Raw genomic sequence first — 115,343 nt, forward strand, 5'->3', positions numbered from 1 at the left:
AGCTGCCGGACCAGAACCTGGCGGAAGTTCTTGAGAATGTCACAGGCGTTCAGATCACGCGTGAGGCAGGTGTCGGCACAGGCGTCCAGATCCGCGGCACCAACGCTAACCGTACTGAGATAAACGGTGTATCCACAGTAGGCTCAGGCGCGGGCCGCAGCGGTATTGATTTCGAAGATGTCTCCGCAGCGATTATTGCTGCCGTTGAGGTCACGAAAGCCCCCGAAGCAAAGACCGTTGAAGGGTCTGTCGGCGGTACCATCAACCTGCGCACGATCCGTCCACTCGATCTTGATGATATGCTGTTGAACCTGCGTCTTCAGGGCGAGGACAGCAGTCTGACAACAGACGGCATTACGCCCAGGGTTTCAGGTGCATTCGGTAACAAGTGGCAAAGTGCCTCCGGACAGGAGTTCGGGGTTGTCGTGAGTGGCAGCTATTCCGAACAGGATGTGACAGCCTTCCGCCCGCGTGCCGACCGTGACAATCTCATAGCTTCTGACGGTGGCGCAGCCAGCGCGCAGGATTTTGACTTCCTGCCAATCCAGTTCCTGAACCAGGATTATGACAATTTCGAATATGAGACCATCAATCTGGCCGGGACCGTGGAATGGGCACCGACGAATAATGTCGAGATCTATTTTGATGCGATCTACAACGACCAGGAGCGCCGCCAGGAAAGTTCTCGCGTGCAGGCTTCGGGCGTCAGCAGCCTCGCTGATGTATCGGTTCCGGACTCTTTCGAGACAGTCAATTTCGGCACGCTGAACGGCGCGAATGGTCCCCAGGAGCTTGGCAGTATCCAGGCGGCGCAGAAGGGGACAATCGGCGTAAATCTGGCCAATGATGACGATGACCCGAACCTGCGCCTGTCGTCCGATACAAACTCGCGGCTGACGGAAAGCATCATTCTCAGGCTCGGAACCGACTGGCAGATCACTGACAGGCTTTCAAGCCAGTTCGAAGTGTCCTCGTCATCTTCGGACTCCACAACGCCCAGCTTCAATACAACGCTGAACTTCATCAACCCGAATACGCCTCTGGATGCAGGCGGGGGCAATGATAACAGCACGCCTTTCGTTTACGATCTGAGTGGAGGCTCTCTCGCCTTCGCCGTCGCGCAGGATGCCCCGTTCGGACCAACCACCGAGCAGCTGCTCGACCCTGCCAATGTTGTTCTACGTGATGTGAACATTGGTCAGGACATAGCCGAGAACCGGGAAGACGCGTTCCGGGCCGATTTTACGTACGATCTGGTCGATAGTGGCTTTCTCGGAAATGTCTTCACCTCCGTGCAGGCAGGCTACCGTTTTAACAAGACGACCAGCCTTCGCGACCAGATTCGCTCGAATGTCGGCCTGAGACAGATGTCCGACAGCCCAAGGGGCGACCTCTTTGCTGATCTCCTCGTAAAGGGCCCTGACAATTTTGGCGATGCAGATGGCAGGTCGCTTTTCGTCTCCGATTTCCTGCTCATTGATCCGGAGCTGGCCGCATCCAACCCTGACCGCGTGCTGGAAAAGCTGAATGAGGCCATTGCTGCCCATGGTGGATCCCAGCCCATCGACTCGCCGACATCCAGCCAGAGTGCGTTTTTCGACATTGAGGAGAAAACGCACGCGGTCTATGCGCAAGCCAATTTCGAGTATGGCATCTTCCGCGGCAATGCAGGCCTGCGCTATGTTGAAACCGATGTGTCTTCCGTCGGGAATACCATTCTGAACGGTGAAACAACGCAGGTGACAACATCTGGCGGTTACGATTTCCTGCTGCCCCGTTTCAACCTGGTCGCAAACCCGATCGAGGACGTGCAGGTGCGTCTGGGGTGGAGCCAGGATATCCGCCGCCCCAACTTTGATGACCTTTCGACGTCACGCACATTCAGCACGAGCCCCAATCCGCCAGTCCAGCTGGGTAATCCGGGCCTGAAACCGGAGAAGGTCGACTCGTTCGACATCGCCGCCGAATGGTATTTCGCACCTTCAGCTGTGGTCAGTGTTGGCTACTTCAACAAGAAACGCACGGACCTTATCGTGAACCAGCAGGAGGACCCGTTCGAGGATCCGAACACCGGGTTCCGTGATACTTCGGCGCCTTGTGAAGAAGGTGGTATCTTCAACCCTATCGCTGACCCGAATGTGTTTGCACCAAGCGGAACACCGGTCGGTATCTGCGTCCCGGTTGCGATGCCTGTTAACGACACAGGAGAAACAACGCAGGAAGGTATTGAATTCGCGTTCCAGTACGACCTTTCCGACTGGGAAGACGAAATGGGCAGCTTCGGCTGGGCTTCCGGCTTCGGCGTCCTCGCCAACTATACACATCAGGAGTTCTCTGGCGGTGAGACGGTCAACACCGCGACGAGCCGTGCAGACCAGGTGTTCGATGCGCTTGGCGCGGATACGCCTGTGACCTTCCAGCAGCCGCTGATCGACCTGTCCGAGAACGCTTACAATGCGACACTCTACTATGAGAAGTACGGCCTTTCAGCCAGGGCCCGCTATACGTGGCGTGACGCATACCGCTCGACCGATTTTGGCAGTACCTCCAGCTTCCCCTGGGGTTTCCCGGTTGTTCAGGACGCCAGGGGGCAGCTCAATGCCAGCATCAATTACGATCTGACCGAGAGGATCAATATCGGGATTGAGGCGGTGAATATCACTGAGTCCGAGGTCAAGCAGTATTGTGTCAATGAGGGTGCGCTTCTTTGCTTCCAGGGGCTTACGGACCGCCGCATCATCTTTGGCGCGAGCTACAACTTCTAGGGAATAGCCGACAGGCAGGGTCATGCGGCCAGAACAGGCAGGGTGGTTTGGTTCTGACTGTCGGATTTCGGACGGATACCAGATATGAATACGGGCAGGGGGCATCGGTGGATTTCCCGGTGCTCTTGCCCGATTTGCCATAATGCTGTGAAAGCGAAAAAATTGGACAGACCAATTTGTCAGCCTTTGTTCTGGTGTGTATAGTGACGGATATTCGTCACCCGACTCAGCCCAACGGCTGAATGTCAAAGAGGACTTGCGATCATCATGACTGAAAAGCGTCTCTACCAGACAGTCGCCCGATCCATTCTTGATATGATTGAGTCAGGCTCCTATCCGCCCGGAACACGCCTGCCGGGAGAAAGGGAGCTTGCTGAACGGTTCGATGTCAGCCGCGTGGTCGTTCGGGAAGCCGAGATTTCGCTTGAGGCGCTGGGCCGTGTGGAGATCAAGGTGGGATCCGGTGTTTATGTCCGTGATCCTGTCGCCATGACGGGCTTGGCCCTGCCGAGAGTGACGCCATTTGAGCTGACCCAGACACGGCTTCTTTTCGAATCCGAATGTGCAGCACTTGCGGCGACAATGATCACCGATGAGCAGATTGCCGGGCTGGAAGCGACGATCGAGCGAATGAAGACTGCGCCCCACGATACGGATGACGGGGAGGCGGCGGACCGGGATTTTCACCTGCAGATCGCGCAGGCAACGGACAATGAAGCCAATGTTTTCTTCCTGAAGACGCTCTGGCGGATGCGTACGGAAATCGACCCCGTAAAGCGCGTTTACTCGGCTGTATGCCATGCCGATACCTCGCACAGGGTCAACGAACATTCAGAAGTGCTTGAAGCTTTGCGAGCACGTGATCCCGGTGCGGCCAGGATTGCCATGCGTGGACACTTCTCGAGATTGCTTGAGGCACTGCTTGACGCATCCGAGCGCCAGGCGATCGAGGATGCGCGCCGCCGGTCAATCGAGAACCGGGAACGTTTCCTCAAGTCGGCGATTGGAGCGTGAGTGACGTTTCCCACTCCCGCAGGGGGAAGACGAAGCTGGGCATGCGATCTTACGATGTGCCTGAACGGAGCATGAGCTGTCGCGCGCTTAACAGGCCGTGGAAGCAGGCGTTCGCATCCTTAAAAGGCATACTTGCTTGGCGGGACGCCAAAAGCTCTCTGGAACATTGCACAAAACGCGCTGGCGCTGTCGTAGCCCACATCAAGCGCCACCGTTGTCACTGCTGAGCTTGTCGACAGCATCGAGAGCGCTTCCAGTAGCCGCACCTGTTGGCGCCACACCGCTACGCCCATGCCGGTTTCGCGTTTGAATGCGCGGGTGAATGAACGTCGGCTCATGCCTGCCAGTTCGGCCCATTCATTGATGTCGCGCTAGTCTGCGGGGTCTTCCAGCATCTGCCGGCAGACCCGTACAAGCCGCCTGTCATTCGGCATGGGGGCGGCGTAGGGAATCTTGGGGGAGGCAAGCATTTCGCTGATCATCAGGTCGACGATCTGGTTGCCACGTGCATCCAGTGTTTCCTCAAGCGGAAACTGCGTCACCTCGATGATCAGGGCTTTCAGCAACTGGCTGACTTCCACGATATGGCAGTCGGGATCATCGCGCTCATACTTTGGATCAATGTAGAGCGATCTGAGCGAGACTGGCCCGCGGCAGGAAACCTCATGTGTCACACCGCTTGGTATCCATACAGCGCGCTGGGGCGGAATGACATAGCTGGTCTTGTCGGTGACCACGGACATCACACCGGAAGAGGCGTAGAGAAGCTGGATCCGGTCATGTGTGTGTGCAGGGTCGGTAAAACCGGCCGGATACTCGTCGGCCAGCCCGACAACTGGCCGACAGCTGAGATCAATATCGAATGTTCTTTTCATAGCGTCCTCGCAGGACTTGCCTTTGATGCTGCAAAGGGTGCCAAGCGACAGAAATATAACAAGCACAACATAGCCAATGTGGCCCGATATAGCAAAACTATGACCTAATATAACTTATCAGGCCAAAAACCAGGCAGGAAAGAGCGATTACGAGGCAGGGGGCACGCTGCTTTAGTGAGGCTGTTCAGTCAGGGTCAAGGCGCTCTCTTCGAGTGTGTCACCGTCATGGAAATGCCCGTTCTTCATCACGGCGCGTACAGCCTCGATCGCGCGTATGTCTTCTAGTGGACTGGCTTCCAGAACAACAAGATCGGCGGCCTTTCCGGGTAAGAGGCTGCCTAGGCTTTCATCGCGCGCAATCGTACGGGCGTTGCCCATTGTGGCAGCCCAGAGAGCTTCGGCAGGAGACCAGCCACCATCGACATAGGCTTCAATCTCCCAGAGTGTACCGAGACCGGGTATATCCCCATGCGCGCCAAGCCCCACCACGCCGCCGGCTTCATGAATCCTGTGTGCGCTGCTGGCGACGGCGCGGTAAAGGTAGGCGTCTTCCTGTCTGGCCTCGACCTGGTCGAACTCGCGTTCCATGAACCAGTCAGGGGCGAAACGGGCATACTTCTCGCTCTCACCGGGATTACGCCTGGCGATGAAATGCTCGTCTGCCGGCACCCCGCCATGCGTGATCATCAGGGTCAGCGTGCTGCTGGTGTTGCTACGGGCAAACAGCTCTGTCACGTCCCTGTGCAGGACCGGAGGCGGAAGGGCGTGCTCATTGCCGGAATAGCCATCGAGAATGTGTGTCAGACCGAGCTTGAACGACAGCGCACCTTCCGTGGTCGGTGTCATTGAAAGGTCCCGCGCAGACTGGGCGAACCACTGACGCACGCGGCGGTTGCCTGTCCGGTACTGCTTCAGGTTCCGTATCCGGTAATGGTCCCGGTAACGCCTCAGGACGGCATCTACTTCGGCCCTGGAGCGGAAATCATTGAAATCAAAAACGGCAGGGCCGGTAGAGAAAAGGCGCGAGCCTGCCACGTCGCCCGTGGCAATGAGGTCCTGATAGGCAAGCATGTCGATGCTGAGCGAGGACGGATCGAACAGGGTGGTGACCCCGTAGGCGAGGTTGGTTTTCAGCCCCCACACATCGAACTGGAGCACGTCGCGGCGGATATCGGCCACGTGGTAATGCGCATCGATCAGGCCGGGAATGACGTAAGTGCCCGATAGGTCGATGCGGGCAATGCCTTCAGGCGGCTTCACTTCCCCCGCAGGCCCAACCGAGACGATCTTCCCGTTTCTGACAAGAATATCGGCGTTGGGCATCACGCGACCCGGATTCTCCCGATCCGTCATGGGGATCACCGTGGCGCCATGCAGCAGGACGGGCGCGCCGGGCGCTTGGCGGGGCAAGGATACAACTATGTCGTGGCGATCCTCATAGGTCTGCTCCACCGGGACAGGGTGATCCTTGCCCCTGTCAGGGAAGCTCACGTCTGACATTGGCAGGCGGTAGACCGTAGAGCCGACAGACCAGAGAACGGCATCGCCCTTCGTGCTCCAGGCAAAATAATCAGCGCCGATATCGGTCAATTGGACATGACGTGTATCTGGCTGCGAGAGCGTGACACTTGTGCCGTCATTGTCGGGCAGTTCATACAGGTGCAGTTGCTGAGTGATTTGTGCGAGGGCCCAGCGTCCGTCAGGTGAGACCCGCAGATCGTCGGCTTTGGCGGGGCCTTCCGCAAAATACCAGTTTGGCCCTTCGGCCTGTGTCACGATGCGTGGATCGCCTGTCTCGATGGAGATGGCTTCAACACCATGCTCGGTGTTGATGAAGACCTTGTCTGGGTCAGGGCCGAAGTGTGGTGTTCCGCCAATGCGGCCAGATGTGAGAATACGCGAAGGCGAGCCGTCGAGTGGCATGTAGACAAGTTCTGCCGCCCGGAGCTGGCCGAATTCCATATAGGTTGTGTTGCGTCCCTCTGCAGTGGACCTCACAGCAATGATCGCGGCACCGTCAGGCGTAAATACGGGGTGGGTGAAAAAGGCTGGCCCTGTGCTGACAGTCTCGAGTTTGCCGCCTTCGGGGCTGGTTATCCAGACCTGGCCACCGTCTTCCCGGGTCCAGCTGACCAAGGCGATTTGCTTCCCATCAGCAGACCATGAAGGATGATAGGTCGAGCCCACTGCCTCAAGCAGCCGCTGGGGCTCTGAGCCGGGCTCGAGTGACCGCGTGTAAACATGGCCAAGCGCTGAAAATGCAACTGTCTGGCCATCGGGCGACCAGGCGGGAGACATGATAAGGCGTGATTTAACCGGACCATTTTCCAGCGGAATCTGTGTTCGTACGAGAGGGCCAAGCGCCTTTTCGACCTGCGCATCAAAAGGAATGTCGCGTGATGTGCCAGAAGCAAGGGAAAAGCGCCGGATCTTCCCGCCAGCATTGGCGATTATGGCCGTGCCATCCGGCGTAAAATCGAAGCGCGGCACTGCATCGTGCCAGAGGCTCGCCTGCAGGGAGTCCGGGTCCAGCTGGGCGAGCGTGCGTGTGGTGCCGCCTGAGAGGTCGTGTAGCTGAAGCCAGGTTTCGTTTCCGCGCCGTTCGGCATAGGCAAGCTGACGGCCATCAGGCGAGACCCTGGGGCGGAAGGCCGGGCGTTGGGCGCTTCCGGCGATTTCGTCTTCGCGTCCGGTCTGGAGATCGTAAGCAATGATTTTCCACGCGGAGAGGGTATCGAAAGCTGCCGTTTCGCTTCGCAGGGAGGCGGTGTAAATGGTCTTACCATCCGGAGCGTATCCAGCGCCAAGGGAGCTGACGGGCGAATCTTTTGCAGTTGTAGGATCTGTGGTGCGAAGGACCTCTCCCATCGCGCCGGGCCCGGTTTCAAACTGCCATAGTTCATAGGCATTCCGGTCCGGCCAGAATCGTGACGCGATAATGGACTCTCCGTCGGGCGACCACTCAGGTGAAGCCCAGACGGGATTGTCATCATGGAAGGAAAGCTGCCGGGGACGGCTGCCATCGGCATTCATGAGCCATAGGTTTTCTGCGCCTGACCGGTCGCTCAGGAACAGGACCGTATCGCCATCCGGGGAGAAGACGGGCTGGGTATCAAGGGCCAGTCCCTGTGTGAGGCGTCTGGCCACTCCGCCCTCGATACCAAGCAGATAGATGTCTCCCAGCATGTCAAAGACGATGGTCTGGCCATCGGGTGCAACGTCCAGAGAGAGCATGGTGCCTTCATCTGTCTCGAAGGCGATGGTCCGGGCGGGCTGAAGGGGGAGAGACTGGCCCGGCTGTGCAGCTGGTGTTGGAGGTTTTCCCGAAATGCCAGGGGTTGCAGGCTTTTCCGGGGTGGCACCGCGTTGCACATCCGGGCCAAGGGATGTTTCCGTCTGGACACAGCCCGGCGTCATGCCCGCGAGCACGACGCCGATGGCCCCAGTTATTGCGGATTGAAGGCGAGCGGAACGGGAAAGCGTGGGTTTCGGCATTCAGCTGGTCTTCAGGCCTTGTTATCTATCAGAATTTGCGTGTCACCGTGGCGATGACCTGGCGGCCTGCACCATAGGTACATCCGGCCGGGCCGGCGCAGCGGGCTACATACTGTTCATCAAGTATGTTGGACCCATTGATCGCAAAGCGCCACTGCCCGGTGTCGTAGCGGATGATGGCGTCAACGAGCGTTGATTCCTCGCCAGTATAAACAACCGGCGTGAACGGGCCTGGCAAAGCCCCCTGACTTTCACCGGTATAGCGAACACCGCCACCGATGCCGAATCCAGCCAATGGCCCGTCGATAAAGGAATAATCGACGAAGAGGGACGCCTTGTTTTCCGGGGTGACAGGCAAGGGCTCACCGATTTCGGCCGGTGTGGAGCTGTCGACGACTTCGCTATCTGTGTAGCTGTAGGAGGCATTGATAGAGAGCCTGTCATCAATCCGGCTGACGAGCTCGATTTCAGCGCCCTCGACCTCGACTTCACCGGTCTGTGTGCCGAAAACAGGCGTTACGGAAGGAGCGGTGCTTACGACATTGGTCTGTTTGATCTGATAGACCGCCCCGGTAAGCAGGAGTTCGTAGCCTTCGGGAAGGCCGCGGGCGTCATATTTGATGCCAGCCTCGACCTGCTCGCCCTCGCTTGGTTCGAAGTCGTTGCCCGTGACGCTATCACTGCCGAGGACAGGCTCGAATGAGGTCGCGTAACTGACATAGGGGGCGATACCACTGTCGAAGACATAGTTCGCGCCGACCCTGTAGGTGAATGCATCCTGCTGGGTTTCAGCGCCTGTTGCATTGTTCTCGATGGTCACATCGTCATAGCGCCCGCTCAGTGTGAAGAAGAGATGCTCACCCACGCCAATATGGTCCTGAACGTAGAAGCCGCTGTGTTGGAGGGTCTGGTCGTTGAAGGAGGAGGGGTAGCCGGGGGCAAACTCGCCAGCATAGTCATAATCGGGATTGAACAGGTCGATCGTGTCGGTTCCGAAGAAGAAGCCGAAATCGGCATCATTCTCGACTTCGCGGAAATCGTACCCGGCAATGATGTCGTGGGTAAGCGCACCTGTCTCGAGGTCGATATCGAAGCGGTTATCCGTGGCGATGCTGTCGACGGTCTCGCGATAGGTGAAGTTGGATTGCAGGACAGTGCGGAAATAGCTCGGCTGTGAGGGATCTGTCGTATTGATCAGACCTCCTGAGCCATAAATCCCTGTGGGAGTCGCTTCTTCATAACCGCTCAGCTTTGTGTTCGAGACGAATTTCACGCTTTCATTGAAGGCGTGAACGAACTCGTAGCCAAGCCCCCACTGCTCACGGTCATAGCGGTTTGCCGGGTGACCGAGGTTTGTGCCGGGATCGATTTCACCGACCGGATTTGGCAGCAGCGTGCCCTGGACAGGCAGGAAGCCATTCGTATCGCCGAGGACCTCATCAGACTGGTAGTAGCCGAGCAGGGTCAGCTCGGTATCCGACGTGATATTCCATGTCAGGGCCGGTGCGAACAGCTTGCGCTCCGATGAGACCTTGTCACGCTCGGCATTGCGGTCGCGATAGAGGCCGGTCAGCCGGAAACTGAGATTGTCACCCAGCGGGCCGGTGAAGGTGCCGGCGATCTGCTTGTAGTCGTCGGTGCCATACTTGGCTGAAAGTTCGCCGCCAAACTCCCGTTCGGGCCGGCGCGATGTCTGATTGTAAAGGCCACCGGGCGGGGAGTTGCCATACAGGGCAGAGGCGGGACCTTTGAGGATATCGAAGGATTCGAATGCGTAGAGGTCGAGGCCGATGCTGAAGATCGAGGTTGAAACCGGCGCGGCCAGACCATCGATATACTGCTTGGGCGTGAAGCCACGCGCGGTAATGAAGTCAAAGCGCAGATCCGGGCCATAGTTTTCCCCGAACACGCCGGACGTGTACCGCACGGCCTGCTGGGCATCGATGAAATTGAGGAGATCGATCTGGTCACGCGTAATGACGGAGACCGACTGTGGTGTCTCAATCAGGGCAATGTCGCTCTTGTTGGCTGTGCCGCCTTCAGTGGGAACAAAGTCCGGCGCGATCACGTAAATCGTCTCCTGAATGGACGCTTCATCATCGCTTGGCTCGTTATCCTGAGCGATGGCTGCTGGCGCGTAAAGCGCTGCAAGCATGGTAGTGGCGAGCAGGGCGGACCTGGACGTCATGGCTCGTTTCTTCGGATACACTGTCATATCACCCCTCTGGATTAGCTTGCGCCAGATGACTCTAATGTCATGAAATACTAGCAGGCTGCTGCGCGCTGGAATTTAGGCTTTGGGTCTCATAGTTCTCATTTTCGGCCATTCGGGCCGATTCTGCAAATGCTAATCATTTGCGTTTGGCGACCCGTTCAAGACATTTTTCGACCCGGCCCGTGTATGGCTCCGCACGGTTGGTTTGGCCTATCTTACAGGCTGAACTTCCGGGGAGTCTCTGACCGATATGGCCTCTATCCTGCCTTCCAATCCATGGCTGTTCCTGCACCGCTGGCTCGGCATTCTCATGGCCGTCTTCCTATTTCTCGCGGCTGTGACCGGCTCACTCCTGACTGTCAGGGAGTCACTTGATCACTGGGTGAATGCCGATCTTTTCGAGTATGGCGGTGATGCTTCTGCGCGCCTTGAGAGCATCGAGGCCGTTTCACTTTTTCAGGCCGACAACCCTGAACTCCAGGTGACGGAGTTCCCACTGAATCCGAAGCCGGCGCAGAATATCCCGGTCAAGGTGATGGCCAAGCCTGGCACGGAAAGTGTTGCTTATGACGAGGTTTTTCTCGATCCGGCTACGGGCGCGCGTGTGGGTGAACGCAGCACCGATCCGGGGTTGTCCGGGCGGCAGATCATTCCGCTTATTCTCGGCTTTCACGAAAAGCTGCTGCTTGGAGATGCGGGACGAATATTCCTCGGCTTTATCGCGATAGGCTGGCTGGTAAGTTCCATCATCGGCCTGTACCTGACCTTTCCAAAGCGAGGCCCATTCTTTGCAAAGTGGCGCGCGGCCTGGACATATAGTCCAAAACGCTCATTCGCACGCCAGATGCTTGATATTCACAGGGCGAGCGGACTCTGGCTCTTCGCCTTTGTTGTGATTCTTGCGTTCACGTCTGTCGCGCTCAATTTCTTCTTCGAGTTCTGGGCGCCGCTGGCCGAAACGATTGCGCCGCTTGAGAAGTCCCTGTTCGACCAACCCATCCCATATCCTGAGGGAGCCGTTCCGGACCTTTCTTTCGAGGAGGCCCTGGCTCTTGCGCAGGCACAGGTCGCAGAAGCGGGTGTGTCATGGCAACCGGCCACGATGCTCTACGATCCTGACTGGAACCTCTACGGCGTGACGCTGACCGATAATGGTGTGCTGAACTATAAAGCGCTGGGGCCGATCTATTATCACTTCGATGCTGCGACCGGTGCCTATGTGCACGAGGTCAATCCTTACAATGACAGCGCCGGCCTCGCCATGATGCGTGCCGTCTATCCGCTGCATAGCGGCGAGATCGGCGGCGGCTTCACTGTCTTCATCATATTCCTGACAGGGCTGGCGACGGCGGAAATGTGCGTCACCGGCCTCTGGGTCTGGCTGAAAAAGCGTGGGCCCCGCATTGCGGCGAGGAAGAAGAAGCAGGCAGCCCTCAGGTCCGCCGACAGGCAGTCATAAAAAACCCTGAAACGATCTATCGGAAGAATCTCCATGAAAGCTTCACCCCTGACGCACGCCGGCGAGCTGGATCCGGAAATCCGGCGTTTCGTCGAAGATATCACGACACGCTCGGCTGAACGCGTGGGCGACGAACAGCCCAGCCTCCAGGACAGGCGGGCCATTGCGGAAGAAATCCGTGCGCCCTGGAGGGAGGGCGGGCCTGTCATGGCGCAGACCGATGATCTGACACTGCCGGATACGCAGTTGAGGTTGCGCATTCACGTGCCGCAGACTGGTGCCGGGGAAGGCACGCTTCTATACCTGCATGGGGGCGGCTGGATGCTGTTCAGTATTGATACGCATGACCGTCTGATGCGCGAATATGCTGAGCGTACGGGGTGTGCAGTTGTCGGTCTCGACTATTCACTGGCGCCTGAACACCGCTTCCCACGGGCGCTTGAGGAATCGGTCGCCTGTCTGGCTTGGCTGAATGACCATGGCGCGGAGCATGGACTGAATACGGAACGCATCGTGATTGGCGGCGATTCAGCGGGCGGCAATCTTGCGCTGGCGACCGCTCTTAAGGTGCGGGATGCGGGCGGCAAGCTGCCAGATGGATTGCTGCTCAACTACGCCGCGCTGGATAACACGGCGCGAGGTTCCTACCAGCGCTATGACGGGCCACCTTATATGCTCGACATAAGCGAGATGCAGGATTTCTGGCGAGAGTATCTCGGCGCGGAAACGACCGAAGACCCCTATGCGCGGGTTCTCCTGAATGATCTTTCGGGCTTGCCGTCCGTCCATCTCTGTATCGCCGAATGTGATATCCTTCTGGATGAAAACATGGAGCTGCATGAACGGCTTCAGGCATCCGGCATAGAGGTTTCGTCGAAAATCTATTCCGGCGCGACGCACAGCTTCCTTGAAGCAGTTTCAAACTCTTCCTGCGCGGACCGGGCCCTGTCCGATGCGGCAGACTGGATGAGGGGTGTGTTTGGACCATGAGCGACCCGTTTGAAGCTGTTTCAACGCTCGATGCCGTCCGTTTTGCCGCAGAGTATCCGCTCGCCTGGATAGTTCCGGTGGCAGACCCGGCAGCCGCGCTCCTGATGCCAGTGCTCTTCGAGCGTGAAGGCAATGATCCGGGTGCCATGCTTCTCGGACATCTGCCAAGAAGAGCAGCCGCGACAGGGATACTGAGGGGAGATGGCCGTGCTGTTTTCCTGTTCCTGGGGCCGAATGCCTATATCCCGCCAGCCTGGGTTTCGCAGCAGGGGTGGGCGCCGACCTGGAATTTTCTGTCCCTCAAGGCCACGGCTGAAACGACCGTCATTGACGATGCGATGACGCGGCCGGCTGTCGAGACGCTTGTGGAGCACATGGAGCAACGCGACGGGTCTGGCTGGATGGTCGCCAAGATCGGCGAGCGGTATGAGACCCTGCTCCAGGGCATTATCGGCTTTCGTTCGAAGGTCTCGGGCATCCATCCCCGTTTCAAGACGGGACAGGATGAAACTGCGAGCGTCCGTGACGAGATCAGGCGCGGCCTCGAAGGTCATCCCCTTACACGCTGGATGGAGTAAGTGATGGACTGGCTTATTGACGGAATCCAGACCCTTGGGGCCGCACTTGCAGGCGTCGTTTTTTCCTCGACCAGCCTGTTCGGTGTCGAGATACAGTTCATCGTCCTTTGGCTGTTCGCCGCCATGGTGTTTTTCACTGTTCGGCTCGGCTTTCTGAATATCCGCGGTTTTACCATCGGCTGGAACATACTTGGGGGGCGGCATTCAGACCCTGATGCACCGGGTGAGCTATCTCCCTTTCAGGCGCTTTCGACAGCACTCTCCTCGACTGTCGGACTTGGCAATATTGCCGGCGTTGCAATTGCAATAGCGGTTGGCGGCCCGGGGGCGGCCTTCTGGATGATCTGTATCGGCTTCTTCGCAATGAGCCTGAAATTCGCAGAAGTCACCCTCGCCGTGCGCTACAGGGTCATCCGGCAGGATGGTACGGTTTCGGGTGGTCCGATGTGGTATCTCAGCCGGGGACTTGCGGCCCATAATATGCCCCGGCTCGGCAAGCTGCTGGGCGGGCTCTATGGCATCTTTGCCCTGTTCGCATTCATACAGGTCATCCAGGTCAACCAGTCCTATTCCCAGTTAAGGGAAGTCACGGGGATTGGACAGGGATATGGCTGGGCGCTCGCTTATGGCATCGTGATCGCCGCACTGGCTGCGATTGTGCTTCTGGGCGGGGTGCGCTCAATCGGGCGAGTCACTTCGCGGCTGACGCCTTTCATGTGCGGTCTCTACATTCTGGGCGTCCTGATCGTGCTGACCGTGAACTTTGCTGATGTCCCGGAGGCATTGGTTACAATGGTCAGCGATGCCTTCAGTGCAGATGCGGCAGCAGGCGGTATAGCCGGGGCTTTTGTCGCCGGAATGCGCCGGGCGGCCTATTCGAACGAGGCAGGCATTGGCAGCGCCTCCATTGCGCACGCTGCCGTCAAGACGCGCCATCCAGCCTCGGAAGGCTATGTCGCGCTGATTGAGCCTTTTATCGATACGATCGTGATCTGCGCAGCGACGGCTCTGGTCATCATTACGACGGGCGTATGGGATGACGGCTATGGCGACATTGCCATGACGTCAGCAGCGTTTGGTACGGTCTCCACCTGGTTTCCGTGGGTGCTGGCCGGTGCGGTTTGCCTGTTTGCCTTTTCGACCATTCTCGCAGCCGGATATTACAGCCTTCAGGTCATCGACTACTTTTTCCGCCACTCCCTGCTGGTGCGACGGATCTACCTCTGCTTCTTCTGCGGCCTGCTGCCTATCGGTGCGATTGTCGATGTCACGACGGTTACGAACCTGATCGACAGCCTGTTTTTCATGCTCTCGGTGCCAAACCTCATAGGCGTTTACCTGATGCACAATGTCGTCAGCCGGGAAGCCCGGGATTTCCGACAAACCCTGAAATCATATCGCTGAAGTCGCTTCCGCAGTGGAATAACAGAACGGAGACGCCTGCCATGTTCCCAGTCAGACAATCCTTGCTCTGCAAGACAGGTATTTCGCTTGTTCTTACCGGGTTGGTTGCTGGAAATGCTTTCACATCTGCGGCTCAAGCATCTGATATTGCAGAACTAGAGGTAGAGCTTGAAAGACTGCGAGCGCAGCAGGCGGCCATGACCCGTCAGATGGACGCCCTTCAGAGGAAGCTAGACGAACGCAAACAGGAAGCGCCAGCAGATGGAGCTGTAGACTCACTACCGGGCAGGCAAGAGGCAGCAGATGCGCAAAGCGCTATGCCCGCTAACACGCTATCTCAACAAGACAGGCTTTCCTTCTCTGGTGACATGCGTTTGCGCTATGAGCACAATACAGGGCCGGGCGTAATGGAAGTGCGAAACCGTGGTGTCATCCGGGGCCGCCTGCAAGGGGAGTATGCCCTTAATAACCAGATCACGCTCGGAGCTAGAATGGTCACGGGTAACCCGGATGATCCCAATACAGCCGATGTTACCCTCAGTAATTTCAATGACGACCTACAGGTCAGCCTCGACCGGCTTTTCGTGAATGGGCGCTGGGCTGGAGCAGATTTCTATGCAGGGAAATTCCCGCAGATATTCGAGCGTACGGACCTGGTCTGGGATGGTGACGTGAACATACAGGGCATCGGAGCAGAGCGGCAATTCGCCCTCGGCCCGAGTACGGACCTGACCGCCAGTTCTGTTTATTTCCTGATCGATGAGGATGCCGTCGGCCCGGACTCACAGATGGCTGGGGCGCAACTTGCTCTTGAGCATGGCGGCTTCAAGGGCGGTCATGCGGATCTCTCTGTCGGTTATTATGATTATCATATCGGTTCTCTTACAGGAGCCGATCAGGGCGATCTGAGAAGCAACCGTACAGGGCCGGATGGAAAGTATCTTTCTGATTTCCGTTTAGTCGATGTGATCGCAGCGCTCTCGCTCGAACCCTTCGGAGGCGACTTGCCGCTGACGTTCAAGGCGGAATACGTGAAGAATTTCGGTGCTGTGGATGATGAGAATTCGGCCTTCGCGGGCGACATCTTTCTGCGCAGCACAGAAGGTCCGGGCGACTGGCGTTTACGGTATGGCTATGCCGAGACAGAAACGGATGCCGTCTTTGCGGCCTTCTCGAATGACAACATCCCGCTAGCAACGGACTACCGTCTGCATACAGCAGCATTTGATTATGCGCTCAGCAGGGCCGTTAGCCTGAACCTGACCTGGTACAGGTTCCGCCCGAACAGTGGGCTATCGAACACCACGCTCGATGAATGGCGCGACAGGGTCCGTCTCAACCTTGTTTTCGGTTTCTAGTGGAGGTGTGTGCACGAATGAGTGAGACAGGGGGTTTCAGAATGGTGATGTCGCGGAGTGTTTGCCTTGCGTTTGTCCTGCTCCTCAGCGGTTGTGATGAAGTCGCATCAGGGAGTGATCCGCTTGAGACGGGGCATACTGACCCGTTCCCATCCACATATATGCCCCCAGAAGGGCCTGACCTCTTTATCAAGGGGGCGAAAATCTTCGATGGCGCGGGCAATTTATACGAGAAGGCTTCAATTCTAGTGCGTGACGGGCGCATCGAGGCGCTCGGAACAGACCTCGAAACACCAGAAGATGTCGAGCTTGTTGACGCTGCCGGTAAATATGTGACCCCGGGCATCATCGACCCGCATACGCATCTGGGGAATGCCGGACCTCCTTTCTATGAAGAGAAAATCGACGTCTGGGACGTCAACGAGACCAGCGGGCCCTATAACCAGCAGCTTCACGCCGAAACCGCAATTCGAACTCAGGACCCGACCTTCAGCCGGTTCCGTGAGGCGGGTGTGACGACCGCGCAAGTACTGCCCGGCTCTGCCAACTTGTTTGGTGGGCAGGGCGTTGTCATACGCACGCTGGATGCCGTTTCAGTTCAGGAGATAAAGTTTCCATCTGCCGCGCCCAGCCTGAAAATGGCCTGCGGCGAAAACCCAAAATATACCTATGGTGAGAAGGACAGGTTTCCGACCAGCCGGATGGGGATCGTGTCGGGCCAGCGTCATGTCTTTCGCAAGGCTGCACAGGCCATGAAGTCCGGAGAGGTCGCTCCTCACCTCAAGCCGATTGTCGATCTCCTGCGCGGTGAATTACGGCTTCACGTTCATTGCTACACCTCTGACGACATGGCGATCCTGCTGGCGATGTCACAGGAATTCGATTTCCAGATCACCGCCTTTCACCATGCCGCCGAAGCCTACAAGATCGCCGACCGGCTTGCAGCAGCTGATGTCTGCGCGGTCGTCTGGGCAGACTGGTGGGGCTTTAAGATGGAGATATTCGATGCTGTGCGGGCGAATGCGGCCATACTGGAAGACGCTGGTGCCTGTGTTGCCCTGCATTCGGATTCCGGGATCACGGGACAGAGGCTGCCCATTGAGGCCTCCAAGGCCATGGCTGCAGGACGCCGCGCCGGGATCGACATATCACCTCAGGAGGCGATCAAGTGGATAACATCCAGTCCCGCCAGGATGCTCGGCATAGATGACCAGACCGGGGCACTCGAGCCGGGCAAGCGTGCAGACCTCGTTATCTGGTCGGGCGATCCGTTCAGCATCTACACACTGAGCGAGCGCGTCTATATCGATGGTGCGCTGGTCTACGACCGGGCAGCTGGAGAGACCTATCACACCTCCGACCTGGAGCTTGGGCAGCCCGCGCTGGAGACGGTTCAATGAAGTTGTTACTCGTTATCGTATCAGCCTGCCTGGCCTGCTCATCAGCTGCGGCAGCTCAGGACCTGATGATACGCAATGCCCGGATTTTCACAGGAGAAGACCGGGCGGTCATAGAAAATGGTGCCGTTCTGGTCAGGGATGGCATCATCAAGCAGGTCGGTGCCGAGGTCATACCTCCTGAAGGAGTGACCAGCCTCGATGCTGGCGGTGCCCTTTTGACCTACGGCTTCATGAATGGCGCGACACAGCTTGGGCTTGTGGAAATGGGCTCGTCAGGGGCGGCGACTGACACGGGCATGGATAAAGGGCATCTAGGTGCCGCTTTCGATATCAGCTACGCCATCAATCCGAACTCCACCCTTATTCCACTTGCCCGCGCAGACGGGCTGACAATGGCCGCGATCGTACCGGGCCAAAGCGACCAGCCCCCATTTACGGGAATGCCGGCATTGCTGCAGCTTGATGGCTCAGGCGATAGCACCGCCCGACGCAAGGTGGCTGTGTCTGTGACGATTGGAGGTGCCAGCGCTGAAGAATCCGGTGGGTCCAGAGCGGCGCAATGGATGCAGTTGCGCCGTGCACTTAACGAGGCTGCCGAAGAGAAGGAGGAAAGGCCTGGCAGGGAAGCGCAAGAGTCTTGTGCTGCATATGGCCACCAGGCGCTTCGGCAGGTTCTTGCCCGGGAAATCCCCTTGGTGATTGCGACACGCCGGGAGTCCGATATTCGCAACGCCGTCAGGCTGGCTGGCGACTATGAGCTGCGTCTCATACTTGTCGGGGCCGATGAAGCCTGGCGTGCCGCCACAGAGATTGCCGGAAGGGATGTGGGGGTTGTTCTCAATCCTCTGATCAATCTGCCTGAAAGTTTCGATTCCATTGGCGCCCGAAACCAGGCCGTCCATTTGCTGGCCAAAGCTGGCGTTTCCGTGGCTTTCATGCGGTCGGGTATACATGCCAGTTACAATGCCGGCCTTGGCATACGCGAAGCGGCAGGTACTGCGGTTGCCTACGGTATGCCATGGGACGAGGCGCTCAGGGCGCTCACGGTATATCCGGCGCGAATGTGGGGTGTAGGGGATACTCACGGCCTGATCGCGCCCGGATACAGCGCTGATCTGGTGCTGTGGGAGGGCGACCCGCTTGAGCCATCGAGCCGTGCCAAGCATGTCTGGATAGCTGGCGATGAAATGGAGCTGACAACCCGGCAGGACCTTTTAACTGAAAGGTATGCTGAGCAGAACGGCTTGCAGTCGAATCAATAACGCATGGATCTGGTTGAGCCAGCAGGGGACTGGGCGTGTCCTTGATGTCCCCGTCACACGTTCAGCTGCCGTCAGGCATAGCCGGTTTTTGTCGCTAAGAGGTGTTGAAACCCGCTGCACGAGCGAGATGATCGTTTCCAGGTGGCATCTATTGACCGAGTCGGAGGTGGCAACTTTGCCGAGGTCACCCAGAGCGATGATTCCAGTGTGACAGGTTTCGACAAAGCTGCCAATGCTGCCACCATCATCCAGTATGGCATGGGCATGATAGCTCAACCAGGGATGGTTCATTGTGACAGATGAAGGCCAAGAGCGGCTGGGGGACATCTCCATTTCAAGCTGAGTGGTGTGATTTTTTGGCCACCTCCCCTATTTAGGAAGTGGCCATCGCGGAAATGATTTCAGGGTGGATGATTTTTCCACCCGCTACATTGACCCCTTCTGCCAGGTGCGGATCGGCTTTAATGGCTGCGTCTATGCCGAGATTGGCAAGGGCCATCGCAAAAGGGAGTGTGGCGTTCGACAGGGCAATAGTGGACGTGCGTGCGACAGCGGCAGGCATGTTGGTCACACAGTAGTGACAGACGCCACCAACGTCATAAACAGGATCGTCATGTGTTGTCGGCCGGCTGGTTTCGAAGCATCCGCCTTGGTCGATGGCAATGTCTACGACAACGGATCCGGGTTGCATGAGTGCGATCTGGTCTGCAGATAGAACTTTGGGGGCAGCCGAGCCGGGAAGCAGTACCGCGCCGACAACAAGATCGGCTGTACGCAGGCATTCTTCTATGGCTGCGGATGTTGAGTACAGGCAACGTGCTCGGCCCTGGAAGATGAGGTTCAGTTCCCGAAGCCGGTCGAGAGAGCGGTCGAGAATGGTTACATTCGCGCCGAGACCGATCGCCATTTCGGCTGCATTCGTTCCGGCCACGCCGCCGCCAATGATGAGGACATTCCCCGGCGCTACGCCGGTGACGCCCCCCAGAAGCGTGCCAGAGCCACCATTCGATATTTCCAGGTATTTCGCCCCGGCCTGAATTGATATCCGGCCGGCGACCTCGCTCATGGGGGTAAGGAGCGGGAGGCGGCCATTTCGGTCAGTGACCGTCTCATAGGCAATGCACGTAGCACCTGAATTCATGAGCCCCTGTGTCTGCTCAGGGTCAGGAGCCAGATGAAGATAGGTGAAAAGAGTGTGATGGGGCCTTAGCCGGGCAATCTCAACCGGTTGAGGCTCTTTCACCTTGATGATCATGTCTGACGCATCAAACAGTTCATCCGCGTCAGCAGAAATTATGCAGCCAGCAGACTTGTAGTTTTCATCGGTAAAACCGACAGCTTCGCCCGCTCCGGTTTCAATAAAGACCGTGTGGCCGGATCGTACCAGTTCCTGGGCTCCCTGCGGGGTCAGGCCAATGCGATACTCGCGATTCTTCAGTTCTTTTGGGGTGCCGATACGCAATTCAACAATCCTTTTGGGAAGAGGTTCAAACTTGAGAGGCGAGCAGGCGCCTTAGAAGTGGGCGACCAGATTGATTCGGAGACGCTGCTGCCAGTCCGTGTTGCCAAACGGCACCAGTGAGACGTCTTTCAGCCGGAATGAGTAGAGTGTGGTGTTGAAATCAAGCTGATCACTCAGCGCATACGTGAAGCTCAACGCATGCTGTCGATAGTTGCTCGCATAGGGGATGTTGTCCTGGGCGAAAGCGGCAAAAACGGCATCCGCCTCAGCGACATTGTATCCGTAACCGAAACTGTATTCGCCGACGGCTTCGGTGCGTCCGAATGATGTGGAAAACGAGTAACCCGTATCATGGGCATCCGCGCCGTAGTTCTGGACATACTCTGCCTGAAGCGAGATGGGCCACCGCTCTCCCAGCCCCGTGTAGGAGAGGTCCGCGATGATATCGAGCAGGTCGAAATCCGAGATGTAGGTGCCTGAAGCGTCCAGAAGGTTTGTCCTCGTGTCACCGGCATCGGCTGTGTCCGTCGCTTCGATTTCATAATCGTAATAGCCAGCCGCCAGCCCTACGCTCCAGGTGTCAGCCGGCTGGTGATCAAGTGTAAGCTGGTAACCGGTGGCCTTGCTGTCAGGCCCGCCAACAGACCGTTCAATCGGAAAGAGAAGTGCAGAAGCCCCGATCTGGGTTGAGCCTGTGTCGATCGCAGCATATTGCGCAGCTACCCCTTGGGGGTTCACGTCTCCATCCCAGACCAGGTCCGTGCGACGGAAGGGATTGGGAAACTTCCCGCCCATGACAGTGAGGCTTCCGAAGCTCTTCATGCCGTAGAGCTGGTCGAGACTCACTTTGAGATCGTCATTGAAATTGGAGAGTGAAACGTCCGACGAGTTGGGATTGTCCGGATCACCAGTTACCAGACGTGCGCCAAATTTGAGGCCTGGGGAGGCTTTATAAACCGCCGCGACACGTCCACGGAAAGCACCGCGGGAATCGTTACGTTGCCCGTCGACTGTATTGTTATGCTCGTAGCGTAACCGCATGTCTCCGCTGACTTTCAATGGAGAGGCTTTTACAGGTGCAGCAGGCGATGCTGCTGCCCGGTGTGGCGCAAGCCGCTCAGGTGCCGGGTCTGAGGCGCTCTGTACACTTGTTGGGCTTTCTGGACTGGGCTGGGCTATCAATTGCTCCAGCTTTTCCAGCCTGGCTTCCTGTTCGCGGAGCTTCTCCTGGAGTTCTGCGATAAGGGCTTCCTGATCTTCTGGTGAGGCGGATTGGGCCAACGCTGTTGCCGGAAGGATCAATGCTGCCGTTATAAATGCAGCATGTCTCAGACTGGCCGGCCATGCTCTTGAGGGGAACGTAATCAGGCCGGTCATCAGAGGCCTCCAATCGCGATGTATTTGATGTCGAGGTAGTCATCCAGACCGTAGCGGGAGCCCTCCCGACCCAGACCGGATTCCTTGATGCCCCCAAACGGGGTCGCAGCGCTTGATATTGCGTTCTCGTTCAGGCCGATCATGCCGGCTTCCAGCTGTTCAGCGACACGCCTGGCGCGGGCCATGCCACGTGTCCAGAAATAAGCGGCCAGGCCATAGGGGGTATCGTTCGCCAGCTTTACGGCTTCTTCTTCCGTTTCAAATGTGAATATCGGTGCCACCGGACCGAAGATTTCGGTATGGGTAATATCCATCTGGTTTGTGACACCTGACAGGATAATGGGGGGCAGGAAGTTGCCTTTGTCCATTTCCTTGCCGGATGTGGAGAGCTCAGCACCTTTGGCGATTGCATCTTCGATCAAGGCGCGGGTTTTCTGTTTTGCCGCGCTATTGATCATCGGACCCATGTCACAGGCTGGATCAAAGCCATCACTTACATTCATGGCTTTCGCGGCGGCGATGAATTTGTCGAGAAACTCCCCCTTTATCGAGGCATGCAGAAGGATCCTGTTGGCACAGACGCATGTCTGTCCGGCATTGCGGAATTTCGCAGCGATAGCCCCGGCAACGGCAGCATCTATGTCGGCATCGTCGAATACGATCAGAGGAGCGTTACCGCCCAGTTCTAGCGAGAGCCGTTTTACCGTTTCCGCGCTCTGCCCCATCAAGAGCTTCCCGACACGCGTGGAGCCGGTGAAGGAAATTTTCCTGATGCGTGGATCGCCTGTAAGGACCCCTGCAACAGCTGCAGGGTCTTTCGACGTGACGACCTGGAATACGCCTTCCGGAAAGCCAGCCTCTTCGGCCAGAAGTTCCAGCGCGAGTGCTGAAAGTGGTGTTTCCTCGGAAGGCTTGAGAACGATCGTACATCCGGCTGCCAGAGCAGGGGCGGCCTTGCGGGTGATCATGCCGCTTGGAAAATTCCACGGGGTGATGGCCCCTACGACCCCGACAGGCTGCTTGATCACGAGCTGTAGGCGTGACGCCTCGCTGGTCGGGATGACATCGCCATAAGCGCGTTTGGCTTCTTCAGCGAACCATTCGATATAAGTTGCACCGAATGTTACTTCACGGTGTGCTTCAGCCACCGGCTTGCCCTGTTCAAGTGTCAGGATCGCGGCCAGATCGTCGGCATGGGTCATGATGAGGTCATGCCAGCGGCGGAGGATGGTGCAGCGGTCTTTCGCTGTCAGGCCAGCCCACTCCGGTTGTGCCCGGGTGGCAGCAGTAACAGCTTTCTCAGTTGCCGCAGCACTCTCATCGGGCACATCTGCAATCAGTGCGTCGTTTGCTGGATTATGGACAGCAAAGGTTTTGCTGGGTTTGCGGGCCTCTATACGATCGATGATCTTTCGAAGCATAGGGTTAGCCCCGGCCAGATCGGCCGGCGTCATTTCTGTTGTGAGGGACATGCTAGGCGACTCCGAGCTTTCTGGCGGTCTCCGTGAGCCCTGCCGAGGCTTTCTCGATGATTTCATCAATTTCCGCGTGAGTGATCGTAAGCGGTGGGCAGATCACCATGGCCTGGCCTACAGCTCGCATGATGAGCCCCTTGTCGAGGCAGATGTCACGGCAGATATTTGCCGCGTTGTCCTCGGCAGTGAATGGTTCGCGTGTTTCACGGGACTTGACCAGCTGCAGACCAGCAATGAGGCCTGCCCCCCTGACTTCACCGATAATGCTGTGCTGCTCGCTGAGCTCCTTGAGACGTTCACGAAGATAGGGGCCGACATCGTCCCTGACGCGCTCGACAAGTCCCTCGCGTTCAATGATTTCGATATTCGCATGAGCCACTGCACAGGCGACGGGGTGGCCAGAATAAGTGTAACCGTGAGGGATTGGTCCGCCTTCATTTATTGTCTCGAAGATGGCATCACTGAAGGCTACCGCTGATATAGGCAGGTAGCCTGAGGACATGCCCTTCGCCATCGGCATTATGTCCGGCTGGACGCCATAATACTGGCAGCCAAACCATTCACCCAGACGGCCAAATCCACAGATCACCTCGTCCGACACGAGCAGGATGTCATGCTTACGGCAGATTTTCTGGACTTCCGGCCAGTAGGTGGACGGAGGGTCAATTACGCCGCCGGCCCCCTGCACGGGCTCACCGATAAAGGCTGCGATGTTGTCCGCGCCGATTTCGAGGATTTTTTCTTCAAGGGCCTGTGCGGCCCGGAGGCCGAACTCTTCAGGCGTGAGGTTTCCTCCGTGAGCATACCAGTGGGGTTCCATGATGTGTTCGAAGCCCGGCAACGTGGATGATCCCATGTCATGCATGTGCTTCATACCGCCAAGGCTTGTCGCGGCGAGCGTGCTGCCGTGATAGCCGAGATTACGGCCGATGAACTTGTATTTCTCCGGCTTTCCACGGACATGCCAATAATGACGGGCCATACGGATGACGGTGTCATTTGCTTCCGAGCCGGAATTGGCAAAGAAGAAATGATTGAGATCACCAGGTGTGATCTCGGAAAGCTTCTGGGCCAGTTCGATCTGGCTGGGCGTAGAACTCTGGAAGAATGAGTTATAGAAAGGCAGCTCCGACATCTGCCGTGTAGCAGTATCGACCAGCTCCTGACGGCCATAGCCGACATTCACACACCACAGCCCGGCCATGCCGTCCAGGATCCTATTGCCATCGCTGTCATGGACATAGCATCCATCTGCACTGGTGATGACACGTGTTCCACGTTCTGCGAGCGTCTTGGGATCGCAGAAAGGGTGGATGTGATGCGAGGCGTCCAGTGCCTGCCATTGAGCTGTATTGCTTTGAGCGATCGCCATTGCGTGTCCTTCCGAATGTTTGAGCGTATCTTGCGCTTCGAAAGGACGGTCGGAGAAGATGACTAAAGCGATTGAAGTGGTGCGGTTTGAGCACCAATCCTTATTTTCGGACCTGTGCCTGATGATCAGTTCTGTATGCGCGCATATTCCGGGCGATCTCCCGGTCCTGTATGCTGCCGCGTTTTTCCAGAGCAGAGATGACGCGATCCTGGTCGGCGACTGATTGGGTCTGGCTCAGCTTGGTGACAGCGTCGATGCGCGTGACTGAAATCCGGAAAGACCGGATATGCGGTAGCAGGGTCTCGACCTTGCCCTCAGGGGCGTCTTCAAGCTTCCATGCGTTGCCATCGCCAATGGCTTCGCTTTGCGCGATTGTGACACGCATGATGTCCAGCTGGTCTTCGTCGTCATCAACAGGTTCCAGCACACCACGCACCTGCGCGGCAATATAGTTCCAGGTCGGCACTGTGCGTTGATCTCTGTACCAGCTGGCCGAAACATAGGTGTCAGGACCGTGGAAAATGGCGAGAGCTTTCTGTCCTGAGTGGAGGGTGGCGGCGTGCGGGTTATGGCGTGCCATGTGGCCGATCAGTTGCATCTCTCCCGATGGGGTTTCCTGTAGGTACATCGGGGCAGAAGTTGCGAAAGGCAGGTCATCCCTTGTGGTGACGAGCTGGCCGAAGGGGTAGGCATGAACGATTGAGACAGGTTCCGGGGCCATGTAGGGCTTGGGAATATACATTTTCCACGTATCGTGAATGTTCGTCATCGGCGTTTCCATTGTGTTGTTACCACTCCACTCTCCCTTGCCACTTTAGCTTTGTAAGGCGCGAAATATAGCCAAACCGGTGCGGCAGGCGCACCGCCGGTCGTCTTCTTGGCACCTGAGAATTAGGGTTGGGCGCTGTACTGTTAGGAGAAGGACACCAGCGTCAAAGCCATGAGGCGGGCGCCAGCAAGGAGACAGGCTTGTGACAACACTCCAGCAGGCTTCTGAACAGAATAAACCGGAAATTGGTGATATTGTAACCGCTTACGCGGGCAAGCTGATGCCGAATGTTCAGATGAAAACGTTCAGCAACACCGATCAGATTTTTCCGGTGCGAACGATTGCCAGAGGAGGTCCAGTGTCGCCTATCCCGTCGTCTCCAAACTGGATGAGTGATTTTCCCATCCCTTCGAACGGCAAAGTCTATGACCTGTACGACTATGTTTCACAAAACCGTCTGGTTGGCCTGCTTGCGATCAAGGATGGAGAGGTCGTGTACGAGTATCACGATCAGGGTATCACGTCCGATACACGCTGGATGTCGATGTCCATGGCAAAGTCGGTTTCGACAACTTTGGTCGGGGCGGCTATCAAGGATGGGTACATTGGCGGCGTAGATGACCAACTGGTGGAGTACCTGCCTGAACTGAATGGTAGCGGCTATGATGGGGTATCGATCCGGCACCTGTTGCAGATGACCTCTGGCGTGAAATGGGATGATACCCATACCGTGGAGAGCTCTGAGCGCCGGACCATGCTCGACCTGCAAGTCGCCCAGAAGCCGGGTGAGATCATGAATTTCATGGCCTCCTTGCCGCGCATTGCAGAACCCGGGCAGGTCTGGAACTACAGTACTGGCGAAACACATGTGGTAGGCGCGCTGGTCAGGGCAGCCACAGGCAAATGGCTGTCCGATTATTGCTCGGAAAGGATGTGGTCCCGGCTTGGCATGCAGGATGATGGGGCATGGTGGCTGGAATCCCCTGGCGGGCTGGAAGTTGCTGGCAGTGGTATCTGCGCGACCTTGCATGATTATGCGCGTCTCGGCCTGTTTGCGCTTAATGAAGGCGTTATCGATGGAGAGCCCGTCGTGCCGGAGGGGTGGTTCAGGGAAGCGACTGAGCCGCGCATGGCCGGGAATGACCCATTGAACTACGGCTACATGTGGTGGCCTGTACCTGACCGTGATGGCAATTTTTCAGAACGGGCCTTCAGTGCACGCGGGATTTTCGGCCAGTACATCTATATCAATCCGACGCGGCGTATCGTGCTCACGGTCATGAGCTGCCGGTCGAAACCCAAATTTTCTGAGACCATTCCCGATAACGACTTTTTCAATGCCGCAGTAGATGCGCTCGGTTAGGGAGCCGGTTTGTATTCCGGGGTGTCCTTGGCGATCGTGTTGGTCAGCCAGACCCTGAATTTGCGCAGGCTGGGCTCATCCCAGCGGTCCCGCCGCGCGATCAGGACATAGTTTCCAAGCCTGAGAGGGAAGGCGGGATTATCCTTGCCGATCCAGACAAGGTCGCCCCGTTCCAGATGTTTGGAAGCAATCAGGGGGTTGCTCAGAGCAATACCGCTACCGTGCCGTGAGGCATCGCTCGTCAGGTTTCCCTGCCAGAGAAGAGGGCCTCTCAGCCCATTGCCGCAATCAACTCCCAAGGATGTCAGCCAGATTTCCCAGGTGCGTGTCGTGTTCTCGTGCAGAAGCTGGTGGTTGAGGAGCTCAGCCGGTGTCGTGATCTCGGGCTTGTCTTCTAGATATTCGGGGCTTGCGACCGGGATGATCGGCGATTGTGCGATGACCTGGCTGCGCATGTTTGGCGGCAGGTCTTCCAACTCTTCATAGGAGGCCCAGTAGCGAATATCCACGTTGGCTTCATGTGAGAGGAAATCAGGTGGTGTGACAGACGGTTTCAACTCGATTTCGACATCCTTGTTGACCCGCTCGAGTGAGGCGAGTCTCCGGGAAAGCCACTGCTGGGCAAACCCCGGCGTGCTCCAGATCAGTAATTGGTGATGCATGCCCTGGTTAAGCAGGTCGAGGGTGGCGTGGGCCACTGTGTCCAGGGCTGTGGAGATCGATTTGTGATAATCCTTGCCGGCCTCTGTGAGCACCAGGCCTGTAGGGACACGCTCGACAAGCGTCACGCCGACCCAGTCTTCAAGGGTGCGCAGGTGGCGACTGAGTACGGCATGGTCCCGGTCGAGCCATTTGGCGGCCTTGCGGACCCCGCCAAGACGGGCAATCGCATCAAAGGCCCGCAAGCCTTCAAAGGGGGGGAGGGCCTTGCGGACAGGCGGCTGCTGGCCTGACTGTGATGGAACGTCCTTAAGGTCGACCATGCTCATTATTCCGTCGTCACTGAACTGTTGCATAATTGACGGTCCGTCTTGTTGTGAAGTCAAGCTCTGCAGGGGTTTTCGTGCAGCGTTTCAGCAGCTCAGGCCGGCCATGGGGCAGGGGAAGCGTAATCAGGGTGATGGTGAGGCAGCGCCGCTACGCTGGCGTTTGTTCATCCAAAGGCGGAGGCCGAGATACATCATAACCAACAGCCAGATGCCTACGGCGGTATTCACCAGTCTTCCAACCAAACCACCAATCTGTCCTGTATGGACAGGATAGAGTGCCTCGGCGATACGCGCATTGAAGGCGCTATTGGCGGCATCGTGAGTAAGCAGGACCTCACCATCCAACCCCACGAAGACGCGTGTTGCACCATAAAGCCGTGGCATCTCTCCCGGAGCGTTCAGGCGGAACTTGTACCAGGTGCTGTCATCGCTTGGCAGATTGATCGCCACGAGGGTTGAGCCCGGGTATTCAGCCAATGCGGTTTCAATGGCGGTAGCAAGGCTGATTGTGGTTCCGGATGAATAGTCCTGCCTCTCTGGGGAAGCTTCTTCAACGCCGAGCGTGTTCTCCACGAAGTCGGCCTGATTCAGAGCGATGCCTGCCGAAATCACGACAAGTGCAGGTAGTAAGCCCCAAAAACCGATGCGCCAGTGCCAACCTGATAGCGTAATAGCTGATGGAGCTTTCCTCGTTTTTGTGAATCCTTTCAGGCGTTTGCGTCTGGGCCACCCCATCCATAGCCCGAGGCAGATATTGGAGAGCAGGAGACAGCCGGAGATGAAGAAGATGATATATCCCGTGTTTCCGAGCATGAGTGATTTGTGAAACTGGGTCAGGGTTTCGAAAATGGCGCCATCGGAAAAGAGCTGTTCATCCGACCTGTCGCGTATAAATGTACCTGCGCCATCTATTCGTACCGTGCGGTGCTCTCCATCCCGGGTCAGGTAGGCATCATATTGGCCTTCACGTCCGCCTGAAATCCAGATGGAGGAAATATTGTCGCCATTTGCCTGTAGCTCGGTGACTGCTTTCTCGAGTGCTTCCGCGTTTGTGGCAGTTGCATCCTGACCGAGGAAAAAATCATCGATATCAGCGCGAAACCCTATGGCGAGACCGGATGCGGCCTGCAGAATCCAGAGAGCAACAAATGCCAGACTGATCCATCTGTGGATCACGAGGAGTCGAGGAAAACGCATAGGGCCTCCAGTGTGCAGATACAGATTATTTGCGCTGGAGCGATTATCGCAGGAACCCGGATTTGCCTGACAGATGCGAAGCGTGCGGCATGTGGTGCGGATAACGCACCGAAACTTGCGCCCTAAGCGCCTTCGCCAGTGCTATTGGGACATGATGAAGTCATAAAAATGCAAACTGGCCCAGGCCCGTTTTCACGGTGGGCGGGCTGAAGCATGTCGAAATCATAACCGCTGGGAGGTGGCATTCATGAACTTCAGGTCTCTGGCAGCAGTTGGATTTCGGAACAGTATTCATCGCCGGTCATGGCCCGGGCGCTCTTGCATGGGATGTCACCGATACTGGTCAGCCCTACGAGACTGTTGAGTTCACCCTGACAGAGGGAACCTGGATCAGCCTGGATGTCAGCCCGGACGGCGAGACTATCGTGTTCGACTTGCTGGGAGACATTTATGCCATGCCATCAACTGGCGGGGCGGCACGTCTGGTGCATGGCGGGCCAGCCATGCAGCGCTCCCCGCAATACAGTCCTGACGGCTCGAAAATTGCCTACATCAGCGATGTGGACGGAGCTGATAACATCTGGACCTCCCGTCCGGATGGGGGTGAAGCCATCCAGGTGTCATCCGAGACCTCTCTTGCTGTGGTCGAGCCCGCATGGAGCCCTGATGGCGAGACACTGGCCGCCGCACGCATGTTTGACACAGCTGACCGCCTGCACGCCTCTGAACTGGTCACATATCCGGCAAGAGGCGGGCCAGGTGAGCAGATCGTGGCCATGCCGGAGACGGGTGAGAACGTACATGATGCGGTTTTCTCGCCGGATGGTGAGGCGCTTTACTTCGTAGAGAAAGTAACCGGGCCGCATCCGTCAGGGATCTATATCGACGCCAATCACAAGCATTTCGCGATCCGCCGGAAGGATATTGAGACCGGGAATATCGAGACTGTTGTAGGCGGCTTTGGTGGGGCCACATCGCCTTCGATTTCACCGTCCGGGGACAAAATGGCTTTCGTCCGCAGGGTGAGGGACGAGACGATGCTGTTTGTCTATGATTTCGCCTCGAAAACGCAAACCCCCATTTTTGATGGGTTGGACCGGGACGGCCAGGCGGATTTTCTGGGCCAGGGTAACTATTATCCACGTTTTTCCTGGTTTCCTGACGGGGAGGACCTTGCCGTTTGGGCGGGGGGCAAGATTCTCCGCATCGGTACAGAAACGGGTGAAACAAGCGAGATCCCGTTCAAGCTGACCTCCCGACACCAGCTGACTAAGCCCGTCCGGCTGACGCAAGACCTTGATCCGGACATGGTGCAGGTCAAAGCGGTGTCGAAGATTACCGTTTCGCCAGACCGTGAAACGCTGGCTTTCACAGCGCTTGGCGGTATCTGGCAACAGGATGTTGCTGGAGGAGAGCCTGCAAAACTGACTGACATGCATGCCTCACAATCGGAGGCAACCTATTCACCCGATGGTGCACAGCTTGCTTTTGTAGAATGGGACGATGTCAGCGGTGGTGAGCTGAAGGTCAGAAAGGCAGACGGCGAGGTTGTCAGCCTTTTCCAAACTGCGGGCATTGTTCGTGAGCCTGTCTACTCGCCGGATGGCTCGAAGATCCTTTTCCGGATCGCGGAAGGTGATGACTGTCTGGGGGGGACACAAGGCGGAGGCTAGTCTTTACTGGTTACCTGCAGAGGGCGGCACACCGAGAAGCCTGGGTGTTTCTGGTGGCTATCCAAGGTTTTCTCCCGATGGAACGCGTGTCTTCTTCACGACCGAGGGGTATGCCAGCGGCACAATGGTGACGACGCTGGAAAGTGTAGCGTTGGACGGGCAAGATCATAAAACGCATCTGCGTACACAGAGCTCCGATACGAATGAGCTGAAGCTAAGCCCTGATCTGAAGTGGATCGCGTACCGTCATTACCAGCATTATTACGCCGCTCCGTTTGATGCAGGCGCAGAAGAGTCTGTCCTAGATGCTGGCGAAGGCCGGCAGCTGAAAAGTATTGGTGGCTATGAACTGACCTGGGAAAAAAATTCCAGCGGTGTCTACTGGGCATTTGGCCCTGATATCTACAAGGCAAGCATTGGCGATGTTGCGGCGGCACCGGAAATATTCACACAGGTAGACCTGCGATTCCGGGCAGATGTCCCCGCAGGCCTGACAGCTTTTGTTGGTGGTCGTGTCATCACGATGGATGGTGACAAGATTATCGAAAACGGCACCGTAGTTGTCGATGGTAACCGGATCGTCTCGGTCGGCCCGGCCAATGAAGTCGACGTGCCTGCGGAGGCGCATATTGTTGACGCGTCAGGCAAGACGATCATGCCGGGCCTGATCGACATGCATGGCCATCTTGATACCTGCTACTACGCCTCGTCCGGACTGCTGCCCCAGCAGCAGGGCTCCCGGTATGCGGCGCTCGCCTTCGGTGTGACGACCAACTATGACCCCTACACATCGGAGCTGCCGACCTATGGTGCCGCGGAGATGGTTCAGGCGGGGAGCATGGTTGGACCACGGTCCATTGATGTCGGCTATGTCGCTTATGGGCGTAAGCAGAAGTACGATCCGGTCTATGTTCCGATTGAGACATATGACGATGCCGAGACTTTCATGGACCGTAAAGTCGCGCTCGGCGGCACGATCATCAAGAGCTACCGTCAGGTTCAGCGAAAGCAGCGCCAGATGCTGAACAAGGCCGGGCGCGAGGCCGGCGTGATGGTCGATGTTGAAGGCGAGAGCCACTACTTCAATGCGATTTCGGCCGTCCTCGATGGCAATGTAAACCTCCAGCACAATGTGCCGGTTGAGAACCTTTATGACGATTTCATCCAGCTTCTCGCGCGGTCCGAGGTAGCGCATACACCGACGCTGATTGTCCTGTTCGGGGAGCTGATGGGCGAGAACTATCTGTTCCAGTCATCGCGCCTCTGGGAAGACCCGCGGGTGAATGACTTTGTCCAGACCACAACCAGCTCCTACAGTCCGCTCGCCGTCCCGGTCGGTGCCCCGCCATATGTGCGTGGCATGACGAACATAGAGGCGGTCGACGAGCTCTGGGACATAGGGTTTCGTGCGGCGGCCCGGTCAATGAAGGCGCTCAACGATGCGGGCGGCCTTGTGAATGCAGGTTCCCATGGGCAGGTGTTCGGACTTGCCATGCACTGGGAGCTGCAACTGCTGTCCGAGGGCGGCATGAGCAATCTGGACGTCCTCAGAGCTGGAACGATCAACGGGGCAACCACTCTCGGGCTTGAGGGACAGATTGGTTCTATCGAAGAGGGCAAGCTGGCCGACATTATCGTTCTCGAGGGCAATCCGCTCGACGATATCCGTAATACTGAAACTGTTTCCCGGACCATGGTGAATGGCCGTCTGTACGACACGTACAGCATGGACGAGGTCGGCAATCATGATCGCCCGCGCCGTCCATTTTACTGGGAAGTCAACGATGTGCCCAAGCATATCAACTGGAAGCCCGCATGGGGCGATGAATGACCTGGTGTCCGGCACCGTCTAGTGAAGGACTTTCTGAATGAGCGATGTATCCAGAACCGACACTCAGGATCTACCTGTTGGAGAGATATCGGACGATAAGAAAGACGCGGTTTTCCTCGGCCATCCGAAGGGGCTTGCGTATATCGTTTTCACTGAGGCCTGGGAGCGGTTTTCCTTCTATGGGATGCAGGCCCTGCTTATCCTGTACATGGCAACGCATCTTTTCCTGCCTGAGAACTCAGGCAATGTGGCCGTTTTCGAGCCGTTCCGGAGTTTCTTCGAGTTCATCTTTGGCCCGCTAAGCGTGCAGGCGCTGGCCTCGCAGGTTTTCGGTGTCTATGTCGGGCTCGTCTATTTTGCGCCGGTTCTGGGGGGCTTGATCGGGGACAGGGTGCTCGGGCGCCGCAAGGCAGTCCTTTCTGGTGCGCTGTTCATGGCGGCGGGTCACTTCCTGATGGCCTTTGAAGCAAGCTTTCTTTTTGCGCTTCTCATGCTTGTGCTCGGGTCTGGCCTACTGAAGGGCAATCTGGCTGCGCAAGTCGGTGCTCTCTATGCCAAGTCGGATAAACGCCGGGACTCTGGTTACTCCATTTATGTCTTCAGCATTAATGTTGGCGCTTCGGTTGCGCCGCTGGTGTGCGGGACGCTGGGTGAAGTCTATGGCTGGCACTACGGGTTCGGTGCTGCGGGTATCGGGATGCTTATCGGGCTTGTCGTTTACCTGATGGGGCACTCGCACCTGCCGGTCGATACGATCACGGCCAAGGATGAGCGCCCGAAGCTGCAAAAAGGGGATGGTGTCGTCATTCTCTCGATACTGGCCATGCTGGCACTTACATCGCTTTACTGGGCTGCGCAAAGCCAGGTCTGGAATGCTTATCCACTCTGGCTAAGGACCGATGTCGATCGCTCGATTTTCGGAATGAACATCCCGGTCACATGGTTCCAGTCTCTTGATTCAACAGCCGTCCTGATCCTCGCGCCATTGGTGTTGTGGTACTGGCGGGTCCAGTCGCGGCGCAAAGCAGAGCCGAGTGACCTTATCAAGCTGGCAATTGGATGCGGTGTTTTCGCTAGTGCCTTCGTTCTGCTTGGGCTTGGAGACCTCCTGTCAGGCGGGGAAGCAGTTGCGCTAGTATGGCCCGTCATCTTCCACTTTATCTGTGGTGTCGGTTTTCTCTATGTCGGTCCGATTGCGCTGGCGCTGACATCCCGTGCAGCCCCGGAGTCGGTTAACTCAATGATGGTGGGCTCATATTACCTGGCGATCTTCTTTGGCGGGCTATTCAGTGGCTGGCTCGCGCGGTTTTACGAACAGATGTCGAGTGCGAACTTCTGGCTGATGCATGCTGCGATCGTCGGTATTGCCGCAGTGCTGATCATTGGGCTTCGGCCTGTCCTCACTCGTTTGATGAAACTGGACGCAGAGGATGCCACACCTCCTGCAGAGCCGCTTCAGCAGGAGACACAATAGTGCGAAACCACCTTTCTGCGGCAGTTTCACTGCCAGTCCTTATCATGGCGGCATCATGTGCGGTGCCTGCCGTATCACCGGGCCAGGATGAGGTAAGCGGCCTTATGGTCTGTGCTAAACCAGAAGTCGCACATACCTGTGATTATATCGGCATGGCCGGACTACAAAAGGCGGTCGACGAGGCAATACCGGGCGCGCTCATCCATCTGCGCGAGGGCCGTTATATGGCCAGTGCCTATCGTGACGTGCCCTTTCAGGATCTTGTTGTGCGCGGTGCGCTGGTCATCGAGGGCAAGGAGTTGTCCCTGATTGGAGAGCCTGGTGCTGTTCTGGCAGGTAGCGAGGATTACCCTGTCAGCGCGATTGTCATAAATGACTCTACCGTGAAGATTTCAGGACTTGGCATCTCGGATTTTACCTACCTGGAGCCGGAAGATGATATTTATGATGGCCATGGCATTTTTACGATCGCAAGCAATGTCGAACTGGACTCAGTGCGCATAGCTGGTGTTGACAAGATGGCTGTTACGGGCCGCGAAACAGGACATGTCACTGCACGTAACCTGACCATCGCGCAGTCACATCTTGGTGTATGGCTGGAAGAGACGGCACATCTTAATCTGACGGAAAGCCTTATCACGGGAAGCGAGTCTGCTGCGATAGCTGCCTATATGGAGGCGACCGTCCAGGTTTCTGGCAGTCTGATCGAGGGTAATCAGGATGATGGCCTCTATACGGAAGACAACGCCTACATTCGCAGCGCCGACACAGATATCGTGAGTAACTCCCCATACGGTGCCCGGGCGGCTGGCCATAGCCAGATCCTGCTTTGCGGCGGTGAGATGACAGGCAATGACGCGGATACTGGCGAAGAAGATGCCGGCCGTGTCCTGCTGGGGGATGCGCAGGCGTGTTCGGGGCGCTAAAATTGCACGCCGGCATCTGAGCCCGGTGCAGTGAGAACGGACACTGTCTGGAAGGCCGGGTCGCTGCGTGCGACCCGGTTTTTTATATGCCTGGTTACAAAAAGACCCGGTCCCTTCTGAGAGACCGGGCTTGATGTGAGTGAGGGAGGAGGTCGAATGACGGCCAGAAAACTAGAGACTTTCCGGCCGTCTCGGTTCTGGGGACCTGTGTCCCCTAGAAACTATAAGCCGCACTGACGCCGATAACCCGCGGTTGTGTACGGTTGGCGTTTGCCCAGCCCTGATACGGATCGATCGATTTGTTCTCATCCGTGATATTCGTGGCATAGACTTCGAGATCGACATTGCCGACCTGCACACCGGCACGGGCATTCAGAAGGTTCAGGGCATCCGAACTCTGGGGCAGGGCCGAGGGCAGGAAGCTGGAGCGGTCGATGTACGTGACTTCGTCGCGATGGTTGAAACCAACACGGGCAAAGCCGGGATAGTTGGGGGCCCAGTCAAAGTCATAGTTGATACCGAGCGTGTAGCTCAGCTCTGGTGTATAATCGGTTGGATCACCGACATTGTTGACCTGGTCTGTATCGGCTGTCTCGACAATTTCGCTGTCGAGATAGGCGGCATTGGCCGACAGGGTCAGGCCCGATACTGGCTGATAGGCCAGTCCTGCTTCGACGCCTTTAACCTCGACCTTGCCGATATTGCTCGATTCCCCGAGTAAGGCGCCGTTCACTTCAGTGAGACGGCGGCGGACCATGTCCTTATATTCGGTGAAAAAGACAGCGACATCATACTGGAAATTGCTGGTATTGCCCTTTGTGCCGAGCTCGTAAGTCAGGATGTTTTCCGGATCGTACGGCTCGACCGGTTCGCGGTTGAAACCGCCGCTCCGGAAACCGGACCCTGCGCTCGCATAGATGGTCGCAGCCTGAGCGTACTTGTAAGTCAGGTAAACACGGGGGTCGACCGACTCGAAAGTTGCCGACTGTTCAGTGCCTGTTCCGGGAGCATCCTCGATCAGGCTTGTCTGTTCATCGTGGAAGTAACGCAGACCAGCCCCCAGGGTAAGCCTGTCGGTTACGTCGTATGAGCCGTCCGCGAACAGGGAGTAGGAGTCGGATGTCGAGCCCGAGAAGTAGTATAGATCATCAATGAGGATGCCGCCGCCCTGGTATAGATCGCCGTTTGCGGCGTAGGCGTATTCGTAGTCTTCCGTGAATGAGCGTTCCCCGGTGCTGTAGAATGCGCCCAGCGTCCATGCAAACCGGTCGCCCGCGTCTGACAGGCGAAGTTCCTGGGAGAACTGTTCGGCATCAATAAAGCGATCATTATTACCTTCAACAATCCCGAAGGAGTAGTTTCCTTCGCGGGGGATATAGGTGAAGGGGTATTGGTGGTCGTGTTCGATCTGTGTTGTCGACGAGGTTAGTTCTGCAAATCCGAAATCGTAGTTCAGTTCGAGATTATAGATATCGAAGTCGAACTTCTTCGGGATCATGACCTTGCTGCGGTCCGGGCCGACATCGACTGTCCGGTCGGGTTCTTCATAGCCCATGCCGAGCTCTGTTTCGGCACGGTGAATCTGGACCATGGCCTTGGCGGAAAAGTTGCTTGTCGGTTCCCAGAGGATCTTGCCACGGGCATTGACAAGCTCTGTTCCATTGCCGTCCTCGATACCGGCTTCAGGTTGGTCGATCCAGCCTCCACCATTCTCCAGACCGAGCGCAAAACGCACTGCCAGCTTGTCCTCGATAAGTGGTGTATTGAAGACGAGTTCGCCTTTCTGGCCAGTCTCTCCTTCCGACACGGTATAGACTTCACCCTTGACCTTTCCCTCGACCCTATCGAGCACGGGGTCCGCTGTAATAAAGCGGATGACGCCCCCGGCAGCTCCTTGGCCATAAAGAGTGCCCTGTGGGCCTTTCAGGACTTCCACGCGCTCCAAATCCAGTGGGACCGGGCTTAGCTGGTTATAGCCGCTCAAGGAGAGCGGTGCTTCGTCGAGATACATGCCGACGAGGGCCCCCGAACCAGACTGGTTGGCAAGGCCGCGGATGAAGATCGTGTAGCTTCCGGGCCCGTCTTCGCGCATGGTCAGCCCGGGCACGTTGAAAGACAGATCCTGTATATTGTCTACGCCGAGCTTGGAGAGATTGTCCCCAGAGATGGACTCTATCGCCATTGGCACATCAATCAGGCGCTGCTCGCGTTTTTGCGCGGTGACCATGATAGCGGACTGAACCAGCGCTTCATCTTCTGCGGGTGGTTCGGTCGATTGCGCGTTGGCAGCAGCAATATTCATCATTGCGACAAGAGCGCTACCGGTTGTCAGAAGGTACTTGCGTGTCATGTTTATGGCCCCTCGCTTTTTTGTACTTCAGCATGAAGAAGGACAAACAATCGTTTGGGCAGATGCCAAAAACGAACGCGGTGGTGCGAATGGCGCACCGCAACGTTCCAAGGGACATCACCAAGTCAGGCAGACAGATTCTTCATTGGATTAAGGACAGCGTTCTGAATGTTTCTGCCTGTCACTCGTCAGACTTCTTATGTGCGGTACTGATGATGCGCTCGGCATTTAGTCGCGTGACCTCGTTCGGGCAATAATTGAGAACAGTTTGCAAAACATCATCAGTATGTTCTCCCAAGAGGGGGGCGGCGGACTGGTGTGTGGCGGGAGTTTCACTGAGGCGAACCGGGCATGCGACGCCGGGCACTTTTCCCAGACCTGCATGATCAAGCGTGATTTCCGTGTTACGGGCCTGGACATGCGGGTCTGCGAACACATCGGCTATTTTGTTGACCGGACCAGCAGGAACATCGCTGTTCTCAAGCAGGTCCAGCCAATGCCGGGTCGGCTGGCTGATGAGTTTCTCGTGAAGGATGGCAGTCAAGACATCCCGATTTGCCACGCGGGCAGCATTGGTCGAGAAACGAGAATCATCAGCGAGGCCACTTAGACCGATGCAGTCGCATAGTTTCTGGAACTGCCTGTCATTACCGACAGCCAGGACCACATGGCCGTCTGCGGTTTCGTAGACATCATATGGACATATGCTGGGATGGGCATTGCCCATGCGTGTGGGGTTCTTGCCGGTCGCAAGGTAGCCCTGTGACTGGTTCGCCATTGCAGCGACAAGACAATCGAGCAATGAAACATCGATCGCCTGACCTTCACCGGTATTTGTGCGGTGGAGCAAAGCCGCCTGAATGGCATTTGCCGCGTAAAGACCGGTCAGAATATCGACGAGTGCGACACCGACTTTCATAGGTCCAGCGCCGGGCTGGCCATCCGGAACACCGGTAATGCTCATCAGCCCGCCCATGGCCTGTATCAACAGGTCATAGCCTGGCAGGCTCGCATATGGTCCGGTCTGGCCGAAGCCTGTTATCGAGCAATAGACCAGTCGGGGATTGATCCTGCGAAGACTGTTGGCATCGAGTCCGTATTTTGCGAGCGACCCGGTCTTGAAATTCTCGACCAGCACGTCTGATGACGCCGCCAAATCGCGCACGACCTTCTGACCAGCCGGCGAGGAGATGTCGATGCAGATAGACTTTTTGTTGCGGTTTGCACTCAGGAAATATGAGGCTTCCCGTGTCCCCGGCTCTTCACCTTCCTGATAGGGCGGGCTCCAGCTGCGTGTGTCATCACCACCTTCGGGGCGTTCGACCTTGATGATCTCTGCACCTAGATCTCCCAACAGCTGTGTCGCCCAAGGGCCTGCGAGTACCCGGCTCAGATCGAGGATACGGATATTTTCGAGAGCACGTGCCATGTCAGGTAAACGCGGCTAGTCCGGTCTGTGCGCGGCCCAGGATCAGCGCGTGAATGTCGTGCGTGCCTTCATAGGTATTTACGGCTTCGAGATTACACATATGGCGCATGACGTGGAACTCGTCGGAGACGCCGTTGCCGCCGTGCATGTCGCGGGCCATGCGTGCGATGTCGAGGGCTTTGCCTGTGCTGTTGCGTTTGATCAGTGAGATCATTTCCGGGGTAGCGGAGCTGTTATCCAGAAGACGTCCGACTTTCAGGCATGACTGGAGGCCAATCGAGATTTCAGTTTGCATGTCTGCCAACTTGCGCTGAATAAGCTGGTTGGCAGCCAGAGGCCGACCGAACTGCGTTCGGTCCATCGTATAACCACGCGCAGCCTTCCAGCAGGCTCTCGCTGCGCCAAGTGCGCCCCAGGCAATTCCGAACCTGGCCTTGTTGAGACAGCCAAAGGGACCGGACAATCCCGAAGCGCCCGGGAGAAGGTTTTCTTCCGGAACGAAAACATCATTCATGACGATTTCGCCTGTCGCGGAAGCCCTCAGAGCGAGTTTGCCCTTGATTTCAGGCGTAGAGAGGCCTTCCATTCCACGCTCAAGAACGAACCCGCGGATAGAACCATCCAGTTTTGCCCAGACGACCATCACGTCTGCGACAGGGCTGTTGGTAATCCATATCTTGGCCCCCGAAAGCCGGTAGCCTCCATCAACTTTGGTGGCGCGGGTGGACATGTTTCCCGGGTCGGAACCGTGATCCGGCTCAGTGAGGCCGAAGCAGCCAATGAGATCTCCAGATATAAGGCCGGGAAGCCAGCGCTCACGCTGCGCCTCATTTCCGTAGGCGTGAATTGGATGGATGACGAGAGAGGACTGAACGCTGAGAGCGGACCTATAGCCTGAGTCGACGGCTTCCACCTCGTGCGATACCAAGCCATACGAGACATGGCTGACGCCTGCGCCGCCATATTCGGAAACGGTTGGCCCCAGTAGGCCAAGCGACCCCATTTCTTTCATTATCTGGCGATCAAAGGTTCCATTGCGATTGGCCTCGACAATGCCCGGCAGAAGACGGTTCTGGGCGAAATCATGCGCCGTCTTCTGAACTGATCTCTCCTCGTCTTCCGGTCTTCTGGAATATCCGTTTCAGATAGCCTTTGCCCGTGTTGACGGAAATACCGCGGGCTTCGCAGGCCTTTGCCAGCCCCTCTCCTCGTATGAGAACTTCGGCGAGGCCAGCTTCTGCGGGTGTCAGGCCGTAGAGCTGTGAGAGGAGTTCTGGATCTGGTGAGATGTCTGAAGGGCTTCGTATTATAAGAGCAATCAGGGGAGCGCTGTTTGGCCCTGCAGGCAGACTGGATATCAGGATCTCGAGTGACTTTTCATCGTCGAGATTATGAACCCGGAATGCCGATGGTTTGTTATCACGAGTGGCGATATCAAGAGCGCTCTTAAGTTTATGCAGGTCACTGCGCCGTCTTGCGCGCAATTCTCCGTTCAGGACAAACAGCGCGCTCGTAGAGCGCGCCAGTACATGTGTACAGGTTTCATTCTGGAACGTGATGTAGCCGTCGCCGTCAAGAATGGCGATCGCGACGCCTGCGGCATCGGCCATTACTGGTGAAACGAAGCTGTATGGGCGGGAGCCGGCGGCATCACCGCAGCTTTCCCTGGGGTGGTCGAGTGACCGGGAGGCAAATCTTAGTTTCGTGACTTTGGGCTTAGTTGTCATGTCCGCCATGCACAAGTTCCCCTTTCTTGATCCATGCCCCTGGTCAATTGCTTTTTGGGCGGGGCTTCATGAGGGAAAACGAAAAGAAGGGGGGGATCCGGGCATGATGGTCCGGTTTTTCTGTCTTCGGTTTGCTTGATTTCCGTGTGGGCGCTGTTACCCCTCACTGCAGAGTACGGAACGGCTCCGGCCGCCGGGGACAGGTTTCACATGCGTGATTACGGTTATGAGCGGCCTGAGGAAATTCTGGCCGCTGCGGATAGGCTCATACCCCTCTTTTGGGATGACCTCAGACAGGTGGCACGGCGTGAACGCCGCCGTTTGCAGGCAGGGCAGACCTTACAAACGACGGCACTTGTCAGCGAAAGTTGGCTCAAATTACGCCGGCGAGAGGACTTTCTCAGCGACGATCATTTCCTTCGGGCCGCTGCGATTGCGATGCGTTGTGTGCTGATTGATCATGCGCGGGCGAGGCTGAGCGCCAAGCGGGGCTCTGGGCGCATCGACCCTTTGACCGATGATATAGAGCCTTACTGGGAAAGTGATGAACAGCTTCTGGACCTGGACGAGGCCCTGAAACGCCTAGGTCAGAAGGCGCCTCGTCTTGCGGATGTTGTCGAGCTCCGCTTTTTTGGTGGTTATACCGAGGTTCAGACGGCTGGTATCCTTGGGATTAATGACCGCACGGTTCGACGTGACTGGATCAAGGCTCGTGCATGGCTGTATCGCGAGATGTCTGATCCACCTGAGACGCCCCCGCTTCAAGATCGAAACGAGATCTGATGTCCGCGATCTTGTCCAGCTGACGCTGCGCGCCAGCACCCATGGGTTTGAATATCGTTTCGGCCTGATCCAGCAGGTCAGCCGCTTCAGCCAGGTTGCCTTCACGTGCAGTTTCTCTTGCAAGCGCAATAGCTGTTATGGCTGCCATAGGGGTAGAGTCCCCAGCTGCAGTGATCACAAGTGAATGAGCCTCGCGGGCAGTTTCCAGTGCCGCACCGGTCTGGCCTGTTTCAGACAGGGCCCTGGAAAGACCTGCGGCGGCGGAAGCGTAAGTAATGCTGGCTTCACCTGCGTGTTCTCTTGCCATGGCTGCCCCTTCGTCCAGAAGGGGTAATGCTTCATCGGCGCGGCCGAGCCGAAGCAGTGTCTTGCCATAATTGTTAAGGAGTGCGGCGGTGGCGCCGGAGGCGCCGTACAGTGTGCGTCGCAACTCGAGGACCTCTTCGTAGAGTGGGACGGCCTCGGCGTGGCGGCCTGTCAGAACCTCGACTGTGGCAAGATTATTCAGTGTGTTCAGCGCATCAGGGCTGTTTTCCATTCCGATTTCGCGCCAGATGGACAGTGCAGTCCTGAGCGGCGCCGCTGCGTCTGCGGGGCGCCCTGCAGCTGTCAGCATGACACCGAGATCATTGTGATAGACACCGGTCTTGTGGTCCTTGTCTCCGCTCAATTCGATACGTTCGGGCAGGTTGTCTTCCAGTAGTCTTACCGCTTCATCAATTCGTCCCTGATCACGCAGCAGTCGAGCCTCCACAAGACGGCTGTCAACCAGGCGCCGCCGCCAGCGATTTGGTGAGCTTTGCCAGAAAGCCTGTGCAGCTTCGAGAAGAGGGGCCGCAGCTTCTATGTCTCCGGCGCGAAGCCTGACTTGAGCAAGGTCGTACCGGGCGCGTGCCATGAGGGCCGGGTCGACATTTTCTCCGTCGACGACGCGTTCAAGCATAGGGGCGGCAGCCTCATAGTCGTTGAGATAGAAATAGAGCTCGCCAAGGGTGTGCATGACCGGGCCGCCCTTGTCTGGGTCGGTTGCGAACATTTCCGTGACCTGCTCGGCTGCGGCATCCAGGATTTCGTCCGCGCTCGCTTCTGTACCGCCTGTTGCGTCAGCGCCGTCGCGAAGCATGAAATAGAGATATTGTTGTACAGCTTCCAGCCGGGCCTGTTCGCGTAAGGCCCAGTCACGTTCCATGCTTGCTTGTCGGGCCTGCCAGAGAGAAGCGCTCAAACCGCCGACAAGGCTTAATGCAAGCGCAGCTACGGCAGCGCTTTGCCATGCATGCCTCCGGAAAAACCGGCCGGTGACATAGCCCCTTTCCCGCTGTCGGGCAGCGACTGCACGCCCCTGTAGTGCATTTCTAAGATCATCGCAGAATGCGTCGAGGCTTGCGTAACGGGACTCTGGCTGCCTGGAGAGGGCGCAGGCCAGAATAGATTCGAGGTCACGCATGAACGGGGTCCTGCGACGGCCTTGCATGGCGGTTGAAAGGAGAGGGGGTGACTCTTCAACCGCCCGGCGCACAGCGATGGGTAAGGGATCCACCGACAGCTCCAAAGGCGGTTTTCCCGTTAGAAGGGCGTACAACGTAGCGGCGAGCCCATATATGTCGCTAAGGGTGCTGGCTGGTTTTCCGGCTAGAATTTCGGGAGCGGCATAATCCAGTGACAGGGGTGTTTGCCGGTCGCTATCCTTGTCGTCCGGATGAGAGATACCGAAGTCGATGACGCGTGTGCGTCCGGTATCGTCCACGAGGATGTTTGAGGGTTTGACGTCGCGGTGAACGATCAGCTTGCGATGAGCGTAGGAGAGAGCTTCACCAGCCTGAATCACGAGCTTAACAATACGGTTGTCATCCGGTTGGTTCTGGCGGACCCATACGTCGAGCGGTGCGCCTGTTGCCAGTTCCATGACCATCCATGGCCGCCCGTCAGAAGCGACACCGCCATCAAGGAGCCGGGCAATCCCGGGGTGTTCAAGGCGTGCAAGGAATTGTCGTTCCCGGTCGAAAAGCTGATGATAACCGGCTGAGGCAGTATTCATGAGCTTCAGGGCGGCCTCTTGCTCATAGTGCCCATCCGCCCGGCTGACCTTGTAGACATCGCCCATGCCGCCACGTCCAATAAGTCCGTCAATACGCCAGGCGCCAAGACGGTCACCTGATTGAAGGCCGGGCGCGGATACCTCTTCCGGTTCGAGAAACCGTGTGCTCTCGCGCGCAGCTTCAAGCAGCGAGAGAACCTCTCTGGCCACTTCCTCGCTCCCGGCGTGCGTCCTGACAAAGGCTTCCTGTTCGTCAGCCGGGACCTCGTGTGCGGCGTCAAAGAGAGTTTCGACGTCTTTCCAGTCCGTTGCGTTGTGTGACATCGCAGATCCCCCCAAGCATCCTGTCGAACATGCGATGGTGGATGATCTGAATGCACACAGCAAGGGGGAGGCGGGGGCTCGCTTCGCCAGTAAACGAGCAAGTCAGACCTATTCGGGGCTAATGGCTATAGGCTGTTCGCAATAGGCAGTTCTCATTATCAATCTTGAGAGGTTCATATGAAACAACTTGCCTTTTGCGTCGTGACGGGTTTGGCCTTGACTGGCTGTAGCATTGCTGAAGCGGATACACCTGAGCGAGAAGACTGCATGGTACTGGCCAGTGACCCTGCAGCGCAGGAGAGCTTCTCCGAACGCGGTCTCACGACTGAAAGTTTCTGTGACTGCGTGGTTGCCTACATTGATGCACAGCCTGAGACCGAGGAAGCGCAGATGCAGCTCGCACTCGAAGAGCTAACGGGGGAAATGGAATCCAGCGAGGTTAGTGCCGAGGAGGGGATCGGGACACTGATGGCCAAGTCAGAAGAGATGGATGAAGAAACTGCCCAGAAGATGCTTGGGGGAATACGCCTGCTCGGTGGCATGATGAACAAGTTTGGCGAGTATTTCAGTGCGGGCGATGCGTGTCCGATTCCCTGAGGCAAGTCGATCGTATCTGCATATGAGTAAGGCAGTCGGAGCCTGACTGGAGGCCAGACCGCAAGAGCTTGTTTCGCCGTTTCGGGTGTTACCATGTTCGTTTCGGACTTAGACCGATACCGCGATTGCAGGTATCAACGTCACTCCACGCCTCGTGTCACTGCAATTACGGCGTTCGCCATGCTTGGTCTTGACCCGACGCAAGGTGACGTTGGGTCTATCTTGCCGGAAGGTATTGCTGGGTGGCAGGCTCAATCTGTCTGGCTTTGGACGATGGTCCAGCCGACGGAGGGAGAGCAGGTCAACCTGCCCCTGAATAAACCTACTTGGAGGAGCGACCAGAATGAATCTCGATTTCTCGGAAGAGCAGAACCAGCTACGCGATCAGGTCCGACGGTTCCTCGAGGAGCGTTGTCCGCCAAAAGCCGTTCGCCAAGTGCTTGAAGGGGAAACCGATTATGACGCTGGTCTCTATAAGGGTCTTGCCGAACTAGGTGTCCTTGGCGCGGCCATTCCGGAAGAATATGGCGGGGTCGGCCTGGGCCATCTCGAACTCTGCGTCCTTACTGAGGAGCTCGGCCGTGTTCTTGCTCCGGTGCCGGTCGCATCGTCTGTCTATCTCGTCGCTGAAGCGCTGATGCAGGCCGGCAGCGAGGACCAGAAATCGGAATGGCTCCCACAGCTCGCTGCAGGCGATGCGATCGGCTGCTGGGCAATCAATGAAGGCAGTGGGCGGATGCGGGAAGAGAAAGTCTCGGTCCGTTTCGAAAATGGCAAGCTGACAGGCAAGAAATCGCCTGTCGCGGATGGTGCGATTGCCGATATCGCAATCGTTGCTGCGCGTGAAGGCGACGGAATTTCGCTGGTCATGGTCGATTTGTCGGCAGGAGGTGTGACCCGTGAAGCCCTCGACTCGGTTGATCCCACACGTGCGCAGACGCGGCTCGTATTTGACGGCACTGCTGCAACCCGGCTCGGCGGTGCTGGTGACGGCTGGCATATCGCGTCGCAGGTCTTGGACCGCGCCGCCATACTGATCGCTTTCGAACAGCTCGGTGGCGCCGATCGTGCGTTAGAGATGGCGCGGGCGTATGCGCTTGAGCGGATGGCGTTTGGCCGTCAGATCGGTTCTTTCCAGGCGATCAAGCACATGCTGGCGGACATGTATGTCTCTGCCACGCTTGCCCGTTCAAATTGTTTTTATGGCGCATGGGCGCTGTCTTCCAGTGCAGCAGAGCTGCCCGTCGCAGCGGCTACGGCGCGGGTCTCGGCGACCACGGCATTCCAGCACTGCGCCAAGAACAATATCCAGACCCATGGCGGCATGGGCTTCACTTGGGAATATGACTGCCACCTCTATTACCGCCGCTCAAATGCCCTCGCTCTCGCGCTCGGCTCGCTTTCCACGTGGGAAAGTCTTCTGATCGAGCGGATGAGTGCCGGCAATGTCGAAGCAGCAGCCTAAACGGAAGGACGACCAGGATGGATTTCAACGATACCCCTCAGGAAGCCGCCTTCCGCAAGGAAGTGCGCGCATGGCTCGACGCGAACGCCCCCAAGCACCTCGAACCTGAACTGAAGCGCGCGAGCTTTGGCTCTAGCGGGCTGACCAGCGAAGACCCGATTGAAGCGGGCAAGAAGTGGCAGAAGAAGAAGGCCGAAGCCGGCTGGGCCGTACTGCACTGGCCGAAGGAGTATGGCGGCGGTGCACGCACACCGATCGAGCGCGTCATCTGGGGCCAGGAAGAAGGCGTCTATGGCGTCCTCTCCGGCCCGTTCACCATCGGTCACGGCATGTGCGGCCCGACCGTCATGGCCTGGGCCAATGAGGAATGGAAAGAAAAGCTCCTGCCGCCGCTCGCCAGCGGCGAGGATATCTGGTGCCAGCTTTTCTCCGAACCGGCCAGCGGCTCTGACCTTGCAGGGCTTCGCACCCGCGCGGTGAAAGCCGATGACGGCTCTGGCGACTGGATCATCAATGGCCAGAAGATCTGGACCAGCGGCGCGCAGAACTCCGACTGGGGCCTGCTGATTACGCGGACCGACCCGGATGTGCCGAAGCACAAGGGCCTCACCATGTTCTTCCTGCGCATGGATTCACCCGGCGTGAAAGTCGTGCCGATCAAGCAGGCGAATGGCGCTTCCGGTTTTAACGAGGTCTATTTCGATAATGTCCGCATCCCGGATGACCAGCGCCTTGGCGCGGTTGGCGAGGGCTGGAAAGTGTCGCTCACCACGCTGATGAATGAACGTCTTTCCATTGGCTCGGGTATGTCGACCGGCTTTCCAGAGCTCTTCAGGTTCTGCATGGAAGCGGACGTCGATGGGGAACCGGCCGTTGCGGATTCCGGCGTGCGGTCCAAGCTGGCACAGTTCGCGGTCAAGCAGTCCGGCCTCAAATATACCGGCATGCGCGCCATCTCCGCGCTTTCAAAAGGTGAGACGCCGGGGCCGGAAAACTCCATCGGTAAGCTCGTCGCTGGCGCGACCATGCAGGAGCTTGCCATGTTCGCGCTCGACTTGCAGGGGGAGTCCGGTGTCGTCTGGGATGAAGACAGCCCGCAGAATGGCCGTTTCCAGGCCATGCTGATGCGCTCTCCCGCAACCCGGATCGAAGGCGGCTCTGACGAAATCCTGCGCAACATTATCGGCGAACGCGTCCTCGGCCTGCCGGGCGATATTCGTGTCGACAAAGATGTCGCCTTCAAAGACATCCCGACCAGCGGGAGCCGCAAATGACCGACTATCCATTGCCGAACAATTCAGCCGACCTCAAAGGCCAAGTTGCCCTTGTCACGGGGGCATCATCTGGCCTTGGCGTTCGCTTTGCAAAGGTGCTGGCGAGCCAGGGTGCGAAGGTTGCCCTTGCCGCACGCCGTGTGGACCGTCTCGAAACGCTGGCGAAGGAGATCCGCGAAGCTGGCGGCGAAGCGATCGCCGTCGAGATGGACGCGACCAATGCTGAGCAGATGATCGCCGCAGTTGCCAAGGCCGAAGCGGCCCTCGGCACGGTCACCATCCTCGTCAACAATGCCGGCATCCCCGATGCCCAGCGGGCACACAAGATGGAGGTCGAGCTCATCGACCGCGTACTGGACATCAATGTTCGCGCGCCATTCGTGCTGAGCTGCGAGGTGGCCCGCCGCCTTATGTCCAGCGACAAGCCGGGCCGGATCGTCAATATCGCATCGGCCGCAGCCTTCCACTATGCGGGCAATGGTGCCGCGCTCTATTCCGTCTCGAAGGCTGCCGTCGTGCGTATTACTGAGACGCTATCTGTCGAGTGGAGCCGCAACCATATCAACGTCAATGCGATCGCGCCGGGGGCTTTCGAGTCCGAGATGATGGACGGCATGCTCGAGCGGATGGGTGACATTGCCCAGTATTTCCCGCGCAAGCGGATCGGCAATCCCGCCCAGCTGGACTCGGCGCTCCTGTTCCTTGTCGGCCCGGCATCTGACGCCGTAACGGGCACCTGTATCAAGGTCGATGATGGACAGGGCTCACGTTAGGCCCGGTACCACACGCAACACAAAGGTATGAGCATGTACGATTATGAAACCATCGACATTGAGGTTCGCGGCGGTGTTCACTGGCTGACGCTCAATCGGCCGGACATGCTGAATGCCATAAATACGCAGATGGCGACGGATCTCGGCGATTATTTCGGTAATCTCTACAAGGATCGCTCCTGCCGTATCGTCGTCATGCGGGGCGCGGGGCGCGCCTTCTGTGCCGGTCTCGACATCAAGGCGCGCGACGATGACAACCAGCCGCCCTTCGGGGGCGGCTTCGGCTTCCAGGGGCATCTCGCTGATGTCTACATCAAAATGCGTCGCTGCCCGCAGCCGATCATCTCGCTGATCCAGGGGCCGGCTTGCGGCGGAGGTTTCGCGTTTGCGCTCGCCTCCGACATCCGCATTGGCGGCGAAAGCATGAAAATGAATGCCGCTTTCATCAAGCTCGGCCTTTCGGCGTGTGACATGGGCGTGAGCTATTTCCTGCCCCGTCTGGTCGGCGTGACCATCGCGTCCGAGCTGATGATGACCGGGCGTTTCATTCATGCAGACCGTGCGCTGGCGGTCGGCCTTGTCAACCAGATCGTGCCGGATACTGAGCTTGAGACGGCAGGTCAGGTCTTCGTCGACGAGATGCTCGCGACCTCGCCAATGGGGCTGCGCCTGACCAAGGAAGGGCTCAACATGGCGGTCGATGCTGGCAGCCTGGAAGCGGCCATGGCAATCGAGAACAGAAATCAGGTCCTTTGTTCTGGTACAGAGGATGTGAAAGAAGGGATGAGAGCCTTTATAGAGAAGCGCCAGCCATTATATCGCGACGCTTGATCATGGGGTCACCTTTAGTTCTTCTGCGATTTTGGTGAATGTTTTCCAAGCGTTTTCAGTGAGTTCCGGGCGGTGTGACACCCCGGGTATTCTGTTTCCCGAAGTATATAGGCTGGCTATTGGCTGGCGAGTTGCGGTGTAAGCAAAACCACTCTCAATATGCGAAACGATGGAGGGCAGGCGTACGCCACGTGCCACGATGGGATGCATACTCGTCGTTCTCGCCTGTCGGGAACCTGCGGTTAAGCATAATTCACAACTTGTACCTTTAGTCTAAATTTTTTGGTAGGTATTCTCGATGAGAAGTCGGTGCTGATGTAGCAGGAGTACGCAATGGCCCAGACATCGAGTGCCACTGGATTGTCGCGGCTTGCCGAGCGCTTTGCAGCACAGCTCCCGGAACGCCTCGACGCATTAGAGGAAGTGACCCGGAAAATTTCGGTTGGCTCTGACAATAGCAAGGCCATCGCAAGCATTGAGCACATTGTACATAATTTTTCCGGTTCGGCACCGGTGTTCGGATATACGGAACTTGGCGCTCATGCGATGCAGGCTGAAGACCTTGTTATCGCGATGAGCAAAGGTGAGACACCCTCTGACGAAAATACTCTTGGCCAGCTGAAGACCATGATCTTCCAGCTTCGAGAGCACGCACGAAATGATGAATTGAATGACTGAACGGCCCCTTTTTCTAGCAGTGCTTTTTGCAGCGTGCATGACTTTGGCGACGCCTGCGCAAGCTCGTGTCCCCCAGGCTTCAGAGGTACAGGATGATGTATCCCAGGTGCCTGAAAGCAATCTGGTGAAACGCAGAATTCCGCTCACTGAACTTGGTTTTGAACGCGGAATTGAGATGGAAGGACTGAGCGGTTTTCGCGAGCTGTTCTTTCCTGTGCCACGTGCTGACAGTGTGCAGGGCCTGCGCCTCATTCTTCCATATCGCAGCGATGCGGCTTTCGAGAGCCGCCGCAGCATTCAGGTCGAGGTGGATGGCAGTCCGGTCTTAACGACAGCGCTGCCTAACTCGACGCATGCTGGCACGATAGACATCCCGATTGATGCATCGTCCATTCGTGAGGATTATCTACGTATTGGCTTGCGTTACAGTGGGGCGATCACCGAGGACAGATGCGTCGATGAGCGTGTGTCGGGCGCATATCTTTCGTTTGAGCCAGAAGGCGCGCTTGTCGCCAGTATAGAGCGGGACTCGCTTGATAGTGTTGGTGATGTCGCAGCAATAATGCCGAAGACGATGGATATCGTTCTGCCTGAAAATATCAGTGAAGCACATGCGGCAGCTGCGCTGACACTTGCGGCTGGATATGATCTTGCCCGGATAACAGCCGGCCAACCAGAGGCTTATGAGGACGAATGGACACGCAGTCGAATGCTGATTGCTGGAACTGACGCGTCAGCGTTGGCGGTCGACAAAGAAAGCGAGCAACCAGAAATCCGTATCGGAGGAGACGACCCTGCGGCCGCGGCGAGACTGTTACGTAGCCAGTGGAATCTGCTGGCTAGTAAAGGAACTGTACGATCGGCCAAGGCGGAAAAGTCCAGACGTGAACGCCTGACTTTTGCAGACCTCGGCGGTGACACTTCCGTTCAGAGGATTTCCAACCGTGGCAGTTGGACAGTTCCCTTGCCTCTAACAGCGCTTGAGCCAGGCGAGACACCTTCCGGTCTGGCAGTGGATGTCGCAGTTGCTGATGATGGCAGCGTCACATCCCCAGTCGTTAGCGTACTCATGAATGGTGTGCTTCTTGGTAGTGCCAAGGCTGTTCGTGGAGAACGCACACGGGTTTCCGTGGACTTGCCTGAAGGGCTGATTGCCGCAAGCAATTCGATCGAAGTTGCCGTCACACGACAGGTCAGGGCAGGCGATTGCGCTTATGCGCCACAAGCCTATGAAGCGCAGCTGCTGCCCTCCAGTCATGTGAAACTGGGCGCTGCTGGACGCCCCGTTGATTTTAGTGATCTGGCTCCCGCCTTTGCGGATGGCGTAACTGTCGTCATGCCGGGCCCGGACGCATTGGGCGGCGTTCGCCGTCTTGTTTCTACGCTTGTTGATGGACAGACGCCCATCCGTGTTTCCTATGGAGATATTCCTGAGGATGGTCCCTACGTCCTTGTATCTGACAGCCCACCACCGGGCACTGATCCCTCTGTTCGCATTGAGGGGGAGACCGTTCCATTCATCGGGATTGATGGCCGTAACCTTATCGACTCAGAAGCTATGAGCATCTTCACCATCGCCCAGCTTGTTTCCGATGGTGGCAGGACAGCTCTCTGGATACGCCCAGGCGTAGACTTCGCCAGTGGGGTTTCTGCCGGTAAGCCGGTTTCACTGGGCCGTGGGGATGTCGCATTTATCGATGGAAACGGTATCGAGCTTGCGTTCTCAACCGAGCGTGATCGCCTGGTCGATATAAGCTATCCTGATGAGACGAGTTTCCTTGAGTTGTTGAAGCGGTATTGGTTGTGGCTGGTCGTCATCGGCTGGTTGCTTGCCAGTGCAGGCTTTGTCTACCTCCTGCGTAGTGTCTATAAGTCCCGGAAGCCGGGAGGCTGATCGTGGCGGAACTGACCGCAAGCGACAGCTGGACCGGTGACTTCCTGACAGAGCAGGGGCTTATTACCCTGTCACAATTCGATGAAGCTTCGCGCCTATCCAGCAAGTGGGGAACAAGCCTGATTGACGTGCTGCTTGCACGTAGCTGGATCGATGCCGATACGTATTACGCCACGCTCGCGGCACGCTTCGATATGGAGTTTGTCAGGCTGAGTGAGCAGGCGCCGGATCCAGACCTGCTGACGGAGAGCGAGGTCGCGGAATATATGCGCGAGTTGACGGTGCCGTGGCGTAAGCAGAACGGTCGACTGGTTGTCGCGACAGCGCGCCCTGGGCCGGAGGCGATCGTCTATATCCGCGGACGCTGGGGCGCTGATGTCGACCTTGTGGTCACGACAAAACCGGATTTACAGCGCGCGGTACAGCAGGTTTTTTCGGAACGTTTCTCCCATCGTGCCGTGTTCGATCTCGCCGAGCAGGATCCGGTAATGTCGGCGCAGACCGTTTTCACGCCTGCGCAGATACTGATTGGTTGGGCGGCTGTTTCGATTGCTGCGGTCGGACTCGCGCTGAAGCCAGTGGCGACGCTGATTGTCCTCAACCTTTTCATGTCGATTTTCTATCTGGGAAATTTCATATTCAAGGCAACATTGATCTGGGCGGGCGGGGCGCATCAGCATAACCGGGCTCGCGAAATCAATTCCGCGATACGCATGCTGCGGGACGAAGATCTTCCCATATATACTGTGTTGGTGCCTATGTTCAGGGAACCGGACGTGCTTCCGATCCTCGCGAATGCCTTGCGCAAGCTCGACTATCCGACTTCAAAACTCGACATCAAGATTGTACTCGAAGAAGGCGATCACGAGACCATTGATGCGGCGGTGGCGCTTGGCCTTGAAGGAATATTCGAGATCATTCGGGTCCCGCCATCTCAACCGCAGACCAAGCCCAAGGCATGTAATTATGCCCTGCGTTTTGCGCGCGGAGATTATCTTGTCATCTTTGATGCAGAGGATAAGCCAGAGCCTGACCAACTGAAAAAGGTGGTCGTGGCGTTTAATCAGGCACCCGATAATATTGCGTGCGTACAGTGCCGTCTAAATTATTACAACCGTGAAGAAAACTGGCTTACGCGTCTGTTTACGCTGGATTATTCGCTTTGGTTCGATCTTACGCTTCCTGGACTTGAGCGGCTTAAGGTTCCGATCCCACTGGGGGGGACATCGAACCACTTTCGGATGGATGTTCTGCGCGAACTGCATGCCTGGGACCCTTTCAATGTTACCGAAGATGCCGACCTCGGCATCCGGATGACTCAGAAGGGCTATGGTGTGCGCCTCGTGGACTCGACGACATTCGAGGAGGCGAATGTCTCGCAGTCAAACTGGATCAGGCAGCGGTCGCGCTGGATCAAGGGTTACATGCAGACCTTCCTGGTCCATACGCGCCGCCCACTTCACCTTATGAAGACCATAGGGCCCATGGGTGTCCTTGGGTTTGTGTTCTTCATTGGCGGGACAATGCTATCGGGACTGCTTAATCCGATCTTCTGGGCAATTTTCGCCTTCTGGGCCATAACACAGACTGGCGTATTCGACCTCCTCTTTCCGCCAATCCTCTTGTACCTGGCGCTGTTCAACCTGCTGGCAGGCAATGGCCTGTTCATGTTCCTGATGATGCTGGCACCCTTTCGGCGTAACTGGCTTAATCTCACGCCGTTCAGTCTGACCGTGATCTGGTACTGGGTGTTGATGTCCGTAGCAGCCTGGAAGGGGGCATGGCAGCTCGTCACTAAGCCTTTCTATTGGGAGAAGACCCATCACGGACTGTCGAAACATACCGCTGCAGAGGTCGAGAAAGCGGTACAGGACCAACAGGCGGTCACATGAGAGTCGCCCGATTCCAACCGGTTGTGATCTTCCTGCTCCTGGCAACTGCCTTGATAACAGCTGCATGGGCATTGAACTTGCGGGGATATTCATCCGCGAGCGATCTGGATCTATGGGGGCGGGCTCTCCTTGCGAATAGCGGATTGCTCTCGCTTGAGGATATTGTCACCGCTTATCCGCCCTTGCCGTACATTGGCACCATCGCATTCTCGGCGATTGCACCGGGGCTGGGCGAAACAACTCCGTTTGTTTTTTCTGCTCTACTGGCAGCGGGCCTGCCAGTAGCGTGGTTCGTCAAGCTGCGGGGGTTTGGCTATGGATTATTCACCAGCCTCTTCATTGTGCTTGTGATGGTCCTGAACCCTCAGTTTCTCCGCGCAGTAGCAGAGGGCCCCGGTTTCATGCTTCTTCACTGGGGCATCTGGTTACTGGCGCTTGGCATGTTCAACCTTCGAAGAGGACACCGTGTAAACGATATCATACTGGTGTCGCTGGCGTTGATCCTGATCAGCCTGTCTCATCCATTCGGTATGGTACTGGCATTTGCCAGCCTTCCTTTTATCGCCTTGGTGATTCCGCCGGACCAGCTGCGCGCCTCGCCCCGAGAGGTGTTCCTTGTGCTTTTGTTCCCCCTTCTGTTTACGCTGGCATCATTTGCCTATGTGAACTGGGTTTTTGCTGGCGATCCCTTGCATTTCATAGCAACGGTGAGCCGTGAAACAGCCGGGCTAGGGGCTGTCAGTGCGGCTCCGAGAGGTGTGCCGTTCCTTACAGGTATGCTTGCGGCGCTGGCGGTCATCGCGGCATGTCCTATCGGGATTGCGCTTCTGGTGCAGACCAGGCGGTTACCTCCTATATCCTTTGCTGTTACAGCGTTGCTTGGAACACTTGTTGCGGCTTCACTCCTCGCGGCTCTGCTCGACGTGCTCCCGTCCATCATGCTCGTCGGGGGGCTCGGGGTTACACTTGGGGTGGCATGCGCTTCGCGCTGGCCACGTAACCCTGCGCGCAACAGCACGATAGCGATGCTGCTTTTTGGCGGCATGATGGGCAGCATCGTTGTTACTCTTGCCGACAGTTCGCAGGAAACAGGCCGATGGCTATCTGCAATAGCGGGCAATCAGGTTGTCGCGCCGGATACAGAGCTGGCGGGGCTAGGGTATGCATTGGAGGGATACGACGGAATCCTTTTCGATGCTGAAGCTGCACCGTCAGTCGTCGCATTGCGTGGAGAAGCTACTGGCATGTGGACGGCTGATACCACGCAGTTCCAGTTTGCAGGTCTTCAATCGATTCCGAAGGCGAACATAGTTGTCGTGCGAGGTAGTGACTCTGGCTACGGAGTGGACCGGGTCGGTAGGATTTTCCTGATTTTTTCGAACGAGGCGCGCCTGGCTACAATCTGTTGTTTGATGGGCAACGCTGGCGGGCATATGAGCGCGGGAACGAGGAACCAGAATGAACACGTCCAGATCACCCTCACGTATTCTTGTTGTCGATGACTCCGAGGACTCCCGTGACATCACTGCGGCCATACTCGAGGACGGCGGGTTCACGGATGTAACTTTTGCCCGCTCTGCGACAGAGGCATTCGAACTGTTGGGTATGAATAAGCAGTCGCAAGGACAGGAGGACAGTGGTTTCGACCTGATTATCATGGACATCAGGATGCCGGATATAGACGGCATTGAGGCCTGTGCTCGAATAAGGTTGCATGGAACCTCCCGGCACTTGCCAATACTCATGCTTTCTGGGGTTCGTGAGGTTCAGGCTCTCAATCAGGCTTTTGTCGCGGGAGCTAATGATTTTGTCGCCAAGCCGGTCACACAGATATCGCTTCTGGCGCGTGTGCGGACGCTTCTTCGTCTTCGTCGGGAGCAACAGCGCCGTCAGCTGCGTGAGGCGGAACTTCGCCAGATCAATGAGAACCTCCAACGTTCTTCTCTGGACTCGGCTGTTATTGACCAGCTGACCCGTATGGCGAGTGGGATTGTCGTTGAAGTAACGCTACGTAATTGCAGGGAAAACCGTGACCCAGCAGCGCTTGGGCTCATCCAGATTGAAGAGTTTGGTATGTATGTTAACCGCCATGGCGATAAGGCAGGCGACAAACTGGTGCAGATGATTGCCGCCAGCGTGGCGCGCGCGCCTGCGCCACTCGTAACGTTGCCTTGCTATTATGGTGAGGGCGCTTTCATGCTGGTTCAGCCGGGGTCGGAAGACACAAAGGCGTTGGACCAGGCGTGTCGCATAATAAGCTCGACAGTTGAGGCTTCAGCCATTCCACATGGCAACTCTCCCAGCCGCGAAGAGGTCAGCGTACTTACGGTGACGGGATGGGCGGAAGGTGAAGCTCTCAATACGCTCAGCACACGACTTCTCGCTGAGATGGAACGTAAACAGGCTGAAGGAGTGAAATATGTGCCTGTTAGCTGATAGCCCTGTATGCCGGGTTACCTTCTTTGCTTTTCTCCTTGTCATGGCAACTCCTGTGGCGGCTGCGCAATCGGACAGCATGGTCGCAACAAGCCCGGCAGGACCGGATGGGCAAGTAATTTCGACTTTCTATTATTCAAATAGCGAGTCCGGATTTGATGGCGACGGTGACCGTGTTGATATTTCCGATTACGAGAAAATCGAACTCTACCTCCTCACAGAATACAGCCTGTCAGAGAAGACGACGCTTGTTCTGACACCGAGCTTTCGATCCGTTTCGGTCGAGGGAAATGATGAAGATAGCAGTGGGCTTGGCTACTTCGATATCGGGTTACGCCAGCGCCTTTCTGCTGGTGCGGACTGGTCATTCTCAGTCCAGGGGACAGCGCGCATCCCCGGCAATGGGCGGCGTGACTCTCTTGCACAAGTTGGTAACACGGATGCTGAGTACGACCTGCGTGGCCGATATATCCGTAGCTTTTCCTTTGGCACCGACAGTGGCTTTATCGACGTGCAAGGATCATATCGTTTTCGGGCTGGCGACCCGCCCAATGAAATGCACGCAGATTTCACCGCTGGTTATCGACCTTCCCCGGACCTGCTTGTAATGGCGCAGTCCTTCAACACGTTCAGCGATGGACGCGGGAGAGGTATTTTTGACAGCTATCGCTATCACAACGTCCAGCTGAGTCTGGTGAAAGACGTCACCACAAATATCTCTCTTCAGTTGGGGGCGCTTGCGACTCTCGCTGGTGAAAATGCGCTTCGTGAGCGTGGTGTTTTTGGCGGCGTCTGGGTGCGCTTCTAAACACGGAGCAATCGACAGTCAGGGATTTGTCGTACCAGCTTTGAAAGCTCGCACCGTGCTACTGCCAGCATACCAGCTCAAGGCTTCCCTGTTGGGCCGATCCGCTCTATCGCACAAACATGACAGAGACAGTCGACCAATGGTTCATGCGGGAAGTGCTGCCGCTGGAAACTGAGCTTGAGCGCTTTCTGGCACGCCACTGGGCGAACCACTCTGAAGTCAGTGATTTGAGGCAGGAAGTGTACAGTCGTCTGTATCGTTCTGCGGCCAATGGTTTGCCACGTAATACACGCGCGCTGATGTATTCCACTGCACGGCACCTGATGATCGACATGGTGCGTCGCAAGCGTGTGGTTTCTATCGATACCGTGATGGATTTCGAAAGCTGGGACGTCTCCTCAGAAGAAGCCGGCCCCTTTGAAACAGTTTCGGCGCGCCAGGAATTGACCATGCTACAGTCTGCACTCGAGACCTTGCCACGCCGTACGCGCGAGATTGTCTACATGCGTCGCGTTCAAGGACTGTCGCAACGCGAGACAGCGCGTGCGCTTGGCGTGTCTGAACCGACCGTGGAGCGGCATGTCAGTCAGGGCGTGCGGTTGCTCGCAGATGCGCTTGCAAGCCGCGGAATCCAGCGCGGTGAACAAAAAAAGGGGCGAGATAGGGGAGGACGTCGATATGAGCGCTGACCCGCGTCCGAAATCCTCTGATGCGATTGAGCAGGCCGCTGCCGATTGGCTGGCAAGCCTTGATCGCAACGGTTTGCTCGACAGTGAACCAGGTGTGGATGAGCTATGCGAGCGTAATGACGCTTTCGCTGTCTGGCTGATAGAGAAGACTGCAAACCGCATCGCTTTTCTGCGCCTTTACGCAGTCTGGCAGCGCAGCGGACGACTGGCGGCGCTACGCAGTGGCCAGCTGATAGAGCATCCGTCACTTGTCAGGCGGCCATTTGTACAGGCGTTGGCGACAGCAGCCTGCGTTGCGGTAGCTGTGCTCGGTTTCGGGTCACTGTGGGTGTTCGGCGATGGGGCAGAGCCTCCAGCACCGCTCCGTTACCATACCGACCGCGGGGGCATGCAGACGATAACGCTTGAAGATGGTTCGGTGGTAACGCTCAATACAGAGACCAGCATTACGGTTGCGTTTACGGCTGAGGAGCGTCGTGTCGAACTGTTCAGCGGTGAGGTGTTTTTCGATGTTGCGTCTGCACCTGAAAGGCCTTTCAGGATCGAAGCGGGCGACGGTAAAATTGAAGTACTTGGGACTTCATTCGGCGTGGAGAGACGGGCGTCAATTGTAGAGGTTGCCGTCAGTGAAGGTACTGTGTGGCTGAACAGCTCTGATGTAACGGGAGGTTCAGCGAGCGTGCTGAAAGCCGGCATGATTGGTTATGCCAGCCCTGAAGGGCTCATTGTTGAAAGTTCTGGCCTGGATGCTGTCGACAGCCGGCTCCTTTGGCGGGAAGGTCGATTACGGTTCGAGGAAACACCGCTTCGAGAGGTGGCTAAGGAATTCAATCGTTATAACACCAAGCAGCTCATCATATCAGATGAAGTGACTGGTAATATAGAAATTGGCGGCACATTCCCTCTGGACAATGTGGATGCGTTTGCGCGGCTTGCAGAGAACGGGCTTGGACTCGAGGCTCGACGCAGTGGCGACCGGATCATGCTCGCGGGCAATTGAACGACGGCCTGTAAATGCCGACTGAGGCCTGCGTTACAGTTTCGTGTCAAAACTTTGAGGGATTTTTTCTCACCGTTCGTCATAGCCCGGGGAAGGGGGTGGATATGGCCACCAGCCCAGAGTTTCGGGGAGATGAAAATGGCAAAATGGTCTGCAGGACTTTTCACGGGGGTGGCATTTGTTGCCCTGGCGGCTGCGCCGTCGATTGCGCAAACGGAATCGGCAGCGGTCCAATCCTTTGACTTGCCTTCCGGGCCGCTGAGCGAAGCGCTCGATGCTTTTATTGCCCAGTCAGGTCGTGATCTTATTTATCGTTCAGATCAGGTGCAGAGCGTTCTTGTGCCTAGTGTGCAGGGCGACCTTTCCGACCGTGAGGCGCTCGACCGGTTGCTGGAAGGCTCCAGCCTGATGATGCGTGCCGATGAATCTGGTGCGATCCTCGTTTATGCGCAGGCCGAAGAAGCTAAGCCTGCGCCGCGGGCGCCCGCTCCGGCACCGCGTCAGGTGGAGCCTCCTTCTCAACCAACTGTACAGCCCGCTGCTCCACAAACGGACGAGGAAGCTCGTCTGGAAAGCGTTGTCGTGGTCGGTACGCAGATTCGTGGTGCGCAAGTCGGTGGCGAGTTGCCTGTCGCAGTAGTTGGGGATGAGCAGCTCGCAGCGATTGGTGCTGTCGATGGTGACGATGTTTTCCGTTCTATCCCCCAATTTGGCGATGTCGGTTTCAACAGTACCGAGAATGTCTCGGGCGGGGTAAACTCGGCGCGCGGGGATGTTGCTTCAATCAACCTTCGGGCGCTTGGCACGGGCAATACGCTCGTCCTGCTGAATGGACGCCGCATGGTGAACCATCCCGGTACACAATCTGAAAATCTGGTGCCCGTAACGACGGTCAATGCGAATGCTATTCCGGTAACCGGGATCAGCCGGCTCGAAGTTCTGCTTGATGGTGCTTCTGCCCTATATGGCTCGGACGCGGTGGCTGGTGTGGTCAATACGGTCCTAAAGGATGATTTTGACGGGCTGACGGTCAGCGCGCGTTACGGCACCGAGCCGGATGTGGAAGCAGACGAGTATAATTTTACGCTCGAGGCAGGGAAGAACTTCAATGACGGCCGGTCCAATGTGGCCCTGTTTGCTGCTTATACCGACCGAGACCCTGTGTTTGCGTCTGAGCGTGACTTTGCAGCGAATGCAGACCTGCGCGATCGGCTTCCGGAAAACTGGGCTGGTGATCTGAACTTCCGTAACAATTCAAACAATACGCCTTGGGGAGCTTTCACGCTGCGCGACCCGGCAACTGGTGACACCATTGCGCTTGATGGTGTTTCGAGTAGCGGGGGCGGCGTTCATGTGCAGCCGGATACGTTCGATGGGTGCGTGGCGGGACTCGCTGACGGACTTTGTCTGGATGACGGCAATTCGGCGAGTAACGTTGCTCAGCGCTACAACACCAACTCCGACCGCACGATCAATAATGGTGTCGAGCGGCTGAACCTTTTCAGTACTTTCAACCACGATTTCGACAATGGTCTGGGACTGTTTGCTGAAGCTGGTCTCTACACCGCGACATCGAACGCGCAACGCGCCGGTTCGGCCCAGCTGAGCGCCGCGCGGATGCTCATCCCCGCAGACAATTATTACAATCCGTTCGGCCCTGCAGGTGCGCCAAACCGGGTTGAGGGGATCGGTACGCCGGAAGATGGGCTCGATGTGGAGCTGCGCCGCTATCGTCTTGTTGATGCCGGCGCACGTGAGATCGAAGTTGAGAACACAAACTGGCGGCTGCTTGGAGGGCTAGAAGGTAACTGGTCGGGGTTCGACTGGGAAACAGCGCTTCTCTATTCAGAAGCCGAGACGACCGACACGACATCGCGTACCTCGAACACACTATTCCTTGAGGCCCTGAGCAAGGACACCCCGGATGCCTACAATCCCTTCAATGGGGGTGGCTTTCCGATTTCCGACAGTGGTGACGGCACGCCAAGTAATGCTGCCACCATCGATAATTTCATCGTTCCGGTGTTCCGCAAGTCATCGACCAGCCTGTCACTCTGGGACCTGAAAGTTTCCCGGCCTGACCTCCTTGAAATATGGGCGGGTCCTGTCGGGGCAGCCTTCGGCGTCGAGGCCCGCCGCGAGACTTATGAAGACGACCGTGATCCGCGCCTTGATGGTACAGTCGAGTTTGTTTCCCCAATTACAGGTGAAGCAACTAGCGACGTCATGGGCTCTAGCCCAACCCTTGATTCCGAAGGTGAGCGGGATGTCTTCTCAGCATTTGCTGAACTTGCGGTGCCATTAATCTCGCCAGAAATGAATGTTCCTCTGGCTCAGTCCGTCAATATGCAACTGGCTGTTCGCTACGAAGATTACGACCTCTTCGGTAGTGTCACGAAGCCGAAAGTCGCGCTCTCCTGGCGTCCGTCTGATTCCCTGCTGTTCCGGTCGGCATGGTCCCAAGGCTTCAAGGCTCCGAACCTTCAGCAGCAGTTCGACCGTAGCCTCGAGCGTGTGAACAACCGCACGGATTTCATCCAGTGTGAAGCGGATCTTCGCGCCGGACGCATTTCGAGCTTTTCCGATTGCGAGCAGACAGCCGCCATCGTCAGTCAGCGTGAAGGCTCCACGGATTTGGGGCCGGAGGAGTCAGAAAGCTTCTCTGCAGGTCTCGTCTATGATGCGACCTTCCTGCCAGAAGAGGCAGGTGCGCTGCAGGTGACGCTCGACTACTGGTCTATCGAACAGGAAGACGTCGTGGGGATCTTTGGTGATGAGAACCATCTGATCCTCGACTACCTGCTTCGTACGCGGGGGAGTTCGAATCCGGCTGTCGTGCGTGCTGACCCGACGGCGGAAGACATTGCCGCTTATGAGGGCACGGGGCTCGACCCGGCCGGGGAAGTTCTCTTTGTCGAGGACAATTACCTGAACCTCCTGCCGCGTGATGTCGAAGGTCTGGATCTTGGCGTCTATTATGACCTCGAAACACGCGCTTGGGGCGATTTCGGTCTCAAGGTGAATGTCGCCCAGCTGCGCAAGTTCTATCAGGATATCGCACCGCGTGAGGCAGCAATCCTCGACGCTCAGGAATCCGGTGAGATCAGTGACGTCGTAGCTCTGGAAGGGGCCGGTGACCTGATCCGCCAGGACGGGCGTCCGGAATGGCGCTGGAGCGCGTCTGCAACATGGCGCATGGATGCCTGGGGTGCAGGCTGGTACACCAGTTATGTCGACGACGTGTTCGACACGAGCGCCACAAATGACGACACAGGCGATTTCTGGGTTGTCGACTCCGCCATCCGTCACAATGCCTATGTCCAGTATACCTTTGGCCATGACACCGACAAACCACTTCAGCTGCGTGTCGGTGCCCGCAATGTGTTTGACGAAGAACCGCCACTGGCAGACGAATCCTTCGGTTACCTCGGGGGGCTTCATTCCTCACGCGGCCGCTTCCTGTATGTGAATGCGAGGAAGAGCTTCTGATGGCCGGCTTGTTCGGGGATAAGTTGCGAGGCTTCGGCCTTGCAACTTCATTTGTTGCGTTGGCTTCATGTGCCAGTTCAGGTGAAATAGCTGAGGGCGGAGATACGGGTTCTCTGTGCGAAACGGAAAGCGTCACGATTTCTACGGGCTTTGTCGGCGCCGGGCAGCATGGGTGTTCTGTCTCGGCTGATGGACCGGTTCTTACCGTCTGGCCGGAAGCCTCCATCGCTGGCCCAATCAATCCAAGTCCGTGGTACGCCTTTGAAGCTGACCTCCATTCGTCCGAAACTGTCACGCTCCGGCTTGATTATGCTGGCTATTGGCACCGCTACCAGCCCTGGACCAGCCGTGACGGGGGAGCAACCTGGGAGAAACTACCGGAGTCTTCTGTAACTGTTGAGGGAGAGGACCATATTGCTTCGATAGCTCTCCCACGCGGGCCTGGTTCTCTTCTGGTGGCCGCACGACCATTGACGACGCCAGCGGATATGAGCGCCTGGAGCCAGTTACTGGCTAAGCGTCATGACATGGAAATTGTTCGTTACGGCGAAAGCCTGGATGGCCGTCCGTTCAATGCCCTAGTGGCGGGTTCGCAGGATGCCGGACGACTTGTTATCGCGCTGACGGGGCAGCACCCACCTGAGCAATCCGGTCTCGCGGCCTTCAAGGTTTTTGCTGAAGCGTTAATGGAGGATATTCCTGCCCGTGTTCTCGCCGATACGCGGATTGTCATGCTGCCCATGACTAATCCGGATGGGCGTGCGCGTGGCCATTGGCGTCATAATAATGGCGGGCTGGATCTTAACCGGGACTGGCTCAACCAGACTCAACCAGCGACAAAAGCGGCAGCCGCCTTCATCCTGGAAGAGGCGGGTGAGCGTGATACCATCGCCTTCATGGATTTCCATTCCACGCATAAGACGCTTGTCTACACGCAGCCATTTGAAGAAGACTATGCGGATATGGGCTTTCCAAAAGCTTTGAAGCGTTCACTCGATCGCGGCATTGAGCCGGATCCTGAATGGATTTCAGGCCATAATGCCGAGGCAGGGACATCAAAGAACTGGGCGTTGCAGACCCTGGATGTTGCTGGCCTGACGATCGAACTGGCAGACGATGCACCAGCAGATGAAATTGAGAAAGTAGGTCAGTTGACGGCTTCAACTTTGCTCAATCATCTCTTGGAGGTGCAGCCGGTGCAATCTGGAGAGTAGAGAGCAGCCACGTGTTCCGCTCTATTCTAGACCAGCCTCTTTCTGAGCTGAGCAGCGGCGAGGTCGAGCAACAGGATTGTTATGAAAATCAAAATAAGGGCTGTGCCGACACGATCATATTCAAACAGGTCGTAGCGTCCTTTGAGTTCCTGCCCGATGCCACCGGCACCCACAAGGCCGACAACGGTTGCCATCCGGACATTGCGATCGAGTATATAAATGCTGAGTGCGGTAAATGCTGGCAGAGCCTGTGGCCAGACGGCCAGTCTGAGAATCCGAAACGGTCCGGCTCCCATAGCCGCAAGTGCTTCCTGGGGTTTGCGGTCCGCGCTCTCGATCTCTTCAGCATAAAATTTGCCCAGAAAACCCATGCCATGAAAACCTAGGGCAAGAATGCCCGCTACTGGGCCAAATCCGAATGCGAGCACCATAAAGAGTGCGCTGATAATTTCAGGTACGGCCCTGAAGAAGCTGATCAGGCTTCGCGTCATGAAATAGACGGTGCCGTGGGGGGTAAAATTGTGCGCAGCGAGGACCGAGAGCATGAGGCTGGCCGCGACGGCCATTAGTGTCGCCCAGATCGCAATCTCGAAGGTTTCAATCATTTTTGCGATCAGGAGTGTGAGGTAGCCGAACCTTTCAACAAGCCAGACTTCTTCAGTCATGACCGTTTCAATTTCCAGAGTATCGGAGTTGACCCTGTTGGTCTCGACGTTGCGTGTTTCCAGATAGGAGAAGAGGGGAAGGTCATCCGGGTCGAAGTTGGATATCTTCGAAACGGGCTTTGCCTCGCTGATTGTGACCGGAAACATTTCTGTGGATACGCGTTCGACCGAACGTCCGATCTGAGACGTCTCTGAAAGACCGACAAAGCTGCCTGCCAGATTGGCGATCTCACCTGCTAGGCTGTCGAGTTCCATACGTTTGGCGGAAACAGCGAGCAGGGCAAAGGCGAGAATAACGATGGCCAAGCTTTTGGCGCTGAATGCGGGCTTCATGCGCCAGTCCTGGGGAGGTGAAGCAGAAGAAGCCATGCTCATGTCATATACTTACCCGCGGCGGGCACTGGATGAGCCAGACGCGGTGTACTGGTCGCAGTGGCTTCCTGCCCGAACACGTGCTCAAGGCGCTCGCCAGAAAATGCTGAGGGCGGACCATCAAAGATGACCTGGCCATGGCGCATGGCGACGATCCTGTCTGCATAGCGCCTGGCAAAAGAAATCTGATGGAGCGAACACACAACGCCGATCCCGCGTTCATCGCAAAGGCGGCGCAGGATCTGCATCACGTTGTCCGAAGCAGCTGGATCGAGGCTGGCGATCGGTTCGTCGGCCAGTAGAATTTGAGGGTAGCGCATGAGCGCGCGTGCAATGCCCACCCGCTGCATCTGGCCGCCGGAAAGGTCGCGTGCCTTGCGGTTGAACTGGCTGGCCGTGAGACCAACGGAGAAAAGAGCTTCGGCAGCGCGTAGCTGGACATCTTTCGGGTAGGCCTGAAGCAGTAGGCGCCACAAACTTGTCTCGGTGCAGACGCCTGCCATCACATTACGAGCCACACTGAGCCGCGTGACGAGGCCGAAATCCTGATGGATCATAGCAAGCCTTCGCCGTGCGGCTGATTTTGTTCGCCCGGCCATGGCAAGAGAACCTATGCGGACTGTGCCGCTATCCGGTTCGACGAGACCGATTGCAGTTTTCAGGAGTGTCGTTTTTCCAGACCCGGAAGCGCCAAGCAGAACGGTCAGCAGACCAGGCTCAAGGTCGAGCGTTACTTCGTCCAGTGCGCGAACAGCACCCTCATATGTCTTGGTCACGTTCTGGAAGCTCAGGCAGGACAGGGGGGATTGCCCAGATGTCTCGGACCAGCTGCGTGGCACACGGTATGGGTACATCATGATTAATTGCCGCTGGATTTTGAGAGCACTTCGCCGCGGAAGGCGTCGTCGATCTCTTTCAGGCCGGAGAGCATTTCAATAAACTCCGAAGACGTCATATCCGTATCGTAGCTATCAACCCTTTTCCCGCCATAACCGCGGATCATCGCCGGGTTGATTCCGTCGACCATGTGAATTCGGGCAAGGGCGTCACGTAACTGAGCTTTGCGCTCGTCCGCTAGGGAGGGGTGCATGGCAAGAGGAGGATTGGGAATGGGTGCGGACTTTGCAACGATCCGGATATTGGCTGCTTCAATCGCACCGGAGTTCAAGGCTCGTTCGAAAGATACAAAGGAGGCACCAGCTGTATCCACATGACCGGAATCAAGCGCCATGAGGCTGTTGGAGTGACTGCCGGTGATGCGGATATCACTCAGTTCTTCCAGCGGATCGATCCCGGCCTCGATGAGCATGGCCATCGGGTAGGCGAAGCTGCTGGCAGAATGAATTGACCCAAGAGCGAGAGAGTGACCCGGAAAGTCTTCCAGGGATTCTATGCCAGAATCCCGACGGCTGAACAGCCCCGCATAGTAGGTAGATGCGCCATTAGACACTTCTACAGCGAGTAGTTCTGCACAGCCCTTCTGGTGAGCGGTTTCGAAAGATACGGGGCCAAGCCACGCGATGTCGGTTACGCCCGAGCAGAGGCCTTCTACAACAGCGGCGTAGCTCTGGCCTGTGCGGATGTCGAAATGAAGACCGGTAATGTGAGTAAGGCCGTCAAACAGCGGCTGGAAATCAGAAAGCGTGCCGTCGCTCGTCCCCCCATCGGCTGGAATAAGCATCACACGTAGGGGATCTTCTTCTGTTCCGGCTGGATCCGCCCAAGCGAGCATGCTTGCAAGACCGCTGATGAATGTAACCAGAATCATCCTGACCAATGCTGACACCTTTCCTTGTAGTCGAGACTTCTACAGGAAGATTTGCTTAGCTCTGGAGTACGACAACTGGGTTACGCATTTGCAGCATTTTTATGATAGATAAATGAGTTTATCTCACTTTGGTTGAGTGATATGGAGAGATTCTCAATCAAGGCGGCCATTTGCTTGGGTAGCGATTCAAGTGGGCCCATATTGGATGCAATCATGCAGCAGTCACTCGTTACGAACATCACCAACCGTATTCGTGTCCGTTATGACTCCTTTGGGCCGCGCACGAGAGAGCTTGCCGATTATGTCATGGAGAATCCGCTTCAGGTTGCAGGGTTATCGATAACCCAGCTGGCCGAGACTACCGGGATTAGCGAGGGTAGTATCATCAATTTCTGTCGGCAGCTCGGCTTGAAAGGGTTCCAGCAGCTCAAGCTTAGCCTGGCGCAGGAGGTTGTGCAGCCGGTTCAGTTCATTCACGAGGACCTGCAGCAGGGCGATGATACGCAGACGATCTGCAAGAAGATGTTCCATGCCGGCGAGCAGGCTCTGCGCGATACGGTTTCAGTGCTGGACCCGGATGCTGTGGCTGCGGCAGTAGATGTCATTCGTTCAGCCAAGCGAATAGAGGTTTACGGTATTGGATCGTCCGCACCGATTGCTGAGGATGCGCAATACCGTATGTTGCGCATTGGGCTTGAGGCGAAGGTCGTCGTGGACAGTCATATTCAGGCGATTAGCGCATCGCAGACGGATTCCGATGTCGTGGTTCTGACGATTTCGCATTCGGGGGCAACGCATGAAACCCTGGCGGCCACTCGACTGGCCAAGGAGGCGGGCGCCAAGGTTATCGTGATCACAAATTTTGCCAGCTCGCCTATCCAGGCTTATGCCGATATCAAGCTTTTCACCATGTCACGTGAGACCAAGTTCCGTACCGAAGCAATGACCAGTCGTATTGCTCAGCTCTGCATTATGGATACGCTGATAGCGGCATTGGCGTTGAGGGATCATGACCGCTCGATCAGCAAGCTGAGAGACACATTCGACGTGCTTTCAATCAAGCGCTTCTAGCTGCTCTGCGAGCGTCCACATCATCTGGTCCGGCTGATCCCCGACGAGTAAGCAGGGTATGCCAAGGCGTTGAGCGCCTGCCAGGTCCGTCTTTGCGTTATCCCCGATCATGACTGTTTGCGACGGTCCAAGGTCCAGCCGTGCAAGTGCCCGATAGAATAGGGGGGCGGCTGGTTTTCCAACCACTTCGTAACTTGAGGGTGGAAGGCTTATGCAGGCTTTAAGCGCGGCCAGGAGCGCACCCGTCTCAGGTTTGATGCGTCCCCTTTCGCCGGTGTGAGTAAGGTCGGGATTTGCAACGATCAGCTTGGCGCCTGATGCGATTGCATTCACCGCAGACTCGAGACGCGTATAGGAAAGGTGTGTGTCCCTTAAGAGCAGAACCGTGTCGGGATGATCCCGTACGATGTTCAGTCCGGCATTACGAGCGTAGGCCTTCATTTTCGAAGAGCCAAGGATCATGGCTCTTTCGGCCTGAATCGCAATGGCATGCTCAATCGCGCTTGTTCCGGCCAGTATAATCCGATCTCTGTCTATTTGAATTCCGGCATCAGCGAGGATGCTTTCGAACGTATCTGGCGTGTCAGAGGAATTGTTCGACAGAATGACTACGCGATCCTGAACCTGACGCAGAAATCGTGAGGCGTTCGGCAGCAGGCGGTTGTCCAGGGCGCAGCATCCATCCCAGTCCACAATGAAGCCTGACGTGCTCCCCAGGACGTGTGTGTCTTCCGGTGTGAGGGTCTGCCATACGCCACTGTCGCCGCTCATATCGATTCTCCATGCTAGACGAAACGGTAATGAGCATTTCTCATTAAAAGGATCAAGCAGACTGCATAATATTCATTAATATGTTGCGGAAGGTTCAACTCAGTGTCGCAAAGCCTCTCTAGCAGAGCGCTCGTGAGATGCACTCAGGAAGAGTGCTTCCACCGGGCCTCATGAGGGCGAATTGCGGGATTTAGGGAGTTGGCAATGACTTTTGGAACCAAAAAGACATTACTTGCGGGAACATCGCTGCTCATGATGAGCGCGGTTTTTCCGCATATGGCGTGGGCGCAGGAAGGTGCAAACGGGCAACGTGGCGAACGTCGTCTTCAGGCTGTTCGCGTCGAAGGGCAGCAGGTTGATGCGAATGCGAGCGATCTGGCGGTCGACTTTGCCGAATACGGTACGCAAGTCCAGCTGATTAGCGATCAAGAGATCGAAACCGGGGGGTTCACGAACTTTGGTGAGCTGGCTTCAGGCCTTATCCGTGGTGCGAACATTGGTTACTCGCCGGATGAGGGCGAGTTCACGATACGCATCGATGGCGGCACAGACAGGGATACTCTTCTGCTGGTCGATGGCGTGCCGTATTTTGATCGCTCATCACCGTTGGAAGACCTGTGGCCGGCGACGGCTATCGATCCACGCATGATTGAAAGTGTGGAGGTCTATCGGGGTGGTAACAGCCTTTATTTCGGTTCCAATGGCGGCCTCGGCGTCGTTAGTGTGAATACCAAGCAGCCTGAAGGCGAATTGAAGGGGCAGTTCGGTGTCTATACCGGCTCCTACAAGACGCGTGAGCTTTACGGAAACATTGCTGTTCCGATTGATGATCAGGGCAAGCATTCTTTCATGGTATATGGCCGCTCCTATGAGACGGACGCTCATGAGCTGTTCTCAAAAGAAGCCTATGGTGACAATGTCCTCGCACTGGGCGGGCGTCACGAATTTCCATATAGCTTCAACAGCCTGGGGCTGAAGTATCTCTGGCAGATCGCACCGGAAACAGAACTTCGTCTTGGAGCGTCCTATACGACCATCGACTTTCGCGATTCATTCCCGCAGTCGACCGTCTTCCAGCCAAACTTCACGGAATTCCCGATCTACCAGGGTTCATTCAAGCACCGCTTCAATGACAAGCTGAAGATCGACATCGAGGCGCATTACCAAGATCCGCAGCTCAAGAATAACGAGATAGATGCCCGTATCTGCCAGATTCCGCGCCTCTCCGACCTGCCTGATGACGTACAGGCGATGGCGGCTAATCAGGGCATTACCGGCTTCGCAACGGCAGCAGATTTCGAAGCGTTTGCCAGTGGTATTCCGGCCCTTCCGGCAGGGTGTGTAACCAATCCGAATGGCTCGGCTGGGGGTGCTTATGACGATATTCCGAACACACCGGAAGGCATTGAGCGCGCATTCTATATCAATAGCGATCCGGATAGCCCGTTCTATGGACAACCCTACGGCACATTCGACAATCCGTTCCCGATCGGCAACCCGATCGGTTATGCGATACAGTCGACGGCAAGCTTCGGCGATGGCGGGCCGACCAAAGGCTTCGGGACAGTTGACCAACGCGAGTCCGGCTACGTCGACTACGGTTTGAATGCGCGGGCAACCTATACAGTGAATGATTATCTCGAAGTCGTCGCCGGGGTTCAAAACACCAGTTACAAGGATAATTCAGACGACGCTTTCGGTGTGCGGGATGTTACGCTGACGAGCACAGGTGTTTACGGTGATGCCCGCGTTTCGCTGCCGCTTCTCCAGGGGTTCAACGGCTCTTTTGCCGCGCGGCATGACTTCAATGACAACTTTGAGGATCAGTCGATCTGGAAGATCGGCGTGCGTCAGAATTTTGGCTATGGTCTATATGCCCGCGGTTCGGGCGGTACTTCCTACAGCCTGCCGAAAATTGACGAGATCGGGGCGTTTGGTTCGGGCTCGAACATTAATCCCGGGCTCGATCCGCAGGAGGTTGATACATTCAATGTGGGGGCCGGTATCGATGGAGATATCTTTGGCGGAACCTACAATATCGAGCTTGGCTACTTTGAAACCGATATTGATAACCAGTTTTCCTCGCGGAGTATCGGCCAGGTCTGCCTGCAGTATGCCAATGATGTGGCGGATCCACTTTACCCCGACTTGTTGAATGATACTTCTGCAATCGAGGGGAACCGGGAATCCATCGTACCTCCGGATGCATTCTGCGCAACAGCGGCTGCAGGTCTTCTTGAACCGGGCCAGTCAGTCGCAGTGAATACGCTCAGTACGCAGGAAATCGAAGGGTTTACAATCGATGTGGCCTTCGACTTCGACAAGTGGCAGGCCGACTTTTCTTTTACGGACATGGAATCGCTGCAGCCGAACTCGACCTTTGGTCAGTTCGCGCGCCTGGAGGGAACTGGATTTAACCTCGATGGCACCTACAGCGCAGACGAGCTTGCCACGCTCAATGCCCGCGGTGTGGATGCGGCACTTCTCTCACCAGATGGCTATATAATACCTGGGGTGCGTGGGGCCGCTGAGAAAATCCAGTCTTCAGAGCGACCGGACTGGACGCTTTCAGGCCTGATTACCTACACGCCGACAGACCGTTGGGTCTTCTCGCTCAACCCTCGCTGGCAGGGTGCGGAATATGCCAATTCGGGGACAAGCGTGGCGCGGATGGTCGACGAGAATGGTAACCGCGTATTTGAGCGGCTGAACTTCGGTGACTATTTCGTGCTCAATGGCTCGGTCCAGTATTTCATGGGTGACGAGAAGCAACACCGTTTCCTGATCCGCGGCGTGAACCTGCTTGACGAAGATTACTTCGAGCGCGCGTCAGGTGGCTCCAGCTATTCACGGGACCGGGCGGCCATCCGTGGCGAAATCGGTCCGAACGATGCGGGCTACTACCGCCAGTATGGCTGGAACGGGAAACCCCGCTCGGTCTGGATTCAGTACGAATACACCTTCTAGTTCCACCCGGCAGTCCTGCGCGGTCATATCCATGTCGCGTACAGGAGCCATGGTGGGCTGATGGGCCGCCGGCAGTTCGCCCCCTCTTTTGCCGGCGGCCCTCCTTCTCCTTCATGACTGAAAGGCCAGTTGCATGTTTTCCCGTCGACTTTTCCTGGCATCCACGGGTGCCGCGCTCTGGGTGCCCGGCATGGCCAGGGCCCAGTCCGACAAATACCATTTTACGCTTGGCGTTGCCTCCGGCGTGCCGCGTGAGACCAGCGTTCTGCTCTGGACACGGCTTGCGCCGGAGCCGTTGAAGGGGGGCGGAATGGCCCGTGGGCTCACGACGGTTCGCTACCGTGTCTGCCGGGATGAAATGATGCGGGATGAAGTGCGCACGGGTGTCGTGAATACATCCCACGTGAAAGGCCATTCGATTCATCTTCATGTGGGAGGGCTGGCTCCCGGGCGGGAGTATTTCTACCAGTTCTATTTTGGTGAGGATGAGAGCCCCATAGGGCGTACCCGGACGAGTGATCGCAGTGCAGCAGAAGCGCGCCTTGCACTTGCCAACTGTCAGGCGTGGGAGACGGGGCGGTACGCAGCCTACCGGGATATCGCTGAGTGGGCACCGGATGCGGTGATACATGTCGGGGATTATATCTATGAGGGGGGTATAGGCACGCTGCGTTCGGTTCGTCCCGATAACATCGAAGACGCTGTCGCCTATGATGTCGTGCGCCAGCATAACAGTGCTGAAATCGTCAGTCTTTACGACTATCGCAACCGGTATGCACTCTACAGAAGTGATCCCCACCTGCAGGCTGCTCATGCGGCAGCACCGTGGCTTGTGGCAATGGATGATCACGAAGTTGATAATAATTGGGCGTCGCTGACACCACAGGATCCGGAGAAGCAAACGCCTCAAGAGTTCGCACTGCGTAGGCAGGCAGCCTTCCAGGCCTTTTATGAGCATATGCCGATCGAGCTGCCGCCCGGGGTGTCCGGTCTCCAGATGTATGGGGCCTACCGGTTTGGGCCTGCACAAGTGAACTTGCTGGACACACGACAGCACCGCTCCGATCAGGTTTGTGGTGGAGGTTTTCCGGGCGCTGACGCCTGCGATGCGTTGGCCGACAAAGGGCGCACGATGACAGGGGCAGCGCAGGAAGCCTGGCTTCTGGACCAGCTGAAATCAAGCGATGCACGCTACAATGTCATTGCACAGCAGACCTGGTTTGCGCCTTTCACATATGAAGAGACGGCAAACGGACCGGCACGCAATATGGACCAGTGGGATGGCTATCCTGTGCAGCGCCAGCGTTTGATAGATGCGATGGCGCAGGATGTCTCAAACCCGGTGATCCTCAGTGGCGACTGGCACTCGGCTGCTGCCATGAATGTCCACCGCGATCCCGACAGACCGAAGGGCGCGCCAATAGCGCACAACTTCGCGGCCACATCGATCTCATCGGTTTGTTCATGGTCACCCCGGCTCGAAAAAGCCCGAGACCTCAATCCACACGCGAAATACGTCAATGGCCGGGCACGTGGCTACTTGCAGTGTACGGCCGGGGCAAAGGATTGGCAGGCCACTTTCCGTACTGTGGAAAAGGTTACGGATCCGGACTCGCCGGTAAATACAGATGTCGAGATGCGGCTGAAGGACATGTGACCCGGAAGCTTTTCAAAAAGATCTCTAAATCAAGGAGTTTGAAGGCGATGCAGACGAGAATACTGACAGCCATAACCCTCATGCTGGGTATGGCGGGCATTGCGGCAGCCCATGAGCGTGCCGTTGAATTTCCGAAAACAGAGGAGGGCAAGGTTATTCTCGCGGCTGACCTGCACACTCATACGGTGTTTTCCGATGGGGAAGTCTGGCCTTCGATCCGTGTGAAGGAAGCCCGTAAGGATGGTCTCCAGATGTTGGCTGTGACAGAGCATCTTGAGCATCAGCCGCATAAGGAAGATATCCCTCACCCAGATCGAAACAGGTCATATGAGGTTGCAACAGAAGCGCTGGAAGCTGGCGACGGACGAGAACTCTTCGTCATCAATGGCGCTGAAGTCACACGCGGCCAGCCGCATGGCCATATCAATGCTGTCTTCCTTGACGATGCCAACGCACTACTGACCGATAGTCCACGTGCAGCGATCGAGGCGGCAAATGAACAGGGTGCCTTTGTCTTCCTGAACCATCCCAACTGGGTCCCTCAGCAGCCAGATGGGATCGCCCGCCTGTCGGACTATCATCGCGAACTTATTGCCGATGGGCTCCTGCATGGGATCGAAGTCGCCAATGGTACACTGGATGGCCACTCCGAGCACGCTCTGGAAATCGCGCTCGGGGAAGGGCTGACTGTTCTGGGCACTTCGGACATTCATGGTCTTGTCGACTGGACGCATGATGCCGGCAATGGCGGCCATCGGCCCATGACGCTGGTAATTGCAGAAACACGTTCACCTGAAGCAATGAAAACGGCATTGCTGAATGGTGATACGGTAGCCTGGAATTATGATGACCTGCTGGGCAAGGCAGAAAATGTGGAAAAGGTGGTGAAGGCCTGTCTCAGTCTGAGTGTAAGTTCTTATCCTGATGAAAGCGCAGTCCTGCCAGTCGACATCGTAAACAACTGCCCCCTGAACTTTACCCTGCAGAACACATCCAGAGTGACCTTTCAGAACACCAGCGACGTAGTCCGGATAGAGCGTGATGATCATTTTACGGTGCATGCCCGGACGGGCGAACGAGTTGCAGAGGTTTCGCTCGACTTCTCGGTGCTGAACACTCAGACGGGCTTTCGCGAAAATCTCGATATCAGTCTGAGTGCTGACGTTCCGAGATAAAATGTCATTCCATGTATGAGTGATCTACAATCAGGGCTGGAAGAGAAGGCTGACAGAACGTCAGCCTTCATTTCTTTTGTAGAAGAAAAACCTGTTAGCTAGCGCGCTTAGTACATACCACAGCACTTGACGCCCACTTGCTGAATGCAGGATTGAAGCCGCATAGCCGAGATGGGTGACAGTAGTGGAAAGCTGGTCAAAACAGGCGGAACGTGGGACCTACTCAGGCATTCTACTGTCTGCCTGGATCTACAAACTTCTTGGGCGGCGTATAACATTAGCCTTGCTGGCGCCTGTTGTCGGATTCTTCTACCTGAGTGGGCATAAGCAGCGCCGGGCATCGCGTGACTACCTCGAGCGGGCGTGGCGGGACGGCCTGCTGAAGAAACGGCCCGGCGTCTCGACGGGGTTTTCCCATTTCATGGCATTTGCCGGTTCCATGCTCGACAAGGTTGCAAGCTGGACAGGGAAGATCCGCCCGGAACAGATTGAAGGCGTGAACGAAGGGCTATTTGATGAGGCCAAGCGCAGCGGTCGGGGTGGCGTCGTCCTGACGGCCCATATTGGCAATCCGGAGCTTATTCGCGGCGTGGCGACGGTAAACAGGCGGTTTCCGGTAACCGTTCTGGTCCACACACAGAATGCTGAAAACTTCAATGCTGTGATCAACCGGTTTTCGGCAGACTCAACTGTGCGTGTCGTACAGGTCGAGGAGATTGATATTTCCATTGCCATGAAGCTTTCCGAAGCTGTGGAGAATGGCGAATGGGTCGTTTTGACGGCTGACAGGAGTCCGCCTGGAGAGCTCAGAGAAAGTGCGATGCTTCCAGTCAGGTTTCTCGGGGACACGGCCCGGTTTCCCGCCGGGCCTTTCATTCTTGCCTCAGCACTTAAATGCCCGACGTATTTCCTTGCTTGCGTGAGACGAAAGGGAAAGCCCCCCTTCAGGATTGATTTTCGCTTATTGGCCGATCCTGTAACGTTGCCGAGACGGGACAGAGAAGCTGCGATCAAGACGTATATGGAGCTTTATGCCGAGATGCTGAGAGACGTGCTGGTGGAAGCCCCATTGCAGTGGTTCAATTTCTTCGACTACTGGGGCAAGGCTGGCAGTTCACAAAACGCGCATGCCGATACTGCGACCGCCGACAAGACGGAGCATCAAGCATGAGAAAGGCAATTCTGACAGCCTCTGCGCAGGCTCAGGCCCAGTTTCATGATCTCGATCCGATGAATGTTGTCTGGCACGGTAATTATCCACGCTTTCTTGAGCTTGGCCGCGTCGCGCTTATGGATCGGCTCGATTACAATTATGCGCAGATGGAAGCGTCCGGTTACGCTTGGCCGGTTATCGACATGCATATCCGCTATGCCCACCCTGTAGTGTTGCATCAATCCATTATCGTGACTGCAGGTCTTCTGGAGTGGGAGAACCGCCTCAAAATCGCCTTCGAAATCAGTGATGAAGAAACATCGAAGCGTCTCGTAAAAGCTCATACCGTCCAGGTTGCGGTCGATGCCGGATCAAAGAAGATGTTGTGGGAAACACCAGACGTGTTTCGCAAAAAGGTGGAGCCATTTCTGAAATGAGCCTTGTTATCGTCCCTCTCGTGTTTCTGGTCTCGGTGGGTACACCTGCTGCAGCGAGCACGGCTTGCCCGTCATTCGAAGATGCTACTGAAGTTTCCGGTCAACGCAGTTTCAAACAGGTCCGAACGCTGGATGGCGTTGATCAGCCCCTGATTTCAACAGGTACTGTGAGCATAGAACCAGACCGTGTAGTCTGGACAGTTACCAACCCGTTGAACATCACGACCACGATAACCGAGGCAGGTATCACTCAATCTGTCGAGGGGGGACCAGCCGAGCCAATAGAGACTGGCGGGGGGATGAATCCGATGCTGACGACGGGGCTGCTCGATGTGCTCGGCGGGAATATGGAGGATGCTGAATCCTATTTCTCTATCGAGACCATGGCGTCGCTAGAGAGGCGCTGGCGCGTGAAGCTGTCGCCAAAAGGGGAGCAGGTTTCGGACTATATTGCCGGGATGACCGTATCGGGTTGCGCTACTGTAGATGAAATCCGTTTGGATCAGACCAATGGTGATGAGATGATCGTTACCTTTCAGGACGGATAACCATGTCATGGGGGCGCCAGCGTTGGATTATTGCGGCGGTCGCCGGCTGGTTATGTTGTGCTGCGATTATTGTTTCCCTGCGTCTGAGTGGTGGGGCTGCTCTTGATACAAACCTGCACTCCATTCTGCCCGGTCACTCACTGCCCCCGTCTGTTCAGACAGCCATAGGTAAATCGGGAGACGTGGCAGCAGGAAGAGTTGCGTTCCTGGTCACGGCAGAGACGACCGATACTGCGGATACAGCCACGACTGAACTGAAGAAACGTCTTAAAGAATCTGGTCTCTTTGTTGCTGACACTGCAGCAGGCAGCGAGACGGGCCGATGGCTGTTTGCCAACCGGCGAGAGCTTTTGTGCGAACGGGACCCGGATAAGTTTACCGAAGAAACGGCCGCTGCAATCCGCCAGAAAGCCCTGGCCCGGATATATGGTGTAGGCCTGCCGGTCCCTGGTGATCTGATCGCAGCGGATCCGTTTCTGTTGACCCTGCGATTGGCTGACTGCCTATCGCCAGCCTCGATAGGACAGCTCTCGACCGGCAACTTCGTTTTAGGCCGTCTGACTCAATCGGCATTCCAGTTGAGTACGCAGGAACAGGTTATTGAAACCGTCAGGAAATGGGAGGAACGCTGGGTGCCGGAAGGTGTCAATCTTGCTCGCTCCGGAGCTGTATTTTACGCAGCGCATGCAGCAGAATCGGCCAAACGGGAAATGACGATCATTGGCGGATTGGGGCTTATTGGCGTTACTGTACTTTTCTGGATCGTCTTTGGACGCGTGGCGAATATTATCTATGTGATTGGGCTGATTGGCCTGAGCACGCTTTCGGGTTTCGCGGCGACCCTGCTTGTTTTCGGGCATGTGCATATACTGGTTCTCGTATTCGCGGCCATGCTTGTCGGGGTTGTCGCGGACTATGCGGTCCATGCCATGGCGGCAGGAGCGAGTAGCAACTGGCAGAACCCAGCCGTTCGCCGTGGGCATATCTTGCGGCCAATGTCTGTTTCAATGCTGACAACAGCGGCCGGGTTTTCTGCGCTTGCTTTTCTTGATGTCGCCATGTTCCGGCAATTTGCCTTGTTTGCCGTAGCCGGGGTGATAACGGCCTGGTTGCTTGTCCTGTTCGTATATGTCCCACTGGAAAGCGCCCCTCGTCGCCCGGAGGTCACATACCAGCGCTGGCTGCGCCTTACATCGAGCGTCAATCGTCGTATGCCGGGCGGTATCCTGTACATGAGCATATGCCTGCTTCTGGCGGGACTGACCGTCCTTGGCGCGATGAATGCTGATGTGCTGGATGACGTCCGGCAATTCCAGCCGCGCGATGAAACACTGCTGGAAGAAGAAGCGCAGATCGAAGCGATTACTGGTGGCGTGGCTTCGCAAACCTTTCTGGTGTCGCAGGGAACGAGCCTGAATGATGCCAAACGTGCCGAGGAAGCGGCACTGCAGACTTTGCCGGAAGATGCAGGCGTTCTCGCATTCAGCCGGATGGATCCTTCCAATGAGCGCCGTGCGGACAATCGTGAAGTCATCGCTACCCGGCTCGAGGCACCATACCTAAATGATTTACAGGCACGGCTTGGCCTTTCTTCACGTCCGCAAGATTCTACCCCTTCGGATGCCCAGAGGCCCGATTGGCTTAATGACCTGCATGTCACCGGGAAAGATGGCATGCATTTTCTCATCGCCCAACCCATTGGTGTTGGCGGTTGGAAGGGGCCGCATAACGATGATAGCCGGCAGGTCGATGTAGCGGCCGTGTACACGCAAGCATTCGGTTCCTATCGCATCCTTGCTGCACTTTCCCTGCTTGTCGCTGCGGTGGTATCTGCAATTTTCATTCTGTTTGTTTATCGAAACTGGCGGGCACTGGGGATCGTAGCTGCTCCATGTGCGGCCATGCTCGGCGGGATATTCATTCCAGCGGTGTTTGGATTGCCTGTTTCCTTCTTTGCAATGGCTGGAGCCATGGTGCTGTTTGGTGTGAGCATCGATTATTCCGCTTTCATGTGGGAAGCTGGACGTAAACGTGAGAACTGGACACCAACAGCCGTACTTGTGGGGGCGGTTACGACCTTACTTTCGATGGGGCTGCTGGCCATGAGCGAAACCTTTCCGGTCCGAAGCTTCGGAGTAACAGTGGCTGCTGGTGTGGTTTGCGGCTTGGTATATTCTATGCTGCCCTACCGGCTGGCGAAATGTGAGGGGGAAACTCATGAGCATGGATTGTGACGTCGCCATTATCGGGGCGGGACCAGCTGGTGCAGTCGCTGCATCGCTACTCGTCGAGAAAGGATGGTCAGTCCGGGTCGTTGAGCGTCAGCACTTTCCGCGATTTTCGATCGGTGAGAGCTTGCTGCCCCACTGTGTGGAGTTCATGGAAAACGCAGGCCTGCTGGAAGCGGTGGAAGCGCAGGGTTTTCAATACAAGGATGGTGCTGCCTTCTTCATGAATGGGCGTTATGAGCCGATAAGTTTTCCGGAGAAATCGACGCCTGGCCCTGGAACAGTGTTTCAGGTCCGCCGCGACATATTTGATGACGTCCTTATTTGTAAGGCGAAAGAGCGCGGCGCGGACGTCACATTCGGAACCAGTGTAAAAGCTTTCGCAGAGAAAGCAGAAGGCGTGATCCTGACCGTAGAGGATGAAGAGGAGGCTGAGTCGGAGGTCCGTGCCAGCTTTGTACTGGATGCGTCGGGCTTTGGCCGTGTCTTGCCGCGTTTGCTCGATCTTGAGGAGCCTTCAGGACAGGAGCGGCGCAGGTCGTGTTTCAAGCACGTTATCGACAATATCACCCATCCGGGTTTTGACCGGAACAAGATCCTGATTTCGGTAGATCCAATAGACCCGCAGGTCTGGCTGTGGCTGATACCTCTGGCGGACGGACGCGCGTCTATTGGTGTGGTCGGTCGTGATGAAGTTATCAGCCGTGCAGGGGAAACGGCTGACGAACGGCTCATGTACTTTACGCGACGATCCGGCTTCATGGCAGACGTCCTGAAGGATGCGACCGAAGCACGCCCCGCAGCAGAGACCGTAGGTTATTCATGTAGTGTCAAAGCGCTGACTGGTAAGCGCTTTGTGCTTTTGGGCAATGCAGCAGAATTTCTCGACCCGGTTTTTTCCTCAGGTATTACGATTGCCATGAAGTCGGCCACACTCGCCGCCGGTCTGGTCGACCGCGAGCTTCGCGGTGAAATTGTGGACTGGGACAGCGAATTCGCGGGAGAGCTCTCTGTAGGCGTAAATGTTTTTCGGGCCTGTGTGAACGCTTGGTATGAAGGCCTCCTCCAGCACATGATTTTCATGGAGACACGTGGCCACGACATCACAAAGCACTTCACGGCCATCTTGGCAGGTTATGCCTGGGACAGGAACAACCCGATCGTCCGTGATCCACAGCGCTTCTTCCGGCTTATGGATTCAATGACCCGTGCCTAACCTGGTTCGCAACTGTACTGCCTTGGGGGTGGTGTTTGCTGTCATTCTGTTGACGGCATGTGAGACCATTCGCCAGACCGGCGAAGAAAGCGCGGCGGTAAGTATCGCACGTGAAGTTGCGTTGCAGCTGCCACCTGTTCCCGGCTATGAAGGTCGTCTTGAAGCAGTGCAGACTGTCGTCGCCAGTCATGAGACCCGCAAGACTGCATTCCAGGCTACACTCAGTGCTGATGCCGAGCGTGTCGACATTGTCATGGTCGCACTGAATGGACCGCGTATCATGGAGATTGCCTGGACGGAGAATGGTGTTGAAGAAACCCGATATGCCTACACTCCCGAAAACCTTTCTGGCCTGAATGTGCTGGCGGATATATTTCTCGTCTTCTGGCCCCAGGCCAAGGTTTCTGAGGCTTTGCCAAAGGGGGTTAGCCTCGAGGAGGCCGATAACAGCCGGAAGATCCGTTACGGCGGTACGACGATCATCGAAATTCGGTATGACGTGGCTTCGGAGGGCGGGCGCCAGTATCAGGAATTGACCAACTTGGATCTTGGTTATTCCCTTAAGATCTACTCGCAGTCTCCTTGATCAGGCCGGAAAACCGGCGTTGAAGGTGCCGTCGAGCAAGGCAGTGGTAAGTGCCCGCAGCGCCGTATCCATTGGCCGGTCTTCATCAAGAAATGATGTAAACTGACGTACCTGCTCAACCTGCGCCAGGATCGGCTCGCCTACCATTTCATCCGTGAGCTCATCATGGTTTAGCCGCAACTCGATGGCCTGACTGCAGGCCATGAAATGAGCAGCGGCTACCTGTGCGACAAGCTCGTTGAGCCTCAAGGCATCCCGCGCAGCGATTGTGCCCATGGAGACCTTGTCCTGATTGTGACACTCGGTGGAGCGGGAGAACACGCTTGCTGGCATGGTCAGTTTACAAGCTTCCGCCGTCCAGGCTGAGACACCAATCTGAACGGCTTTGAAGCCGTGATTGATGGCTGCGCGTTTGCCGGTTGCGCCTGACAGGTTCGGCGGCAGACCGTTTGAAAAACGTGTGTCGACCAAGGTCGCAAGCTGACGGTCCATCAGGTCAGCGAGATTGGCGATTTGTACCTTCAGCGTGTCGGCGACATGGCATACGTGCCCTCCATAGAAATGTCCGCCATGCAGAACATCTCCCGTCACCGGATCGAATAGCGGGTTGTCATTGGACGAGTTAATCTCTGTTGTAAGAGTGGTCCTCAGAGATGGCATCGCGTCTTCCAGCACACCGATGACGTGAGGTGCGCAGCGCAAGGAGTAGCGGTCCTGCATGCGCAGCGCCTGATGTGCGTTCTTCAATGCAGCAAGATCTCCACGGATACGAGTGGCGATCCTCGCCTGACCTGGATGCGGCTTGGCATCGAAGAGGCGCTGGTCGAAATGCAGGGGATTGCCAAGCAGGCCAAGACAGCACATCGAAGTCAGCCGGGTTGCGGCCTTCGACAGCCGGGTAGCCTGTTCAAGTGCCAGTCCGGCGAGTGCCGACATAACGGAAGTACCGTTCATGATTGCCAGGGCTTCCTTGGGCTTTAGTGTAACTTGCGGCAGACCTTCTTCCTTGAATGCCTTGTGTGCCAGTTTCACTTCGCCCCGATGCAGAACATCGCGCTCGCCAATGGCGGCGCCAGCGATATAGGACAGTGGGGTTAGGTCTCCCGAAGCGCCAACAGAGCCTTCTGCCGGTATCAATGGGAGGATATCGAGCCGAAGCATGTCAGCGAGCCGTTCGACAAGCTCAAGACTTACACCAGACCAGCCCCGTACAAGCGTCACGAGCCGAACGGCAAGGGTGGCGCGTGTTTCCTCTGGTGTAAGCATCCGACCTAGCCCGCAGCCATGGAACCGTGAAAGATGAAGGGGCAGCTCTGCTACGAGTTCGGGCGCAACCTCGTGGATGACGCTGTCGCCATACCCTGTTGTAACGCCATATATTTTTCCTGATTTATCAAGAGTATTCTGAACATGCCCAGCGGAACGGTTTATGACATCGAGAACAGCTGGGTCATGGCTTAGACGGGTGCTTTTGCGCCTGAAGGCGATATCCTCGAGGCTCGTTGTGTCCAGCTCATCAATGCCGAACACGAACTCGCGGACATCTCCTGAATCAGCCGCCATGGTAAGATCCAATTCCTGTTTATTAATTTAGCATTCATTGCCAGCTTGCCGGCCTATCCTACGAGCCCGGTCGAAACGCGTGCATTGCAATGCGAGAACGCGAATTCAAGCTTTTTTGCTTCTGGCCGGAAGGACAGCTTCACAGAGACATTCTCATCAGGCGTAACCAGCCGGTGGAATTTCAACCGGTTAACGTTCATGCTGGCCGGACCTGCAGCCCAGATTTCTTCGGCAAGGCGCACCGCTATATGGACCTGCGCCAGTCCTGGAAGCACCGGCATCTCACTGAAATGACCCTGAAACCATGGAAGGTCAGGCCTTGCTATGAAGCTTAATTCTGCCGTGAAGCCATCGACATCAAAAGTGTCTGGGGCGAGCAGCTCAAGCATGTCCGGAGCCGTGAAAAGGGCTTCCAGACTCGATTGAGTGCGTTTTGATTGCGCATTTACAGGGATGTCGGAAACGAACCGCCAGCGTCTTGGTCGTTCTGCTGGTTCAAGTGCATTTGACAGGCTCGCAGAGATGCTGCGCGCCATGCGAAAGCGACCGAGTTTTCCCAGTTGCTTCTTTGCATTTTCATCTAGAGTTACGACAGCGCTAAGCTGGGACTGTCCCTTGTGGTCAGTCATGACGACAGCGGCATCAATAATCCCTGCATGCTGTTTGAGTATGGTCTCCACACGAGGCAGGGCGATACGCTTACCCTCAATTTTAACAATCCGGTCCAGACGTCCAGCAAGGCAAAATCTTCCATCGGAACTCAGCTCAACGCGGTCCCCCATCCTGACGCTACCCGGGTCAGACAGAAAGGGAGAGGAGACAAGCAGTTCCTGTTCGCTGCCAGCTATTGTCTGGACGACCGGCAGGGGGGTCCACCACTCGCCATCCTTGTGGCGCTGGCGTGTTGCAACCCCCCCGGTTTCAGTGCTTCCAAGTATCTCGAGGGGAGACGCTCCGAAGAGCGAATTTATGGTATCTGCATCAGCCTCTGGCAACGGACCACCAGATGAGAGAATCCAGGCGGGGCTTGCCTGGCTTGAAAAACGGGCACTGGGCGGGCGCGTCAGGTGAGCTGGACTGGAAACAACAAGCAGTCCGTTGGTCTCGGGGGCAAGCAATGCTTCCCATGAGAGTGCGAGCCTGTCCGATGAGGGGATGCCTGATATGACCGGCAGAACAACGCGAAAGATCAGCCCGTATATATGCTGATGTGAAACTGAGCCGGTCACATGGGCGATCGCGCCGTCAAACCAGTCACGCCAGAATTCTGCTTCGGCATCAATGACATGCATTGGTTTTTCAATGCGCTTGGCCTCTCCCGATGAGCCGGATGTGAAGAATGTCAGCGTAGCTGTCGTCGATGGATTTATATCCAGCGTGGCGTCATGACCGGAGGCTCCAATCCGGATCTCTGTTCCCGCATGAGCGGCATTGCCGGCAAGCAGCTGACGTTCGGCACCAACATGGTCACAATAGGCTGCGCCTGCCTGTGGCAGCAGGACAGGCATGCGGCCCGATAGCTGTGCGGCCAGGATACCTGCACACAGCTCCGCAGCGGAATCCGTGTAGAGATATAACGGTTCGTCAGAAGCAGGCAGATCCTGGACCAGTTGCCGGGCTGCAGCGCGGATATTTCCAGCTGTGATCACCGCGCTCTCCGGCCCCATAAAAAGCGGCCTTCCGGAAGAAGCTGCCAGGAGAGAACTGATAAAACTGCCCAAGTCAATCTCCCTCGCCTAAGTCTTTCTGACGGCCTGCCGTACCAGGTATTCGCCTGCGAATAGAAGGGCCATCAGGATGTAGGCAATGAAGCCGTTATAAAATGCCCAGACCTGCATCGAGCCATAGAGCGCAGTCCATAATGAAACCAGCACGTTCAATACAAAAAAGCCGCACCATACGAACGTTACCTTGCGCGTGTAGCGTACCCCTTCCGCGGGCAGGTCCGGTTCGAAGATACGCGCGAAGCGTTCGATCATTGTAGGCGGCCATATGAGGGTCGCGGAGAAAGCTACCAGCATCGCGGCATTCATGAAGACCGGGTACAGGCGAAGGGAAAGCGCCTGGTCGAACGCTGACATGACAGCGATCGCAATAATCGCAGTTGCGGAAGCAATAATCATGGAAACCGGAGCAGAGCGACCTCCGATCAAGAGACGTGCAACCAGAGCTGCAAGTAGCGCTAAAACAAGCCAGACCGGTTCGACCAATCGTACCAGTAAGAGCACCAGGAGCGGATAAAGCAGCAGCAGGGCGGTTATGAGCAACTGAATGCTGCGGGCCTTAACCGGCATGCCTGCCTCGCGCGCTGACCTGATAGCTCATTCGTACAGCGTTTTCACCAACCCTGTGAGATCGTCGATCGTTTTCACGGATTCGAATTGTTCTGGAGCCACTTTTTTCCCGGTGAGCTCCTGAAGGTGAACCATCATGTCGACGCCATCAATGCTGTCGAGTTCCAGATCATCCATAAGCGTGGCTTCGGGCACAATCTTTTCAGGCTCGATTTCGAAGATCTCCACAAGGTCTGTCTTGATACGGATGAAGGCTTCTTCCCGCGTCATCAGGATTTTACCTCCCTGCGCGTTTCGACGAGGTGTGCCAAGGCCTTCAGGTTCTTGAAATGCTCGGGCAGCTTCTCGTCATTCGTGTCGAGCTTCACACCATAGCGCTTCTGGATCGCAACGCCGATTTCGAGTGCATCAATTGAATCGAGCGCTAGCCCATCATCGGAAAACAGGTCTTCTTCAGCGCCGATATCTTCGGGTGTGACATCTTCGAGATTGATGACATCAACAATCAATTCTCTCAGCTCAGCTTCAAGTGGTGTCACTGGAAGAGCTCCCTTTCTATCCGCTCCTGCACATCCCGCGCCAAGCGTCTTACCCCGGAAACCGACCGTTCATAACCGTAAGTTTTAGCTGTATCAATCTGTTCATGTACCTGGATATTCCAGTGAGGTCTGATTGTGGGAATGGAGTACCAAGGCTCACCTTTTCGAAGGGTGGGCGGATTCACCTCAATCGTCACAAACAGTATTGGTGCTTGCGCAGTCAGCGCCACATAGGCAAATCCACGCTGGTATTTTGCCCGCTGTCCAACTGGTGTGCGGGAGCCTTCCGGAAAGATGCACAGGTTCGCACCGTCCTTGAGTGCTGCTGCGCAGTCTTCAATCAGCGCTTCCGGGTCGTCCAGATTTGGAATGTAGTTACAGGACCGCACGACGCCGGCCATGAAGGGATTGTTCCAGACACCCTTTTTTACCACAGCACGGGTGCGCTGCATGAAAGCCATCAAGAATACGACGTCGATCAATGATGGATGGTTGGCGACAACAACAGTACCCCGGCATGCTTTGAGCTTTTCCGCATTGTGAATTTCATAGGTTAGCACCCCGAGTACGCGCATGAGTTCTATGTAGAGCCGCCAGATTCGGTGGACTGATGCCTGCGATATGGCCGCGCGACGTTCCTTTTCGCGTACAAAGAGGTTCACCAATGGGAACCAGACGAGCGCCATTACGAGACCGCCTATACCAAAAACTGAGAAGGAAAGGCCTGTCGCGACGAGTCTCCACGCCCGGGCAATGGTCCATTTGCCGCGAACAATAAGTCGCGATCTATCGCGGTTTCCGTCTACCATGATACAGCTTTTACGCCTGCTTCTGCGGCATGAAACAAATCAAGCGGGCCGTCATCGGCAAGAAGTCTGCGGGCCGAAAGTGATTCGTCAGTGTAGCGCTCAAGTAGCAAGCAGAAATGTATATCACTCGAAGCCGGCCCGAAGACTGCATACTCATCGCGTAGACGGCATTCCGCATACGTAAGGATGACCTGGTCTTCGTTTTCTTGCAGCCGCATCCAGCATTCAGTCAGGGCGGCATTCAGCGTATGTTCGCCGGCCGAAATTGCCGTGTGTCCAGCCCTGTTCGCCGTGATCTGACTTGCTGTACCGATCGCAGCATTGTGCACGGAAAGAGAGAAGCTGGTGGGCGATAGTAGTTCACCTGAGATGACATTCTTCAGAAGTTCCAGGGTCTTGGAAATATCGCCATAGCGAGAAGCAAGCACGACGGGTGTATCGCCAAGGTTATTCCCCAGCCCTGTGAGACAGGCGGCCGTGGCTTTTTCGAAATAGGTCAGGCGTCGAACCTGTCGCCTTGGCAGGGAAGATATATCTGCAGCATAGCCAAAGAGCTTACCGTCTCCGTCTTCTCGCAAGATACCTGAAAAACGCCGCACGGTGAGATGCCGGTGCACGCTACGCGCCGTATTTGCGCTGAGTGCAACCATAATACTCCGTTCCTGCATTCGCCGACGAAAGCATGCTACGCTTCACGTCACTGTTATAGTCTGTCTCGTGTGCCCACAATAGTCAGGAGTTTCTGCTAAAGTGCATATTGCGATTGTTTCGATGAAGGCGCGTCATAAGCGTCATCCTCGGTCCCGCCAACGCGCACTGGCAGACATCGCAGAAGAGCAAGCCAGCCAGGCCGCCTGCTTAGTGGGACAACAGGTGCGACTGTCACGTACACACAGTCGTGGGGTGTCCGGTGCTGCAATCAGCACCACTGCGACATGTCTTGGGCTTGATATTGAGTTCGAGGATGAGCAGCGGGATTGGCCGGGAATACTAGGCTTGTTCTCACCTCGCTTACGGAAGATGCCCGCCTTAATGCCGGACCTCGTGCGCACCTGGACGTTCCTGGAAGCGTACTACAAAGCTGTCGGACGTTATCCTGAAGCTGGTTATGTAGAAGCTGTAGCTGAGCCGGTGACGCCGTCAGGCAGCGTTCTGCCGTTGGGGGGAAACATGTTTCTTTACCATAAGGTACTGACCGGCGGCGCTCACCTCAGCGTGGTCTGGTGCGGAGAGGGGCGGGCGCCCGTCATTCTGCCGGAGCAGGTTTTGGATAGCGTTGACTAAGCGCGCGACGCAGCATGCGTATAGGCACGCGTAATGGCATCTGGAGAGCCAGGCGGGTGTGCATCAGTGATATGCGTACATTGTCTCTCAGCATGCGGAAATTCGATACATTTTCAGCAGGATAGATCACACTCACAGGATGTTCGACCACCCTGAGGCCGCGCCAGTTCAGCTGCACCAGAATCTCTGTGTCGAAGTCCATCCGCGCGCCGATATATTCCCGTTTCATGACAGCAAGCGTTTCGGCAAGGGGGTAAATTCGGAAGCCGCACATTGAGTCACTGATTTCAAATGACAGGGTTTCCACCCGTACCCAGAAATGCGTGACCTCCCGTCCGATTTTTCGGCCTTTTGGGATGGAGCTATCATAAACCGGTACGCCGCAGATTATTGCGGATGGGGCCATTCTGGAGCAAGTGATCATGGTGTCCAGGGCGTCCAGATCGTGCTGGCCGTCGGCGTCAACCTGAATCGCGTGTGTCCACTCGAGTTCACCGGCTTTTTGTAACCCGGTCTTCACGGCTGCTCCCTTACCGCCGTTTATTTCACGCCGGAGGACGTACACATGACGCGTCTCGTCGTGAAAGCTGGCAATCTCTCGAGCCAGACTAGCGTCGTTGCCATCATCAATGATGAGAACCGGGAGATTTTGCGCTGACATCTTCGTGATGATGCTGCCAAGCGCTTTAGTGTGGCGGTATGTTGGTATGATGGCGCCCAGACGGATATCCGGACCGGGAGGCTCAGGGACCGGTGGTTTGGACGGATTATTCTGCATCAAGTATCAATCTATCCTTCACATTGCCTTTTATGCCCCGAGACAGCGCGATGCATGGCTACATGTCGTCGTTGCGGGCCCGCCTTTTGCTTTTGAAAAGTTTCCAGACGAACGAGATGCTGAAGGCGTGCGTGAAGTCCTCGGTAAGTAGGGGGCTGTCTTCATTCGCAGACCCTTGGAAGGCGCGGCCCTGATATGTCAGGTATAGCTGGAAGTCTTCGGACAGTTCACGTGTCCAGGAGGCCTTCAGACCTGATGAGAGATACCCCGCCTGGGCCGAGTATGCCGATCTCTCTGGTGTCGCGAACTGTGGTGCGACGTTATACCAGAAACCGTTCAGGCCTTCATCAGCAAAGGTTGAGAACAGGGTCAGCGACCAGCTTGAGCGGCGTGCACCGCCATACTGGCGACGATATGTCAGTTGAGGTTCAGCAATATAGCCAACGTGCTCGAAGCCTGTGAAGTCAGTGCTGGCGACTGCACGTACAGGCAACAGCATTTTTACTTCGCTGCGGCCATCAGGAGTCCATCCTGTATCGTGAAAATTTACGATTGCCTGTGGGCCAATCTGCAACAGATAGTCGAGATCCGGCATTCCGGCGCGGGCACCGTCTTCATTCGAGCCTGCCTCGTATACGGCGTCAACGGATATATCGAGTTCGAATGTCCTTGTTTCAGCCGTGATGGCTCGTGCGACCCCATATTCGCCGAAACGGATGCGGTCACCACGGTAGATGACCAGTGGTGCTGCGAAACCGTTCAGGGAGTTATCGGGACTGCCCGGATAATCTGGTCCGTAAAGGCTGGTTCCACCGAGGCGAACCTCCCAGAGAGGCTCATCGGGTACGAAACCGCCTTCGCTTACGGTTCGGATGGTTTCGCCATCCTCTTGCGCAATCGCGTGCGTCATTGATCCCATCATAAGGATCAATGCGAGTGCGAATGGCTTTTTCATGGACGTCTCCTGGGGCGGATCAGCTGCGTTGTTTCTCACGCATATCCACTGAAAATCAACGATGTGTTGATGCCACCAAACGCAAAATTGTTTGAAACGAAAGCGTTTGAAGAGACATTGCGGCTACCGCCCATGACATAATCAAGGGACGCGCATTTTGGATCGATATTCTCGAGGTTTGCCGTTGCCGGAATAAGCCCATCTTTAAGCATCTCGATGCCTAACCAGGCCTCTATCGAAGCGCATGCCGCGAGCGTATGGCCGAAATGACCCTTCAGGGAATGAAAGGGTATATGTTGCCCGTAAACACTGTGAGATGCATGGCTTTCTTCGATGTCTCCCGCGAGCGTGCCCGTGCCATGCCCGGAGATAAAGGAGATATCATCAGCGGACATCTCGGCATTATCGAGGGCCTGACGCATTACGACCTCTTGAGTACGGCGGTTGGGCTGGGAAATGTGAGTGCCGTCGCAATTGGTCGCGAAGCCGAGGACTTCCGCGAGCGGCACGGCACCCCGCGCCAGGGCATGTTCCAGTTCTTCCAGTATGAGAGTTCCGGCAGCCTCGCCGATCACAAGTCCGTCTCGTGACACATCAAACGGCCGTACAGCGGTTTCGGGTGCGTCATTGCGGGTTGATGTGGCGTAGAGCCGGTCAAAAACCATTGTCATTGTCGGACAAAACTCGTCTGCACCGCCTGCAATCATCACGTCCTGAGCCCCGGACTGGATCGCCTCGAAGGCATAACCAATACCTTGAGAGCCGGACGTACAGGCTGACGATGTTGTGTAGACCCGTCCCTGTAGCCCGAAGTAGACCCCTATATTCACGGGCGCGGTATGGCTCATCATGCGGATGTAACTGGTCGCATTCAGCCCGCTGGCCTTGCCGGTTTCCAGGAATTGAACGAAGTCCCGAATGGGGGGGGGCGAGCCGAAAGAGGAACCTGCTGAAACACCCATACGACCGCTTTTCAGTATGGGATCATCCGTCAGGCCGGCCTGCTCGAGAGCTTGCTCTGCTGTTTTGACCATCAGCGTTGCAACGCGCCCCATTGAGCGGCGTGCCTGACGGGGATACAGCTTTTCATGAGCGAAGTGTTCTGCCGGGCCACCAAGGCGAGTGGAGAGGTCCTCAAGGGCCTCCCAATCCTTCATGTACTTTATGCCGGTTGTCCCGGCATGCAGGGCAGGACCGACTTCATCCCAGCTATCGCCAAGTGACGTAACGCCCGCCATTCCTGTCACAACGACTCTGCGCATCAGATCAGCCCTCCATTCACCCCGATTACCTGACGGGTGACATAGCTGGCTTCCGGCTGGAAAAGGAAGCCAGCTACTGCGGCAACTTCCTCGACAGTTCCAGCCCGCTTCATCGGAATTGCCGTCATAATCTCGGGACGCACATCCTCCGTCATCGCTGTTTCGATCAGTCCGGGAGCAACGGCATTCACCGTGATTTTACGGCTGGCAAGCTCCACAGCCAGCGCTTTCACGGCGCCAATGAGGCCTGCTTTTGCCGCCGAATAGTTTACCTGACCGCGATTTCCCATGACCCCGGACACGGATGCCATGGCTATGATCCGTCCTCCCTTTCGCGCACGTATCATGGGCAGGATGAGCGGATGGACGACATTGTAGAAGCCATCAAGGCTCGTGCGGACCACCTTGTCCCAGTCATCGGGCTCGATACCGGGGAAGGGCTTGTCTCTCGTGATACCAGCGTTTGAAACAACACCCCAGAAGGGGCCTCTGTTTTCCAGTTCTTCTTCAAGCGCAGTGCGGCTGGCGTCTCCATCCGTAACATCAAAACCCAGAATGTTTGCTTGTCCGCCCCGCTCTGAAATCATCTGGCAGGTCTGCTCGGCACCATCGCGGTCGCCGCCATAGTGAACGCATATGTCAAACCCCATCCCCCCCAGTTGGCAGGCAATTGCGCGTCCAATTCCCTTGGAGGCACCTGTCACGAGAACACGTGAAGTGGAAGGTTCAGGCCGCGCACTCATGCGTCTGCCGATGTCAGAAAGGTTTCAAGGTTTTCTGGGCGGTATACATTTATGACGCCATGCGCGATGTTTTCACCACTGACATACCTGACATGGCAGTCAAATGATCTCAATTCGCCTTCCGGCAACAGGTTGATAGCCTCGATTTCCAGATAATCGCCATGCGCAATCCACTCGACACGTGTGCGGTATTTCCGGCAGCCGAGAAGAAACCCTATTGCCGGTGGCTCACCGCTTGCGCGTCGAAGGGCACCATCCATTATCGAGATCGACTGCGCCATCAACTCAAACCCGACATAGCCCGGAACACCCCGTCCAGGGACGCTGAATATATAATCGGAAGCGATCTTGGTGCGTGTCACGACATGGGCATCATCAGCCGTGATAACCTCGTCGATGAGAAGCATTGGTGGGTCATGTGGAGCAAGTTCTACAGGATGCGGGAGTGGGCTGGATATGGTTTTCATATTATCCCCTCCCTGCCACGACGACTGCGTTGCTTCCGCCGAAGGCATAACAGCACGCCAATGTGTGTTCAACGGAACGCTCAGCTACCTCCTGTTTGCGGGTGAGGCGTATGGGCTGGAGGCTGGAATCCCAATCATCGTCGTAGATGTGGGGGGGGTATATCCCGCAATCCATGGCGATAAGGTTGATGGCCAGTTGCACAGCACCGGCTGCACCAAGTGTGTGCCCGGTCATGCCCTTGGTGGATGCAGCCGGCACGTCGGCGCCGAAGACGCGATTGACGAGCGTAGCCTCCATCATGTCGTTCAGCTTTGTGGCGGTTCCGTGCATGTGGACAAAGCCTATATCCCCTGCATCAAGACGGGCTTTCTCGAAGGCTTGTCTTACGGCCTTCTCGGCAGCTATGCCGGATGGTTCTGGCGAGGAGATATGATGAGCGTCGGAACTTTCTCCCCAGCCTGCCAGTCGCCAGGGGCCTGGATCACGAGAGAGTACGAACAGGGCCCCGCCTTCACCAATATTGATACCCCGGCGGTTGGCACTGAATGGCAGACAGGGTTCAGGCGATACACTGTCGAGCGAACTGAAGCCGTTGGTGGTCAACCTCGAAAGAGAATCGGCGCCCCCGCAGATGACGGCGTCTGCTATACCCGTCTGGATCATTCGCGCGCCGCTTATAATGCTTTTCATGCCCGATGTGCATGCTGTTGAAACTGTATAGGAAGTCCCTTCAAGCTTCAGGTATTCTTTTAGAAAGTTAGCCGGGTCGCCGAGCTCCTGGTCAGAGAAGCGGAAGTCATTTTTCCATTCACCTGTCTCCAGTCTCGATTGAAGAGGCGCGATCGCTTCTTCAATCCCGGTCGTACTCGTACCCAGTACAACTCCAATCCGCTTCGCGGGATAGTGGGACAGAAGGTCCTCACAGCATTCCTGCAACCGGTCAGCCATAGCCGCGATGATCTGATTGGTTCGTGTCCGTCCATTCAGGCCTACTGGAAAGGGGCCGGGCAAGGCGGCTGTAATCGTATATTGGCCGCCATTGAGGAGACTCCGGGTATCGGGCCGTGGCGGTTCAGAAGAAGTAAGGCTTTCCTCTGTCTCGCGCCGGCTCATGCCCAGACGGGAAATAGCGGCAAAGTCGTTGATGAAAATATTCACGGATCTGCCGTCCCCGCCGAAGAGAGAGTATGTCAGGCCAATAGGGCCGATGGTTTGCACGTCACCCCGCAAAACACCATCCAGCTATTTTGTCTGGTATGCGGGTGCGCCGTCAATCAGTTTGCAGAGTGTCGTTGCGCGCAGCATAAACTCGCAAAACTTGCTGAAACGAACAGGCTGCCGCATGGTGAGGGCGTGACAGGGGCGCGAAACCATCTTCGAGACGCACAGTGGCTGATGATCATCGTCATCGCTGGGCTAGGCATTGCATGCATGTTTCTGAGAGGCGCGTATGCGCAGCAAGACCAAGTCGAACGCCCTGTGGCTGTGGTCCTCGAAGTAGATGGCGCGATAGGACCCGCAAGTGCTGGCTATCTCACCAGAGAGGTGAAAGAGGCCGCTGCTGATGGGGCGGAACTGATTATTATCCGTATGGATACGCCGGGCGGCCTCACGTCCAGTATGCGCGATATAATCGATGAGATTCTAGCGTCTCCAGTGCCAGTAGTGACCTGGGTTGGCCCTTCAGGCGCGCGGGCCGCCAGTGCTGGTACGTATATCCTCTATGCCAGTCATGTCGCCGCGATGGCGCCCGGTACAACGCTCGGCGCAGCGACCCCAGTGCGTATGGGCGGAAGGGGGGGAAGCGAGGCGGGTGACGATGATGCCAAGACCTCTAAAGCTGTTAATGATGCGGCGGCTTACATCCGCACACTCGCAGACTTGCGTGGGCGTAATGCCGAATGGGGCGAGCGCGCTGTACGTGAAGCGGCTACGCTGACAGGAGACGAAGCCATCACACAAGATGTCATAGACGTCATGGCTGCCGATCTGGAAACGCTCATTGAGAAAGTGGATGGCCGCTCAGTAACTGTAGGCACATCCGAGCAGACCCTGATAGTTGCTGAGGTACGCCTTGAGGAGCGCGGTCCCGCCTGGCGCGACAAACTACTCAGCGTGATAACCAATCCCAATGTTGCATTCATACTGATGACACTCGGCTTTTACGGCCTGATTTTCGAGTTTGCCAATCCGGGCGCACTCGTGCCCGGTGTGCTTGGTGGTTTGTGCCTGCTGGTCGGCCTTTACGCTGTGAATGTGCTTCCAGTGAACTATGCCGGGCTCGCCCTGATCGGGCTTGGTCTCGCCTTGATGGTGGCAGAAGCCTATGCGCCATCTTTCGGCATTCTGGGCTTTGGCGGCCTTGCCTCGTTTGCGACGGGCGGTCTGATCCTGTTCGATACCGGATCTCCTGCCTTTGGCGTTTCCTGGTGGACGGTTGGTGTACTGACACTCCTGACAGGTGCCGTCCTGATTTTCCTCGTCGGTTACATGATCCGGGCGCAGACAAGGCCATTGGCAACGGGCGAACAGGTCCTCATAGGTGAAACGGCTGAAGTATATGATTGGAACGGTGAAACGGGCCGTGTGCGCCTTCAGGGTGAATTATGGAATGCCGCAGGGCCTACCGGCCTGCTAGCAGGCACTTATGTGCGCGTAAAAGCCGTTAACGGGCTCACACTTGATGTGGTGTCACGAGATGACCAGCAGAATATTTCAGCACAAGGACAGGCAGGAGAAAGCCAATGAACACCGGTCTCATATTCGTCATTATTGCTGTAGCCGTTATCGCTTTCCTGTCTACAGCTGTGAGTATACTGCGGGAATATGAGCGCGGCGTAGTGTTTACGCTTGGACGTTACACGGGGCTGACGGGGCCAGGTTTCATCATCCTGATACCGGTTATCCAGCAAATGGTGAAAGTCGATCTGCGCACAATTACAGAGGATGTGCCGACCCAGGATGTAATCTCGAAGGACAATGTCTCTGTCCAAGTCAATGCAGTGATCTATTTTCGCGTTGTCGAGCCGGACAAGGCCATCAATGAGGTTGCCGATTTCCGGCGTGCGACCAGCGAACTAGCCCAGACAACACTTCGTTCCGTTCTCGGCAAGCATGACCTCGACGAGATGCTTTCGGAGCGTGACAAGCTGAATGCCGACATACAGGAAATCCTCGACAACCAGACCGACCGGTGGGGCATCAAGGTCGCCAATGTCGAAATCAAGCATGTTGATCTAGATGAATCCATGATCCGTGCCATCGCCAAACAGGCCGAGGCAGAGCGGGAACGTCGTGCTCGCGTTATACATGCAGAAGGTGAACAACAGGCCGCGCGTAAACTGGTTGAGGCCGCCAATGAGCTCTCAGAGGAGCCGCAGGCCATGCAGCTTCGTTATCTTTCTTCGCTCCAGCAGATTGCTGGTGAACATAACTCGACAATTGTATTCCCTTTCCCGATGGACCTGGTGCGGGATTTTGCGGCGCAGCTCAACAGGCGCAATGAACCGGGAAGTAGCGACGAGGACTAGATGGGCCGGTCAGCCTGGTCGGCTACATTCTATGGTGCATCACAGTGCCAGCAGGTTTCATATGCTGTCATGCCAATAGGACCGCCGGGAGGAAGGTCGCCTTCAGCAACAGCAGGCGGGCTGGCCGGGGCAGGGGTCTCGAAGAAAGTCTGGATTCTGTCTTTCAGCCAGATGCTATGGGCTTCTCCGCGCGCATCAAGGTCGGCCGCGAGAGCCTGCAGGCCAGCAGAGGCCACAGCTTTGACCGCCGTCGTTGTGTCTTCATCTGTCGCCAACTCCATCAATGAGAAGGCATAGCGCGCCCGCACGGCTTCTGCGATGGGAGTGGTGCGTTCGGAATTTTGGGCCGACATGACCGCTTTGCGAATGGTGTCCAGGACCTCCTCGGCACTGGGGTTCCGGCTGTCTCGACGGTGGAACTCAATCAATCGAGCCACGCGTTCGGGTGCGAGCAGCACGTCGAAAGTCAGCCCGGCGGCGGTGTCAGCTGCAGCCGTCACATCAAAAGCCGGGTTCGCTGTACTCTGGAACAATTCACGCTTGCTATCTGCAAGGGTGTAGTTTGAAACCGAAGGTGTAAGCAGGGCAAGTACACTGTCTGGTAGATCGAGCGTAGCTGGACTGATCGTCTGTAGGACCGCCTCAAGGGCGGCTCTTTGACGGTCCGGGGCGACTGTTTCCGCACCGGGCCAGCCATCACCACGCAAACCATAATTGAAGCTCATCCCGCCAATGAGTTTCGCGGCTGCGGCTGTCTGATAGCGGTGATAGAGATAGATCGGAACGATGACATTGTTAAGATCGGCCACCGGTTGACCTTCCTGAACCCGGTCCCTTCCGAAATTTTCAAGCGCGATGCGGCGCACGACGAGGCTCTCTTCAAGGGCGGCGACGGGATCAGGTCCGTTATCCCAGATATTGCCAAGCGGATGGCCTGTACTTGCGCTCCGGGCGTCTTCATCAGCTACGTAGATAAGCCCGTCTGCGCGAGCTTCTTTCACGAGCTCGTTACGTTCCTGCCTGCTCATATCGCCATAAAGCCAGGTCGCGGCGAATTTATCCCAGTCGCCGATGCCGACGCCATAGACGTGGCTGAAATCGAGCTTGCCATTATTTACGCGAACATCCGGTGCCGGATAGTCCATCACTGACCCCTTGCCATAGGTGCTGGCGGCAAAATTGTGAGCAAAGCCGAGCGCGTGGCCGATCTCATGGGCCGAGAGCTGACGGATACGGGCAAGGGCTAGCTGAACAGGGTCTTCCGGCTCGCCGGTGCCTGTGTTTGCTGTGCCGGTTAGACCTTCGAAGATCATCCTGTCCTGTCGCACGCGCAGGGAGCCCAGTATAACGTGTCCTTTCAGCATTTCCCCTGTTCGCGGATCGGATATACCGCCTCCATAGGACCATCCGCGTGTCTGACGATGAACCCACTGCACCACATTGTAGCGGATATCGAGAGGGTGCGCGTCTTCAGGCAGGATCTCCACCCGGTAGCCATTCGGATACCCTGCTGACGCGAAGGCGTCGCCCCACCATCTGGCCCCGTCAACAAGGGCCTCCTGTATGGGCTTAGGGGCACCGGGGTCGATATAGAAAACAATCGGATCGACCGTCTCACCAGACTCGTTCTTTTCAAGCCTGTAACGCCGGGCAAGACGGGTCTCGACAGGTTCGGCGAGGCCAGCACTGTAGTCATAGTGCACAAGATCGATCACACCGGCCCTTGGGTCAGATGGCAGGGGTGTGTAGCCTTCTTCCGGCAGGCGCGCGAAAGAGTGATGCTGGGTCAGTGTCACGTCCCGGCCGTTGGCAGTCGTGGTTGAGACCTCGCGTCCTGGATCTGTGCTTGTAAGGGTAAGAAAGACATCGATCTCGATATTATCTGGAAACGCCAGAACATTAGACGGATCGACGAAAGTGCGTTCCTCAGAGATTTCAAAACTGCCCTGATCGGCATCATCAAGATGCTGGACAAGGTTTAGCGTGTCGCTGGTCAGGTAGTCGGTGAGATCAATGGTGATACCGTCATCCTGTGACACGATCTCGGTGCTTGCGACAAAGGATGTGGCGAAACTCTCCCGCACAGCGCGAGCTTCGAGCGGATTATCAGGATCAGCACGATAGGTCTGGTTTTCGACCTCAAGAATTACGCGGTCTCCCATCTTGCGAAAGATGAGAATTTCACCGCTGGAACCCCATCCGCGGTCCAGTCCAACCGGGTTCGAGCCAAGCCCGGCTTTCAGACGCACACTATGGATGGCACGCAGGAGGACACCATTTTTACCAGGCGTCGGGAGTGTGGCGTGCAGCGTGTTATCGTCTTCGTTGAACGTTAGACTTATGAATGCGTCATCCTTAGCGGACAGGTTTTCCAGCACGGCTTCCTGTGCCTGGGCCCGCCCGAATGTGATGCCGAGTGTCAATACCAGAACAACAAAAGCCAGACGCATTACAGTCTCCCTCAAACCTTCAAACAGGTTAGAGGTACCAGTCTGGCGATGTCGAGACTGCAGCAGCAAACGATTTGACGTTATGTTCAATTATTGCCTGTGCCTGTCTTATTCAGCAGCAGATATTTCAAGAGTTGTTGTCTTGTCGCTGACGACTTCGACCGTGCGGGTCTGACCGCCAGTGAAGACGATATTATAGCGACCGACAGGTAGCTCGATCGGTTCTCCATCAGTCGTGGCGGTTGCAAGAGTTTCACCGGTACTGTCGATGACCTCGAATTCCGGTCTTACAGCCGTTTCAAGGGCCTTAGTGAGTGAGTCTGCGTCGTCAGCTTCGAAGTACTTTCCATTCCCGGCTTCTGCCCAGTTGCTGAATGTCTCGTCGAGTTCGGCACCAACGGCAAATCCAACGATATTTACACGAATGTCCAGGCCTTCTTCCTTCAGGTCTTTCAGAACGGCTTCCGGGTCGCCATCGCAGGTTTCGTCTCCGTCTGTCAGGAGTACGATGAGGGGTATGCCCGCAGCCCCTTCGAGGTCCTGTGCCACCAATTGCAGGGATTCCGCGATTGGTGTCTTGGCGAGGTTGCGCGCTTGTATCTCATCAAGTCTGTCGACAAACCCTTCTTCGCTTAAGGGGGCCAGTGGACGAACCAGACGTGTATCGCAGCTGTCGGGTTCAAGATGGCCGAAGACACGCAGGGCAGCTGGCGTCGCTTCTGGCAGCCCCGAGGTCACGAGGTCGCGGATGGATGCTTTGGCAGCTGTGATACGTCGCCGCCCATCGGGCAGCCTCTGAAGCATGCTTCCCGAGGCATCAAGTACAATCTCAACAGGGTTGAGTTTGAGCGCGGTAGCGCTTTCATCGTCTATGTTTCCGACAAGAGTGACCGCGAGCTTACCGGGGGGAGGTGGAGCTTGGTCATAGGCATAGGCGGTTACCTCGAAGGGTTTCGGTCCACGCAGTCGGCCCATAGCTGTTTCGAACAGGTCAACGATCTGGGTCGGGTTGACCACTTCGGAAAAGCTTCCATCGGAGGCGAGCGTCATCCCACGCATGCGACGCCGCTGGAAGAACAGTGTCTGGCCACTTCCAAGTCCGCCGCCATTTATCTGTCCACCGAACAAAAGCGTGCCGGTGTCTCTTAAAAGGTCATATGGACGACGGGTGCGGTAATCGATGGTCGGGTCATCCATATCGGTAATAACAAGCAGGCCGCGCGCACCGGGCCGGGTCTCCAGCATGCTGAGTCCGGTCTCAATTGCCGTAGTGGCAGAACTGGAACTGTGCTCTGACACGCTTCTAAGAAGGGTTCGGATCGTTTCGCGTTCAGTATGCCACTCACCACCAAGCAGGGTTGAGCTGCCAAACGGCAAAAGCCCGATCGCATCGACTTCGGGGTCCACTTCTGCCGAAAGCATGTCCAGCGAGCGCAGGATAGCCGGCCTGAAGCTGCCAATAGAGCCACTCGTATCCCAGGTAACGAGTAGCGACCTGCGCGGCTCGCTGAACTGTAGGACATGCTTGCCAGGCTTGGCTTCTATGATGCGCAGGGCATGGCCTTCCGGAATGTCCAGCTCATTGCGTAGGGCTTCTGCCTTTTTCGAGCCGGGAGTGGTCAGTAACGTGCCTTCCCCCCCAGCCATAAGTCGAACCTGTGGCAGGATTGTATGCGCCGGGTTGAATGCAAGCACGATCCTGTTCGTTTCTTCCGGAACAGTCACTTCATACTCTGGGGAGGTTGTGCCACGATCGACTATCCCGAAAACGGGCGCTTCAAGTGTCAGCTTTTCGCCTGAGGCGCCTTGTTCGGTATCTTTCGGCAGTTCGGGAATTCGCCGGGGCAGGCCATGGCCATAAAAACCCAGGGTCGAAGTATAGCCATTTCCCTGAGCGCGTTCGTAAACGCGTATGCCCTTTGCCACCCGAATCTGACGTACGGACTCAAGGTCGGCATCCGGAGCATCGGCCACAAAACGCAGGTAGCGGGCTTCAACTGGATTATCCAGTACGAGCTCTGGTTCATCACGCGTTAGTTTGCCGACGTCATCCCACGGCCCAGAAAGCGTGTCGCTGCTGGCCTGCACAAGTAAACCATCCAAGGCAGGGCGGCTTCTGCCATTGGACTCAACCGGGCTCCAGTCCAGACGCGTGATTTCCGCACGGCGGTGAAAACGGAATGCGGTCGTGAAGCTCGGGGCAGGGTCATTCCAGCGGCGGAAGACAGGGGTTTTGTCGCTGTTTTCCCTGATGATGGAAGTTCCATGCTGGAGGGGAGGAACCCCACCAAGCATCTCGCCGCCACGGCCAAACGCGCCGATTTCGTAGCCTTCACCATCCGTGGGGTCATAATCAGGGCTGGCGATGACCTTGATCTCACTGAGCGTCAGATCCCCGCCGCCGTAATTGCGCATGCGGAGGCGAACACCATCGGTTTGAACGGGCGAGTCAAAAGGCAGGACGATTTCTTCCAGGCCGGTGGCCAGGCTTCCGCGCCATACCTCCTCCCAAGAGCTGCCATTCCGTGTTTCGACAACAGCGTGAGATGGCGCTGAACCCGGGTAGCGGCGAACCTGGTTAGGATGAGGATAGATAACGAGACCGGTAACGGGTGCGTTCTCGAAACCGATAGCGACAACAGGTTCACGTGTGCCGCGCCCGATCCTCGCCTGGAAGTAACTTTTCCGTCCTACCATGCCATCAATCAGGGTGGCGAGGTCCTCGCGTTCGTCTTCATTCCTTGTCTCTTCCTCCAGCATGAAGCCGCCTGTTGTGGCTGCCGCAATATTCAGGCCGCCAAGCATGCTGTCGGGAATGCCGCGATCAGACGCTACCGCTTTCGGTGCGCGCCCGGCTTCGACAGGAATTTCGATCTCAGTGGCAGTCCGGCCTGCGCCTGTGACATCTGCGATGATCGAAACTGGCCGGCGAGCCGGCAGATTTTCTGGCAGGGCACCACTAAATGAGACATCTCTCGTCTCACCGCCGGGAATTTCGATTTCACGTGCATCGGGCCGCAGGTGTGTGCCAACCAGGCTTGCACGAATGTCCAGCCGGGCTGTCGCGGGTTCATCGCCATCATTTATGATCTTGATTGTTCCTCCCACAGGCTGTGGAGCAGCCCAGTGAGCAGCGAGTGGAAGTGTGTCTTCCTGCAACGTCAGCGTGGCCGACAGCTCAGCCGTGCTAGGGTCCGGCGGCGTTTCTCCGGAGGGCCAGACCGTCAGGTCATAATCGCTTTTACCATCTTCTATCCGAAGAAAGACCGGTGCCTTACCTGGCAGTTTCCCACTTCCGGAGCCGCTACGGTCGTCAGCAACAGACAGCTCCTGCACCGTATCGTTCGCGCTGTCGACGATTTCCAGCTCGGCCCCGCCAGCTTCACCCGTCACAATGAGGGAGCGACTCGCCCATGTGTCGGGTAGCCGATAGATGTCATAGGGGCCATAATATCTTGCCCATTCGCCAAAGTCGTCGAAACCGCCCTTGACCCTGCCATCGAGAGGTAAGTCCCCCGCCGTTTCGGGACTGTTATTTGGTTCACGATCAATGCGGCTGGCGAATTCACCTCTATCTATGGCTTCGAGAGAGAGCGTGTAGGAAGCATTGTCGCCCCAACGCTTGATGTTGATCATGGATTCGCCAGCTTCGAAACGACGTTCCATGACATATGTGCTGCCGCCTTCGACATTTGCATCGAAGTCGCCGCCAGTAACAGGATAGACTTCGTATTCGACACCTGCGACTTCCCCGACCTCCAGCGTCACTCGCATCGGGGTGGCCGTTTCCGTGGAAATCAGGAAACCGTCTGAACCGTCGCCTGTGGCCAGAGCACCGGAACGCTTGTCTCCGGGCGACATAGGCGTTGCGGTACGGCGATCATTGTTCGGTTCGAGCTCGCGGTCATTTGATACCTCTCCGAGCCGGGTTGCTTCGATATAATACCGTCCGTCGCCGTCATTCTCCTTCCCGCGCATGGTGAAAAGGTGGCGTCCAGCTGGCAGGACGAGACTGTCCAGCGTGGCCTGCCTTCCACTGCTCTCCGAAGTAAGGTTACCATACCGGCCTCCATCATAGGTCAGGTAACCCAGGTTTTCGGAAGCAGTGACATTCACCCGCCAGGTTGCCTGGTCCTTCGTCTCCAGCATGAAGGAGTCATATTCTGTTCCGAGGAGCCGGCCTTCGGCTTTTCCTGAAGCTGGCAACAGGTGGGCATCAGATCGCGAGCTATTAGGTTCTCCAAGGGCACGGCTTGCGGGGCCATGCGGCTCGGTAAGGCTCAATTGATAGTCAAGCGGGGTTTTGTCGTCATGGGAGACGGAAACCAGCAGCGGCACGCCCGTCTTGGTTTCAAGCGCTTCGAAACCGACCCGGCGGCGTCCATTGCGACACTCGGCTTCTCCTCCTTCGGAACTGACACATAATTCCAGTGTGTCGAGTCCGATACCGCGTAGCCTGAGACCGCGGCGTTCGCCGTCTTCGAGTTCCAGAAGGTAGTGATCCTGGTCGCCGCCGTCAGACAGCCGCCCGCGTATGAAGTCAGTTTCTCCGAAGGGCTGGGCGTTGGCCGAATTGTCATTGGGTTCACGCTCACGCTCAGGTCGGTGTTGGCCTTCAGGCGTGACATTAATCTGCCAGGTAGATTCATCCCTGGCGTCTATGTGCAAGGTGTATGAGCCTGGATCCAGACCGTATGATGAGAGGTCTATGCGTCCCCAGCCGTTTGTACGGCGGCTGACAATATGCCCTCCTTCAGATCTCCGCAGTACGAGCGTAGTTGAGTTCACGGAGGAACCACTGAATGCGATGTTCCAGAGTTCTTTTGAGCCCGCCTCATCTATTTCCCATTCAATGGTCGAATCGCCTGAGCCGCCCTGGCTGATTGCGGCTTTCTCGGGTGTCGAAGCCGCTTCTTCGAGGGCGATGGAGTAATCCACCGTACCACCAGCTCTGGACAGGCCGATGATATAATCGCCGTCAATGAGGGAAAGAGGAACTTCCACGTTGCCGCCGCCAATGGGCGTAGACGTAGAAGCGATGCGCTCAGCATCGGTCAGATCCCCTTCATCATTTCGCGTGAGAGCAAAAAGGTCGGCTTGCAGAAACCCTGCGCCCTCAGACGAAATCACCATCCGCCCATTATTATCGTTCAGCTGAGGGATGAAGGCATCTTGGTCATTGCCTGCCATGTTGCCTGCAACACATGCACCTGTTGTCAGGGGCATAGCATTCGAGGGTTTGTTGTTGGGTTCGGACTCCTTTCTCTCACAGGCAAGAGCGGGAAGCGTGCTCATAAAGGCGGCGGTCAGTGATGCCGCGATGAGGCGGGACGACATAACCATACTCATTCGTAGCATTTTCCGGAGAGATTGAGTTTCTGGCCGACAATGCCACCCATGAAGGCCGCATTGATCGATATGAAAGCGACTGCAAAAGCGACGGCTGGATGCCCGACCTTGAGGCTGCCTACCATCCCTGCGCCAGCCGGGCCCATTGGTATTGCACTCGTAACCAGGCAACAGGCCAGACTGCCGCCTTTCTTGTTGAAGTCGTCACTCATGCATTTCTGGATATCTTCGGCCATCAGGTAGGTAGACATGGTGTTCAGAACCAGGCAGAGCAGATTCAGAAACTCTTGGTATTCCGCGCCACGACCCGTATCGAGCATGGCGAGAGTTTCACCTGTTTCCTGGTTCACCCGCCACCACGCGGCATAGGGGACGCCTTCAGGCAAGCTCTTATGGACCAGGACGGTGAAACCGGATTCCAGGTCTCGCTGGATAGCTTTCCTGCTGACATGAGGCAGGTTAAGGTCTCCGAACTCGGCAGGAAGTGCTAGTTTTTCTGACTTCTCGTCGTCTAGGGCAGCGAGGGTGACAAGCGGAATCTCTTCCTCATTGGCCTTTTGCAATATGGTTTCAGTGTCGTAGGTGGTCGTGTTGTCTTCGGCGGGAGTGATGTCGCCTTCCAGGCGGCTCATCCACAACCCCGCACGAAGCCCTTCACGTGGATTCATGCCGCCCGCATCTGCCGTAAGAGCAAGTACGGGGCTTGAGATGAGATCGACAACATTGCGCATGCCATATTTTGTGTCCTCTCCGTCAGTTCCGGCCACTGCGCCTTCGACACCGATCATACGCACAAGGGGGCGCACAGGCATTAATATGGATGGTTCCTCCATGCCCATTGCTCCGGTATTCAGGCCCAGCCGGGCCAGTGGCCACCGCAGGCGCCCAAGGTTATCGGATTCGGGAATGCGGCTCTCTGCATAGGCGAGAAGGGTCAACGGCATCGATGGATCGAGATCGGATATAACCTCGGAAACCGGAGGTAGTTTTTCAGGCTGAACCATGTCTCGAAAGACGTCATATTCGATGAGGTTCGCAATCCCGCGCGCCTGTTCAACCATCGCGGCAGCAACTCCGGTGTCCGTTATGCGACCAGTGCGTGCTCCGATAAGATAGGTCCCGGTCAGTCCTGCCGCGATATGTCCGGATGGGCGGGTAGGGATAGAGCCATTACTATCAGTGGCATCGTAGAGGATGCGGGTGTCGTGACGATCGGGCAGACCGGGTGCCTGACTTGTAATGTCGAGACGAAGGCTGCGGATGGCGAGAACGTCTGTATTCTCGTCTCCACTCAGCGCGGCAATTGCGCTTTCACCCCTGTCAGAAACGGTCGCAAAGAGATCTGCCATGCCATAGGCCTGCGCGCCCAGGGCCTCAGGAGGAACGACCGTTCCGCTCAGGGTGAAAGGATCATGGGCGCGTTGGCCATTAAGTCCCACTAGCATGAACTGTGCTTGTTCCATGGCAGCGGTGATGTCGGCTTGTGGATTGGAGGCCAGCGTGTCGGGAATGATGGAAAGCGTCACCGGATTGCGCGCCAGTTCAGGGCCGGGAACTTCCTCAAGTTCAGCGAGCTTCAGCGTCTTCGTCTCGCCATCACCTTCCTTGATTTCCATATACAGTCTGATGGTGATGCGCTGAACTGCGCTGTCGGGCAGGGCATTGTAATAGGCATCCTCGACCCCTTCGAGAGAGGGCGGAGCTTCTCCTCCCGGCCATGCAGGGTGTGCATTTGACCATGCCCCGGCAGGTTCATCACGATACTGGACCCACCAGTAATCCTGCGCAGCTTTTATGATCCATTGCGGAAGGTCCGACTCTTCAGGTGGTGCGGCTGTTCCTAAAGCGGCTAGAAGCTGTTCCTGCTGTTCGTCCAGTTCTGCCTTCAGTGACTCGTTATCTTCTGTGGTACGCGTACCGGGCAGGTCTTCGAAGCTGACTTGTTCTTCAGAAAAGGTCTCTTTGAGTTCCTTGATTGCCTCATCCGTAAAGGCGGGTTGGCCTGAAGAGGGGCGTGACAGGGTTTTTACGAGTGCTTTGCCATCTTCTGCACTGATTTGTCCTTTCACGAGACGTGCTTCCAAGCCTGCCCTATTCAGCATTGTCGCGAGAAGGACAGCTTGGTCTATCGCATTGCCGCTCAGTGATGACAGTGTGCCATCTGCCGCGCGAAGGCTGCCAGAATAAGGCAGGTAGCTTATTGAGTCTGTCACATCGGCAATGATTGAGTCTGGATCATTGCCGAGGGACCTTGCCCGGGCCAGCGGGTCAGTATGTTCGCGCTGGAGTCGGGCTTCCAGCTTGTCCAAATTACTCAGCCCACGCTCAATGTTGGCGAAGCGGGAGTAGACCTGGTCAAGATTTCCTTCTGATGGCACATCTGCATAGGCTGGCGCAGGCCAGATGCAAAGGCCAACAATCGCCAGTGCCTGCAAACAGGTTGTCAGCGCCGACATAAATCGCGTCGCAAGGTGAGACATGTCCCCCGTCCCCTCCTATTTGTTGCTGACCAGTCCCCAGTGCGGCCAACATGACAAGCCTGTCAGGTCGGCAACCCTTGAGTCAACGCCGGCACCTAAAAAGGGGGAGGGGCTTGCGGTCGATTTATTTGCGTGAACTATGCTGCGCCTTGCAGAAACTAGCTAGCTTGAGAGGTTCGCGAAGACTTCAGAGGCATCATAAAGTGACGGGCTGACGCTAGCGTCCTTGTCAGACATGAAAATCTCAAGTGTCACGGTCACGCTGTTACGCTCGCGTTCGATATCGCTGGCGAAGGGATCGCGTATAGGCGCTACCCTTGAAGAGCAGCCAAGCAAGCCGCAGTCGCGCTGTACCGCATAGTCGGGGCCGGACGAGTCGAAAGTCTGCTCACGTTCGGTCTCCTTGTCAGAAGCCTTGGACACAAGCTCGAACGTATCATAGCCGCTTTCCAGTGTCAGTTCGGCGGCACGTCGCAGGGCCAGGGATTGTGCACGAGCAGAGTCGTCATCATTCAGGCGGTAACTGACAGTATAGCGGTTCGTCTCAATCTGTGTCTCCGAGTATCCGGTTGCCCGCGCATTTGTGGCTGGGCGATAATCCGGAACGCTTGCACAGGCGCCCATCAAAAGGAGACCGCCGGCCAAGCCGATGGATTTAAGCTGGATCATGAATTCAGTCCTCTTCTTTGGCTGGTTGTGTCCAGCCTGTTCGTATCAGTTCGGTCTCAGCACCTGTACTGAGCGGAGCGTCTTTCATCGCCGCATCGAGATATGCCTCGATACTTTCTGGAGCGGCGGATGATGCTGTACGGTAGGGGGCATCGGGAGAAGTTTCGCTGGCTTCGGAAAAAGCGGCAACTGTGACGCGCCAGGCGGAGTCCGTGCGGCAGGCGACCATCCGCCCCTCTGATCGTGCCCCGGTGATATCTACAACACGGCAGTAACCATTGCTTTCTTCAAAGGTGAAGCGCGGCGTTGCAGAAAGGCCACCCGGGAGTCTGGCGGTCGCCCCACTTGCAGACGCATCCAGAACCTTGCCCAGACCGCTATCGGCTTGAATTGTGCCAGCGCCATCCAAGACCTCGACACGGGCATCCTGGGTGGGAATGGCTGTTTGCAGGGTCACGGCACCTGCTGCTACGGCGACGCTTGCAGCGATTGCCCGATGGTCACGCAAAAATCTCCAAGGGGAATGAAAAGCAGGAGCGGCGAAAAAACCAGATGATGTGGAGGCTGCACCGTTACTGGATTCCAACCGGTCGAGAACAGCTGTCAGCGAAGCGCTCATGGGAATGCTGTCGATTTCTCGTGCGGCGTGGTCAAAGTCTGAATCGGCTTGTGAGAGTTCCTCCAGTCGCGCAGCGGTGGCCGGATCCGCTGCAATAAGCCTTTCCAGCTCCTTACGTTCAGCATCAGGTAGCTCATCGTCGAGATAGGCGCTCAAGCGGATATCGAGGTCATGGGAGTCACTTGTCATGATATCCAGTCCTTTCTGCCACCATGGCACGTGCTCGCCCCAGACGGCTCATGATAGTACCAACTGGCGTATCGAGCATCGCTGCGGCCTCCTTGTAGCTTGCTCCCCCAATACCAATGACGGTCATGACCTCGCGGTACACAGGCGGCAGAGTGTCGATAGCTTCTCTTGTGCGCGCGACCATCACCTGGTCGCTGGCGATCTGTTCTGAAGACAGTGTTGTGCCCACGCGGGTTTCCAGTTCCGGGACAGCTTCCATACGGGTTTTCGTCGCTCGCAGCCCATCGATCCACAAATTCCGGCACACCCTGAACATCCATTTCTTCAGCTCCACATCATCTGGCACGCCGCGGTCGAGTATGCGCTCGATCACGCTTTGGACCAGGTCATCTGCATCCGCCGCACGCCGCGTCAGCGACCATGCGAAGCGCCGCAAGTGCGGCACCATTTCGACGATTCTGTCGTTCAAATCCGGACGTTTTGACATTTCCCCTCAATCACGGATGGGCTGCAGTTTTATTCCCAGCTTTATGAAATTTTTTTCTGGGTCATTCGTCCCTATTATAAGAAATGAAAGAATGGGTTCACCATGAATATTTCCATCCCGCCTCTATACCCTGTCATCATTTGCTCCGCTGTCATCGGTAGTATGTGTCCCTTCGCTTCCGCCCAGGTGTTGCCCGATGTTGGTGCAGGCGTGCGCGATACGACCGACCGTATTGGCCGGCATGTTGAGAAGTCGGTCGAAGAGGAACTGGAAGACAGGGTTATTGGGTTTGATGAGGCAGTTGACCCACTTCAGATTCTCGAAAACGGTGAAGTTGTGGAATCTGCAGATGTTGGAAACACACTTGATCAGACACTTTCGCTTGTAAACGAAACAGAAAAAACTGTTCTGGGAATCACCGGTCTGGCTGGGCAGCTGGCTGTGGGACGGGAGATCGAGCTGGACACATTTGAAGGCTGGACTGTCATTCGCAATGAATGGGTGGTGGTTGTGCCATCTAGCCAGGCCGGCGAGGTCGAGGCACTGGATGTTGACATTGTCGAGCGCAGCACTCTGACATCGTCGAACGAAACACTCTTTATCATCAGTCTGACAGCAAAATCGGCCACAGCCGAAGCGATTGAAGGTGAACTTTCCTCTCTGGGCGCAGAGCCTTATGACCGAAATCACGTGTTTCGGGTTGCTGCACCGCAGACAGACGCAGACGAGGCATCGCCCGCTTTCTCAGCGCCAGAAACTGTTAGCCCGGCTCGTACAAAAGCCAGCCGTATCGGACTGATTGATACAGATGTTGACGAGACCCACCCTGTATTCGGTGACGTCGTCCTGCATGAAGCTGATTTTGTAAGTCTGGGGCGCCTGCGCCCGCAGACCCACGGTACAGCCACGGCGTCCATCCTGGCACATCAGAAGACTGTTGAAGGAGCTAAAGTCGAGCGGGAGATACTTGCCGCTTCGGCTTTTTTTCTCGCAGGTGATGGGACCACAGGGGCGAGCTCTGCCAGCATCATCCGCGCGATTGATTGGCTTCAGGCCAGCGGTGCTAACGTCATAAATATTAGTCTTACAGGCCCTCCAAACCGTGCGCTTGAAGCCGTTATCCGCAATAGCATGTCCAATGGCACCATTTTTGTTGCGGCTGTCGGCAATGAAGGCCCGGCTTCCGGTCCTCTTTATCCGGCCGCCTATCAAGGGGTCATCGGTGTGACGGCGGTGGATAAGGATGGACAGGTCTACCGGTGGGCCAATCGTGGCAGAATGGTCGATGTGGGCGCGATTGGCGTCGATGTAAGTGTGGCCAGGCCAGGCGGTGGGGAGCAACTTGATTCCGGAACCTCCTTCGCTGCTCCCGTCGTATCGGCTTTTCTCGCCGGTTGGACGGGGGGGCAGCAGATCCACAACGGAGCCGGAGAAAGCATGATCAGGGCCTCGACAGGTGCTGAGAGCCCGGATGCGCGTGATGACACGCTAGGATATGGAATACTCATCCCCGATACGATCGACGGGAACTAGTTAGAAAGACAACCTCAGTTCAACCGATCCGACATGCTCGTCATAGTCGGCGCTTTCGAGGTTGGAGTTTCGGTCTCGGTACTCATAGCCGACATCCATGAAAACCGGTCCATAAAGGGGGATTTCAAGATCGCTTTCCGCTGAAACGATGCGATCTTCACGAGCTTCAGAGATTGAAGGTGTAACGGCATCATAGTCGCGTTTCTCGATCTCGCCGCCAATGCGGACTTTCGTGTCACGGCCGAGCAGGGGCATACGCTGGATGAAACGGGCCTTAGCGGAAGTATTTGTTCGGTCAAAAGCATCGGACTCGGCATCCTCCTCGCCTACCTCGCCGCCAAGCGTGACGTATTGTCGTGTGTCGTCGAGAAAGAAGAAGACATCCAGACGACCGGCATTTTCATCGGCGTCGCGGCTATCGTCCGTCTTGAAGTCCTTTTCTGTGCGGACAAATGCGGCGCGCAGATAAACTGAATTACCGAACAACCGGGAGATGTTGGGCGAAATCTGTGTGTAGTCGAGATAGCCTTCCTGATTGAGCCGGGCATGTGCGTAATTGGCCAGGAAACCAGCCTTGACCGCGCTGAAATCATATTCAGCCTCGGCGAAGCCACGATGGGTCTGCAAGTCGAAAGCATCGAAATCCTGGTAGCTTGTCTGATTGAATTCGTAGCCCCCACGAAGGGTGAGCTTGTTTGCGGGTTTGACATCCAGCTGGATTTTTCCTCCCAGTAGTAGGGCGATATCTCCTTGACCGGTGGACTGGTCCAGTTGCGGAGCACCTACATTGCTGTCCCCGGAGAGGCCCGTGCTCGTTTCGAAGGTAATTTTTGGCTCTTCATCAGCCTGGGCCGGCACGGTAACCGATGCGGCTGTCAGGAGAAGCAGTATGCTGCGCGGAAGCAAGGTCTGGATAGGCATGGGAAAGGTTCCTGTATCAGGCAGAAGAAAGCCGGCAGGCCACGATGATGGGGAAGGCCGGGCCTGCCGGCATGGCGACCGGGATGTACGGCCTAGAGGCCGAGAGAGCCGGTCACGTCTTCTGTGACGCTGTCGGTAATATCCGTGTTCACAGTGTCGTTGATCTCCGAGTTGATCTCACTGTTGACCTCTCCAGTGATTTCGGAAGCAACACCTGCGTTTACGGTATCGTCCAGCGTTTCCGAGACTGACGGAGAGACTTCGCCTGTGATATCGGCTCCGCTGCCTATACTTCCCTGGACATCGGCGGCATCATCAAGAGTGTCTGAACCGTTGCCAGTCACACTACCTGCAATGTTTCCTGCTGCGTCGCCAGAGCCTTCAACTTCTCCAGCGCTGTCCCTTGAAATGCCAAGAGCGCCTGAGGCACTTCCGGAAGCTGCTCCTCCAGCTTGCCCGGCAGTGGATTGGCCTTCATTGAGCAGGGAACGGGCCTGATCCGTAGTGCGGTTTGCAGCATCACTACTGCGATCGATGGCGGAGTCCGCTGCGGCTTCAGCGCGCCCCTCGGTGCGGGCTGCTGCTGAGGCTGCTGCGTTGCCGCCTTGTTCGATACGTGTCTGACCGCGATTGACAGCGCTGGAGGTTGTACCAGAGACACGACCGCCCACTGAATTGGCTGTGCCCTGAGCGTCCGGCAGGTTGAGGGCGGAATTGCTATCGCTTTCGGTTCCAGCCTCACTTGTCGTCTCGCCATCCCTGCTAAGCTGGGCATCACCGCCTGCACCAGCCGTCGTTGTGCTGGAAGAGGATGCTTCCGCAGAAGCCTCGCCAGAGATGCCAGCAGAAACCTGCGCAGTCGCCGGTATTGCCAGACCGAGCGCGAGTGCAGTGATAAGAGCAGTCTTGGAAGTAGTCGTCCTGATCATGTTGAACTCCATTTTTTTAGACATGATGCAGGAGTGACGGACCAGCCCGAATTTTATTCCCGGAAATGTGGATCGTGAATGCGACTGATCTTCAGGCAGGTATTGAGCCGGCAACATTATATTGGATGTCAGGCGCTGACAGCTCTAGCTAAGTGCCTTGTTCTTACGGCGGGTTTGAGCCGGAGGCTCGCCGAACCAGCGTGTGTAGGCGCGGGAAAAATTGGTGACATGGCCATAGCCGGCATTGGCGGCGATCTGTTTGACCGGCAGGTCGGTTGTTTCCAGCGCCTGCTGAGCACTCCGCATCCGAATGGTTTTTAGCTGCTCGGCAATCGTCGTACCGGTCCGTTCCCGAAAAAGCTGTTTCAGACGCTTCTCGCTCAGCCCGACCTTGGAGGCGAGCTGTGCGGTATCGACCGGTCTGTCAGGTGCTTCGGACAAATGCCGGTCGAGCCAGGTCAGAGCATCGTTTTCCCAGACGGTCAGGCCTTCTCCCGCGCCGGGCACGGGCATAAGCCGCTTCAGAGACAGGCCGAGAAGCTGCGTTGCATAGCCTTCCATGGAAAGGTCGCTGAGCGGGGTGGATACCGCTTCGCCATGAATGGCAGTCAGGCAGTCCTTGATCGCCTGATCGGTCTCGAATGTCTGTGCCATCACGTTTGGCACGGACGGGCGCATGAAGGGCAGAAGTGCATCCGGCACATCGCCGCCAAGACGCGGTTCAAGGTCACGCGCGAAGATGGCCACGCCGACATGGCGAATCACCTGATTACCGGGAATTCTCACCTGTTTCGCTGAACTGTCGCAGCGCCAGAGCAGGGCCTCGTTAGGTCTTGCCCAGTGCTGGCTGTTATCGTCAGCCTCGAACAGGGAGCAACCGGAGAGGTGAAACGTCAGAGTCACCCAGCCTGGGGGCTCACTTCCGAAATCCATGAGGGTTTCGCGTGTGGTATGGAACTCAGAGCGGTGAAGCGTGATCCCGTTGGAGAAAACACGCCGTTCCATGCGCCCGCGTGCATCCTTCAGGCGTATCTCATAGCCATCGAAGTCAGAGGCTGAAGACAAAATATAGTCTTCCTGCATGGTCGGCTCCAGTCTGACTGGCTGCGAACTGTAATGATAATTCCGCAATGTATTGATAAAGAAATCCGTTTGCAAACCGGATGCCCCAAGTGAATTTTAAGCGCCGGACGGGTTCAGGCTGAGGGGCTGGAGACCAGGTCCGGCCAGGACAGCACTGTAGTTGCATATACAGCTTCCAGACCGGCAAGTACCTCCGCGCGCCCCTCCAGACCCGCAATTGGTTCTGTGCTGCTGAAGGCAGCGCGTGGGGAGACTTGAAATGTCTGTTACAAAATTCCGTTCGCGCCTGATGGTATCCGTAGTCATGACAGCTGCGGCGGCTGGCGTATCACTCACGGCGGCTCCGCCGGCCGAGGCGGAGAACTGCCTGCTGGATACAAACGATAGCGGTGCGCCCGATGCCGGCGACGATGTTGGTGGGGCCGTTTCCGATGGTCCTGACGGTGGTACCGACAGCGATAATGGCAACCTGGCGTGCGGTGTGAATGCCGAAGCAACCGCCCTTCTTTCAACGGCTGTAGGTGGGAGTGCGGAGGCTTCCGGATCGTTCGCAACCGCTCTCGGCTCTAGGGCAACCGCGTCTGCAAACTCCACGACGGCCGTTGGCGAATCGGCAGCGGCGACACAGAACCAGTCGACCGCCGTGGGCGTGGCGGCGCAGGCGTCAGGTATAGGGTCGACGGCTCTCGGAGAAGGCTCTGAAGCCACGGGGGACCTGTCTGCAGCCCTTGGCCAGAATGCAGACGCGACTTCTGACGGCACGACAGCCGTAGGTGCAGGGGCACGTGCGATCTTCAGTGAGGCGACAGCCATAGGCAACGATGCGAATGCGACAGCCGCGCGCGCAACCGCAATGGGCCATCTCGCATTTGCGATCGGCGATGATTCTATTGCCGTTGGAGACCGTTCGACCGCATCCGGAAGCAGAACGACAGTTCTGGGGGCAACAGCTGAAGCGACAGGACAAGCGGCGATGGCCCTGGGCTATGCTGCAGAGGCGCCAGGTCTTGCTGCCACAGCCGTTGGCACAGGCGCGGATGCGACAGCTGCAGACACAGTAGCCGTTGGTTCCAGTTCAAGAGCAACAGCGCTCAGTGCAACAGCTATAGGGCAGTCAGCTAGAGCTACGGCGTTGTTCACGGTAGCTGTTGGGAAAAGTACTGAGGCAACAGCCACTGGTGCGACAGCTGTAGGCGAAAACTCACAAGCAACAGGTCTTGATTCGTTAGCCTTGGGCGGCTCAGCGGATGCGCAAGCCGATAACGCGACAGCCGTGGGGAGCCTGACAGAAGCCACAGGTGAAAACAGTACAGCCCTTGGGGTGCGCGCAGACGCATCCGGAAAGCACTCGATTGCCATTGGTTCAGATGGACCTGTTGTAGATTCGGTCGGTGCTACGGCAGCTGGACTAAACGCCATTTCAATCGGCAATGATTCCAGCGCGACGGGTTCATCATCCCTGGCACTGGGGACCGTCTCAGAAGCGACAGAGACTGGCGCGACGGCCCTTGGCTATGGCAGCAGCGCTACCGGCGTTATGTCCTTCGCGGGCGGGTTCGGCGCTGAGGCTTCCACCGACACGAGTACCGCGCTTGGCGCTCTCAGCGAGGCCAGGGGCAATGGTGCGACAGCCATCGGTGCGGAAGCTCTTGCAATGGCGGCCGGCGCGATAGCTACCGGCGAAGACGCGAATGCCTTTGGTGTAGGGGCAGTTGCGACTGGCCAGCTGTCGAGCGCGAGTGGCCGGAACAGTATCGCCCACGGGATCGCCGCAGTTGCGGCGGCCGACGAGGCCATTGCAGTGGGTAGCGGTTCGGTTGCAAGCGGTGTTGACGCCGTCGCGATCGGCGCGGCGGCTGAAGCTACAGGTACTTATGCGATCGGTCATGGCCATCAGTCGAGCTCAACAGCCAATGGCGCGATTGCATTGGGCGCTTTCAGTGAGGCGTCCGGAGCTTTTTCGACAGTGCTTGGTCATGGTGCGGTTGCAACCAACCTGAGTGCGATCGCCCTCGGTACAGCAGCTGATGCAACCGGTCTGTATTCTTCGGCTACAGGCAGCAGCGCAGAGGCGAGCGGTGATTACAGCTCTGCCTATGGTAGCAATGCGAAAGCGAGCGGCAGAGGGTCTATCGCCATCGGGGGGGATGACGGATCTGGTCCGATAAATGCGGCTGAAGCTTCCGGCGAGAATTCAGTCGCGCTCGGCAATACGTCCCTAGCCACAGCCTTTAACTCTGTCGCCGTCGGATTCGGCTCTGTCGCCAGCCGCGCCAACACAGTCTCGGTCGGGTCAGCAGGTAATGAGCGGGCGATCACCAATGTCGCGGCCGGCACACAGGCCACTGATGCTGTAAATCTGTCGCAACTGAATGGTGTCGCCGCTGATGCGGCCGCAGCTCAGACAGATGCCACCCAGGCACTCGCCAACGCGGCCAGCGCTCAGGCTACGGCCGACCAGGGAGTAGCAGATGCAGCAGCGGCCCAATCGACAGCCAACCAGGCCGTATCGGATGCGGCGGCCGCACAATCCACTGCCGACACCGCACTGGCCAATACAGTGGCAAATGAAAGCCGCATAACGGCTAATGAAGGTCGTATCATAGCCAATGAGACACGGATCACTAGCAATGAAGCCGAGATTGCCAACAACACGCAGGCAATCGGGACAAACAGCACAGAGATTGCGGCCAACAGGTCTGACATTGATTCAAATTCGACCGACATCGCGTCCCTCAAGGGCAGCTCGGATGCAAATGCGCAGGCCATTGCCGACAATGCTACAGACATCGGCACTAACCGTCAGAACATCACTTCGAACTCTTCAGGCATTTCCAGCGCAAATGCGCGGATTGATGAAGTCGTCGCGGATCTCCAGAATTTCGGTACTGGCGTAGTTGCAGACAACACCACGCGCAGCCAGGCAAATGCGGCGATGCTTGTCGATCACTCGAGAATGATCGGACAGAATACTGAGAACATCGAACGCAATCTTGTAATGATCACGTCGAATTCCCGTAGGATAAAGAAAGTAGAGCAGGGGGTCGCTCTCTCTCTGGCTGTCCCGGACGCCTATCTCAACAGCTCCGAAAACATGGCTATAGCAGGCGGGATCGGCAGTTTTGCAGGCGAAGCCGGCCTCGGTCTCGGTATCACGTTGAGGGGAAACAAGAACTGGTCGTTTTCTGCTGGGGGCGCCATGTCCGGTGGTGAAACGGCAGGTAAGCTTCAGGCGCGTTGGGCAAATTAGGACGCACGCCTGATGGCCGGTCCGGGGCAGGCTTCAATACGCGGAATTCCAGTCTCCGCTGTTAAGCTGTGTCACCGGGCCGGTCGTTTGTTCCGTAAAAGCTGGAAAGTTCTGCAGTTGGTCTGGTGTGTCAGACGCGGTCACGTCCCCAGCTGGCGACGACCTTCTCCCGAATTTTCTCGATTTCGTCAGTAGGCACCTGCTCTTCAGCGCCTTGCTCGAGTGGATCAGAATGAAAGATATAAAGACGAGCGACGAAATCTGAGATCAGGACGGAAGATTCGCCAGAGAACTCACCGTTTCCGGCTGTGGAAACGATGATGCCGTCGCCCCAGTCCTGCCCGCTGTCATTATTCGGATTGAAGAAATAGACGCGCACATTGCCGGCCGGGTCGTGACCGACGCGAATGATCGCGATCGCATGCCAGCCGACGAAGCGTGCCGCGCTATCGGTGACAGCAATGCCAGCGGGGCTTGGATGAATTACGGGCTGCGCGCCATTAAAATCCGGGTGAAAGGTGGCATAGAACCGCCGGATAAAGCCTTCAATGTCCATGAGCTTGCCAGTCGGTACATCGACGGCAATATTGAAACGGCGGCTGACCCACCAGCCATGCATTTCAGGGTTGATCCACTGATGCGGATCGCCTTCACGGCCAGCACACATCCGGCCCATTTCAATATATATTCTGTCGAGATGGGGAACCAGAACGCTGGAGACGGGATCGATGTCAGCCAGCGGCCCACGTGCCAGGCCTTCCGAAAGGCCACTTGAAGATATCGTCGTGCCTTCGAAGGGCATTAGAACTTCGTCATCTCGCCCGGCCCAGGCGACGAGCTGTAGGAGATAGTCGGGATCGGTATGTGCCCACATTGCGATCGCGCGGGCTGCCTGACAGGTCGGGTTGTTGCCCTGACCGACGCCAAGTGGCTGGCCGAGAACACTGATGACGCCTGCCAGCAATCGTGCTTCCGGTGCGGGCACAGGGCCATGTGTTTCTATCAGGCGCTGACGAGGAGCCGGGGCGAGCGGCAGGTGAATCTGACGCCATAAAGCCGGAGCGGTTGGCGGCAGATGAAGTACGCCACGTTCCAGTAAGAGTGCGAGGCCGTATATGGTCTGCGCAGTCTCTGGCTGGATGGCGTTGTCGATCAAGGCGTGCGTGAGGCTTGTGAAGGCGAAATAGCTGTTACGCCCTGTCGCAGAAAGGCCAAGGCAATCGGGAATGAGGTCCGCCCGTTCCGCCAGAAGGTGACGTAGAAGAGTGGCATGATAGGGCGAGACAAGCCCGGTATCATGCATGGCGCGCGCCATGCCTGAGGCTTCCTGTGCCAGCGATTGCTCGTCGAGTGTTTCCAGTCGTGATGTGTAGACATCCAGTCCCGGATCCTCCCGGCAGTTACGGGTTGGGCCGAACAGGGCACTTATCAGCCTGTCAGCGCCCCATCCCGACTGTGCGGTGTCGGGTGAGCTTTCCGATATCCAGATCGACAGCTGGGTCACCATGGCCTTGATACGGTCAGTCTGGATTGGCCGCTGGGCCAGTATGCGCCAGATTTCCGATATGACGGCATCGAATATCCGTCCATAGCCAATCTCGGCGGCAATAAACTCGAAGAGTTGTTTCAGGGTTTCGGCCCAGAGCGGGTCCTGTGCACGGGCGGTTTCCGTAGTAGCCCCGAACAGACGCTCCATGTTCAGGCCAAGTACCTGTGCAAGGAAGTGATGCGCTTCTTCGGACGTTATGCTGGCATGGGCATACTGTCCGGTGGCGATTGCAAGAAACCGCAACTCGCTAAGCGCTTCTAGGCTCAGGGCCTGAACGTCTGCGGATTCCAGTGTATGCCTTACAAAGACAGGTTTTAGCCGATCAGGATCGTCCCAGTCCGTGCCGGTAAAGATGCCAGCTTCGTCAAGACGCGAAACACGTTCGAAACAGGCCGTCACACCGCCAGGTAGCATAAGCACCTTCTGGACCTGGTCGAGAGCAGGCCCCTGATGCATCAGCTTGGTCTTCGCACTGGCATTGCCAAGCCGCAAAAGCGCACTGTCGAGCCGTTTCAAGGCCACAGGATCAACCTGGTCGGACGACCGGAAGGCGTCTGTCTGGTTTACTTGCAAAGGTACCCT

The 115,343-nt window shown here is 56.6% G+C and carries 87 protein-coding genes and 1 pseudogene (1 of these 88 only partly in view); 45 read left to right on the plus strand and 43 right to left on the minus strand.

The annotated features are described in order from the left end of the window. Together Q1K31_RS09830 and Q1K31_RS09835 are read left to right on the plus strand one after the other, a co-directional pair. Positions 1-2,765, plus strand: the 3' portion of a protein-coding gene (locus tag Q1K31_RS09830; protein ID WP_367187576.1) for a TonB-dependent receptor. 181 nt of this gene lie to the left of the window's left edge; only the last 2,765 of its 2,946 coding nucleotides appear in the window; the start codon falls outside the window, past its left edge; it ends in the stop codon at positions 2,763-2,765. 267 nt (positions 2,766-3,032) lie between these two features. After that, positions 3,033-3,779, plus strand: a complete 747-nt coding sequence (locus Q1K31_RS09835; protein WP_300379078.1) for a FadR/GntR family transcriptional regulator — start codon at positions 3,033-3,035, stop codon at positions 3,777-3,779. Positions 3,780-3,898: 119 nt separating this feature from the next. Here the strand turns inward: Q1K31_RS09835 and Q1K31_RS09840 are convergent, their stop codons facing one another. The 4 genes from Q1K31_RS09840 to Q1K31_RS09855 form a co-directional block, all read right to left on the minus strand. Next, a complete protein-coding gene (locus tag Q1K31_RS09840) occupies positions 3,899-4,144 on the minus strand; it encodes a helix-turn-helix transcriptional regulator (RefSeq protein WP_300379730.1) in 246 nt (81 codons plus the stop codon). A 6-nt stretch (positions 4,145-4,150) separates the two neighbouring features. Then, positions 4,151-4,654: an AraC family ligand binding domain-containing protein gene (locus Q1K31_RS09845; protein ID WP_300379079.1), complete on the minus strand. Its 504-nt coding sequence runs from the start codon at positions 4,652-4,654 to the stop codon at positions 4,151-4,153. A gap of 171 nt (positions 4,655-4,825) precedes the next feature. Next, positions 4,826-8,149: an amidohydrolase family protein gene (locus tag Q1K31_RS09850; protein WP_300379080.1), complete on the minus strand. Its 3,324-nt coding sequence runs from the start codon at positions 8,147-8,149 to the stop codon at positions 4,826-4,828. A 28-nt stretch (positions 8,150-8,177) separates the two neighbouring features. Next, on the minus strand, positions 8,178-10,337 hold the full coding sequence (locus Q1K31_RS09855; protein ID WP_300379081.1) for a TonB-dependent siderophore receptor: 2,160 nt from the start codon (positions 10,335-10,337) through the stop codon (positions 8,178-8,180). Between the two features lie 277 nt (positions 10,338-10,614). On the opposite strand from Q1K31_RS09855, the gene Q1K31_RS09860 reads away from it, so the two are divergent. The 7 genes from Q1K31_RS09860 to Q1K31_RS09890 all read left to right on the plus strand — a co-directional run bounded on the left by Q1K31_RS09860 (position 10,615) and on the right by Q1K31_RS09890 (position 18,815). Next, on the plus strand, positions 10,615-11,823 hold the full coding sequence (locus tag Q1K31_RS09860; protein WP_300379082.1) for a PepSY domain-containing protein: 1,209 nt from the start codon (positions 10,615-10,617) through the stop codon (positions 11,821-11,823). Positions 11,824-11,856: 33 nt separating this feature from the next. Beyond that, positions 11,857-12,813, plus strand: a complete 957-nt coding sequence (locus Q1K31_RS09865) for an alpha/beta hydrolase (protein WP_300379083.1) — start codon at positions 11,857-11,859, stop codon at positions 12,811-12,813. Further along, positions 12,810-13,391, plus strand: coding sequence for an FMN-binding negative transcriptional regulator (locus tag Q1K31_RS09870; protein ID WP_300379084.1), 582 nt, complete (start codon positions 12,810-12,812; stop codon positions 13,389-13,391). The genes Q1K31_RS09865 and Q1K31_RS09870 overlap by 4 nt, the downstream gene beginning before the upstream one ends. Before the next feature lie 3 nt (positions 13,392-13,394). Further along, a complete protein-coding gene (locus tag Q1K31_RS09875; protein ID WP_300379085.1) occupies positions 13,395-14,795 on the plus strand; it encodes a sodium:alanine symporter family protein in 1,401 nt (466 codons plus the stop codon). A gap of 197 nt (positions 14,796-14,992) precedes the next feature. Further along, positions 14,993-16,153, plus strand: coding sequence for a putative porin (locus Q1K31_RS09880; RefSeq protein ID WP_300379086.1), 1,161 nt, complete (start codon positions 14,993-14,995; stop codon positions 16,151-16,153). A 17-nt stretch (positions 16,154-16,170) separates the two neighbouring features. Beyond that, on the plus strand, positions 16,171-17,553 hold the full coding sequence (locus Q1K31_RS09885; protein ID WP_300379087.1) for an amidohydrolase: 1,383 nt from the start codon (positions 16,171-16,173) through the stop codon (positions 17,551-17,553). Beyond that, a complete protein-coding gene (locus Q1K31_RS09890) occupies positions 17,550-18,815 on the plus strand; it encodes an amidohydrolase family protein (RefSeq protein WP_300379088.1) in 1,266 nt (421 codons plus the stop codon). The genes Q1K31_RS09885 and Q1K31_RS09890 overlap by 4 nt, the downstream gene beginning before the upstream one ends. A 373-nt stretch (positions 18,816-19,188) precedes the next feature. On the opposite strand, the gene ald is transcribed toward Q1K31_RS09890, so the two are convergent. From ald to Q1K31_RS09915, 5 genes are all read right to left on the minus strand, one after another. After that, positions 19,189-20,277: an alanine dehydrogenase gene (ald, locus tag Q1K31_RS09895; protein ID WP_300379089.1), complete on the minus strand. Its 1,089-nt coding sequence runs from the start codon at positions 20,275-20,277 to the stop codon at positions 19,189-19,191. 51 nt (positions 20,278-20,328) lie between these two features. Continuing rightward, positions 20,329-21,654, minus strand: a complete 1,326-nt coding sequence (locus Q1K31_RS09900; RefSeq protein WP_300379090.1) for a putative porin — start codon at positions 21,652-21,654, stop codon at positions 20,329-20,331. Continuing rightward, positions 21,654-23,126: an NAD-dependent succinate-semialdehyde dehydrogenase gene (locus Q1K31_RS09905; protein WP_300379091.1), complete on the minus strand. Its 1,473-nt coding sequence runs from the start codon at positions 23,124-23,126 to the stop codon at positions 21,654-21,656. The genes Q1K31_RS09900 and Q1K31_RS09905 overlap by 1 nt, the downstream gene beginning before the upstream one ends. Position 23,127: 1 nt before the next feature. Further along, positions 23,128-24,501, minus strand: coding sequence for an aspartate aminotransferase family protein (locus tag Q1K31_RS09910; RefSeq protein WP_300379092.1), 1,374 nt, complete (start codon positions 24,499-24,501; stop codon positions 23,128-23,130). Between the two features lie 100 nt (positions 24,502-24,601). Further along, positions 24,602-25,270: an FMN-binding negative transcriptional regulator gene (locus Q1K31_RS09915; protein ID WP_300379093.1), complete on the minus strand. Its 669-nt coding sequence runs from the start codon at positions 25,268-25,270 to the stop codon at positions 24,602-24,604. Positions 25,271-25,628: 358 nt separating this feature from the next. On the opposite strand from Q1K31_RS09915, the gene Q1K31_RS09920 reads away from it, so the two are divergent. Continuing rightward, on the plus strand, positions 25,629-26,633 hold the full coding sequence (locus Q1K31_RS09920; protein ID WP_300379094.1) for a serine hydrolase: 1,005 nt from the start codon (positions 25,629-25,631) through the stop codon (positions 26,631-26,633). Here the strand turns inward: Q1K31_RS09920 and Q1K31_RS09925 are convergent. Beyond that, entirely contained in the window at positions 26,630-27,616 is a 987-nt protein-coding gene (locus tag Q1K31_RS09925) for a LysR substrate-binding domain-containing protein (RefSeq protein WP_300379095.1), read from the minus strand. The two genes, Q1K31_RS09920 and Q1K31_RS09925, sit on opposite strands and share 4 nt — an antisense overlap. A 129-nt stretch (positions 27,617-27,745) precedes the next feature. Further along, positions 27,746-28,819 (minus strand): PepSY domain-containing protein, encoded by a 1,074-nt coding sequence (locus tag Q1K31_RS09930; protein WP_300379096.1) that lies wholly within the window; start codon positions 28,817-28,819, stop codon positions 27,746-27,748. Between the two features lie 272 nt (positions 28,820-29,091). Between Q1K31_RS09930 and Q1K31_RS09935 the strand changes: the two genes are divergently transcribed. From Q1K31_RS09935 to Q1K31_RS09950, 4 genes are all read left to right on the plus strand, one after another. Next, positions 29,092-30,492: a hypothetical protein gene (locus tag Q1K31_RS09935; protein WP_300379097.1), complete on the plus strand. Its 1,401-nt coding sequence runs from the start codon at positions 29,092-29,094 to the stop codon at positions 30,490-30,492. Then, the gene (locus Q1K31_RS09940; RefSeq protein WP_300379098.1) at positions 30,458-32,323 is read left to right on the plus strand and encodes an amidohydrolase family protein; all 1,866 of its coding nucleotides are present in this window, start codon (positions 30,458-30,460) and stop codon (positions 32,321-32,323) included. Before Q1K31_RS09935 ends, Q1K31_RS09940 begins: the two co-directional genes overlap by 35 nt. A gap of 37 nt (positions 32,324-32,360) precedes the next feature. Continuing rightward, entirely contained in the window at positions 32,361-33,797 is a 1,437-nt protein-coding gene (locus Q1K31_RS09945) for a peptide MFS transporter (protein ID WP_300379099.1), read from the plus strand. Between the two features lie 152 nt (positions 33,798-33,949). Then, positions 33,950-34,723, plus strand: coding sequence for a right-handed parallel beta-helix repeat-containing protein (locus Q1K31_RS09950; RefSeq protein WP_300379100.1), 774 nt, complete (start codon positions 33,950-33,952; stop codon positions 34,721-34,723). Between the two features lie 214 nt (positions 34,724-34,937). Here Q1K31_RS09950 and Q1K31_RS09955 read toward each other — a convergent pair whose 3' ends face one another. From Q1K31_RS09955 to Q1K31_RS09970, 4 genes and pseudogenes are all read right to left on the minus strand, one after another. Continuing rightward, positions 34,938-37,073 carry a TonB-dependent receptor gene (locus tag Q1K31_RS09955; protein WP_300379101.1) on the minus strand — a complete coding sequence of 712 codons (2,136 nt, stop codon included), beginning with the start codon at positions 37,071-37,073 and terminating at the stop codon, positions 34,938-34,940. 181 nt (positions 37,074-37,254) lie between these two features. After that, positions 37,255-38,502 carry a CaiB/BaiF CoA-transferase family protein gene (locus Q1K31_RS09960; protein WP_300379102.1) on the minus strand — a complete coding sequence of 416 codons (1,248 nt, stop codon included), beginning with the start codon at positions 38,500-38,502 and terminating at the stop codon, positions 37,255-37,257. Position 38,503: 1 nt separating this feature from the next. After that, positions 38,504-39,619 (minus strand): annotated as a pseudogene (locus Q1K31_RS09965) (acyl-CoA dehydrogenase); the annotation flags it as partial. Continuing rightward, a complete protein-coding gene (locus Q1K31_RS09970) occupies positions 39,585-40,238 on the minus strand; it encodes a hypothetical protein (protein WP_300379103.1) in 654 nt (217 codons plus the stop codon). The pseudogene Q1K31_RS09965 and the gene Q1K31_RS09970, both read right to left, overlap by 35 nt. A 201-nt stretch (positions 40,239-40,439) precedes the next feature. Between Q1K31_RS09970 and Q1K31_RS09975 the strand changes: the two genes are divergently transcribed. Further along, positions 40,440-41,012, plus strand: a complete 573-nt coding sequence (locus Q1K31_RS09975) for an ECF-type sigma factor (RefSeq protein WP_300379104.1) — start codon at positions 40,440-40,442, stop codon at positions 41,010-41,012. Here the strand turns inward: Q1K31_RS09975 and Q1K31_RS09980 are convergent. Continuing rightward, on the minus strand, positions 40,933-43,374 hold the full coding sequence (locus Q1K31_RS09980) for a serine/threonine-protein kinase (RefSeq protein WP_300379105.1): 2,442 nt from the start codon (positions 43,372-43,374) through the stop codon (positions 40,933-40,935). The genes Q1K31_RS09975 and Q1K31_RS09980 overlap by 80 nt on opposite strands. Positions 43,375-43,641: 267 nt before the next feature. On the opposite strand from Q1K31_RS09980, the gene Q1K31_RS09985 reads away from it, so the two are divergent. From Q1K31_RS09985 to Q1K31_RS10055, 15 genes are all read left to right on the plus strand, one after another. Continuing rightward, positions 43,642-43,971: a hypothetical protein gene (locus Q1K31_RS09985; RefSeq protein ID WP_300379106.1), complete on the plus strand. Its 330-nt coding sequence runs from the start codon at positions 43,642-43,644 to the stop codon at positions 43,969-43,971. Positions 43,972-44,314: 343 nt separating this feature from the next. Then, a complete protein-coding gene (locus Q1K31_RS09990; protein ID WP_300379107.1) occupies positions 44,315-45,436 on the plus strand; it encodes an acyl-CoA dehydrogenase family protein in 1,122 nt (373 codons plus the stop codon). Between the two features lie 17 nt (positions 45,437-45,453). Next, positions 45,454-46,710: an acyl-CoA dehydrogenase gene (locus Q1K31_RS09995; protein WP_300379108.1), complete on the plus strand. Its 1,257-nt coding sequence runs from the start codon at positions 45,454-45,456 to the stop codon at positions 46,708-46,710. Further along, the gene (locus Q1K31_RS10000; protein WP_300379109.1) at positions 46,707-47,483 is read left to right on the plus strand and encodes an SDR family NAD(P)-dependent oxidoreductase; all 777 of its coding nucleotides are present in this window, start codon (positions 46,707-46,709) and stop codon (positions 47,481-47,483) included. The genes Q1K31_RS09995 and Q1K31_RS10000 overlap by 4 nt, the downstream gene beginning before the upstream one ends. A gap of 33 nt (positions 47,484-47,516) precedes the next feature. Further along, positions 47,517-48,314, plus strand: coding sequence for an enoyl-CoA hydratase/isomerase family protein (locus Q1K31_RS10005; RefSeq protein ID WP_367187577.1), 798 nt, complete (start codon positions 47,517-47,519; stop codon positions 48,312-48,314). Between the two features lie 333 nt (positions 48,315-48,647). Next, complete coding sequence (locus tag Q1K31_RS10010; protein WP_300379111.1) at positions 48,648-48,992, plus strand: Hpt domain-containing protein; 345 nt, start codon at positions 48,648-48,650, stop codon at positions 48,990-48,992. Positions 48,993-49,116: 124 nt separating this feature from the next. Next, positions 49,117-50,886 carry a cellulose biosynthesis cyclic di-GMP-binding regulatory protein BcsB gene (locus Q1K31_RS10015; protein WP_300379112.1) on the plus strand — a complete coding sequence of 590 codons (1,770 nt, stop codon included), beginning with the start codon at positions 49,117-49,119 and terminating at the stop codon, positions 50,884-50,886. Between the two features lie 2 nt (positions 50,887-50,888). Continuing rightward, complete coding sequence (locus tag Q1K31_RS10020) at positions 50,889-52,778, plus strand: glycosyltransferase (RefSeq protein WP_300379113.1); 1,890 nt, start codon at positions 50,889-50,891, stop codon at positions 52,776-52,778. After that, complete coding sequence (locus Q1K31_RS10025) at positions 52,775-54,280, plus strand: hypothetical protein (protein ID WP_300379114.1); 1,506 nt, start codon at positions 52,775-52,777, stop codon at positions 54,278-54,280. Before Q1K31_RS10020 ends, Q1K31_RS10025 begins: the two co-directional genes overlap by 4 nt. Next, the gene (locus tag Q1K31_RS10030) at positions 54,237-55,214 is read left to right on the plus strand and encodes a response regulator (RefSeq protein WP_300379115.1); all 978 of its coding nucleotides are present in this window, start codon (positions 54,237-54,239) and stop codon (positions 55,212-55,214) included. Before Q1K31_RS10025 ends, Q1K31_RS10030 begins: the two co-directional genes overlap by 44 nt. Further along, complete coding sequence (locus Q1K31_RS10035) at positions 55,198-56,022, plus strand: transporter (protein WP_300379116.1); 825 nt, start codon at positions 55,198-55,200, stop codon at positions 56,020-56,022. The genes Q1K31_RS10030 and Q1K31_RS10035 overlap by 17 nt, the downstream gene beginning before the upstream one ends. Before the next feature lie 119 nt (positions 56,023-56,141). Further along, positions 56,142-56,711 (plus strand): RNA polymerase sigma factor, encoded by a 570-nt coding sequence (locus tag Q1K31_RS10040; protein WP_300379117.1) that lies wholly within the window; start codon positions 56,142-56,144, stop codon positions 56,709-56,711. Beyond that, entirely contained in the window at positions 56,701-57,711 is a 1,011-nt protein-coding gene (locus tag Q1K31_RS10045) for a FecR family protein (protein WP_300379118.1), read from the plus strand. Before Q1K31_RS10040 ends, Q1K31_RS10045 begins: the two co-directional genes overlap by 11 nt. 138 nt (positions 57,712-57,849) lie before the next feature. Further along, positions 57,850-61,200 carry a TonB-dependent receptor gene (locus Q1K31_RS10050; RefSeq protein ID WP_300379119.1) on the plus strand — a complete coding sequence of 1,117 codons (3,351 nt, stop codon included), beginning with the start codon at positions 57,850-57,852 and terminating at the stop codon, positions 61,198-61,200. Further along, on the plus strand, positions 61,200-62,414 hold the full coding sequence (locus tag Q1K31_RS10055; protein WP_300379120.1) for a M14 family zinc carboxypeptidase: 1,215 nt from the start codon (positions 61,200-61,202) through the stop codon (positions 62,412-62,414). The genes Q1K31_RS10050 and Q1K31_RS10055 overlap by 1 nt, the downstream gene beginning before the upstream one ends. A 26-nt stretch (positions 62,415-62,440) precedes the next feature. Here Q1K31_RS10055 and phnE read toward each other — a convergent pair whose 3' ends face one another. Genes phnE through Q1K31_RS10070 form a run of 3 tightly spaced genes read right to left on the minus strand, consistent with a single transcriptional unit; the run spans position 62,441 to position 65,237 of the window. Then, entirely contained in the window at positions 62,441-63,412 is a 972-nt protein-coding gene (phnE, locus tag Q1K31_RS10060; protein ID WP_300379121.1) for a phosphonate ABC transporter, permease protein PhnE, read from the minus strand. A gap of 38 nt (positions 63,413-63,450) precedes the next feature. Continuing rightward, positions 63,451-64,308, minus strand: coding sequence for a phosphonate ABC transporter ATP-binding protein (locus Q1K31_RS10065; RefSeq protein ID WP_300379122.1), 858 nt, complete (start codon positions 64,306-64,308; stop codon positions 63,451-63,453). 2 nt (positions 64,309-64,310) lie between these two features. After that, complete coding sequence (locus tag Q1K31_RS10070) at positions 64,311-65,237, minus strand: phosphate/phosphite/phosphonate ABC transporter substrate-binding protein (protein WP_300379123.1); 927 nt, start codon at positions 65,235-65,237, stop codon at positions 64,311-64,313. A gap of 195 nt (positions 65,238-65,432) precedes the next feature. Between Q1K31_RS10070 and Q1K31_RS10075 the strand changes: the two genes are divergently transcribed. Next, on the plus strand, positions 65,433-66,290 hold the full coding sequence (locus Q1K31_RS10075) for a MurR/RpiR family transcriptional regulator (RefSeq protein ID WP_300379124.1): 858 nt from the start codon (positions 65,433-65,435) through the stop codon (positions 66,288-66,290). Here the strand turns inward: Q1K31_RS10075 and Q1K31_RS10080 are convergent. Then, on the minus strand, positions 66,273-67,061 hold the full coding sequence (locus Q1K31_RS10080) for an HAD hydrolase-like protein (protein ID WP_300379125.1): 789 nt from the start codon (positions 67,059-67,061) through the stop codon (positions 66,273-66,275). The genes Q1K31_RS10075 and Q1K31_RS10080 overlap by 18 nt on opposite strands. A 204-nt stretch (positions 67,062-67,265) precedes the next feature. Between Q1K31_RS10080 and Q1K31_RS10085 the strand changes: the two genes are divergently transcribed. From Q1K31_RS10085 to Q1K31_RS10125, 9 genes are all read left to right on the plus strand, one after another. Further along, positions 67,266-70,028 (plus strand): TonB-dependent siderophore receptor, encoded by a 2,763-nt coding sequence (locus tag Q1K31_RS10085; protein WP_300379126.1) that lies wholly within the window; start codon positions 67,266-67,268, stop codon positions 70,026-70,028. Between the two features lie 133 nt (positions 70,029-70,161). Beyond that, a complete protein-coding gene (locus Q1K31_RS10090) occupies positions 70,162-71,685 on the plus strand; it encodes an alkaline phosphatase D family protein (RefSeq protein ID WP_300379127.1) in 1,524 nt (507 codons plus the stop codon). Between the two features lie 47 nt (positions 71,686-71,732). Next, entirely contained in the window at positions 71,733-72,860 is a 1,128-nt protein-coding gene (locus Q1K31_RS10095) for an Sb-PDE family phosphodiesterase (protein WP_300379128.1), read from the plus strand. Positions 72,861-73,044: 184 nt separating this feature from the next. Next, positions 73,045-74,031 (plus strand): lipid A biosynthesis acyltransferase, encoded by a 987-nt coding sequence (locus tag Q1K31_RS10100; RefSeq protein WP_300379129.1) that lies wholly within the window; start codon positions 73,045-73,047, stop codon positions 74,029-74,031. Continuing rightward, positions 74,028-74,450, plus strand: coding sequence for a thioesterase family protein (locus tag Q1K31_RS10105; protein ID WP_300379130.1), 423 nt, complete (start codon positions 74,028-74,030; stop codon positions 74,448-74,450). The genes Q1K31_RS10100 and Q1K31_RS10105 overlap by 4 nt, the downstream gene beginning before the upstream one ends. Beyond that, positions 74,447-74,998 carry a hypothetical protein gene (locus Q1K31_RS10110; protein WP_300379131.1) on the plus strand — a complete coding sequence of 184 codons (552 nt, stop codon included), beginning with the start codon at positions 74,447-74,449 and terminating at the stop codon, positions 74,996-74,998. Before Q1K31_RS10105 ends, Q1K31_RS10110 begins: the two co-directional genes overlap by 4 nt. 182 nt (positions 74,999-75,180) lie before the next feature. Continuing rightward, on the plus strand, positions 75,181-77,232 hold the full coding sequence (locus tag Q1K31_RS10115; RefSeq protein WP_300379132.1) for a lipoprotein transmembrane: 2,052 nt from the start codon (positions 75,181-75,183) through the stop codon (positions 77,230-77,232). After that, positions 77,216-78,442 carry an NAD(P)/FAD-dependent oxidoreductase gene (locus tag Q1K31_RS10120; RefSeq protein ID WP_300379133.1) on the plus strand — a complete coding sequence of 409 codons (1,227 nt, stop codon included), beginning with the start codon at positions 77,216-77,218 and terminating at the stop codon, positions 78,440-78,442. The genes Q1K31_RS10115 and Q1K31_RS10120 overlap by 17 nt, the downstream gene beginning before the upstream one ends. Beyond that, positions 78,435-79,028 (plus strand): DUF3261 domain-containing protein, encoded by a 594-nt coding sequence (locus Q1K31_RS10125; RefSeq protein ID WP_300379134.1) that lies wholly within the window; start codon positions 78,435-78,437, stop codon positions 79,026-79,028. Before Q1K31_RS10120 ends, Q1K31_RS10125 begins: the two co-directional genes overlap by 8 nt. Here Q1K31_RS10125 and hutH read toward each other — a convergent pair whose 3' ends face one another. The 7 genes from hutH to Q1K31_RS10160 all read right to left on the minus strand — a co-directional run bounded on the left by hutH (position 79,029) and on the right by Q1K31_RS10160 (position 84,883). Further along, positions 79,029-80,591, minus strand: a complete 1,563-nt coding sequence (gene hutH / locus Q1K31_RS10130) for a histidine ammonia-lyase (protein WP_300379135.1) — start codon at positions 80,589-80,591, stop codon at positions 79,029-79,031. It lies immediately after the preceding gene. 53 nt (positions 80,592-80,644) lie between these two features. Next, on the minus strand, positions 80,645-82,240 hold the full coding sequence (locus Q1K31_RS10135) for an AMP-dependent synthetase (RefSeq protein WP_300379136.1): 1,596 nt from the start codon (positions 82,238-82,240) through the stop codon (positions 80,645-80,647). An 87-nt stretch (positions 82,241-82,327) separates the two neighbouring features. Then, positions 82,328-82,885 carry a hypothetical protein gene (locus Q1K31_RS10140; protein ID WP_300379137.1) on the minus strand — a complete coding sequence of 186 codons (558 nt, stop codon included), beginning with the start codon at positions 82,883-82,885 and terminating at the stop codon, positions 82,328-82,330. Positions 82,886-82,912: 27 nt separating this feature from the next. Then, positions 82,913-83,155 (minus strand): acyl carrier protein, encoded by a 243-nt coding sequence (locus tag Q1K31_RS10145; protein ID WP_300379138.1) that lies wholly within the window; start codon positions 83,153-83,155, stop codon positions 82,913-82,915. After that, positions 83,155-83,424 carry a phosphopantetheine-binding protein gene (locus Q1K31_RS10150; protein WP_300379139.1) on the minus strand — a complete coding sequence of 90 codons (270 nt, stop codon included), beginning with the start codon at positions 83,422-83,424 and terminating at the stop codon, positions 83,155-83,157. Before Q1K31_RS10150 ends, Q1K31_RS10145 begins: the two co-directional genes overlap by 1 nt. Continuing rightward, on the minus strand, positions 83,421-84,110 hold the full coding sequence (locus Q1K31_RS10155) for a 1-acyl-sn-glycerol-3-phosphate acyltransferase (RefSeq protein ID WP_300379140.1): 690 nt from the start codon (positions 84,108-84,110) through the stop codon (positions 83,421-83,423). The genes Q1K31_RS10150 and Q1K31_RS10155 overlap by 4 nt, the downstream gene beginning before the upstream one ends. A gap of 116 nt (positions 84,111-84,226) precedes the next feature. Next, positions 84,227-84,883 (minus strand): beta-ketoacyl synthase chain length factor, encoded by a 657-nt coding sequence (locus Q1K31_RS10160; RefSeq protein WP_300379141.1) that lies wholly within the window; start codon positions 84,881-84,883, stop codon positions 84,227-84,229. Between the two features lie 100 nt (positions 84,884-84,983). Here Q1K31_RS10160 and Q1K31_RS10165 point away from each other — a divergent pair, with 100 nt between their 5' ends. Continuing rightward, positions 84,984-85,517: a hypothetical protein gene (locus Q1K31_RS10165; protein WP_300379142.1), complete on the plus strand. Its 534-nt coding sequence runs from the start codon at positions 84,984-84,986 to the stop codon at positions 85,515-85,517. Here Q1K31_RS10165 and Q1K31_RS10170 read toward each other — a convergent pair. The 6 genes from Q1K31_RS10170 to Q1K31_RS10195 are packed head-to-tail and all read right to left on the minus strand — an operon-like array spanning position 85,480 to position 90,881. Beyond that, positions 85,480-86,295: a glycosyltransferase family 2 protein gene (locus Q1K31_RS10170; protein WP_300379735.1), complete on the minus strand. Its 816-nt coding sequence runs from the start codon at positions 86,293-86,295 to the stop codon at positions 85,480-85,482. The genes Q1K31_RS10165 and Q1K31_RS10170 overlap by 38 nt on opposite strands. Positions 86,296-86,353: 58 nt before the next feature. Further along, positions 86,354-87,250, minus strand: a complete 897-nt coding sequence (locus Q1K31_RS10175) for a MipA/OmpV family protein (RefSeq protein ID WP_300379143.1) — start codon at positions 87,248-87,250, stop codon at positions 86,354-86,356. 35 nt (positions 87,251-87,285) lie between these two features. Then, positions 87,286-88,512 carry a beta-ketoacyl-ACP synthase gene (locus tag Q1K31_RS10180; RefSeq protein WP_300379144.1) on the minus strand — a complete coding sequence of 409 codons (1,227 nt, stop codon included), beginning with the start codon at positions 88,510-88,512 and terminating at the stop codon, positions 87,286-87,288. Continuing rightward, positions 88,512-89,255 (minus strand): 3-oxoacyl-ACP reductase FabG, encoded by a 744-nt coding sequence (fabG, locus tag Q1K31_RS10185; RefSeq protein WP_300379145.1) that lies wholly within the window; start codon positions 89,253-89,255, stop codon positions 88,512-88,514. The genes Q1K31_RS10180 and fabG overlap by 1 nt, the downstream gene beginning before the upstream one ends. Further along, positions 89,252-89,722, minus strand: coding sequence for a 3-hydroxyacyl-ACP dehydratase (locus tag Q1K31_RS10190; protein WP_300379146.1), 471 nt, complete (start codon positions 89,720-89,722; stop codon positions 89,252-89,254). The genes fabG and Q1K31_RS10190 overlap by 4 nt, the downstream gene beginning before the upstream one ends. Position 89,723: 1 nt before the next feature. Further along, a complete protein-coding gene (locus Q1K31_RS10195; protein WP_300379147.1) occupies positions 89,724-90,881 on the minus strand; it encodes a beta-ketoacyl synthase N-terminal-like domain-containing protein in 1,158 nt (385 codons plus the stop codon). A 273-nt stretch (positions 90,882-91,154) separates the two neighbouring features. On the opposite strand from Q1K31_RS10195, the gene Q1K31_RS10200 reads away from it, so the two are divergent. Together Q1K31_RS10200 and Q1K31_RS10205 are read left to right on the plus strand one after the other, a co-directional pair. Beyond that, positions 91,155-92,471, plus strand: coding sequence for a nodulation protein NfeD (locus Q1K31_RS10200; RefSeq protein WP_300379148.1), 1,317 nt, complete (start codon positions 91,155-91,157; stop codon positions 92,469-92,471). Further along, positions 92,468-93,253 carry a slipin family protein gene (locus tag Q1K31_RS10205; RefSeq protein WP_300379149.1) on the plus strand — a complete coding sequence of 262 codons (786 nt, stop codon included), beginning with the start codon at positions 92,468-92,470 and terminating at the stop codon, positions 93,251-93,253. Before Q1K31_RS10200 ends, Q1K31_RS10205 begins: the two co-directional genes overlap by 4 nt. A 29-nt stretch (positions 93,254-93,282) precedes the next feature. Here Q1K31_RS10205 and Q1K31_RS10210 read toward each other — a convergent pair whose 3' ends face one another. The 6 genes from Q1K31_RS10210 to Q1K31_RS10235 form a co-directional block, all read right to left on the minus strand. Then, entirely contained in the window at positions 93,283-95,703 is a 2,421-nt protein-coding gene (locus Q1K31_RS10210) for a zinc-dependent metalloprotease (RefSeq protein ID WP_300379150.1), read from the minus strand. Between the two features lie 108 nt (positions 95,704-95,811). After that, the gene (locus Q1K31_RS10215; RefSeq protein WP_300379151.1) at positions 95,812-101,052 is read right to left on the minus strand and encodes a hypothetical protein; all 5,241 of its coding nucleotides are present in this window, start codon (positions 101,050-101,052) and stop codon (positions 95,812-95,814) included. Further along, a complete protein-coding gene (locus tag Q1K31_RS10220; protein WP_300379152.1) occupies positions 101,049-103,532 on the minus strand; it encodes a transglutaminase family protein in 2,484 nt (827 codons plus the stop codon). The genes Q1K31_RS10215 and Q1K31_RS10220 overlap by 4 nt, the downstream gene beginning before the upstream one ends. 162 nt (positions 103,533-103,694) lie before the next feature. Next, positions 103,695-104,201 carry a hypothetical protein gene (locus Q1K31_RS10225; RefSeq protein ID WP_300379153.1) on the minus strand — a complete coding sequence of 169 codons (507 nt, stop codon included), beginning with the start codon at positions 104,199-104,201 and terminating at the stop codon, positions 103,695-103,697. Between the two features lie 4 nt (positions 104,202-104,205). Further along, positions 104,206-105,009, minus strand: a complete 804-nt coding sequence (locus tag Q1K31_RS10230) for a hypothetical protein (RefSeq protein WP_300379154.1) — start codon at positions 105,007-105,009, stop codon at positions 104,206-104,208. Continuing rightward, the gene (locus tag Q1K31_RS10235; protein WP_300379155.1) at positions 104,999-105,496 is read right to left on the minus strand and encodes an RNA polymerase sigma factor; all 498 of its coding nucleotides are present in this window, start codon (positions 105,494-105,496) and stop codon (positions 104,999-105,001) included. The genes Q1K31_RS10230 and Q1K31_RS10235 overlap by 11 nt, the downstream gene beginning before the upstream one ends. A gap of 210 nt (positions 105,497-105,706) precedes the next feature. Here Q1K31_RS10235 and Q1K31_RS10240 point away from each other — a divergent pair, with 210 nt between their 5' ends. Further along, positions 105,707-107,029, plus strand: coding sequence for a S8 family serine peptidase (locus tag Q1K31_RS10240; RefSeq protein ID WP_300379156.1), 1,323 nt, complete (start codon positions 105,707-105,709; stop codon positions 107,027-107,029). On the opposite strand, the gene Q1K31_RS10245 is transcribed toward Q1K31_RS10240, so the two are convergent. The 3 genes from Q1K31_RS10245 to Q1K31_RS10255 all read right to left on the minus strand — a co-directional run bounded on the left by Q1K31_RS10245 (position 107,030) and on the right by Q1K31_RS10255 (position 109,962). Next, positions 107,030-107,950 (minus strand): hypothetical protein, encoded by a 921-nt coding sequence (locus Q1K31_RS10245; RefSeq protein WP_300379157.1) that lies wholly within the window; start codon positions 107,948-107,950, stop codon positions 107,030-107,032. A 92-nt stretch (positions 107,951-108,042) separates the two neighbouring features. Then, positions 108,043-108,879 (minus strand): hypothetical protein, encoded by an 837-nt coding sequence (locus tag Q1K31_RS10250; RefSeq protein ID WP_300379158.1) that lies wholly within the window; start codon positions 108,877-108,879, stop codon positions 108,043-108,045. A 144-nt stretch (positions 108,880-109,023) separates the two neighbouring features. Beyond that, complete coding sequence (locus Q1K31_RS10255) at positions 109,024-109,962, minus strand: helix-turn-helix domain-containing protein (RefSeq protein WP_300379159.1); 939 nt, start codon at positions 109,960-109,962, stop codon at positions 109,024-109,026. Positions 109,963-110,221: 259 nt separating this feature from the next. Here Q1K31_RS10255 and Q1K31_RS10260 point away from each other — a divergent pair, with 259 nt between their 5' ends. Next, the gene (locus Q1K31_RS10260; protein ID WP_300379160.1) at positions 110,222-113,212 is read left to right on the plus strand and encodes a YadA-like family protein; all 2,991 of its coding nucleotides are present in this window, start codon (positions 110,222-110,224) and stop codon (positions 113,210-113,212) included. A 130-nt stretch (positions 113,213-113,342) separates the two neighbouring features. Here Q1K31_RS10260 and Q1K31_RS10265 read toward each other — a convergent pair whose 3' ends face one another. Next, on the minus strand, positions 113,343-115,283 hold the full coding sequence (locus Q1K31_RS10265) for a hypothetical protein (RefSeq protein WP_300379161.1): 1,941 nt from the start codon (positions 115,281-115,283) through the stop codon (positions 113,343-113,345). Positions 115,284-115,343: the final 60 nt, after the last annotated feature.

Source organism: Henriciella sp. (assembly GCF_029936995.1).
In the GTDB taxonomy this organism is placed as follows: domain Bacteria; phylum Pseudomonadota; class Alphaproteobacteria; order Caulobacterales; family Hyphomonadaceae; genus Henriciella.

Excerpts from the sequence above, each read along its gene's own strand:
- Q1K31_RS09835 (WP_300379078.1), top strand. The coding sequence starts at position 3,033 with ATGACTGAAAAGCGTCTCTACCAGACAGTCGCCCGATCCATTCTTGAT.
- Q1K31_RS09845 (WP_300379079.1), bottom strand. The coding sequence starts at position 4,654 with ATGAAAAGAACATTCGATATTGATCTCAGCTGTCGGCCAGTTGTCGGG.
- Q1K31_RS09850 (WP_300379080.1), bottom strand. The coding sequence starts at position 8,149 with ATGCCGAAACCCACGCTTTCCCGTTCCGCTCGCCTTCAATCCGCAATA.
- Q1K31_RS09855 (WP_300379081.1), bottom strand. The coding sequence starts at position 10,337 with ATGACGTCCAGGTCCGCCCTGCTCGCCACTACCATGCTTGCAGCGCTT.
- Q1K31_RS09860 (WP_300379082.1), top strand. The coding sequence starts at position 10,615 with ATGGCCTCTATCCTGCCTTCCAATCCATGGCTGTTCCTGCACCGCTGG.
- Q1K31_RS09865 (WP_300379083.1), top strand. The coding sequence starts at position 11,857 with ATGAAAGCTTCACCCCTGACGCACGCCGGCGAGCTGGATCCGGAAATC.
- Q1K31_RS09870 (WP_300379084.1), top strand. The coding sequence starts at position 12,810 with ATGAGCGACCCGTTTGAAGCTGTTTCAACGCTCGATGCCGTCCGTTTT.
- Q1K31_RS09875 (WP_300379085.1), top strand. The coding sequence starts at position 13,395 with ATGGACTGGCTTATTGACGGAATCCAGACCCTTGGGGCCGCACTTGCA.
- Q1K31_RS09880 (WP_300379086.1), top strand. The coding sequence starts at position 14,993 with ATGACCCGTCAGATGGACGCCCTTCAGAGGAAGCTAGACGAACGCAAA.
- Q1K31_RS09885 (WP_300379087.1), top strand. The coding sequence starts at position 16,171 with ATGAGTGAGACAGGGGGTTTCAGAATGGTGATGTCGCGGAGTGTTTGC.
- Q1K31_RS09890 (WP_300379088.1), top strand. The coding sequence starts at position 17,550 with ATGAAGTTGTTACTCGTTATCGTATCAGCCTGCCTGGCCTGCTCATCA.
- Q1K31_RS09900 (WP_300379090.1), bottom strand. The coding sequence starts at position 21,654 with ATGACCGGCCTGATTACGTTCCCCTCAAGAGCATGGCCGGCCAGTCTG.
- Q1K31_RS09905 (WP_300379091.1), bottom strand. The coding sequence starts at position 23,126 with ATGTCCCTCACAACAGAAATGACGCCGGCCGATCTGGCCGGGGCTAAC.
- Q1K31_RS09910 (WP_300379092.1), bottom strand. The coding sequence starts at position 24,501 with ATGGCGATCGCTCAAAGCAATACAGCTCAATGGCAGGCACTGGACGCC.
- Q1K31_RS09915 (WP_300379093.1), bottom strand. The coding sequence starts at position 25,270 with ATGACGAACATTCACGATACGTGGAAAATGTATATTCCCAAGCCCTAC.
- Q1K31_RS09925 (WP_300379095.1), bottom strand. The coding sequence starts at position 27,616 with ATGGTCGACCTTAAGGACGTTCCATCACAGTCAGGCCAGCAGCCGCCT.
- Q1K31_RS09930 (WP_300379096.1), bottom strand. The coding sequence starts at position 28,819 with ATGCGTTTTCCTCGACTCCTCGTGATCCACAGATGGATCAGTCTGGCA.
- Q1K31_RS09940 (WP_300379098.1), top strand. The coding sequence starts at position 30,458 with ATGACTGTCTGGGGGGGACACAAGGCGGAGGCTAGTCTTTACTGGTTA.
- Q1K31_RS09945 (WP_300379099.1), top strand. The coding sequence starts at position 32,361 with ATGAGCGATGTATCCAGAACCGACACTCAGGATCTACCTGTTGGAGAG.
- Q1K31_RS09950 (WP_300379100.1), top strand. The coding sequence starts at position 33,950 with ATGGCCGGACTACAAAAGGCGGTCGACGAGGCAATACCGGGCGCGCTC.
- Q1K31_RS09955 (WP_300379101.1), bottom strand. The coding sequence starts at position 37,073 with ATGACACGCAAGTACCTTCTGACAACCGGTAGCGCTCTTGTCGCAATG.
- Q1K31_RS09960 (WP_300379102.1), bottom strand. The coding sequence starts at position 38,502 with ATGGCACGTGCTCTCGAAAATATCCGTATCCTCGATCTGAGCCGGGTA.
- Q1K31_RS09970 (WP_300379103.1), bottom strand. The coding sequence starts at position 40,238 with ATGGCGGACATGACAACTAAGCCCAAAGTCACGAAACTAAGATTTGCC.
- Q1K31_RS09975 (WP_300379104.1), top strand. The coding sequence starts at position 40,440 with ATGCGTGATTACGGTTATGAGCGGCCTGAGGAAATTCTGGCCGCTGCG.
- Q1K31_RS09980 (WP_300379105.1), bottom strand. The coding sequence starts at position 43,374 with ATGTCACACAACGCAACGGACTGGAAAGACGTCGAAACTCTCTTTGAC.
- Q1K31_RS09985 (WP_300379106.1), top strand. The coding sequence starts at position 43,642 with ATGGTACTGGCCAGTGACCCTGCAGCGCAGGAGAGCTTCTCCGAACGC.
- Q1K31_RS09990 (WP_300379107.1), top strand. The coding sequence starts at position 44,315 with ATGAATCTCGATTTCTCGGAAGAGCAGAACCAGCTACGCGATCAGGTC.
- Q1K31_RS09995 (WP_300379108.1), top strand. The coding sequence starts at position 45,454 with ATGGATTTCAACGATACCCCTCAGGAAGCCGCCTTCCGCAAGGAAGTG.
- Q1K31_RS10000 (WP_300379109.1), top strand. The coding sequence starts at position 46,707 with ATGACCGACTATCCATTGCCGAACAATTCAGCCGACCTCAAAGGCCAA.
- Q1K31_RS10005 (WP_367187577.1), top strand. The coding sequence starts at position 47,517 with ATGTACGATTATGAAACCATCGACATTGAGGTTCGCGGCGGTGTTCAC.
- Q1K31_RS10010 (WP_300379111.1), top strand. The coding sequence starts at position 48,648 with ATGGCCCAGACATCGAGTGCCACTGGATTGTCGCGGCTTGCCGAGCGC.
- Q1K31_RS10025 (WP_300379114.1), top strand. The coding sequence starts at position 52,775 with ATGAGAGTCGCCCGATTCCAACCGGTTGTGATCTTCCTGCTCCTGGCA.
- Q1K31_RS10030 (WP_300379115.1), top strand. The coding sequence starts at position 54,237 with ATGAACACGTCCAGATCACCCTCACGTATTCTTGTTGTCGATGACTCC.
- Q1K31_RS10035 (WP_300379116.1), top strand. The coding sequence starts at position 55,198 with ATGTGCCTGTTAGCTGATAGCCCTGTATGCCGGGTTACCTTCTTTGCT.
- Q1K31_RS10040 (WP_300379117.1), top strand. The coding sequence starts at position 56,142 with ATGACAGAGACAGTCGACCAATGGTTCATGCGGGAAGTGCTGCCGCTG.
- Q1K31_RS10045 (WP_300379118.1), top strand. The coding sequence starts at position 56,701 with ATGAGCGCTGACCCGCGTCCGAAATCCTCTGATGCGATTGAGCAGGCC.
- Q1K31_RS10050 (WP_300379119.1), top strand. The coding sequence starts at position 57,850 with ATGGCAAAATGGTCTGCAGGACTTTTCACGGGGGTGGCATTTGTTGCC.
- Q1K31_RS10055 (WP_300379120.1), top strand. The coding sequence starts at position 61,200 with ATGGCCGGCTTGTTCGGGGATAAGTTGCGAGGCTTCGGCCTTGCAACT.
- phnE (WP_300379121.1), bottom strand. The coding sequence starts at position 63,412 with ATGAAGCCCGCATTCAGCGCCAAAAGCTTGGCCATCGTTATTCTCGCC.
- Q1K31_RS10065 (WP_300379122.1), bottom strand. The coding sequence starts at position 64,308 with ATGATGTACCCATACCGTGTGCCACGCAGCTGGTCCGAGACATCTGGG.
- Q1K31_RS10075 (WP_300379124.1), top strand. The coding sequence starts at position 65,433 with ATGCAGCAGTCACTCGTTACGAACATCACCAACCGTATTCGTGTCCGT.
- Q1K31_RS10080 (WP_300379125.1), bottom strand. The coding sequence starts at position 67,061 with ATGAGCGGCGACAGTGGCGTATGGCAGACCCTCACACCGGAAGACACA.
- Q1K31_RS10085 (WP_300379126.1), top strand. The coding sequence starts at position 67,266 with ATGACTTTTGGAACCAAAAAGACATTACTTGCGGGAACATCGCTGCTC.
- Q1K31_RS10090 (WP_300379127.1), top strand. The coding sequence starts at position 70,162 with ATGTTTTCCCGTCGACTTTTCCTGGCATCCACGGGTGCCGCGCTCTGG.
- Q1K31_RS10095 (WP_300379128.1), top strand. The coding sequence starts at position 71,733 with ATGCAGACGAGAATACTGACAGCCATAACCCTCATGCTGGGTATGGCG.
- Q1K31_RS10105 (WP_300379130.1), top strand. The coding sequence starts at position 74,028 with ATGAGAAAGGCAATTCTGACAGCCTCTGCGCAGGCTCAGGCCCAGTTT.
- Q1K31_RS10110 (WP_300379131.1), top strand. The coding sequence starts at position 74,447 with ATGAGCCTTGTTATCGTCCCTCTCGTGTTTCTGGTCTCGGTGGGTACA.
- Q1K31_RS10120 (WP_300379133.1), top strand. The coding sequence starts at position 77,216 with ATGAGCATGGATTGTGACGTCGCCATTATCGGGGCGGGACCAGCTGGT.
- hutH (WP_300379135.1), bottom strand. The coding sequence starts at position 80,591 with ATGGCGGCTGATTCAGGAGATGTCCGCGAGTTCGTGTTCGGCATTGAT.
- Q1K31_RS10140 (WP_300379137.1), bottom strand. The coding sequence starts at position 82,885 with ATGCCGGTTAAGGCCCGCAGCATTCAGTTGCTCATAACCGCCCTGCTG.
- Q1K31_RS10145 (WP_300379138.1), bottom strand. The coding sequence starts at position 83,155 with ATGACGCGGGAAGAAGCCTTCATCCGTATCAAGACAGACCTTGTGGAG.
- Q1K31_RS10155 (WP_300379140.1), bottom strand. The coding sequence starts at position 84,110 with ATGGCGCTCGTCTGGTTCCCATTGGTGAACCTCTTTGTACGCGAAAAG.
- Q1K31_RS10160 (WP_300379141.1), bottom strand. The coding sequence starts at position 84,883 with ATGGTTGCACTCAGCGCAAATACGGCGCGTAGCGTGCACCGGCATCTC.
- Q1K31_RS10170 (WP_300379735.1), bottom strand. The coding sequence starts at position 86,295 with ATGCAGAATAATCCGTCCAAACCACCGGTCCCTGAGCCTCCCGGTCCG.
- Q1K31_RS10175 (WP_300379143.1), bottom strand. The coding sequence starts at position 87,250 with ATGAAAAAGCCATTCGCACTCGCATTGATCCTTATGATGGGATCAATG.
- Q1K31_RS10180 (WP_300379144.1), bottom strand. The coding sequence starts at position 88,512 with ATGCGCAGAGTCGTTGTGACAGGAATGGCGGGCGTTACGTCACTTGGC.
- fabG (WP_300379145.1), bottom strand. The coding sequence starts at position 89,255 with ATGAGTGCGCGGCCTGAACCTTCCACTTCACGTGTTCTCGTGACAGGT.
- Q1K31_RS10190 (WP_300379146.1), bottom strand. The coding sequence starts at position 89,722 with ATGAAAACCATATCCAGCCCACTCCCGCATCCTGTAGAACTTGCTCCA.
- Q1K31_RS10200 (WP_300379148.1), top strand. The coding sequence starts at position 91,155 with ATGTTTCTGAGAGGCGCGTATGCGCAGCAAGACCAAGTCGAACGCCCT.
- Q1K31_RS10205 (WP_300379149.1), top strand. The coding sequence starts at position 92,468 with ATGAACACCGGTCTCATATTCGTCATTATTGCTGTAGCCGTTATCGCT.
- Q1K31_RS10210 (WP_300379150.1), bottom strand. The coding sequence starts at position 95,703 with ATGCGTCTGGCTTTTGTTGTTCTGGTATTGACACTCGGCATCACATTC.
- Q1K31_RS10215 (WP_300379151.1), bottom strand. The coding sequence starts at position 101,052 with ATGAGTATGGTTATGTCGTCCCGCCTCATCGCGGCATCACTGACCGCC.
- Q1K31_RS10220 (WP_300379152.1), bottom strand. The coding sequence starts at position 103,532 with ATGTCTCACCTTGCGACGCGATTTATGTCGGCGCTGACAACCTGTTTG.
- Q1K31_RS10225 (WP_300379153.1), bottom strand. The coding sequence starts at position 104,201 with ATGATCCAGCTTAAATCCATCGGCTTGGCCGGCGGTCTCCTTTTGATG.
- Q1K31_RS10230 (WP_300379154.1), bottom strand. The coding sequence starts at position 105,009 with ATGACAAGTGACTCCCATGACCTCGATATCCGCTTGAGCGCCTATCTC.
- Q1K31_RS10235 (WP_300379155.1), bottom strand. The coding sequence starts at position 105,496 with ATGTCAAAACGTCCGGATTTGAACGACAGAATCGTCGAAATGGTGCCG.
- Q1K31_RS10245 (WP_300379157.1), bottom strand. The coding sequence starts at position 107,950 with ATGCCTATCCAGACCTTGCTTCCGCGCAGCATACTGCTTCTCCTGACA.
- Q1K31_RS10250 (WP_300379158.1), bottom strand. The coding sequence starts at position 108,879 with ATGATCAGGACGACTACTTCCAAGACTGCTCTTATCACTGCACTCGCG.
- Q1K31_RS10255 (WP_300379159.1), bottom strand. The coding sequence starts at position 109,962 with ATGCAGGAAGACTATATTTTGTCTTCAGCCTCTGACTTCGATGGCTAT.
- Q1K31_RS10260 (WP_300379160.1), top strand. The coding sequence starts at position 110,222 with ATGTCTGTTACAAAATTCCGTTCGCGCCTGATGGTATCCGTAGTCATG.